The sequence below is a fragment of the Pseudomonas sp. YL2 genome (assembly GCF_023063025.1).
GTDB lineage: Bacteria > Pseudomonadota > Gammaproteobacteria > Pseudomonadales > Pseudomonadaceae > Aquipseudomonas > Aquipseudomonas putida_A.
The window spans coordinates 1-113,711 of record NZ_JAJSLU010000014.1 but is presented as its reverse complement, the minus strand read 5'-3'; the positions used below and the strand labels follow the sequence as shown (position 1 = coordinate 113,711).

Below are 113,711 nucleotides of genomic sequence, written 5' to 3'. Positions count from 1 at the left end.
TCGTTCGGCTCATCGCAGTGGCTGGTGTTCCCGCCGCCGGGCTGGACGCTGAAATGGTACGGCCAGTTCTTCTCCAACGCCGACTGGATGAGCGCTGCGGCGGCCAGCCTCAAGGTCGCCGTGTTGACCACAATCTGCGCCGTGGCCCTCGGTCTGCCAACCGCATTTGCTCTGGTGCGCGGGCGTTTTCCCGGACGGGAAATGCTCTACGGCCTGTTCACCCTGCCGATGATCGTGCCGCTGGTGATCATCGCCGTGGCGGTGTACGCGCTGTTTCTCAAGCTCGGTTACACCGGGACCATGTTTGCCTTCGTGGTCAGCCATGTGATCGTCGCGCTGCCGTTCACCATCATCTCGATCATCAACTCGCTTAAGCTGTTCGATCAGTCGATTGAAGACGCGGCGGTGATCTGCGGCGCCTCACGCCTGCAAGCGGTGTTCAAGGTTACGTTCCCGGCGATCCGTCCGGGCATGGTCGCCGGCGCCCTCTTCGCCTTTCTGGTTTCGTGGGACGAAGTGGTGCTCAGCGTGATGATGGCCAGCCCGACCCTGCAAACCCTTCCCGTGAAAATGTGGACCACTTTGCGCCAGGACCTGACCCCGGTGATCGCCGTCGCTTCGACGCTGCTGATCGGCCTGTCGGTATTGGTCATGGTGATCGCCGCCGCGCTGCGCCGGAGCAACGAAATCAGCGCCTGAGCGCCCAGGAGTACGACATGAGTGCCGTGATCAAAGACGCATCCCAGCAGAACGACAAACCCCTGGTCAGCCTGCGCAATCTGAACAAGCACTACGGCGACTTTGCCGCCGTCGACAACATCTCGCTGGACATCAAGGACGGCGAGTTCCTGACCTTCCTCGGCTCCAGCGGCTCGGGCAAAAGCACCACGCTGTCGATGCTCGCCGGGTTCGAAACCCCGAGCAGCGGCGAGATCCTGGTCAACGGTCAGTCGCTGGTCAACGTGCCGCCGCACAAGCGCGACATCGGCATGGTGTTCCAGCGCTATTCGCTGTTCCCGCATCTGTCGGTGCGCGACAACATCGCCTTCCCGCTGGCAATCCGCAAACTCGCCGCCGCCGAACGTGGCAAGCGTGTCGATGCGATGTTGAAACTGGTGCAGCTCGAACAATTCGCCCATCGCCGCCCTTCGCAACTCTCTGGTGGCCAGCAGCAACGCGTCGCCATCGCCCGGGCGCTGGTCTATGAGCCACGCATCCTGCTGATGGACGAACCGCTCGGCGCGCTGGATAAAAAACTGCGTGAAGACTTGCAGGATGAACTGCGCCAGCTGCATCGGCGCCTGGGCATCACCATCGTCTACGTGACCCACGATCAGGAAGAAGCCATGCGCCTGTCGCAGCGCATCGCGATTTTCAGTCACGGCAAGATTGTTGGTTTGGGCAGCGGTTATGACCTGTATCAGAATCCGCCGAATGCGTTTGTCGCGTCGTTCCTCGGCAACTCGAACTTCCTCAAGCTCAAGGCCCAAGGCAATGCGGCGGCGAGCTTTGAGGGGCAGTCGTTGTCGATTCGCCTGACTGCCGGGTTGCACACCGATCAGGACGTATTGTTGATGGTGCGGCCGGAAAAGGCTGTGGCACTGAGCGTGCAGCAGGCGAGCGATGAGCCGCTGGCAGCGGGTTGGAATGAGGTGTCGGCGCAGGTGGTGGAAGTGTTGTTTCTCGGCGAAAGCCAGACCTGCAGCGTGATCACTGCGGGCGGTACTTCGATGACGGTGAAAGCGCTGTCGGCGGCGGGCATGCCGCTCAAGGCTGGCGACCCGGTGCGGGTGCGCTGGGCCACGGCGGATGCCTGCGTCTACACCGAATGGACTGAAAGCGACCTCAACAAAGCGGCCGGTTCTCACTGAGAATCTCGGCAGCACCGCGAATCCCCCCTGTGGGAGCGGGCTTGCTCGCGAAGGCGGCGTGTCAGTCACTGTTTATGTTGAATGACACACCGCATTCGCGAGCAAGCCCGCTCCCACAGGGGTCTGGGGGTGTTCAGGCGATCGGGGTGAAACCTTCCATTGCGTCCGGCCAGGCGGTGAGGATTTCGAAGCCGGTTTCGGTCACCGCGACCATATGCTCCCACTGCGCCGACAGCGAGCCATCCTTGGTCAGCACCGTCCAGCCGTCCGGCATGTTCTTCACATGGCGCTTGCCGGCATTGAGCATCGGTTCAACGGTAAAAATCATCCCCGCCTTGAGCTTCATGCCCTGATTGGGGAAACCGTAATGCAGGATCTGCGGTTCATCGTGATACACCTTGCCAATGCCATGCCCGCAGTACTCGCGCACCACGCTGAAACCTTCGCTCTCCGCCAGGCTCTGGATCGCATGACCGATGTCGCCCAGTGTCGCGCCCGGACGCACCATGCGAATGCCCGCGCACATGGCGTCGTAGGTGGTTTTGATCAGGTGCTGCGCCTCAGGCGTCGCCTCGCCGACCACGTACATGCGGCTGGTGTCGCCGAACCAGCCATCCTTGATTACCGCGATGTCGAGGTTGACGATGTCGCCATCCTTCAGCGGCGTGCCCGACGGGATGCCGTGGCACACCACGTCGTTGACCGAGGCGCAGACGGTTTTCGGGAAGCCGTGATAACCGACGTTGGCCGGAATGGCTTTCTGCACGTTGACGATGTAGTCGTTGCACAGGCGATCCAGCTCATCGGTCGTCACCCCAGCATTGACGTGCGGCACCAGCATCGCCAGCACTTCGGCGGCGAGTTTGCCCACCGCGCGCGACTTCGCGATTTCCGCAGGGGTGTTTATCTTGATCTGATTTCTCATGCGCTGACGGCTTCCTGAGTCAGTTGATGCAGATCCAGCCCGCCGTTCTGTTCGGCGCGGATCAGCAAGCGGCAAATGGCGCTGTGGTCGAGGTTGGGGTGCAGCTCGGCGAGCATGCCGATGCGCATCCAGTGCTCGGCCTGCGCGTTGATCGAGCGGCTGAGCGCGGTGCTGGAGATACGCAGGTTCTCGTGCATGTCTTCTGAAATCTTTACGATGCCCATATCCGAATCCGATACGAAGTGTATATGGATCGTATATTAGCCAGACGACGCCCACGATTGCAAACCTTGCGTAGGGATTGCCAAATCGCGGGCAAAAAAAAGCTGCCCAAAGAGGCAGCAAAAACTTTAAGAACACGCGATGTATTGGGGTCAGGATAGTCGCCGGATAATGACAGTGTCATGACAGCCAACAATTCACTGAACCGCCCCTGCCCCGTCATCAGGATGTCATCAAGCGCACCGCAGAATCCTCGCAAACCGTCTTGAGCCTTCGACGGATGTTTCGCAGGGATTCCCATGAAAGAAGACGCCTCGCTGTTTGCCGCCATCGACCTGGGCTCGAATGCGTTTCGCCTGATGATCGGCCAGTCGGTTCGCAGTCGAAAAGGCTTCATGATTCAGGAGGTCAAAACCCTGCGTGAACCGGTGCGGCTGGCCGAGGGCTTCGACGGCGGTGCACTGGACGAAATGGCACTGGATCGTGGCTGGCAGGCGCTGGCGCGGTTCGGCAAGAAACTGCGCGGCTTCGAGGCCGGCAAGGTGCGGGCCGTGGCGACCAGCGCGGTGCGCGAGGCCGACAATGCGCAGTTGTTTCTGCACAGTGCCGAACGCCATCTCGGGTTTCGCATCGACGTCATCTCCGGCCATGAAGAGGCGCAACTGGTGTATGCCGGCGTCGCTCATACCCTGCCGGGGGCGGAGGACATGCGGCTGGTGGTAGACATTGGCGGTGGTTCCACCGAGCTGATTCTCGGCCAGGGGTCGCAACCGCTGCTCACCGAAAGCATCGCCATTGGCAGCGGTAGCCTGGGCGCACGCTATTTCCCCGACGGGCGCATTGCTCCCGGCGCACTGCAAGAAGCCGAACGCGTGGCGATCCTGCAATTCGAAAAAGTCGCCCGCCGCTATCGCGCGCAGGGCTGGCAGCAGACTATTGGCTCGTCGGGCACGGCGCGGATGCTGGCGAAGGTGCTCAAGGCTAATCGCTTGAACGATTTCGGTCAGGACGGCATTACCTATGGCGGGTTGTTGCGTTTGTCGCTGTTGCTGCTGAAGGTGAAGAACGTTCAACAACTGAAGCTCGCCGGTCTGCAACCGCATCGCCAGAGCATCCTCCCGGGAGGGCTGGTGCTGATGCTGGCGGCGTTCAAGGTGTTTGGCATTTCGCAGATGGTGCCGTCGGAACCGGGTTTGCGCCTTGGTGTGTTGCACGGTTTGATGAGCCGGCACTGACCGATCACTTAACCCATTGTGGGAGCGGGCTTGCTCGCGAAGGCGGAGTGTCAGTCGAAAATTATTTAGCTGACACTCCGCTTTCGCGAGCAAGCCCGCTCCCACAGGGTTTGGTGGTTTTCCTCTCAGGCCAGTTCTTTGCGGAGCTGGCGGGCGGCGGTGACCATGTGTACCAACGCCGCTTCTGTCTCCGGCCAGCCACGGGTTTTCAGACCGCAATCCGGGTTGACCCACAACCGCTCGGCCGGAACTCGCTGAGCCGCCTTGCGCAGCAGGTTGGCCATTTCCGAAGCATCCGGCACCCGCGGCGAATGGATGTCGTAGACGCCCGGCCCGATCTCGTTCGGGTAGTCGAATGCTTCAAAGGCATCGAGCAATTCCATGTCCGAACGCGAGGTTTCGATGGTGATCACGTCGGCATCCATCGCCGCGATGGACTCGATCACATCATTGAATTCGCTGTAGCACATGTGCGTGTGGATCTGCGTTTCGTCGCGTACACCGGAGGCACACAGGCGGAACGCTTCGGTTGCCCAGTCCAGATAGTGCTGCCATTGCGCGCGCCGCAGCGGCAGACCTTCGCGGAATGCGGCTTCGTCGATCTGCACGATCCTGATCCCGGCGGCTTCCAGGTCCACCACTTCGTCACGGAGCGCCAGCGCCAGTTGCCGCGCCTGCACTTCACGGGACACGTCTTCGCGCGGGAACGACCACATCAGCATGGTCACAGGTCCCGTCAGCATGCCTTTCATGACCTTGTCGGTCAGGCCCTGAGCGTAGCGAATCCAGTCCACGGTCATGGCTTGCGGGCGGCTCAGATCACCGAAGATCACCGCCGGTTTCACGCAACGCGAACCATAGCTCTGCACCCAGCCGAAACGGGTGAATACGTAGCCGTCGAGTTGCTCGGCGAAGTACTCGACCATGTCGTTGCGTTCAGCTTCTCCGTGCACCAGTACGTCGAGGCCCAACTGTTCCTGGATTTGCACGGCGTGGCGGATCTCGCTGTACATGGCTTCGGTGTATTCGGCTTCGCTCAACTTGCCTTGCTTGAACGACTGACGCGCCAGACGGATCGATGCGGTTTGCGGGAACGAACCGATTGTGGTGGTCGGGAACAGCGGCAGATCGAGGCCGGCGCGCTGCTTGGCGATGCGCTGGGTAAACGGCGATTGGCGCTGGCTGTCCTGCGCAGTAATGGCCGCCACACGGGCCTGCACTGCCGGTTTGTGAATACGAGGCGAGGCGGCGCGGCTGGTCTGTACCGAGCGGCTTTGGGCCAAGGCGCGGAGCACTTTCGGCGCCTCCGGCTCGTTGACCGCCTGCGCCAGCACGGCGACTTCTTCGCACTTCTGCACGGCAAACGCCAGCCAGCTTTTCAGCTCGGCATCGAGCTGGTCTTCGCGGTTCAGATCCACTGGGCTGTGCAGCAGCGAGCAGGACGGCGCGACCCACAGTCGATCACCCAGACGTTCATGCGCATGCTGCAACGTCGCCAGCGCATTTTCCAGATCACAGCGCCAGACGTTGCGGCCGTTGACCACACCCAGCGACAACACTTTGTAGGCCGGCAGGCGATCAAGGATGGTCGGATACTGTTCCGCTGCACGCACCAGATCGATGTGCAGGCCATCGACCGGCAGATTGGCAGCCAGCCCGAGGTTTTCTTCCAGACCGCCAAAATAGGTAGCGACCAGTTTCTTCAGCGGATCACGCTGGATCTGGTTGTACGCACGCTCGAAAGCGTTCTTCCATTCCTGCGGCAAGTCGAGCACCAGAATCGGCTCGTCTATCTGCACCCATTCCACACCAAGGGCGGCGAGGCGCGCAAAGATCTGTCCGTACAGCGGCAGCAGGCGATCGAGCAGTTCCAGCTTGTCGAACTCGGCACCTTTGGCCTTGCCCAGCCACAGATAAGTCAGTGGGCCGATGATCACCGGTTTGACGTTATGCCCCAGTGCGCGGGCTTCTTCGACTTCTTCGAACAACTGTTCCCAACCGAGCTGGAACTGTTGATCAACGCTGAATTCCGGGACCAGATAGTGGTAGTTGGTGTCGAACCACTTGGTCATTTCCTGCGCATGGGCACCGCCGCAGCAACTGTCACTGACGCCACGGGCCATGCTGAACAGGGTCTGCAGCGTGGCTTTGCCGTCGTGCGGTCGGAAGCGCTCGGGAATCACGCCGAACATCAGCGAGTGGGTCAGCACCTGGTCGTACCAGGCGAAATCGCCCACTGGCAGCAGCTCGATGCCGGCGTTCTTCTGCAGGTCCCAGTGGGCCTTGCGTAATTCACGACCCACTTCACGCAGGCCGGCCTCGTTCAGTTCTCCTTTCCAGAACGCCTCTTGCGCTTTTTTCAGTTCGCGGTCGCGACCGATGCGCGGAAATCCGAGGGAATGGGCCAGTGCCATGACAAACAACTCCAATGTCTTGTTGATGGCGGCCATTGTCAGGATCAGCCTCTAGTGAGACAAACTCATTTTAATCTTGATGATCACAAGTTTCCCTCATGATCAGTTGTCGGCCGTATGCCCGCTGAAAACACGATTCGCCCTGCAGGATATTCCTACGCAGATCAAGCTTTGAGGGACGCTTGCGACGCCCTTTCAATACTTGATGGCGCCTTGATGTAAACCCTCTGAAACCGCGCCGTTACAGGCTTCGATTCTGTTCTATGGTTAGATCGAAATGGCTGGCGCAGCGGCTGACTAAAGGTTGCGACAGATCATGTCTGCGCCTATGTTGCACGCGAGCTTTTCCCCGCGAATGGAACGCGATCAACACCACTACAAGAGGTGAAGAAATGTCAAAGGATTCACGCCCTGCCGTACTTGGGCTGATCGGCAATACGCCGCTGGTACAGGTTACCCGCTTCGATACCGGCCTCTGCACACTGTTTCTCAAACTGGAATCACAAAACCCCGGCGGCTCGATCAAGGATCGCATCGGTCTGGCGATGATTGATGCCGCTGAACGCGACGGGCGCCTGCAACCGGGTGGCACCATCGTCGAGGCCACCGCCGGCAACACCGGTCTGGGTCTGGCGCTGGTTGGCCGGGCCAAAGGCTACCGCGTGGTGCTGGTAGTCCCGGACAAGATGTCCACCGAGAAAGTCCTGCACTTGAAAGCCATGGGTGCCGAGGTGCACATCACCCGCTCCGATGTCGGCAAGGGCCATCCCGAGTATTACCAGGACGTGGCCGCACGCCTGGCCAAAGACATTCCCGGCGCGTTTTTCGCCGACCAGTTCAACAACCCCGCCAACCCGCTGGCCCACGAATGCAGCACCGCGCCGGAGATCTGGGCACAGACCGAACATGATCTGGATGCGATCGTGGTTGGCGTCGGTTCCGCCGGCACCCTGACCGGGCTGAGCCGCTTCTTCAAACGGGTACAACCGGATCTGGAAATGGTCCTCGCCGACCCGGTCGGTTCGGTGATGGCTCAGTACAGCCGCGACGGCACCATGCCGACGCCCGGGTCGTGGGCGGTGGAAGGCATCGGCGAAGATTTCATTCCATCGATCACCGACCTCACCAGCGTGCGCCACGCTTACTCGATCAGCGATGAAGAAAGCTTCGATCACGCCCGCCAGTTGCTCAAGGCCGAAGGCATTCTCGGTGGCTCGTCGACCGGCACCTTGCTCGCCGCCGCGCTGCGTTATTGCCGCGAACAGACAGAGCCGAAACGCGTGGTCAGTTTTGTCTGCGACACCGGCACACGCTATCTGTCGAAGGTCTACAACGACCAGTGGATGACCGATCAAGGCCTGTTGCAGCGCAAACGCTATGGCGACCTGCGTGATCTGATCGCCCGCCGTTTCGAAGACGGCCGCGTGATCAGCGTCGGTCCCGATGACACCCTGCTGACCGCGTTCCAGCGCATGCGTCTGGCGGATGTTTCGCAGCTGCCGGTGCTGGTGGAAGGCAAACAACTGGTCGGGGTGATCGACGAGTCGGACATCCTGCTGCCCGTGCACGAAGACGCTGCGCGCTTCAGTCAATCGGTGTCCAGCGTGATGACCGACAAACTGCAAACCCTCGCCCCCGGTGCCAACCTCGCCGAGCTGGAAGCGGTGCTCAGTCGCGGCCTCGTCGCGATCATCGCCGATGCTTCGGGCTTCCACGGCCTGATTACCCGCACCGACATGCTCAACCAATTACGGAGATCCCTCGCATGAGTCAGCACGACGATAAATCCCAAGGCTTCGCGACCCGGGTGATCCATGCCGGGCAAACGCCTGACCCGACCACCGGCGCGCTGATGCCGCCGATCTACGCCAACTCGACGTACCTGCAAGACAGCCCTGGCGTGCACAAGGGCTTCGACTACGGGCGCTCGCACAACCCGACGCGTTTTGCCCTGGAGCGTTGCGTGGCGGATCTGGAAGGTGGCACCCGCGCGTTCGCGTTCGCTTCCGGGCTGGCGACCATTTCCACCGTGCTCGAACTGATCGATGCCGGTTCGCACGTGATCTCTGGCAATGACCTGTACGGCGGCACATTCCGCCTGTTCGACAAGGTGCGCCAGCGCAGTGCCGGGCATCGTTTCAGCTATGTCGATCTGACTGACTTGGCGGCGTTCGAAGCGGCGCTGCAGGACGACACCCGCCTGGTGATTGTCGAGTCGCCGACCAACCCGCTGCTGAGCCTGTCGGATCTGGCCGCGATTGCGCGCATCTGCCGCGCACGCGGGATCATCAGCGTTGCCGACAACACCTTCGCCAGCCCGTACATTCAGCGCCCGCTGGAGCTGGGTTTCGACATCGTGCTGCACTCGACCACCAAGTACCTGAACGGTCACTCCGACGTGATCGGTGGTATCGCGGTGGTTGGGCAGAATGCCGAGCTCGCGGACAAACTCGGCTTCCTGCAAAACGCGGTCGGCGCGATTTCCGGGCCGTTCGATGCGTTCCTGACCTTGCGCGGGGTGAAGACCCTGGCGCTGCGCATGGAGCGTCATTGCAGCAACGCGCTGGAACTGGCCAAGTGGCTGGAGCAGCAACCGCAGGTCAAACGTGTCTACTACCCGGGCCTGCCGTCGCACCCGCAGCATGAGTTGGCCAAACGGCAGATGCATGGTTTTGGCGGGATGATCTCGGTGGATCTGAACAGTGATCTGGAGGGCGCACGGCGCTTTCTGGAAAACGTGAAGATCTTTGCCTTGGCCGAGAGCCTGGGCGGTGTTGAAAGCCTGATCGAGCATCCGGCGATCATGACCCACGCGACCATTCCAGCTGAAACCCGCGCGAAACTGGGCATCGGCGATGGTCTGGTGCGTCTGTCGGTGGGGGTCGAAGATCTCGAAGACCTGCGCGCCGATCTGGCGTACGCGCTGACCAAAATCTGACCCTGCAACAACGACAAAGCCCGCAGTAATGCGGGCTTTGGTGTTCGAGTAGGCGGCCAGTGCTGGTCTCTGGCTTACAAGGTTTATCGGGCCTCTCACAGTACAAAAGCAACCATGGAAAAAGAGCGGTGCTTTGCTGCCTCACACGGCATAAGGGCTGGATCTCAGCGCGGAGATCTTTCTAACCGTGTACCCTTCGGAACGCGCCCCACGTCCCCTTGCTATCCGCTTGCGCATCAGTCTGCGTCTTCGCCTACACCTTTGAGGCTAGCAAAATCCATCGAATGATGGTCAGGTGTTTTTAGACTGATTTCCTTCAAGCGCCCCTGTGCAAGGAAGTTAACCGACTATCGCTTGCATGTTGTCGCACCTGCGCCTGCATTTTGCCGATCTATACTTTTCAGTTCGCTAACGCGGTTTCATGCAAAAACGTCGACACCCGTGCGCCCATCGAGCGCGCCCGTGCCAATTGCCAACCTGGTCAACCCCGGGCCAACGAATGCTGTGTGGCTGATGGGTCGTGGAGAAAATCATGAAACACACGCTTTTGTCAGGCGCCATTCTTGCGGTCGCGGCGACCGTGATGTTGCCAACGGTTTGGGCTGCGCAGCCGCAGGCGGTGGCCTCTGATGGTTCGGATCATGTCAGCGCTGGCGCAGTGGCGTCCGATGGTTCCGACCATGTCGGGGCTGGTGCAGTCGCCTCGGACGGTTCCGATCATGTCGGCGCTGGCGCAGTCGCCTCGGACGGTTCGGATCATGTCGGGGCTGGCGCAGTCGCCTCGGATGGTTCGGATCATGTCGGCGCTGGTGCAGTCGCCTCGGACGGTTCGGATCATGTCGGCGCTGGCGCAGTCGCCTCGGACGGTTCCGATCATGTCGGCGCTGGTGCTGTCGCCTCGGATGGTTCGGATCATGTCGGGGCTGGTGCAGTCGCCTCGGACGGTTCCGATCATGTCGGCGCTGGTGCAGTCGCCTCGGACGGTTCCGATCATGTCGGCGCTGGTGCAGTCGCCTCGGATGGTTCCGATCACGTCGGGGCTGGCGCAGTAGCCTCCGATGGCTCCGATCACGTCGGCGCAGGCACACTGGCTTCCGACGGCACCGACAAGGTCGGCGCCAATCGTTATGCCTACTCACGCGTTGGCGTCGGTTCTGATCGCGTCGCTTCGGCGCTGATGACCGGCAGCTATTCCGACCAGTTCAACTCCCCTCAGTAATCGGCGCGAGGCGACCCATTGGGTCGCCTCTCCCTCCGCCGCACTAGCACATTTGTGCTAATCGACCGCCCCGCCACCCGGCGTTATATTCCCTCGCAACCCCCGATGCTCCCCAACATTGCCGCTGTGCAGTGCGCGGGATCGTCGTGCCTGGAAATCAGAACAACACCAAGGAAGAAACACCATGAAACTGCATTCCAACTTGTGCAAAGTGGCCATCGTCAGCGCTCTGCTGCTTGGTGCCAGCGGCTGCCAGACCGCCAAACCTACAGAAGCCAGCATGAAAGAACGGGCCCAGACGGTCATCGGTAAACCGGTGTCGAAAATCGACAACATCCGCAGCGACAGCACCCTCACCTACTACACCGCCTACACCCCCGCCGGCGAGTACAACTGCGAGTTGCCCAGCGGCGCGATTATCGCGGTGGCGAGCATGGGCATCATGACCCCGCCGCTGTCGTGCCTGCCCAAAGGCGCCTCGCCGATTCCGTTCCAGTAAACCTTCATCCCCGGTAAAGGACTACGTTCCATCATAAAAATCCTGATCGCAACTCTCACTCTCACCGCCCTCGCTCTGACAGGCTGCGCCACGCCCAAACAATGGGAGGCCACCGGTGGCAGCAAGAACGACGGCGTGGTCCAGGTCTCCTACGAATTGGGTCAGTTCGAAAGCGGCCAGACCAACGCCGCGCAAGGCCTGACTGTGGCGATGGAGCGCTGCAAGACCTGGGGTTACAAGAACGCCGAGGTGACCGGTTCCGAGAAGAACATCTGCCGCACCATGGGCCAGTTCAACTGCCTGCAAACCACCATCACTCAGGACTACCTCTGCAAGCGTTGAGTCAAACCTGCTCGGCCGGCTCGGTTTGCCGGTCGCGCAGGCTGCGCAAGGTCGCGCGCAGCTCGGCCGGGCGTACCGGTTTGGACAGGATGGCAATTTGGCGGTCGTGCAAGGCCGCCTGTATTTTCTCGATGTCATGCCCGGTGATGATCATCGCCGGCACCGCAAAACCACGCTGGCGCCGCACCTCGTCAATGCACTCGATGCCCGTGGAATGTGGACCCAGATCGTAATCGGCGACGATGATGTCGCAATCGGTGACCAGCCCCTGCCCGCTCAATTCGCCTTGCACCACGCAGCCCCAGCGCTCGAGCAGCGCCGAGGTCGCCAGCAAGACGTTGCGATCATCCTCCACCAGACACACCTTCAGCCCGGTCAACAGGCCGGCCTGCCGCACATCGTCACGCATGACCGGCAACTGCGGCGCCACGGCCACCGGCAAGCCATACAGGGAGACCGCCGTGCCACGCCCAAGCTGCGAGCGCAAGGCCACATCGACGCCGATCAACTGCCCCAGACGCTTGACGATCGACAGTCCGAGGCCGACGCCTTCCACGTCCTTGTCGCGCACCTGACGCACTCGATAAAACTCCTCGAAGACCTTCGGCAGATGCTCCTCGGCAATGCCGTTGCCGCGGTCATAAATCACGATGGCCAGCCCGTTGCCACGCTTGCGCACGCCGATCAGTACCGGGCGTTGCGCGCCGTATTTGAAGCAATTGGAAAGCACGTTCTGCACCATGGTCGCGAGCAACGCCGGATCGCTCTCTACCCAGTGCTGGCACGGACGCAGGCGCAATTCCACACCGGCCCAGCGCGCCGCCTCGGCGTTCTGGCGGATCAGGTCGGCCAGCCACTCGCCGAGATTGAACACCTGCAGCCTCGGCAGAATGCGCCCGTTGTCGAGGGTGTAGAGGTCAAGAATCGAACGGAACAACTGCGAGACGTTGAGCAACGAACGGTCGATGTTGTCGACCAGTTGCCGCTCCTGCTCGCCCAGCCGCGACTCACGCAGGCACGCCGTGAACAGCCCGATGGAGTGAATCGGCTGGCGCAGATCATGGCTGGCCTGGGCGAGAAACCGCGACTTTTCCAGATTGGCCGCGACCGCCTCTTCGGAGGCCTTGCGCGTGCGCTCCAGCAGCAAGTGTGCGTAGAACGGAATCACCGTGCTGGTGAGCATCAACATCAGCACCATGTACGGCTGCGCCTGCCACACCGGCGTCAACCGATAGACCGCCAGCAACGCCAGCAGCGCCAACCCCGTGGCAATCGCCAGATAGCGCGAGCCATAGCGCATGCCGTTGCCCAGGTTGACCCAGATGATCACCGCGTACAGTGGCAACGCCGCTTCACCGCCGAGCACCAGGCCGAAACAGGTGCCGGTGTAATCGTGGATCATCGCGAATATTCGTCGCGCCGGGTAATGCCCCGGCCAGCGCGCGATGGCCTGGCGCAGGACAATCGACGCCAGCAGAAACAGCGCGATGTAGATCACCACCGGCAGATAGACATCGAAGCGCTGACCCGGCAATACACCGAGCACGCAGATGTAAACCATGGCAATGCTGGCGATGATGATCCGCAGATTGGCCTGATCCAGCTCGGTGTTTTTCTCGAACTTCATGGGCAACGTCCTTGTGCGACAGTCGTCAGATTCAGCAGCGGCCGACAGGCAATCTGCGTACGCGGTGCTAAGGTGCATGCCGTAAACCACGCTGATCCAGGGAGGGTCACGTCATGACATGCCGCATCATCATAGCCGACGATCACCCGTTGTTTCGCGAAGCCATGCGGCGCACCGTGCAGCGCCTGTTGCCCGAGGCGACTATCGAGGAGGCCGGCGACCTCGACGCCGTGCTGGCCTTGCTGCCCGACGGCAGCGAGCCGGACATACTGATTCTCGACCTGCGCTTCCCCGGCCTGACCTGCATCAGCCAACTCGCCGAACTGCGCCGAAAACTGCCGCGCACCACGCTGATCGTGGTGTCGATGGTCGACGACGAGGCATTGATCGGCGAAGTGATGGCGGCCGGCATCGACGGTTTCATCGGCAAGAACATTGTCCCGGATGAGATCGGTCAGGCCATTCTGGCGATCCGCGAAGGCGAAGTGCTGGTCAGGTTCGCGCCTTCCGGGCTGCTGCCGCTGGAGACCGGCACCGCCCTCACCCCGCGTCAGCAGGATGTGTTACGGCTGATCGCCCAAGGCAAGACCAACAAGGAAATCGCCCGGGAACTGGATATCTCGCCGTTCACCGTGCGCATCCATGTGTCGTCGCTGTTGCGCACGCTCAATGTGCCGTCGCGGGCAGCCGCTGCGGTGAAGTATTCGGGAGGCAGCGGCACAATTTAAATGAACCCTGCGCGCTTGGACTCACCTAACTGAAAGACCATCAGGAGGTAGCCCATGCAAATTGAACCCGTCTGGATCGTACTCGCCGTCGTTCTTGTGATCATCGAATTGTGGGCGATCAACCGCGTGCGCAAGAGCGCAGGCAAAGGCAGCAACAAAGGCGTGTGGATTATCGCCATCGTGTTCGTGCCGTTGTTTGGCCTGATTGCCTGGGCACTGGCCGGCCCGAAACACGTGACGCAGGACTGAAGGATTCTTGCGCTGTAATGCCCTGCGCGGTCAACTGTGGGAGCGAGCCTGCTCGCGATGGCTGACCGCCGGGCATCACTGCATTATGGATCAACCTGCGCCATCAGCTCCGGCACCGATTCCGGCCGCTTGGCATAGCGCTGCGCCAACACCGCGCAGACCATCAGTTGAATCTGATGGAACAGCATCAGCGGCAGAATCAACACGCCGATGGTGCTGCCGGCAAACAACACCTGCGCCATCGGCACGCCGGTGGCCAGACTCTTCTTCGAACCGCAGAACAAAATGGTGATGCGGTCTTCCTGGCTGAAACCGAACGCCTTGCCCAGCAAGGTCGACGCCAACAGCACCAGCCCCAGCAGGATGCAGCAGACCACCACCAGCCCCAGCAGATCCACTACCGGAATCTGATGCCAGATACCTTCGTTGACCGCCTCGCTGAACGCGCCGTACACCACCAGCAGAATCGAACCCTGATCGACAAACTTCAGCCAGTTCTTGTTGCGCCCGACCCACGCGCCGATCCAGCGCCGAGCGATCTGCCCGGCAATGAACGGCAGCAGCAGTTGCACGCTGATTTTCAGGATCGCATCCAGGGTCGAGCCACCGTCGCCGTGCACGTTCAGCAGCAGCGTCACCAGTAATGGCGTGAGGAAGATCCCGAACAGGCTCGACGCCGCTGCACTGCAGATCGCCGCCGGGATATTGCCTCGGGCCAGCGAGGTGAAGGCAATTGCCGACTGCACGGTGGCCGGCAACGCGCAGAGATACAGCATGCCCATGTACAGCTTGTCGCCAATCAGTGGTGACAGCAGCGGTTTCAGCGCCAGGCCGAGGATCGGGAACAGCACAAAGGTCAGGCCGAACACCAACAGGTGCAGGCGCCAGTGGCCGGCACCGGCGATGATCGATTCACGCGACAGTTTCGCGCCGTGGAGGAAAAACAGCAGCGCGATGGCGATATTGGTCAGCCAGCCGAACCCGACCGCGACCTGACCGCTGGCTGGCAGAAAACTGGCCAGCAGCACGACGCCGATCAGGGTCAGGGTGAAGTTGTCGGGCAGGAATTTTGGGCGAGTCATGGGCTTGTTCATCCGGGGGTTGCCAGTACGTGACTGCGACTCTAACGTGAGCAGAAATTACCGACTAACGCCGAAGAGCAAACAGATGCCGCCTAAAGGACATGAAAAAAGCTTCAGGCGCAGCATTCCCGGGCTGCCCAGCCTGCCCCGTGCGCTGTACGGGCGCACCGAATCGCTGCCCAATCGCGCACTGACTCGGCGTCACAGCCACCCGTGGGTGCAATTGTCGTACGCGATTCAGGGCGTGCTCGAAGTGCAGACCAGCGCCGGGCGTTTCGTCGCGCCACCCGAGCGCGCGGTGTGGATTCCAGCGGGCGTCCCGCACCGAGTGTTCAGCTCGCCGCACACCGAAATGCGCAGCCTGTACATCGATTGCAGCGTGGCCGGCTGGGCGCTTGAACGTTGTCATGTGCTGGGCGTCAGCGACCTGCTGCGCGAACTGATCCGCGCGTTCAGTCTGGTCCCGGTGGAATATGACGAGGGTGGCGCACATGGTCGATTGGCCCAGGTGATCCTCGATCAACTGGCCGAGGCGCCGCAGATCGACCTGATGCTGCCACTGCCCCAGGACAGCCGTCTGCGGCAGATCTATCAAAGCCTGGAGCAACATCCGGAACAGCAGACCACCCTGAACCATTGGAGCGAAAAATTCGGCGTCACCGAGAAAACCCTCAGCCGTCTGTTTTTGCGCGACACCGGCCTGACCTTCCGCGCCTGGCGTCAGCGCTTGCGTCTGCTGGGCGCGCTGACCCCGCTGGAACGCGGCGAACGCGTCACCGACGTGGCTCTGGCCTGCGGTTATGACTCGACCTCGGCGTTCATCGCAGCCTTCCGCCAACAGTTTGGCGAGACACCGGGGGAATTTTTTCGCTGAGTTTTGTCGATATTTATCGAATTAGCACATGCCATTCGGCAAAGTTCAGGGTAGAGTTTCGCCCATCGGTAATTCTTCACACGTTTCGACGATAACCATAATGACCCACCCCTTTAGCGAACCTGTCGGCGGTAACAGCATGATCGAAGTCACTGAAGTCTCCATTGCTCAATTACGCGCGGCGCTCGAAGCCGGCCAGACCACCGCGGTTGAACTGGTGCAGGCCTATCTGGCCCGGATCGACGCCTACGACGGCCCGAACACCGCCACCGCACTGAACGCCGTGGTCGTACGCAATCCCGAAGCACTGGCAGAGGCCCAGGCGTCCGATGCACGCCGGGCCAAGGGCGAAACCCTCGGCCCGCTGGATGGCATCCCTTACACCGCCAAGGACAGCTATCTGGTCAAGGGTCTGACCGCGGCTTCCGGCAGCCCGGCCTTCGCCGATCTGGTGGCGCATCGCGACGCCTTCACCATCGAACGCTTGCGCGGCGCCGGAGCGATCTGCCTGGGCAAGACCAACATGCCGCCGATGGCCAATGGCGGCATGCAGCGTGGCGTCTATGGCCGGGCCGAAAGCCCGTATAACGCTGCTTATCTGACTGCGCCGTTTGCTTCCGGCTCGTCCAACGGTGCCGGCACCGCGACCGCGGCGAGCTTCTCGGCGTTCGGCCTGGCGGAAGAAACCTGGTCGAGCGGTCGCGGTCCGGCGTCGAACAATGGTTTGTGCGCCTATACGCCGTCGCGCGGGGTGATCTCGGTGCGCGGCAACTGGCCGCTGACGCCGACCATGGACGTGGTGGTGCCATACGCCCGCACCATGGCCGATCTGCTTGAAGTGCTCGACGTGGTGGTTGCTGAAGACCCCGACACCCGTGGCGATCTGTGGCGCCTGCAGCCGTGGGTACCGATCCCGAGCGTCGATTCGGTGCGCCCGGCTTCCTACGCCGAGCTGGCGGTAAAGTCCGATGCACTGGCCGGTAAACGCCTCGGTGTACCGAAGATGTACATCAACGCCGACCCCGAAGCCGGCACCAGCGAAGCCCCAGGCATCGGCGGCCCGACCGGGCAGCGCATCAACACTCGTGCGTCAGTGATCGACCTGTGGAAACAGGCCCGCGCTGCTCTGGAAGCGGCCGGCGCCGAAGTCATCGAAGTGGATTTCCCGCTGGTTTCCAACTGCGAAGGCGACCGCCCCGGCGCGCCGACCGTGTTCAATCGCGGCATCGTTTCCAAGGAATTCCTCCACCACGAACTGTGGGATCTGTCGGCCTGGGCCTTCGACGATTTCCTGCGCGCCAACGGCGATCCGAAGCTCAATCGCCTGGCCGATGTCGACGGGCCGAAAATCTTCCCGCACGACCCGGGTACCCTGCCCAACCGTGAAGGCGATCTGGCCGCCGGCATGGACGAATACGTGCGCATGGCCGAGCGCGGGATCACTCCGTGGGATCAGATCCCGACGCTGCCCGATGGCCTGCGCGGTCTGGAAAAGACCCGCAAGCTCGACCTCGAAGACTGGATGGACACACTGAAACTCGACGCTGTGCTGTTCCCGACCAACGCCGACGTTGGCCCGGCAGATGCCGATATCAATCCGGAATCGGCGGACACCGCCTGGAGCAATGGCATCTGGGTCGCCAACGGCAATCTGGCGATCCGGCATCTCGGTGTGCCGACTGTCACTGTGCCGATGGGGATCATGGCCGACATCGGCATGCCGGTTGGTCTGACTTTCGCCGGTCGTGCTTACGATGACTCGAATCTGTTGCGTCTGGCCTCGGCGTTTGAGGCTACCGGATCGAAGCGTCAGGTGCCGCCGCGCACTCCGGCGCTGACTGCCGCCAAGTAAGCGAACACGGACGGGATTGAGGCCGCAAAAGGTCTCAATTCCCGTCGCCGCTATTCCCCCTCCCTGATCGCGACACTTCGCTTTTCCCGAACTGTTGCTCAGAAATAAGCGATTTTTCTTGCAACCAAAATCGCCGCTAGCATGGCCCTGCCTGACCCTAATTCAATAAAAGCCAGGGAGCCAGCCATGCCAACCACCAACATCAATATCGGCGAACCATGGATGTGGGGCGCGTTTATCGTCTTCGTCCTCGCCATGCTTGCACTGGATTTGTTCGTCTTCGGCGGACGCAAGGCACACCGCGTTTCAGTGCGGGAAGCGTCCTGTTGGGTGATCGCCTGGTGCGCACTGGCCTTGGCCTTCGCCGGGTTGCTCTGGTGGTACTTGAACGGCGAGTTCGGCGCCGAAATTGCCCAGCGCAAGACGCTGGAATTCCTCACCGGTTATTTGATCGAGCAGTCACTGTCGATCGACAACATGTTCGTCTTCGTGATGATCTTCAGCTATTTCGCCGTGCCACCGGAATTGCAGCGCCGGGTGCTGCTGTACGGCGTACTCGGGGCGATCGTGATGCGCGCGGCGATGATCTTCGCCGGGGTGTGGCTGGTGTCGCAGTTCGAGTGGCTGCTGTATGCCTTCGGGGTGTTCCTGATCATCACCGGGATCAAGATGCTGATGTTCGCCGAGCAGCAACCGGACCTCGACAAAAACCCGCTGCTGCGCTGGGTGCGCGGGCACATGCGGATCACCCAGGGCTTTCACGGCGAGCGCTTTTTCGTGCTGCAGAACGGCGTGCGCTGGGCCACGCCGATGTTCCTCGTGCTGGTGCTGATCGAGGCCAGCGACCTGATGTTTGCAGTCGATAGCATCCCGGCGATCTTCGCGGTCACCACCGATCCGTTCATTGTGTTCACCTCGAACATCTTCGCGATCATGGGCCTGCGGGCGTTGTACTTCCTGCTGGCAGACATGGCAGACCGCTTTCATTTGCTCAAGTACGGACTGGCAGTTGTGCTGGTGTTCATCGGCGGCAAGATGACGCTGATGCCTTGGTTTCACATGCCGGTGGAATGGTCACTGGCGGTGGTCGGCGGGGTGATTCTGGGGTCGGTGGTGTTGAGTCTGATCGTCACTCGCAAGGAAAACCTCCAACGCACCGAATGACACAACATCTGCAGGAGTGAGCGTGCTCGCGATGGCGGCGTGAGATTCAATGGAAATGTCGGCTGAGCGGACGCCTTCGCGGACAAGCCCGCTCCCACAGTGGATTGGCAGTGAATGAAAGATCTGCGACTCGCCGAGATCCAGGGTGGGAGTGGGCTTGCTCACGAAGGGGCCGGTGCATCCAGCATCAATGTCGGCTGACACGACGCATCGCGAGCAGGCTCACTCCTACAGGTGACCGCGGCGTTACTTGTCGGACTTGATGCTGGTCCACACTCGCGTGCGTACGCGTTCGAGTTTTTGCGGCAGTGGCTGGACCACGTAGAGGGTTTTCAGGGCCTCAGGCGTTGGCGTCAGGTTCGGGTTGCCGGTGATGTCCTTGTTCACCAGCGGCATCGAGTCCTTGTTCACGTTCGGGTAGCCGAGGAAATCACTGATCGGCGCAATGACTTTCGGATCGAGCAAGGTGTTGAGGAATTCATGCGCCTCTTCGACGTTCTTCGCGCTCTTCGGAATGGCGAAAGTATCAAACCAGATCGGCGCGCCTTCCTTCGGCAAACGCCAATCGACCACCACACCGTTACCCGCCTCTTTCGCGCGGTTGCCGAACTGATAGAAGCTGCCGGAGTATCCGATGGCCACGCAGATGTCGCCATTGGCGATGTCGGTCATGTATTTGGCCGAGTTGAAGTAGGTCACGTACGGACGAATCTTCAGCATCAGATCCTTGGCCTTTTCATAGTCGGCCGGGTTCTGGCTGTTCGGATCGAGACCGAGGTAATGCAGGGCCAGCGGCAGAATTTCCGACGGCGAATCGAGCATCGCCACGCCGCAGGATTTGAGCTTCTCCATGTTCTCCGGCTTGAACACCAGATCCCAGCTGTCGACCGGCGCGTTGTCGCCGAGGGCAGCCTTGACCTTGGCCGGGTTGAAACCGATCAGCACCGTGCCGTACATGTAGGGCACGCCGTACTGGTTGCCAGGGTCATTGGCGTCGAGCAGTTTGAGCAGCGCCGGATCCTGATGACTCCAGTTCGGCAGTTTCGACTTGTCGAGTTTCTGGAACACGCCGGCCTTGATCTGGGTGTCGATGAACTGGTTCGACGGCACCACCAGGTCGTAACCGGAGTTGCCGGTGAGCAACTTGGCCTCCAGCGATTCGTTGGTGTCGAAGGTGTCCCAGGTCACTTTGATGCCGGTCTTCGCGGCGAAATCCTTGGGCACCGACGGCAAAATGTAATCCGCCCAGTTGTACACCCGCAGTTCGCGCTGTTCGGCGTGCACCGCGCTGGCCAGCAGCGTCAGCCCACACACGGTGGCACCCAGAATGCGTTTCATCGTGACCATGTTTGTTTCCCCGGATTGCGACGTGAGATCGATGGTTTTTATGTTCTGTACACGGCAGCGGCTGTAAAGGTAGCCAAGGGCAAGGAAGGTCCAGCGTTTCGTTATGGCTTTGATTCTTGCCGACCGCGGGGCCGCGGCACAGTGGTTGACGGGCCAAAAGGGGATCGAAATGGCCAATTTGAATGTCCGCTGGAATGCACAAGGGCTAAGGAAACATCATTTGTGGCGAGGGAGCTTGCTCCCGCCGGGCCGCGCAGCGGACCTCGCTCTTCGATTTAGAAAAGCAGGGCCTGCTGCGCAGTCCAGCGGGAGCAAGCTCCCTCGCCACAGTTTATTGATGATTGGTCAGTCGGTATAACTCAACCGCGCCGCCCTGCTCTGCCGGGTCTGCCCACGTGTGGCGAGGCAGTAATACAACGGCACCGTCACCACTAGGCCGAACAGCCATGACAGATCGGCGCCGTCGACCAGATTGGCGTACGGCCCGACGTACAGCGACGTATTGGCGAACGGCAGTTGCACAATGATCCCGATGAAATAGGCAATGATTGCGTGCAGATTGAAGCGCCCGTAAATGCCGCCGTCCGCGCGGAAAATCGAGGTGATGTCATAGCTGCCGCGCTTGATCAGGTAGAAGTCGATCAGGTTGATCGACGCCCACGGCACCAACACCAGCAGCAACGCCAGAATCAGTCCGATGAACTGCGAAATGAAATTCGCCGAGGCCCCCAGCGCCACCACGCAGCACCCCGCCAGCACCACGCTCGACAACAGCACACGCACCTTGATGCTCGGCGTCCACTGACTGGCAAAGGTCTGGATCGAGGTGATGATCGACAGCACCGCGCCGTACAGATTCAGCGCGTTGTGGCTGATGATATTGAGCAGGAACAGCACCATCAGAATCGGCCCGAGCCAACCGGTGGACTGCTTGACCGCAGCCATCGCTTCAGTGCCTTCAGGCGTTGCCAGCACCGCCACGGCGCCAAAGCTGAACGACAGAATCGTCCCCAGCGTCGCTCCCAAATAGGTCGCCCAGAACGGTTTGGCGATACCGATATCCGCCGGCAGATAACGCGAATAGTCGGAAACGTACGGCGAGAAACTGATCTGCCAGATAATCCCCAGCGACACCGTCGCCAGCCAGCCCGACAGGTTGAAGCTGCCGCGCGTCAGGAAGTCTGCCGGCAAGTCGTGGGCGAAGATGTAGATGAAACCGGCGAGCAGCGCGCTGCCCATCACCCAGGTGCCGATGCGGTTGAGCGTGTGGATGAAGTTGTAGCCGATCACGCCAATCGCCGTGGCCGCCAGCGCACCGATCAAAATGCTCAGCGGCGCCGGTACCGAAGGTGCGATGCCGACAATCGACTTACCGGCCAGCACGATGTTGGAAATGAAGAAACCGATGTAAATCAGCGCCGCAAAAAACACGATCAGCAGTGCGCCGTAACGCCCGAACTGGCCACGACTCTGCACCATTTGCGGAATGCCCATGCGCGGCCCCTGCGCCGACGCCAGGGCGATCACCACGCCGCCGATCAGGTGCCCCAGCGCAATCGCCAGCAGCCCCCAAAGCAAGTCGAGATGGAACACCTGAACCACCATGGCGCCGGTGACGATGGGCAGTGGCGCGATGTTGGTGCTGAACCATAAGGTGAACAGGTCGCGGGCCTTCCCGTGGCGTTCCGCGAGTGGGACGTAGTCGACCGTGTGATTCTCGATCAACGGATCTTGCCGGGACATCTGGGACATCTGGGACATATTCATGAACTCGAGTTTGTCTGTTCTTATCTTTGTATGAAGCCAAACCGGGGGGACTCTGGGTTGCCCCTCAGATGCAGACCATATTATGGTATTCCAAACATTTCACAAGACTGATCCGTAGTTTACGGCGCTACCTGATCCGCCATCCTCACTGATACTGCGGCCTGCAGGCCAGCCAGAAGCCCAATAAATGCTGAGTTTCCGACGAAAGCACCACGTTTATCGGTTCAGCCTAAAAGCCCTTGCAAAGAAAAAATACTGGTATACCATCAGACCAACAAATACATAAAAATCGCGTCACAACACCCGAGGACCGTCCAATGATCGATGCTGCCATCTACAAACAAGTCATGGGCTCGTTTCCATCCGGCGTCACTGTCATCACCACGCTGGACGATGACGGCCAGATCGTCGGCCTCACCGCCAGCGCCTTCAGTTCACTGTCGATGGACCCGGCCCTGGTGCTGTTCTGCCCCAACTACAGCTCCGATTCTTATCCCGTGCTGATCAAGAACAAGCGATTCGCGATCCACGTCCTGTCCGGCGGCCAGCAAAGCGAAGCTTATGCCTTCGCCCGTAAAGGCAAGGACAAGGCGCAGGGCATCGAGTGGACGTTGAGCGAGCTGGGCAACCCGATCCTGGCCAACGCGACGGCTATCATCGAATGTGAGTTATGGCGCGAATACGAAGGTGGTGACCACGCGATCATGGTCGGCGCGGTGAAGAACCTGATCGTCCCGGAGCAGCACACCGGGCCGCTGGTGTATTGCCACGGCAAGATGCGCGCCCTGCCCGTTCTGGCCTGAGCAAAACTTCAACCCCACACAAATCCACTGTGGGAGGGGGCTTGCTCCCGAAGGCGATGTGTCAGCCACCAGAGATGTCGATTGATCCAGCGCTTTCGGGAGCAAGCCCCTCCCACACAGTTTTGTAGCCTCAACAATAAAAGATCCGAGGAAGCGTCATGAAATTTTCCCTGTTCATCCACATGGAACGCTGGGACGAAAGCGTCAGCTACCGTCAACTGTTCGAAGACCTGACCGAACTGACCCTGATGGCCGAGGCCGGCGGTTTCAGCACCGTGTGGATCGGCGAACATCACGCGATGGAATACACCATCTCGCCGAGCCCGATGCCACTGCTGGCCTACCTCGCCGCCAAAACCACCACCATCCACCTCGGCGCCGGCACCATCATCGCGCCGTTCTGGCACCCGCTGCGGGTGGCCGGTGAATGCGCGTTGCTCGACGTGATCAGTAATGGACGCATGGAAGTCGGCCTCGCGCGCGGCGCCTATCAGGTCGAATTCGATCGCATGGCCGGCGGCATGCCCGCCTCCAGCGGCGGTCAGGCCCTGCGCGAAATGGTCCCGGTGGTCCGCGCCCTGTGGCAAGGCGACTACGCCCACGACGGCGACATCTGGAAATTCCCGACCTCGACCAGCGTGCCAAAACCGATTCAGAAACCGAACCCACCGATGTGGATCGCCGCCCGCGACCCGGATTCGCACAATTTCGCCGTGGCCAACGGTTGCAACGTGATGGTCACGCCGTTGATGAAAGGTGATGAAGAAGTTGTCGACCTGAAGAACAAGTTCCAGGCCGCCTTGGATAACAATCCAGATGTACCGCGTCCGCAATTGATGGTGCTGCGCCACACCCACGTGCATTCGGCTGACGACCCAGAAGGCTGGAAAGTCGGCGCTAAAGCGATCTCACGTTTTTACCGCACGTTTGATGCGTGGTTCGGCAACAAGGAGGTGCCAGTCAACGGCTTCCTCGCTCCAAGCCCTGAAGAGAAGTTTGCCGGGCGTCCAGAGTTTGAGCTGGAGAGTTTGCACAAGACGGCGATGATTGGTACGCCGGAAGAGATTATTCCGCGAATCAAGTATTACCAGGAGCTGGGGGTGGATGAGTTCAGTTTCTGGTGTGACAACAGTCTGCCGCATGAGGAGAAGAAGAAGTCGCTGGAGTTGTTTATCAGGGATGTGGTGCCGGCGTTTCGTTAAGTCATTGCTGACTGCCCGCCCCAAATAAAAAAAGCCCCGAGTAGTTCGGGGCTTTTCAGTTCAGCATGCAAATAATCTTCTGGGATATTCCACCGCCAAATTGAGTAGATTTGTGGGGATCCCTCAGGGTCTGTCCCCATTTATCACAGGTCCACCTTCATAGAAACAATTGAAACCCGGCCTAATAATTTCAATCACAAAAACACTTTCCTAACAGTGTCCATATCAGACTGGATGATCTCTAATTCTTTATCATCAACGCCGATCTCTATAAGACTCTCAACGCTGCACTTTTCGTACGTATCTGCCAAAACCTCCAACATATCAATAGCGTATTGACTTTCCCTTGACAGCCTTAGTCCACGACGAATGCCTTCCAAATAAATAGCAGTCTGAAGAACAGCGTTAGCGCCAGGAGCATCCTTTCGCATAAGACGCTCCAATTCATCTTGAGTATACGCAAACGCTTGTTCCGGACGAAAACCAAGCTCATCAATCGCGTAGCTATAGTTCCCTGCAACCATAGCTCTAGCCTGACTAAACATACTATCGACTCGCATATTCAATTTTCCACTGTCAATACATTCAATTGAATTTTTGAGGGTTAACGGGGACAGACCACATTTTCGGAGTGCTTTCTAAACGTGGACTGTCCCCATTTACCTTTATTGCATTACCTATTGCCCTAAGTAGATAGAACAACACCGGCGCGAGGCCGGTGCAATTCAAATCACTTTTACAGCAAACATCAATATAGGTTATGCAATCGAGGCTAGGCAAAATGTCTAAACATCAAGTTATGGATATATGCCGAGCCGCTCAAGCTCAGAGAAAAAATACTCCATACCTTCCCGCACGCTATCTGTATCTTTCCTTATTACAACATTATTACTTGTCGACATATTTAAAACAAAAGTATAAACATTACTCTCTCTTTCACCATCCACCTTAAAGATGAAAAAACCCTTATTTTTCATCGCCACCAACTCTAGTATTTGAATAAACTCCTCTAGCCCGACGCTATTCATACTTGGCGAACCGAAACGGGCTGCATACTTTTCAGAAAGCTCATAGAAAGACATTAATCCAGCCCTCTTAATGCTTTTGAAATATCTTGGACATTAGTCAGTTCCCCTGTCGCAACTTTATCCACCACATTCCAAATAATTTGTTTTGGCGGGCCATCCACGCCGTTTCTTATAATCAACTGCTCAACCACCTCGACGGCAGTCCGCTTGTTCCCATTATCAAACAGATGCCCGCCAGCAATATCCCTGATCATTGAGCCAACCTTATTATAAAAACCATCATAATTGGCAGCATTTGCAATAGCCGTATCAACTTCTCTAAATGAAACCGAACCGCCAAACTGTGAATTTATAGCAGTGATGTCGTCTGCACTTAAGCCGACCTTGAAACCACCAAGGCCTGTTCCACTTGGAAGGTTTGACCCTGAACTTAAGCCACTGGTAGCTAGATCATCCACCTTTCCGACAGTGCCACCAGTTACTTTTACACCACCTGCGCCATCAATAATTGCTTCTGCACCCCCCACTGCTTTGGAGGCCGTAAGGACTGGGAGAATCGCACCCGCGATGGCACCACCATCTCCTAACGCATCAAGAAAAAGTTTACCCCATTGCCCTTGCAGCAGGTATTGCGACTTTTGAGTTTCTCCGGCTGTTTCTCGCAAACACGAGATAGTGCCACAGCTCAGGTTCGCCATTTTTACGCTGACTAAAGTGAAAGCCTTACAGAAATCCGACTGACAATTCAGCAGCAATTTCTCTCCCAGGGTCTTGCTAGCCTGGTCAAATTGAGCCTGCTCAGCCTCATTGAAACCATTCTGGCTATCGGCTATAGGCTTCCACTTGTTCAGCTCATTTTCCTGACATTGCACATCCTTCCCGCACGCCTCTACCAATTGCTTGGAAATGGCCTCTTTCTGCGCATGGGTCAAGTAGTTATTAGCTGTAGCCTGCTGTGCCACCCATCCTGCAACTTGTTGATCTTTATCGCTTCCTCCCGCTGCGGCAGCTACCGTCATGCCCAGCAGTTGAGAGGTCATAGCCAGTACTTGATCGTGCGCAGCACCCGGGAATATTTTCTCCCCGGCTAAGTCAATGAGTGCCTTGTTCGCGCCGGCAGCCAATGCGGAGGTTGCAAAGTCTCCACCGGCAGCTTCACCGATCAATCCACCGACAATCGCATGCACGGCGACTTTGGTTGGTAAACCACTGCCAAGAAGGCTATCACCGACTTTTTCGTAAATGGCACCGCTCAAGGCATCTGCCGCCAGGCCGATTACCGCCTGACTCAAGTTGTCTTTGAACTTCCCACCGTTGACAACAGTTTTCAGTGCCGAATTAACCGCCAATCGAACACCAATAGCCTGACCCGCAATGCCACCACTAACCCCAGCCGCTACATAATTTTTCAGACTGTCGGTTGAAGTGACATCCTTGATAACTGCTCCCAGATTCCCTCCATTATTGATCGTACTGATCACTGCGCCACTGGCAGCAGACGTCAACACAGCAGTTGCAGCAATATTCGCCCAACCGGCGGCAGTCGCAGTGCCTGCAAGCGAAGTTCCTGCAGCCGCCATGGCGGTTCCCGACCCTGCCGTCGCTCCAGCCGCCGTACCTACAGCGGCACTTGCTGCACCCGCAGTCAATGCGGTCACGATGATGATGATCGCCAACATCGCACCCTGACCAAGTCCAGAGTGGCTGTACTTGAAGCTCTCATGAGCCTCCTGCACCTTGCGCCAATCGACATCTCCGCGTTGCTCGGCGTCCTTCAACCAAGCTAACTGCGGATTAGCCTGCACCATTGTCTCAATGGTCTGGCTCACCGTTTTCTGGTCGATTTGCCTGATATCAATCTTCAGTCCATCGACCGCTCTGATCACCAGATTCCCTTCCGCGGTCAATTCACTTTGTCGCAAGGTTTCGTCGGTGTGCCCCTTACCCTTCATGGAGTTCCAGGACAGGCTGCTACTGCTTTTTTCGTGACTTTCCTGCTTGAGGTCCTTTACCCCTTCAAAGGTCACGGAACCACCGCTTTGCACCATCAGGTTGTTACCGCTATCAAGCTTCGCCACTTGATAGCGCTGATCACCACCACTGACCAAAATCAGGTCTCCACCTGTGGTGATTCCAGTGCCGACATGAGTGACGCTAGTGACTTCGTCGCGCTTGGTTTTTTTGCTGCCGAAGCTGCCCTTTTTCTTCATGTCATACAACGAGTAATCCGTGTCCTGCGCGGCAAGGATATCGATACGGTCCCCGGCCACCAGATAAGCCTCATCCCCTGAGGTGATGCGGCTGGAGATCACCGCAAGATTCTGGCCCGCAGCCAACGCCACATCACCGCCTGCGGTAATACCGGACATGACCTGGCTGACGTGATCTTCCTGACGGGTAACTTTCTTATTCTTGGATAAAGAATGTTCTTCATCAGCAGCCGAACTAACAGTCAGGTTTTCCGTGGCTGACATCGCAAGGTCACGCTTGGCGTCGATCTGACTGGCGATGACTGTGAGATCACGACTCGCATCAGCCTTGAAGTCACGCCCAGCATCAATGTCAGCGCCCAATTGGGTGATGTCGCTGCTGTTGTGCCGATCGTCATGGAACACGCTGTTGGTGACTTGCACCGACGGCACGTTAATGTCGCGCCCCGCATTCAGAACCATGTCCTGGCCGCTTTTCATCACGCCGCCGGTGATGTTGATGTCGTTGGCCGCTTTGACGGTCAGGTCATTGGCCGCTTCGATCCGTGCGGCGTTGTCGGCGTAGTCATGATGCTGGGTGCCGAAGCGGGTGCTGTTGTCGGACGAGGTGATGGTCCGTTCGTTGATCACATCCCCGGTGCGAGTGGTCAGGTTCACATCGCGCCCGGTGATGATCCCGCCGGACTTGTTGACGATATTATTGGTCGCCAACAGATCAAGTCGATTGCCCGCCTCAATCACTCCACTGTTGACCAGATCCTTACCCGCCGTCGCCGACAGATTATTCGTCGCCTTTAACGTCCCGACGTTGTCCAGGTTCTCACCGGCAATCAGCGTCACATCATTACCGGCAATCAGCGCCCCGGTAGGACCCAGACGACCATTGGCCTGCGCCAGATAAACCACCGGCACCAGCACTTTTTCGCCGTTCACTTCGTGCTCTTCGAGCCAGACGATATCGTGGGTCAGCGCGGCGACTTGCTGCGAGGTGAGGCCGACGCCTACCGACAGGTTGAGGGCGTCCTTGCTGGCGATGGCGTTGTTCATCAGGTACTTGAACATGCCCTCGTTGGAGGTCTGGCCGTCGATGAAAGCCTGGCCGGTGCGGGCGGTCACGGCTTGCTGGATCAGGCGTTGTTCGTAGAGGCCGTCGCCGAGGCGCTTGGCGCTCTGGTCGGGGTCGTAGCCGAGTTTTTCCAGCAGGTAGTCGGAGCTCATGAACGACTTGAGGTCGGTCAGCACCGGGTTGGTTTCGATCAGGTATTTGTGCGCGCTGGACGGCGCCTTGGTGTCCGGCAGACCGGTGACGCGGGTCACCGGACGGGTGTCGATCGACTCCCTGGCGTCGTTGCCGCGGTCTTTCATGCCCGGGCCGGCGGGTTTCACTGGCACGTTGACGTCGACCGTGCTGGCCACGGCCTGCACGATGCTCGGGGTGCGGTGGAACGCATCCACTGCGCGCGTGCTGTCGGAGACCGCGGGCGGCGCGTCAATGAAAAGGTTACGCGGGCCGCCGCTGCTGCCAGCCACGACGTGAGCTTCCGTGGCGACGGTTTGCCCGCCCACGGTCCAGGTCGGCGCCGGGCCGGTTGCGGCGGTCGGCGCGGTATCAGCGGCGCCCTGGCCGCTCAGGCGGAACAGACCGTTTTCCCCGGTTGGCAGGGAAAAGCCTGGCAGGGACAGCGGGTTGACCTGCTGCTGGGCGAGGTCCGGCGGCAGTTGGCTGTTGATCCGGATGACGGTGGTGCCGGTGTTGCCGACGTTGGTGTTACCAACTTTGTTGGTGCCTCCCGCCGAACCGTAGTCCTGGTGGATAACGCTGTTTTCCAGTTCCTTGGCAGCCGTGATCGAAACGTTACCACCCGCCTGGATGACTGCATTGCGGCCAGTGTTGGTGCTCGCGGCACCGGTGCTGTCCACAGCGACCTCATTGACAGACTCCGCGTTGTACTGGGTCAACTGGCCGGGCAGTTCAACCAGATTGTTCGGGTCATACAGGGAGGGAGTTGTGGTTTCAAAGCCGTAATTCAGGCCTGGTATCGCGTTGCCCCATCCACGCAGCTTACTGACGACCGCGCCGGTTTCGCTGTCCTTGAGTGTTACAACGTCAAACCACTCGCCGTCGCGCCCCCCTTCTCTGATACGCGTGGACTTGGGAACGGCCTTACGTATGCTGCCTCCCGCTCCGATGTAATAAACAAACGGAAAATCAGGGTTATTGCGCTGGTTGTAAGGCGTCACGACACTGTCAAAGAACCGCTTGGTACCACCGTCGGTCATGCTGAGTATGTAAGTACTTGTGCGTTCGATGGTGCCGCTTTTCGCCCCGATGTTTTTGAGACTGTCAGCGGTGATATTGATATTGCCGCCAGCAGCGACGGTGCTTTTGCTATTGAGAAACGTACCGCCCTGGAAAACAAAATCCTTACCGACATTGAGCACTGCCGAGGCGCTGCTATCAGTGTCCGTACTTTGATAAAACTCTTTGGCCATCAGTGTGAAGACGTAATTGTCACCCTGGCAGTCATTGCAAATATTGGCGATATAACCCGAGATCAGTTTGCGATCGCCCGACATCACCGGACCTTCGGTACGGTTCTCGAAAACATCGGCGTTGATCTGGAACCCACCACCGCTCTCCATTGACCCGGAGATGTTGTAGACACCTGCAGCCCGCGCAGCACCGCCGTAACCCTTGATGGTCACATTCCCCAACCCGTAGAAATCACCGTGCTGGTTGGTCAGATTGCCGACACTGAGCGTCATGTCGTTGCCGCTGAAAATCAGCCCGCGATCATTGAGCAACGAAGGCGTGTTGATGTTCAGGTTTTGCGCCGCACCCAAGGTGCCGTAGTTGGTCACGCTACCGGCATTGACGGTCAGGTCTTGGCTGGAGGTGATGCGCCCGGAGTTAGTGAACTGCCCACCGACACTGATGATCGAGGTCGCACCCGCGGCAAAACTGCCGCTCGCGCCGATGTTCATCTGTGCAGCAGAGAGGTAAGTCCCGCGCTGGCTCGACAGTCGGCCATTACCGCTGTAGCCGCCAGTCAACTGCATATCGATCAGGCCATCACTGGCGATCAAGCCGTCGTTGGTCCAGTTGCCGCCTCGCACCTGCAACACATCCGAGGCGAGCAACTTGCCGTTGGCACTCTGGCTGAATTGCCGGACATTGACGTTCAAGGTTCCGGCCTGAATCACGCTGGAGTTGTTCCAGGTATCAGCATTGAGTTCCAGCAACCCACCGGTGGTGATGCTGCCCCCCGCACCGATCACATTTGCCGTGGAGATCTCGAACTTGCCGCGGCCGACGTGGTTGAGCTGACCGCCGTCATTGAGGAAGCTGCCGACGTTGACGGTCATGTCGGTGTTGGCGGTTTCCAGCACGCCGTTACGGTTGTCGAGTTGGCCGCCTATCTGGAAATCGGTCTTGCCCCAGTTGCCCAGCGAACGCAGACGACCATTCTGGTTGTTGACGCTGGCCGCCCTGACGGCGAGTTGCGTGTTGCTTTCAATGACACCCGCAACGTTGCTCAGCGCGCCGCTGAGGCCGAAGTCGATGCGCTCACCGGCAATCTGCCCGGCACCGTTGTCCAGATTGGTGCCGCTGACGCTCACCAGACCTTTGGCATAAAGCACACCGTTGCGGTTATCGAATCCGGCCGTGGTGATGTTCGCGTCTGTCGCTTGCGCGGAGATGCGTCCGCCGTTGTTGTCCAGCCCGGCCAGTGCCGACAGCTTCAGACCCTGTGCCTGAATGATGCCGCCCTGACGGTTGTTGTTGAGGTCGTAGCCATTGCGCAGCACACCTACCGTGCGCGCTTCGAGTGCGCCTTTGATGCTGGACAGGATGCCGCCGCGGTTATCGATGTCGGCGGCGTTGACGCTGACATCACCGTTTTGTGCGATGACTTTGCCGCTCTGGTTGTCGAGATTGCCGCTGACATCGAGGGTCAGGCCGTTTTCACTTTGCAGCGCGCCTTTGCCATTGTTCAGGCTCGCCGCCTTCAGTTGCAGGGCAGCGTTTTGGCTGTAGATCAAGCCGTCAGCATTGTTGCGCACTGCGCCGCTGGCGGTGATCTGTAGCAGATCCCTGGCGGCGATGGTGCCCTTGTTGCTGTTGTCCAGCGTGCCGGTCGACAGGTTCAGATTCTTCTGGCTGGCGAGTTGGCCGTTCTGGTTACTCAGGTCGGTCACGCCTTTGATCAGCACAGGACCCGCGCCAGCCAGTCGGCCACCGTTGTTGTTGAGGTCGCCGCTGAGGTTGAGGGTGATCGCGTCGTTGCTGGCGATCTGGCCGCCACTGTTGTCCAGTCGCGAAACCGTGGCGTTGATCGCCTGCTGCGCATTGATCGCGCCGCCGACGTTGGTCAGCGCCATGCTCAGCAGATCCAGCGCACCGTCGCTGGCGATCAAGCCGCCCTGACTGTTATTGAGCGCTCCGCTTAGCGTCAGGCTCTGCCCTGCTCCGCTGCTCAGAATGCCCTTGTTGCTGTTATCGAGGCTGCCGGCCTTGACGGTCAGGCTGCCCTCGGCAACTAGTGCACCGGCGCCACTGTTGAGCAACGCGTCCTGGAGCTCGACCGCGACATCCCCGAATTTGCTCGAGAGTGTGCCGCTGTCGCGGTTGTCGAGGCTGTTGCCGCTGACGCTCAACCCTTGCCAGCCGGACAGCAAGCCCTTCTGGTTGGTCAGTGTGGTGCCGCGCAGCAAGAGTTTTTCGCCGCTGATCAACTTGCCGGCGTTGTTGTTCACGGCACGAGCGATGACGTCGAAACTCAGGTTGCTGGAGATCTCACCGCGCTGGTTGTTCAGGTCGCGCAGGCGCTTGAGGGTCAACGGCCCCTTGGAGGTGAGCAGGCCGCTCTGGTTGTCGAGGTCGCCATTGGCCAGGTCCAGCGTGATGGCGTGGTCGCCCAACAGGCGGCCGCCGTTCTGGGTCAACGAAGTCAGGGTCAGATCGATGTCACCCGCGGCGGAGACTTCACCGCCATTGCTGGAGTCGAGACTGGTCGCGGTCAGCTTCAGATTGCCCTTGCTGTTGATCAAACCACTGTCACGGTTGTTCAGCGCCATCGCATTGAGCGTGACCTCGCTGACACCCAGCAGCGTGCCGCTTTGGTTGTTCAGATCGGCGCTGCTGATGTTCAGCGCCTGCGCAGCACTGATCAGGCCGCTGGCATCGTTGCGCAACAGGCCATCGACCGTAAGTTCAAGATCGCCACGGCTGACCAGGCTGCCACCGCTGTTGTTCAGGCTGCCTGCCCGCGCATCAATCGACGCCGCGCCGATCAGCCCCTTGACGTTGTCCAGCGCGTTGGCAATGCGCAGGGTCAGGCCCTGATTGCTCAGGAGTTTGCCGTTGCTGTTGTCCAGGCTCTGCGCGGTCAGGGTGAACGCTTCAGTGCTGGAGATCGTGCCGCCCTGGTTGTTGACACCGTTGAGTTGCTTGAGCAGCAGAGTGCCGGGTGCGCTGATGACGCCGTTGATGTTGTTCAACTGGCCGTGGTTCAGGTCCAGGCCCAGGCGCGTGTTGCTGAGCAGCTTGCCGCCCTGTTGATCGAAGCCTGTCACCGATGCGGTCAGTGCGCCCTGGCTGCCGATGCTGCCGGCATCGCTGTTGGTGACCTGGCCGGCGACGAGGTCGAGCGTGTCGGCGCTGCTCAGCGAACCGCTGCTGTTATCGAAGTCACCGGTCGTGACCGTGACCGCGCCTTTGCCACTGAGGGTGCCCTTCTGCCGGTTATCCAGGCCGGTACTTTTGAGCACGAGGAGGCCATCGGTGACGATTCGTCCGCCCTGGTTATCGACCTTGCCAGTGCTGTCGAGAGTGAGGTCTGCAGCGCTGGACAGGCTGCCCTGAGTGTTGCTCAGTTGCGCGGAATTGACGGTCAGCGCGCCTTCGCTGCTGACTTTACCGAGGTAGTTGGTGAAGTCGCCGCTGAGGTTCAGCAGCATGTTCTGCTGGCTGAGCAACTCACCGCCGCTGTTGTCCAGCGAACGTCCTTGCAGCTTCAGCAGCGTGCCCGTGTCGATCAGGCCTTTGTTGCGGTTGAGCAACTGATCGACCGTGAGCGTCAGTGCCTGGCTGGTGAAGACCTTGCCGCCATCGCTGTTATCGAGTTTTTTACCGGTCAGCAGCAGATCGCTGTTGGTGGTGATTTCGCCGCCACGGTTGTCCAGCGCATCGACCGTCAGGGTCATGGCTTTGGTCGAACCGAGCAAGCCACTCTGGCGATTGTCGAGGGTCTCGGCGCTCAGTTTGAGCACACCGGTGGCGATCAGTTTACCGTTCTGGTTGTTCAGGCTTTTTACCTGAATGGAAGCATCGGACTTGCCGGCAATGCTGCCCTGCTGGTTGACCAGCGTATCGGCGGTCAGCGTCAGTTCACTGTCGGCGATGAGAGTGCCGGACTGGTTGTTCAAGGTCTTGTCGGTGGTCAGCACCAGGGGGCCACGACTGCTGATCAAGCCATCCTGGTTCTCGAGGCTGACAGAATGGCTGTCGAGTGCCGCCGCAGAAATAACACCTTTGAGGTTATTCAGGGCTTGAGCAATACGCAGCGTCAGCCCTTGCTGGCTGATCAACTTGCCGTTGCTGTTGTCCAGGTCATTGGCCGCGAGCGTGAACGCTTGCTGGCTGGAGATTTCGCCGCTGTGGTTGTTCACGCCATTGAGGTTTTTCAGCAGCAGGGTGCCGGGCGCGTTGATCAGACCGTTCTGGTTGTTCAATTGCCCATGGTTCAAATCAAGGGTCAGGTCGGATTTGCTGAACAGTTCGCCACCCTGCTGATCCAGCCCGGTGACCGATACGTTCAACGCTTGCTGGCTGGCAATCCGGCCAGTGGCGTTGTTGACCTGAGCGGCCTTGAGCGTCAGAGACGCTTCACTGGTGAGTTTGCCGCCCAGGCTGTTATCGAAGTCACCGGTATCGACATGACTGGCGCCTTTGGCGCTGATCAAACCTTTCTGGCTGTTATCGAGGCTGGCGCTGGTCAGGGTCAAGGAGCTGTCGGTGCTGATCGAACCCGCCCGATTGAGCACCGCGCCACGACTGGTTACCGACAATACGCCGGCTGTGCTCAGGCTACCGGCGCTGTTGTCGAACCCGCCAAGATTGGCCGTCAGCGTGCCCTCGCTGCTGATAGTGCCCTGCGCGTTGATCAAGGCATCGTCGAGGGTAATCACCAGACCATTGAGACTGTTGAAGCGGCCGCCGCTGTTATCCAGGCTGCTACCAGTCAGCGTGGTTGCGCCCTTGGCGCTGATCAGGCCTTTATTCAGGTTGATCAGCTTCGCCACGGCGAGGCCCAGATCGGTGCCGGCCAGCAGCTTGCCGCCGTCGCTGTTGTCCAGGCGCTGGCCCTTGATGTTGAGCAGCAGACTGCTGGAGATTTCGCCGTTGCGGTTGTCGATGTCGTCGAGTGTCAGGGTCAGCGCTTTTGTGGTGCCGACCAGACCGCCATTGCGGTTGTCGAGCGTCTTGCCGGTCAGGCTCAGATTGCCCTGAGCGACCAGCGCACCACCCTGCTGTTGCAGCAACCCGATGGCCGCAGTCAGATCACCTTGGCTGGAGATCCGACCTGCGGCGTTTTGCACTTCGCCCGCGTTGAGGCTGACCGGACCGACCGCACTGATGAGTCCGCCGCTGTTGTCCAGACGTGTACCGGCGTAAGCGATACCGGACTTGCCGGTGATCTGGCCCTTGTCGCGGTTGTCCAGGCGATCGACGTTGAGCGTCAGTTGCTGATCAGCCTGGATCACGCCTGTGCGGTTGTCTGCCGTATCGCTGCGCAGTGCCAGTGTGGTTTTGCCGATGACTTTGCCGTCGCGGTTGTCGAGGCTGCCGGCTTGCGCATCGATGGCGCCCTTGGCGGTGATCTCGCCTTTGTTGCGGTTATCGAGTGCGCCGCGCAGACGCACGGTCAGGCTGCCGTCGCTGACGAGCACACCGCCATCGCGGTTATCCAGGCTGGCCGCCTGCAGACTCACCCACTGGCCGGAGCCGAGCACGCCGTCACGGTTGTCCAGCGCGCCGCTGAGGTCGATATTCAGCCCCAGATCGCCGAGGATCTGACCGCTGCGGTTGTTCACCGTTGCCGCGTTGAGCCGGGTGACGCCGTTGCTGGAAAACTCGCCGTTGCTGTTGTCCATCTGACCGAAACTACCGGTCAGATTGCCCGAGCTATGGATCACCCCTTGAGTGTTGAATAGCTGATTGGCGGTGACGTTCAGCGTCGCGTTGCCGAGCACGCGTCCCGCATTGCGGTTGTCCAGTGTGCCCGCCATGATCGCCGTGGTTTGTCCGCTGAGCGTACCGCCCTGGTTGCTCAGGGTTTGCGCAGTGCTGACTGTCAGATTGCGGCCGGCGATGAGGCTTTTGCCAGTGTTGTCGAGGTTTTGCGCACTCAGGTTCAGATCACCGTTGGCGTTACGGCTGCCGTCGGCGTTGACCCCGGCCTCGATGACTCCGGCGTTGGTCAGCTGACCACCGGCACTGAGGTTGATACTGTCGCGGGCAGCCAGGGTCTGGCGGTTGGTCAGATTACCTTGGGTTTGCACGTTCAATGTCGTGCCGGCATACACCGGCCCGCGCGCATCGAGACTGGCCGCCTTGACGTTGACCGCACCGGTCGCCGAGGTATCAACCAGGCTCAATTGACCATTGGCATCAAGCTGAATATCGCCACCGCTGGCGATCAGTTTACCGTCGAGCTTCACGCCGACCCCGGCCTCGGTGCCAACCAGTTTGATCGCTCCCGCATACATGCCGCCGAGTGCCGAAGAGTCGATTGCCAGTTGCGGCTTGGCGCTGCCATCATCGGCGCGGGCCGTGGCGTTCAAGGTCTGTGCGTTGACGTCGTTGCGCCCGGCAACAATCGTCAGATTCTGCGCCTGCAGTTGCGCATTGATCTTCGCGCTGCGGGTGATGATTTCGAAGCGGTCGACGTTGGTCGCGTTAAGCCCGGTGCCTTCGATGGCCACAGAACCCTGATCAACCTGAAAACGATCCAGCCGCCCCGCGCCATCCAGCACCGGTTTGCCGGTGGTCAGCGTCACGCGCGGCGCGTTGATGAAGCCGCAACCATTACAGGTGATGCCATAGGGGTTGGCGACTATCACTCGCGCCGACTGCCCCGCCACTTCAGTGTAACCGCGCAACTGGCTTGGGTTGCCGCTGATGACTTCGTTGAGAATCGCTTGCGCCGAGCCGCTGTTTTTCAGGTTCGGGTTGCCGATGATGTGCCCGGCCAACTGGGTGTTCGAGGTTTGCGCCGAGCCGTTGTTGAGGATGACACCCTGCGCGCCGACGTTGTAATCGTGGAACTGGTTATGCGACAGCCCGCTGCCGTTGGGCGTGGCGATGTTGATGATCGGCACGCCATTGCCGGCCCGATCCAGCGCGGTGTTGGGGTTGGCCACGACAATGCCGTCGGCCTGCGCCCACATCGGTTGCCAGAACATCACGTTCGCCAGCAGGAACGCCAGCCCGCGCTTGGGCATGCCCAGAAACGACTCACGGTTTTTTACGGCCGCAGAAGGCTGGCCTGCAAGGAAGGCGAACTGACGAACATCCATGTCGATGGTCTCGAAGAATTTGAATTAGATGAAAAAGTCGAGGCGGAAATAGATCGGCGCTTCACGCTCGGTCAGCACGTCCGGGCGTTCGAGGGAGTGAGCAAAGGTCACGCTGGCGGCCACGTGTTGACCACGGGCGAACAGTTCCAGCGAGTTGCTCGACATGCGTCCGTGCTGATCACCGTTGTAACGGTCGCCGCGAATCACGCCTTGGTCGTAACCGAGGCTGGTGCCGTATTCAGCGAACACCGGGCGCAGCCATTCGGCCGTGACCGGTCGGCTCCAGCGCAGATCGTTGCGCCAGTAGCCGCCGCTGTCGCCGGACAACGACTGATCCTTGTAGCCACGGATCGACGCTGACCCGCCAAGGCTGGTGCGCTGCGGGCTGAACAGCACGTCTTCGCTGCGCTGGCCGGTCATCAGGCTGCTGAAGCTGAAGGATTCGCCCCATACCTTGAACGGCTGCAGGTAGCTCAGAGTCGCGGTGTATTTGCGGTAGCGTGCGTCGGGCTCGCCGGGGCCTGGATCGTGGCTGCCCTGCGCATCGAACGCGCCGATGCCTTCCTGCATGCCGGCGTCGAAGTTGACGAAGGCGCTGCCGATGCGGCGACCGTGGTTGAAACCGAACTGTGCTTCGCTGATGCGGTTGCTGCTCAGCTTGAGCTTGCTGTCTTCGATGTAGTTGTTGGTGCGCAGGTAGGACAGCCCGGCGCTGAGCGAAGTCTTGCTCACCGAGTCGCGATGGATCACTCGCTCGGCGCGCAATTGATGGTTTTCGCTGTCGCCGGTCTGCTTGAAGTTGTAGCCGTTGGCGGCGATCTGCGAGCGGTAGTCGCTCTGGCTGTAGGTGTAGCTGAAGTTCCACCAGCCCCACGGCAGGTTGTAATTGAGCATGGCGTTGCTGGAGGTGTGCTGGTGATCGGTCATTGCGTCGTGACCGCCGCGCAGGCTCAACTGATCGGCCAGGCCCAGCGGGCTGTCCCAATCGAAGGTGGTGCCCCACTGCTGTTCACCGGTGCTGCGCTGGCCGTCGTTGCTGCGCGACAGTCCGGCCCGCCATAGCTTCTGCGGGTTATTGGTGACCAGCACTTCACTGCCGCCGACGTTTTTGCCCGGCGCCAGCTCCATCTTGGCCTGATTGGACGGCAGGCGATTGAGCTGATCGACCATCTGCTCGATCTCGCGCAGGTTGACCAGTTCGCCGGACTTGCCGGGAAATGCCATCGCCAGTTCACGCTCCGATAGCTTGCTGTTCTCGGCGCCCTTCATGCCTTCGAGTTTGCCTTCGACCACCAGCACTTTCAGGTGCCCGCCGGACAGATCCTGCTGCGGCAGGTAGGCACGGCTGGTGACCAAACCTTTCTCGATGTAATGGTCGGTGATGACCTTGAGCAGCTCGTTGAGTTGCGGCACCCCGAGGCACTGGTCGATGTAGGGCTTGAGCAGGCGGGTTTTGTCGCTGTCGGACAGACTGTCGGCGCCCTTGAGCTCGATGTCCTTGATCGGGAAACAGCGGGTATCGGTGGGCGCCGTTGGTTGCGCCGGACCTGCCTCTTTGCCGGGCAGATTTTTCAGGTCTTCAAGACGCCGCTGCTGCTCTTCGAGCAAGCGATTCTGGCGATCGCGGATCAGGTCGGTTTCACCGGGGGTGGGTGCAGCGAAGGCAATTTGAAGCGGAGACAGGCACAGCAAAGCTACGCACAACCTCGCCGCGAGGGCGGGTGGGTACATGTTCGATCCCTCGATACGGAATGACATCAAAATAGTGGCGCGATATTAGATGGCCATCATTTTGACGTCAAACAATCGTTTCAACCTTTTGTCGGGTTTGTAACAGGGATTGAACAATCGACGCGGCTGCGGTTTTCCGAGGGGAATCCTTGGTTCAGTGCGCAACGCCCAACTTCGTCGCCACGTCCTGAGGTGCCAGTAAGCGGCCATCCGCTGAACGCAATTCCAGCTTCCTGATCGGCTGCCGCTGCTGCGCATCAACCATCACCGAGCCCGGTTCGCCCGGCGCATACAGGTGCTCCCCGCCCCACTGCGACAGCGCGACGATCACCGTCTGCAGGGCCTTGCCGCGTTCGGTCAGCACGTATTCCTTGTAAGCACCGCCATCGGCGGCCGGCACGGTTTGCAGGATCCCCTGCTCTACCAGGCTCTTGAGCCGAGCGCTGAGCATATTCTTGGCGATATCCAGATTCTTCTGAAAATCACTGAAGCGGCGGATGCCCTCCAGCGCATCGCGGATGATCAGCAGCGACCACCAGTCGCCGATCAGGTCCAGCGTACGGGCGACCGGGCAGGCGTTGCCGTGCAGGCTTTTGCGCTTCACAGGGTGTTTCTCCATCAAATCCAGCGTGTGGTTGCATCTTACAACTGTGACGCTGGAAAAGAACCACGCCACCCGCCATGGCAATTGAGCACTTGCGTACAAGTGACAGCCGCGATTTGCACCGATAGTGATGGGCGGCCATTGCGGCATCCGGCCTTCCGAACGATCGCCCACAGCAAGGAGTTCCCATGAGCACATTCACTACCGATGACGGCACACAGATCTATTTCAAGGACTGGGGCAGCGGCAAACCCGTGCTGTTAAGCCATGGCTGGCCGCTGGATGCCGACATGTGGGAATACCAGATGGAGTACCTGAGCAGTCGCGGCTACCGCACGATTGCGTTCGACCGCCGTGGTTTCGGCCGCTCCGATCAACCATGGACCGGCTACGACTACGACACCTTTGCCGATGACATCGCGCAACTGATCAACCACCTCGACCTGCGCGACGTCACGCTGGTCGGTTTCTCCATGGGTGGCGGCGACGTCAGTCGCTACATCGCCCGCCACGGCAGCGAGCGCGTTGCCGGGCTGGTACTGCTCGGCGCAGTGACGCCACTGTTCGGCAAGAAAGCCGACTACCCGCAGGGCGTCGACACCTCGGTGTTCGACGGGATCAAGGCCGGTCTGCTCAAGGATCGCGCGCAATTCATCGCTGATTTCGCCGCGCCGTTCTACGGCACCAATCAGGGCCAGAAAGTCTCCGACGGCGTGCTCACGCAAACCCTGAACGTCGCCCTGCTCGCCTCGCTGAAAGGCACCGTGGATTGCGTTACCGCGTTCTCCGAAACCGACTTCCGTCCGGACATGACGAAGATCGACGTGCCGACCCTGGTAATCCACGGCGACGGCGATCAGATCGTGCCGTTCGAAACCACCGGCAAACAGGCGGCGGCGATGATCAAGGGCGCCGAGCTGAAAGTCTACGCCGGGGCACCGCACGGTTTTGCCGTGACACACGCCCAGGCGCTCAACGAAGACCTGTTGGGTTTCCTGAACCGCTGATGTGCGTCGGCGCGACAACCTTCTGCGAGTGGTTGTCCGCCTGCCTCAATCTGCCATCAACGCTGCCAGTGCCAACGCGTTACCCAGCGCGGCACCACTGGCAGTGTTGTCGAAGATGCACCAGGCCGCGGCACCCTCTGCTGCCGCGACTTTCATTTGCTCTGCCAGCGCTTGCAGATAGCGCTCATCGTAGGCGCTGTGGTAAATGCGTGGCGAACCGTGCAGCCGCCAATAAAGCACACCCGCCCAGCCCTGCGCCGAACCGTCGGTACTGATCCGCGACGGATCGACCACGACCTGGGCAATCCGATACGCCTGCAACATCGGCGCCGCCACCACCCACGACTCATGCCGTGGCTCAAGCACCACGGCACCGGCGAAGCGTTGGCGCAACGCCACGAAAAACGCTTCGACAATTTCAGGTGTGAATGTCAGCGACGGTGGCAGTTGCACCAGCAGACAGCCCAACCGGTCAGTCAGCCCCTCGCATTGTCCGAGGAACTCGTCCAGCGCTTGATCACAGTTCTGTAAACGCAATTCATGCGTGATCTGCCTTGGCACCTTCACCGAAAAACGAAAGCCCGGCGGTACCGAATCCGCCCAGCGCGCATAGGTCTGACGCCGATGCGGGCGATAGAACGAGCTGTTGATTTCCACGCAGTCGAACCGCGCGGCATAACGCTGCAGATGCGTGCCCTCCGCCGGAAACTGCGGCCAATACTCACGTCCCAGACTCCAGCCTGCGCAACCGATGAACATCAAAAAAGCACCCTCGCCGCTTCACGCATGAAAATCTCCACGGTCTTCGGACCAATCCCGTCAAACGCCATCAGGCGCTGTTCGAACTCGGCACGATCGACGCTGGCCTTGACGATGTTGCCGACCTTGCCGGCGTACTCATCATTGAGCCGCGCCGCCAGGGCCAGCAACCGCGTGGCCGTGGTTTCGTCGTAACGCACGTAATGCGCCTCACCGAGCATGCCGACCAATTGTCGATGCGTGCAGTGGGCGAGTTTGCGCAGCGTATCGCGCTGATGCCGCTCGGCAATCACTCGATAGGCCTCGGCGGCAATGCCGGCCTGAATGCGCTTGCCCATCAGGAAACTGGCGAGCAACCATTTGAACAACCCCTCCTCACTTAACGGATCAAGGCTGATGTGCAGGTCGTGGGCGCTGACGGTTTTGCTCATTGGTTTATCCCTCACGGCCCTCTGTAGGAGCTGCCGCAGGCTGCGATCTTTTGATTTGCTTTTTCAAGATCAAAAGATCGCAGCCTGCGGCAGCTCCTACATGGGGTTATTTTTTGCCGGGGAGGACGCTGGCCAGTACTTGCTTGGCGGCTTGCACGATCACGCCCGCTTCGTCCGGGTCGCCCTTGAGCAAGGTCGTGGCAAATTTCTTTGCCTGTTCGAGTTTGATGTGCGGCGGCAACGGCGGCACGTTGGGGTCGGTCTTGAACTCGATCAGCACCGGTACGTCCGAGGCCAGCGCCTGCTCCCACGCGGCGGCGACGTCTTCTTCGCGGTCGACGAAAATTCCTTTCAGGCCGATGGAAATGGCGAACAGGTGATACGGCACGTCGGGAATGCTTTGCGACGCTTCAAACTTCGGATCGCCCTCCATCACTCGTTGCTCCCAAGTGACCTGATTCAGATCCTCGTTGTTGAACACCGCACAGATCCACTTCGGGCTGCTCCACTGGCGCCAGTATTTGGCGACGGTGATCAGCTCGGCCATGTTGTTCATCTGCATCGCGCCGTCACCCACCAGCGCAATCACCGCGCGCTCGGGGTGGGCGAACTTGGCGGCGATCGCGTACGGCACGGCAGCGCCCATCGAGGCCAGGCCACCGGACAACGAACATTGCATGCCGCGACGAATTTTCAGGTCACGGGCGTACCAGTTGGCACAGGAACCCGAGTCGCTGGTGATGATCGCCTGATCCGGCAGGCGCGGTGACAGCTCATACACCACCCGCTGCGGATTGATCGGATCGGCTTTGGACATCGCGCGTTTTTCCAGGGTCTTTTCCCAGGTGCTGCGCCAGCCTTCAATTTTCTTGCGCCATTTGTGCGAAGTTTTCTGTTCGAGCAACGGCAGCAGTGCAGCAAGGGTTTCGGCGGAGTCGCCGACCAGATTGACCTCCATCGGATAACGCAGGCTGAGCATGTCGGGTTGCAGATCGATCTGCACGCCACGCGCCTGACCTTCCTTGGGCAGGAACTCGGCATAGGGGAAACCCGAGCCGATCATCAGCAAGGTGTCGCACTCGTGCATCATCTTGTAGCTCGGTTCGGTGCCCAGCAGGCCGATGCTACCGGTGACCCACGGCAAATCGTCCGGCAGCGCAGCCTTGCCGAGTAACGCCTTGGCGACGCCAGCACCGAGTTTTTCCGCAATGGCGATCACTTCATCCGTCGCCTGCAACGCGCCGGCGCCCACCAGAATCGCAACCTTTTCACCGCTGTTCAAAACGTCGGCAGCGCGCTGCAGATCCGCCTCGTAGGGCAGCACTTTCGGCTTGGTGTAACCGACGCCAGAGTGCGCAGTGCCATGCGCCCGCGCCGGTGGCTCGTACTCGAGATCCTGCAGATCATTGGGCAGGATGATCGCCGTCACCCGCCGCTCGCCAACCGCCGTACGCACGGCGCGATCAAGCAAATGCCGCACTTGCGACGGTGCCGAGGCCTGCTGCACAAACGCTCCGGCTACATCCTTGAACATCGAGACCAGATCCAGCTCCTGCTGGTAATGACTGCCGAGCGCCGTCCGCGCCTGCTGGCCGACAATCGCCAGCACCGGTTGGTGATCCATGCGCGCGTCGTATAACCCAGTGATCAGGTGCGAAGCACCCGGCCCCGAAGTGGCAATGCACACGCCCAATTCGCCCGTGAACTTGGCGTGGGCCGAGGCCATGAAAGCGGCCATTTCTTCGTGCCGGGCCTGAACGAATTCGATCTTGCCATTGGCTCGGGCGAGCGCGCCGAACACACCATTGATGCCGTCTCCCGGATAACCAAAAATCCGCGTGACGCCCCATTGGCTGAGCCGCTCAACCAGAAAATCTCCCACTGTCGTCGTCATCTCGTTCCTCGCCTGTCACCTGTGCATGAAGCCTGCCCGGCGAGATATCCGCCGGGCGGTACATGGGTCTGGACAGCTTGGGAGCGCGCGAAGTTTCGATTGTTTTTACCCGACGGCGTTGCCGAGCCGCTCCCTGTAGGAGCTGCCGAAGGCTGCGATCTTTTGCTGTTGTTTTTGAAGATCAAAAGATCGGGGCTCATCAACGATGCGGATGCACCGTCATCGCCACCAGTTTGATCACGATCGGCCGCACCACGAGGATGCAAAGGAAAGCCACCGGCATCGCCAGCTTGTAGGCGTGCAGCGCATTACTCAGGTAGTCGTTATCAATCCCGGAGTTGGCGGCGGTGATCACCAGCGACATCAGGAACGCCATGATCGTCGCCATGTACAACGCAAACACGTACGGCGTTGCACGCGGCGACAGCTTGCGCCGTGTAGGATACAAGGCATCGGTAGTGGTTCTTTGATTCATATGGCTTTTCCATCCATTGACAGGGAGCCGGCACCTTAGCAAAGCCCCCTGCCCTCAACTAGACGGCCCGCCACAGGTACTTTATAAAGCACAACTTACGAATCAAACCCACGCGGCGGGACACGGATGAATCTGTTGGCGGCGATTGCCAGTTTTATCAAAGTAGTTGAAGCCGGCTCGATCGTCGGCGCCGCCAAAACCCTGGGCGTCAGTGCGGCAGCGGTCAGCCAGACCCTCAGTCGCCTGGAAACGCACCTGGGCGTGCGCCTGCTGCAGCGCACCACACGCAGCATGGCGCTGACTGAAAACGGCGCGTTGTATTACGAAAAGGTGCGGCGTATTGCGGCTGATCTGGAGTCAGCGCAAAGCGCAATCATCAACGATGAAAGCGAATTGCAGGGCCGCTTGAGCATCGCCTCCACCAGTGCATTCGGCCGCCACGTCCTGGCGCCGTTACTCGCCAGTTTCGCCGCGCTGCATCCGCGCCTGCTGGTCGAGCTGTCGACCACCAATGGCAAGATCAATCACATCCAGAACGGCATCGACCTGAGCCTGCGGATCAAGCCGCAACTGGAAGACGGCATCGTCGCGCGCCGGATTGTTTCCCTGCCCTTCGTCTTCTGCGCCGCTCCCGCCTACCTTGCGCGCGCCGGGGTGCCGCAATCACCGCAAGACCTGCAACACCACGCCTGCCTGGCGTTCCGCTATCCACTGGATGGCCGCTTTCTGCGCTGGGGCCTGATCCGCGACGGTCAGCGCTACGACGCCCCGATCAACGCCACCGCCATCAGCGACGACATCGATGCCTTGGCGCAAATGGCAGTCAACGGCGCAGGTGTCACGCGCCTGGCCGAATTCGTCGCTGCGCCCTATCTCGAGAGCGGGCAATTGGTGCCGTTGTTCGACGATCTCCAAGGTGAAGCGCAGGCTTATGTCGAACCGATGGACATCTATGCGTGCGTACAGGAACGTGCGGCGATGACGCCGAAGGTCAGAGCCTTCATGGATTATTTGACGGAGCACTTGAATAGGCGCTGGCCAGTGCAAGCTGGTTGATCCACAGCAGCTCTTGCACTTTCAAGGCTGCAGATCACCCCCGAGCCTTTGGCTGCACGCACTCATCTGCTGGGTAATCCACTCGCGAAAAAGCATGGCATTGGCGCTCTGTTCGAAGGGTCGCGGTGACAGCAGGCAATAACTCGAACCGTCGCGAACGAAGCCGAACGGCGCGATCAACTGGCCGGATTTGAGTTCGTCCTGCACCATCAGAAACGACGCCATACCGACGCCCAGCCCGGCCAGCGCGGCCTGAATGCACAGGTAGAAATGCTCGTAATCGACCCGACTGCCCCCTGCCGCGCCGATCCGGGTCTGTCGCATCCAGTTGTCCCACGCCTGCGGGCGGGTCTTGCTGTGCAGCAGGCAGGCGCCGCGCAAATGATCGCCGTCAGGACGACTGGACAGCACGCAAACCGGACCGATCCACTCTTCACAAACAGTCACGCCGTGCACGGTCTCGTCCCAATGGAAATCGTCGCGGCGGATTGCCAGATCCACGCCTGAACGAGCGAAGTCGATCGGCCCGCCGGCCGTCAGTAACTGCACCTGCAACTGCGGATGGGCGCTGTGGAAGTCGGGCAAACGCGGGATCAGCCACTTCATGGCGATGGTCGGCTCGCAGGACACCACCAGCACATCGTCGTGGACTTCACGCTGCAGGCGATAAACCGTGTTCTGCAATTGCTCGAACATCGGCGCGGTGACGTTGAACAGCAAGCGTCCCGCGTGATTGAGAAAAATCGCGCGGTTACGCCGCTCGAACAATTCGACCCCGATCGCCTCCTCCAGCAAGCGCACCTGACGGCTGACCGCGCCGTGGGTGACGTGCAGCAACTCAGCGGCCTTGACGAAACTCTGGGTCTGGGCGGCGGTGTTGAAGAAGCGAAAGGCAGCCAGCGGAGGCAGGTTCATATAGACGATGATTTCTCACAGATTTTCGCGACTATAAATCGTTTTTTTTGCCAAAGACACTTCTCCATCATGTCGCCGCTCAGGGCCTGTTAATTCCATCCACGCTGTTGGCGGCGATGCTGCAGGCTCTGTATTTGTGAATTCAAGTAGCGCAAATAACGCGATGGAGCGTAGGGATGAATGAATTGTTTCTGGTAATCGCCATCACTGTTCTGGCGGTGATCAGCCCCGGCCCGGACTTTGCCATGGTCACTCGCAACAGTTATGCCTACGGGCGGCGCAGTGGTTTGCTGGCTGCGCTGGGCATCGCCTGTGGCGTGCAGGTTCATGTGTTCTACACGGTGTTCGGGGTGGCGCTGATCATCACCCAATCGCCGCTGCTGTTCTGGATGATGAAACTGCTGGGTGCCGGCTACCTGGTCTATCTGGGCATCAAATCCTTCACCAATAAATCTGTACTGACATTTGCCGAGGCGAGCGCTTCGGCACCCCGTGCCTGGAAGGTGTTCTGCTCAGGTTTTCTGACCAATGCACTGAATCCGAAAACCATGTTGTTCGTGGTAGCGGCGTACAGTCAGGTGGTGGAGCCAGACAGTTCGCTGACGATGAACTTCGCCTATGGCCTGTTCATGTCGGTCATTCATTGGCTGTGGTTCAGCCTGGTCGCGCTGTTTTTCTCCACCGAACGGTTACGCCGGCGCCTGCTGGAAAAACAGCGGCTCCTCGACAAGGCTATCGGGATCGCGTTGATGGGGCTGGCGGCATGTTTGATGATTCCGGGAGTTGCGCAGTCTTGAGCTAGAGCGTTTATGCTGTCTGGTCTGATACCCGTCAGGTCATTCTCGGCAAGTTCACCATGAGGCCCATTTCATGAGTAAAGCGCCCTACGTACCGCCCAAAGTCTGGAAACACGAAGCCCCGTCCGGCGGCCATTTCGCCAGCATCAACCGCCCGATTGCCGGGCCGACGCATGAAAAGACCCTGCCAGTGGGCAAACACCCGCTGCAGCTGTATTCACTGGCGACGCCCAATGGCGTCAAGGTGACCATCCTGCTGGAAGAATTGCTCGCACTGGGGCACACCGAGGCCGAGTACGACGCGTGGCTGATCCGCATCAACGAGGGCGATCAGTTCTCCAGCGGTTTTGTCGAGATCAATCCGAACTCGAAGATTCCGGCGCTGCTCGACCGTAGCGCACAGCCGCCGATTCGGGTATTCGAATCCGGTTCGATCCTGCTGTATCTGGCAGAGAAATTCGGCGCCTTCCTGCCGAAAGATCCCGCCGGCCGCACGGAAACCCTGAACTGGCTGTTCTGGCAGATGGGCGCCGCACCTTATCTGGGCGGTGGCTTCGGGCACTTCTACGCGTATGCGCCGGAGAAGCTCGAATACCCGATCAACCGCTTTACCATGGAAGCCAAGCGTCAGCTCGACGTGCTTGATCGGCGCCTTGGCGAGAGCCGCTATCTGGCCGGCGACAGCTACACCATCGCCGACATCGCGGTCTGGCCGTGGTACGGGCAACTGGTGCGCAATAACGTGTATTCGGCGGCTGAATTCCTTGCGGCCCAGGAGTACACCCACGTGCAACGCTGGGCAGAAGAAATCGCCGAGCGCCCGGCAGTCAAGCGTGGCCAGCGGGTCAATCGCACCTGGGGTGACGAGGCCAGTCAGGTTGCGGAGCGACATCAGGCCAGCGATCTGGACTGACGCCACATTCCCACAAAGATTTGTGCTGGACAGGGGCATCCCGGTTCACAGCAACCTTTGTGGGAGCGAGCTTGCTCGCGAAGGCGCCAAGTCAGTCAACACTGACATAAAAGACCTACCGCTTTCGCGAGCAAGCTCGCTCCCACAGGGAATTCGGGTTGGACATGAGGATTTGTGAACCTCAGCAATTACATTGAGACCACACCACCACTGTCGTCAAAGGATCTGCAATGCCCCCTGGAAAACGTGAACTGGCGCAAATCGAGCGGCGCTTGATTGCCACGCTCACCGATGCATGTGAAGCCGCAAAAGCTGAAATCAAAGGCTTCACCTGGCTGACTCACACCGCTGACCTGAACGCGTTGGCGGCAACCCTGAACGTCATCTGGGTGTTCGACACCGAAGCCGACAAAAACCTCGCACTGACTGATGCCAAGGCACGCCTCTTCGAACTGACGGCCACTGCGCTGAGGGAAGCCGATATCGACCTTTCCCCTTCAGAGCGCAACGTGCGTTTCGACTCCGAGGAGGCGTGCCAGCGTACTCACGGTGGCAACTGGCGTGAGCGTCTGAAACGGTACTCCTGACCTTTACGTTGCCGCTGAGACTGCGCTTCAGGTCCATCTGCTCATAGGCGCTGGTAGGAAGCGCAACCGGCTGTTGAGCGATACGACGATCCAGCGTCGCCTCAGACCGTCTCCTCGTCAACCGGCAACGAAGCCAGCATTTCAGCGCGGCACACCTCAAGAATCTCGTCGGCCAGGGCGGAATCATCCGGACAGGCACGCGACAGCACAATCGCGCCGACAGCCCGCGACAGCAGGTCGATCATTTTCTTCCTCCCCTCGCCCGCCACGGCGTCCGGCCCGGTTGGATATTTGTCTCCGAGGGTCTGCAGGGTGCGCTCGATCCCTTCGGCAAACGTCGTTTTCACCTCATCCGATTGACGCGCCGCGTCGCCACACAGCGCGGCCATGGTGCAACCGCTGCCACGTCCGTCGCGATGTTCTCTCGTCACATAGACATCGATGAAGCCAGGCACGTCGAGCGCTTCGGCACCTGCCAGCGACTTGGCAAGACTGCAGGAAGCGGCTTCAGCCATCAGATCGGCCTTGGAGCCGAAATGCTTGTAAAAACCACCGTGGGTGAAACCGGCAGCCGCCATGAGATCCGCCACACCGACGCCGTCAAAGCCACGCTCACGGAACAGCTCGGAAGCGGTCTCGACGATGTGTTCTCGATTGGCCTGCGCCTGGGCCTTGGTCACTCGCACGTGCAGTACCTCGTGTTCATTGGGAATGCTTGCGCCAATCATACATAGATGCTGGTCATAATCAAAACCGTTGACAGTTTAGATTTCGATCATCATCCTAATTGCACGCACACCGATCTCCACCAACGGGCACGGAAGAAATACCAGATGAGTAACCAGACGCTGTTCACCCCTTACACACTTGGCGACCTGACGTTGTCGAACCGCGTCGTCCTCGCACCGCTGACTCGCAACCGTGCAGGCGCAGGCTTTGTACCCAGCGAGTTCGCGGCCACCTATTACAGCCAACGCGCCAGCGCAGGCTTGCTGATCAGTGAAGCCACGCAGATTTCCCGACAAGGTCAGGGCTATCAGGACACCCCGGGAATCTACACGCCGGCGCAGATTGACGGCTGGCGCCAGGTGACCGATGCAGTCCATGCCAAGGGCGGAAAAATCTTTCTGCAACTGTGGCATGTCGGCCGCGTGTCGCACGTTGATCTGCAAGAAAACGGCGCCGCCCCCGTGGCCCCTTCTGCGCTGCGCGCCGCCACCAAAGTCTTCGTCAACAATCGCTTTGAAGATGTCTCGGCGCCGCGCGCGCTGGAGACCAGCGAACTGCCAGGGATCGTCTCGGATTTTCGCCAGGCTGCGGCAAACGCGAGTGCCGCCGGGTTCGATGGCGTGGAAATTCACGGCGCGAACGGCTATTTGCTCGATCAATTCCTCAGGGACAGCGCCAACCTGCGTACCGATGCGTATGGCGGCTCGACTGAAAACCGGGCGCGTCTGTTGCTTGAAGTGACGGCGGCCGTCGTTGATGAAATCGGCGCCAATCGCACCGGTGTGCGCCTGTCTCCGGTGTCGCCGGCCAATGGCGTCTCCAGCAGCGATCCGCAGGCGCAATTCGATTACGTCGCCGAGCAACTCGATGCCCTCGGCGTGGTTTATCTGCACGTGGTCGAAGGCGCGACCGGTGGCCCGCGCGACGTGGCGCCCTTCGACTTCGGCGCACTGCGCCAGCGCTTTAAAAACACCTACATCGCCAACAACGGCTATGACCTGGACCTGGCGACTTCGCAGCTCGCTAGAGACCACGCCGACCTGATCGCCTTCGGTCGCCCGTTCATTGGCAACCCGGATCTGGTGGAGCGCCTCAAGCAGGGCGCGCCATTGTCCGCGTTCGATCCCGCCACCCTCTATGGCGGCGGTGCGGCAGGCTACATCGACTACCCGACGCTGGCTGAATCAAGCGTCAGCGCCAACTGAGCGCGTTCTGTTTCTCACATCCTGAAAGAGAGATCCCCCATGAGCACTCGCCCTACTGTTCTGATCACTGGCGCCTCCACCGGCATTGGCGCGGTCTACGCCGAGCGCTTCGCGCAACGCGGCCACGATTTGGTATTGGTCGCCCGCGACCAGGCACGCCTGGACGCACTTGCAGCCCGGTTGCGCAGCGAACACGACGTCACCGTCGATGTGATCCCGGCGGACCTGACCCAACTCGCTGATCTGAGCACCGTTGAAAACCGCCTGCGCGACGACGCCCGTATCGGCATCCTCGTCAATAATGCCGGCGCCGCCCTCTCCGGTAACTTCATCGACCAAAGCACCGACAGCGTTGCGCAACTGGTCGCCCTCAACACCACCGCACTGGTGCGCCTAGCCAGCGCCATCGCTCCACGTCTGGTCAAGGCCGGTGACGGCGCGATCATCAACATCGGTTCGGTGGTGGGTCTGGCACCGGAGTTCGGCATGACCGTCTACGGTGCGACCAAGGCCTTCGTCCTGTTCCTGTCCCAGGGACTGAGCCTGGAACTGTCACCTCAGGGCGTCTACGTGCAAGCCGTACTCCCCGCCGCCACCCGTACGGAGATCTGGGATCGCTCCGGCATCGACATCAACACCTTGAGCGACATCATGGAAGTGGGCGATCTGGTGGATGCCGCTCTGGTCGGTTTCGATCGTCGCGAACCGGTGACCATCCCGCCGCTGCACGAAGCGCAACGCTGGGATGATCTGCAAGGCGCACGTCAGGGCCTGATCGGGCAAATCCGTCAGTCTGCGGTTGCTCAGCGCTACCTCAACCCACAGTGATTGTCTGGTAGCGAACACGCGCGGCGGATTCGATGCAGGCGCAAGTCACTGCATCGAATCCGGCCCGCGATCCGGAGCAGAAATGAATCAAACCCTGGCAAATAACCACACTGGCGCGTCGACGCCATTCAGCAACGCGGCGAACCAGTCGATCACGGTCAACGGCGTGCGCTTCGCTTACCGCGACATCGGCCCTGCTATCGGCGTCCCTCTGGTGCTGTTCAACCATTGGGGCGCCGTGCTGGACAACTTCGATCCCGCGATCATTGATGGACTGGCACAAACCCGACGGGTCATTACCACTGACTATCGCGGTATTGGCGGCTCTGGTGGAACCGCGCCACTGACCATCGGCGAAATGGCTGACGATGCCATTCAGTTGATCCGGGCGCTGGGGTTGGAAACCGTTGATGTACTGGGATTCTCGCTCGGCGGCTTCGTTGCTCAGGACATCGCCCTGAAGGCGCCCGATCGGGTGCGTCGCTTGATTCTGACCGGTACCGGTCCGGCCGGTGGCGACGGCATCGACAGAGTCGGTGCGGTCACCTGGCCATTGATCCTCAAAGGCTTGCTGACCTTTCGCGATCCCAAGGTCTACCTGTTCTTCACCTCGACAGCCAATGGCCGTCGATCTGCGTCGCTGTATCTGCGACGCCTGAAAGCACGCAAAAACAATCGCGACAAAGGCCCGACACCGAGCGCTTTTTTGCGCCAGTTGAAAGCGATCACCGCGTGGGGCCAACAGCCGCCGCAAGACCTCGGACGCTTGCGCATACCCACGCTTATCGTTAACGGCGACAGCGACATCATGGTGCCCAGCGTCAACTCGATGGCGCTGGCCAAGCGTATTCCCAACGCACAACTGGTGATTTATGAGGATGCCGGGCACGGCGGAATTTTCCAGCACTGCGTTGATTTTGTCGCCAAGGCGCAGGCATTCCTCGACGCCTGACGACACGGCGCAGCAACACCGCAACGCGCCAGCTACCCTCCTTACAACCGCCAAGAGCCGCACTACGATGAAAGCATTTCTGATTGATCGCTATGGAAAGAACACCGGGCGCATTGGCGAAGCGTCTGCCCCTGTGGTGGGTGCCCGTGATGTCTTGATCGAGGTACACGCCAGCAGCGTCAATGTGCTGGATTCGAAGATCAGCAGTGGCGAGTTCAAGCTGATTCTGCCCTATGCATTACCGCTCATACTGGGCAATGATCTGGCGGGTGTCGTGGTTGAGGTTGGCTCACAGGTGACGCGGTTCAAACCGGGAGACGAGGTTTACGCTCGCCCGCCGGAAACGCGGATCGGAACGTTCGCCGAATGGATCGCCGTGGACGAAAACGCGGTCGCACGAAAACCTGCCAATACCAGCATGGCACAAGCCGCGTCCCTGCCTTTGGTCGCGTTGACGGCGTGGCAAGTACTGATCGAAACCGCACAACTGAAAAAGGGTCAGAAAGTACTGATTCACGCGGGATCCGGTGGGGTTGGCAGCATTGCCATCCAGTTGGCCAGACACCTCGGCGCCTTCGTCGCCACGACCACCAGCACCGCGAACGTCGAATGGGTCAAAGCACTGGGGGCCGATCTGGTCATCGACTACAAACAGCAAGACTTCGAAAGCGTCCTGCACGACTACGACGTGGTGTTGAACAGCCTCGGCCCGGACGTATTGCAAAAATCACTCAAGGTCCTGAAGCCCGGCGGCCAGCTCATTTCCATCTCGGGCCCGCCCACTGCACAGTTCGCCCAAGAACAAGGCTTGTCCTGGCCATTGCAACAGGTAATGCGCCTGTTGAGCTTCGGTATCCGCCGCAAGGCGCGCAAGCAGGCGGTCAACTACACGTTCGTCTTCATGCGGGCCAATGGTGCACAACTGCAAAAAATTGCCACGCTGGTCGAGGAGGCAATCATCCGACCGGTGATTGACCGCAGCTTCCCGTTTGCCTCGACGGCAGAGGCGTTGAAGTACGTCGAGCAGGGGCGTGCCAAGGGTAAGGTCGTCGTTACGCTCAAATGACAACGTGTCCCTCGTCAGCCGGCCGCGTTCGACTCGACCAGATGAACTTCAGTCGCACTGCGACCGGCGCACCAAGCGAGCACCGACGCAATCACCAACACCGCCGCGCTCAGTTCGAAGGTGGCTTTATAACCGCTCAGATCAAACGCCAGTCCACCGACGATGGCCCCTCCGGCGATGGCCAGTTGCACGATGGCCACGAGCAGCCCGCCGCCGGCTTCGGCATCCTCCGGCAGCGTCTGCGCCAGCCAGGTCCACCAGCCAACGGGCGCCGCCGTGGCGACCAGTCCCCAGAGTCCGAGCAGCACCGCAGTCAACAGCGGCGATGCGCCGAAGTTGACCAGCGCCAGTGCAATGACCGCCATTATCAGCGGGATAACTGTCAGCGTGCGGTACAGGCCGGTGCCGAGGAATCTTTCGATCACAAAGGTCCCGATAAAACCGGCAAGCCCCAGCCCCAGCAGCATCAAGGACAGGGTTGCAACGCTGACCCCGGTGCCCCCCTCCAGAAAGGGCCGCAGGTAGGTAAACAGCATGAACTGCCCCATGAAAAAGACGCTGACAGCGACCATCCCCAAGGCGACCGGCCATTGCTTCATCAGCCGCAGGGCGTTGCCGCTACCGGCCTGACGCTCAAGCTTGAAGGACGGCAGACTGATCAGCAGCCACACGGCCGCCAGCACGGCGACCGGAACCACGCAGAAGAACGCGCCGCGCCAGCCTATCAACGCGCCGAGGAAACTCCCCGCCGGAGCGGCGATTACCGTCGCCAGCGCGTTTCCGCCGTTGACGATCGCCAGCGCCCGGGACACTTGATGAGGCTGCACCAGACGCATCGCGGTTGCCGCCGACAACGACCAGAAACCGCCGATCGCGATGCCGATCAGGGCCCGCCCGAACATGAACGAAGGGTAGCCCGGCGCGAACGCGACCACCGTGCCCGAGACGATCATCAGCAACGTCAGCCCCAACAGCAACTTCTTGCGCTCGACACGAGCGGCGACCGCTGCAATCACCAGACTGGTCATCAGGGCGAATGCACCGGACACGGAAATCCCCTGCCCAGCCTGACCTTCGCTGATGTGCAGTTCGGCGGCAATCGGCGTCAGCAGACTGACCGGCATGAATTCTGAAGCGACCAGGGCGAAGGCGGCCAGCGACATGGCCAGCACGGCGCTCCAGCCGCGTTGTTCTGTAGAAAGGGAAGTCATGGGAACTACCTGTATTGCGAGAGGCGTCCGGGCGATTACCCGGACGCACTGTTTTTCACGGTGCGAGGATCGCGTTGTCGAATCGCGGCTCTCCTGTAATGGTTTGACACATTCTCCCGGTCGATTCACCTCTGCCCTAGTGCATTCCTCTTGAATGCTTGCCTGATCCTCTGAGGATGCAGGGTGGTGTATAGGAATCGCCTGTGCAGCGGATTAGAGTTCGTTCAACAGGAGTTGCCCGACATGATCCCTACCCCGCTGCGCCACCAATCACCTCTGGCGTTGAACATTGACTCGCGCGTGAGCGTAGCGGGCGACTTCGCCACGTCGATACCCGGCCTGTCGCTGTTTCGTCGCGATCAGCCGGCGCCACCGAGCGTGTGCATGATCGAGCCGAGCCTGATTCTGGTCGGCCGTGGGGAAAAGCGCTTATGGGTCGGCGGTGAGGGTTACCGCTACGACCCTTCGCGGTTTCTGGTCACCTCGCTGGATCTGCCCGCCAACTCTGAAGTGATGCTCGCCAGCCCCGAACAGCCCTGTGTCGGGCTGGTGCTGAAGCTGGATGTCGGCATGCTCGCCGAGATCCTCAGCAAAGGTGGCTTGCCTGCGAAACGGCAGCCGTCGACGAACACCGGCGCTGGCATTGGCAACATGTCTTCCGCTCTGGAAGGCGCGCTCGAACGCCTGCTGGCATTGCTCGACGAGCCTGAAGCGATCCCGGTGCTGGCGCCGCTGGTGCTGCGGGAAATCCACTATCGGCTGCTCCATACCGACCAAGGCGCGCGGCTGCGGCAGATCACGGCCGTCGATGGCCAGGGTTATCGCATTGCCAAAGCCATCGACTGGCTCAAGGTCAACTACACCGAGGCGCTGCGCATCGATGAACTGGCGGCGCGGGTGCAGATGAGCGCACCGACTTTTCACCACCACTTCCGCCAGCTCACCGGTATGAGCCCGCTGCAGTACCAGAAATGGCTGCGATTGAACGAGGCGCGCCGGCTGATGTTGATGGAGCGTCTGGACGTTTCGCGAGCGGCGTTTGCGGTCGGTTATGAAAGTCCCTCGCAGTTCAGCCGCGAATACGCACGCCTGTACGGCACCGCACCCAGTCGGGACATCGCGCTGCTGCGTGGCGATCCCTTCGCCGCAGAAGCACTGGGCAATACGGCCAGTTGAGCAAAAGAACACGCTTTACCGGTGAGGCGCCACGCAGCGTTTCACCGCTTATAAAAATGCACGTCAACCGATGATCGAGCGGGTGAACCATGGAACTACGAATCAACCAGAAAACCTATCAGGTCGATGCCGACGCCGATACGCCCCTGCTGTGGGTGATCCGCGATGATCTGGGCATGACCGGCACCAAGTACGGCTGTGGATTGGCGCAGTGCGGCGCCTGTTCCGTGCTGGTGGACGGCAACGTGGTGCGCTCGTGCGTCACGCCGGTGGCCGGCGTGGTCGGCCGCGAGGTCACCACCATTGAGGCGATCGAGGCCGATGATGTCGGCAAACGCGTGGTCTCGACCTGGGTTGATCTGCAGGTCGCCCAGTGCGGCTACTGCCAGTCCGGGCAGGTGATGGCGGCCACGGCGCTGCTCAAGCAAAACCCCAAGCCGAGTGACGCGCAGATCGAGGCGGCGATGGTCAACCTGTGCCGCTGCGGCACGTACAACGCCATTCATGCCGCCGTGCATGAACTGGCCGGCAAGGGAGACGCCTGATGAACGTGCGTATCGATCCTGCTCAGGAAGCATCAGCACTGGCTCTGCACGAACCAATCAACGTGTCGCGCAGACGTTTCCTGGCCGGCACCGCTGTCGGCGCACTGGTGCTCGGTTTCGGCCTGCCGCTGGGCACGACGCGCGTGCAAGCGGCAGTGGCGGCCGCGACTGCCGAGCGTGGCACGCAGGTGCCGGCGTTTCTGGAAATCCGCCCGGACAACCGCGTGCGCCTGCTCTGCCCGTTCATGGAAGGCGGACAAGGTACGTTCACCGCGATGGCGCAGATCGTCGGTGAAGAACTGGATGCCGACCCGTCGACATTCCTGGTCGAAGCCGCGCCGCCCGGCGAAGCCTATGTGGTGATGGAAAACGGTATGCGCATCACCGGCGGCAGCATGTCGGTGCGCATGAGTTACCCGGTGATGCGCCGCCTCGGCGCCCTCGCCCGCGCCATGCTGCTGCAGGCCGGTGCGCAGAAACTTGGGGTGCCGGTCAGCGAACTGACTACCGAACCCGGCAAAGTCGTGCACACCAGGTCGGGGCGATCCGTGGCCTACGGCGAACTGGCCGAACACGCCATGGATCTGCCGGTGCCCGATCCGGCCTCGGTGCAACTGCGTGATCCGAGCCAGTTCCGCTGGATCGGCAAACCGGTGAAGCGCGTCGATGCCTACGACAAATCCACGGGCAAGGCGCTCTACAGCATCGATCTGAAGGTCGACGACATGCTCCACGCCGCCGTTCAACATGCACCACGTCTGGGGATGACCGTGGGTAACCTGCGCAACGAAGAGCAGGTCAAGGCGATGAAAGGCGTGCATTCCGTGCATCGTCTGCCGGGTGCCGTGGCGGTGGTCGCCGAGCGCTGGTGGCACGCCAAACGTGCAGTGGAGGCGATCCAGGTCGACTGGCAGGAACCCACGGCCGACAGCAAAGTACGGCCAATGCCTGCGGACTTTTCCAGCGACGCCTGGCTCAAGCGCCTGGCTGACGACAAAGGCCCGGCCAGGGATGATGAAAATGAGGGCGACGTGGCTGCAGTTCTGGCCAGCGCCAAAACGCGGATTGACGCCACTTACCACAACCAGTACCTGAACCACGGCCAGTTGGAGCCGCCGTCGGCGCTGGCCCGATTCAATCCCGACGGTTCGCTGGAAGTCTGGCTGCCGAATCAGGCGCCGGACATGTTCCGTGCGGACATCGCCAAACGCACCGGGCTGGACCCGTCGCGGATTACCTTGCATTCGCCATTGCTGGGGGGCTTCTTCGGTCGGCATTTCCTCTACGACGCCGCCAGCCCCTACCCGCAGGCGATCGAGTTGTCCAAGGCGGTTGGCCGCCCGGTCAAACTGATCTGGAGTCGCGAGGAAGAGTTTCTGCGCGACGTGCTGCGTCCCGTAGCCGCCGTGAATTTCCGCGCCGCGCTGGACAACGACGGCTGGCCGCTGGCGATCGAAGCAATCAGCGCCACCGAAGGCCCGACCGAGGCGCTGGCCGGCAAACAGGGTGAAAAACTCGACCCGACGGCGCTTGAAGGCTTGTCGGGCAAGTCCTATGCGATCCCCAACAAGCGCATCGCGCAGATCTACGCCAAAGGCCCGGCGATGCTGGGTTACTGGCGTTCGGTGGGCAATTCGCTCAACGACTTCTTCTATGAATCGTTCCTTGACGAACTGGCCGACAAGGGCGGCAAGGACCCGTTCGAATTGCGCCTGCATCTGCTGCGCGACAACCCACGACTGACCACGCTGCTGCAAGCAGTGGGCGAGCTGTCGGGGGGCTGGAAGCGTGGGCCGTTCACCGCGGCGGACGGCAGCAAACGCGCCCGAGGCGTGGCGATGGCGTCGCCGTTCGGTACCCAGACGGCGGTAATCGCCGAGGTCTCCATCGAGAACGGTCAGGTCAAGGTGCACGACATCTGGCAGGCAATCGACCCCGGCAGCATCGTCAATCCGGCGATTGTCGAAGCGCAGGTCAATGGCGCGGTGGCGCTGGGCCTGTCGCAGACCCTGGTGGAGGAAGCCGTGTGGATTGATGGCAAACCGCGCGCGCGCAACTACGACCTGTATCCGATCCTGCCGCCTGCGCGGATGGCCCGGGTCCACGTGCGTGTTGTCGAGAGCGGGGAAAAAATGGGCGGCATCGGCGAACCACCGTTGCCCGCTGTCGCGCCCGCCGTCGCCAATGCGGTGGCAACGCTGACCGGGCAACGGGTGCGCAGCCTGCCCATGAGCCGACACACCTTCACTTGATCAGCGCCGGAGCGTCCATGAATAACCGCCGATTCGCAAGAACCGCTGGCTGGCTGGCAGTGCCGTGCCTGGTCGCGGCAGGCCTGCTGGCCTGGTATGTCACCCGCGAGCCTGTCTCGCGCCTTGAAAACAACCACACCGCCGTGGCCGATATCGACCCGGCGCTGGTCGCTCGTGGCGAATACGTCGCCCGACTCAGCGACTGCGTGGCATGCCACAGCGTGCCGGGCGGTGCGCCGTTCGCTGGCGGCCTGGAAATGGCCACACCACTGGGCGCGATCCACGCGACCAACATCACCCCGGAGCCGGAAACCGGCATCGGCCGCTACAGCCTCGCGGACTTTGACCGTGCGGTGCGCCACGGCGTGGCACCTGAAAGCCGTCGTCTGTACCCGGCGATGCCCTACCCGTCCTACGCCAAGCTCAGTGACGATGATGTGCGGGCGCTGTACGCGTTTTTCATGAAAGGCGTGACACCGGTCAAGCAGGCGAATATCTCGAGTGCGATTCCTTTCCCATTGAACCTGCGCTGGCCGATTGCGTTGTGGAACGGTGTCTTCGTCGATACCGAGCCTTACGTGGCCAAACCGTCGCAGGATGCCGTGTGGAATCGCGGCGCTTATCTCGTGCAAGGCGCAGGACACTGCGGCAGTTGCCATACGCCGCGCGGTCTGGCGTTCAACGAGAAGGCTCTGGATGAATCCGCCACGCCGTACCTCGCCGGCGCCTTGCTCGATGGCTGGTACGCGCCGAGCCTGCGGGATGACCACAATACCGGCCTGGGCCGCTGGAGCGAGCCGGAGATCGTGCAGTTCCTCAAGACCGGGCGCAACAAACATGCGGTGGTTTACGGCTCGATGACCGAGGCGTTCAACAACTCCACGCAGTTCATGAGCGATGACGATCTGACCGCGATCGCCCGCTATCTCAAGTCATTGCCGGGGGACCGTCAGCGCGACGGCCAGCCATGGCAGTACCAAACGGTTTCGGCGGCGGAACGTCTGGACGCGCCCGGTGCTCATACCTACGTCACGCGCTGTGCTTCGTGCCACGGCCTCGACGGCAAGGGCCAGTCGGAATGGATGCCGCCGCTGGCCGGCGCCACCTCGGCACTGGCCAAGGAAAGTGCCTCGGCGATCAACATCACCCTCAACGGTTCGCAGCGGGTGGTGGCCGCCGGAGTACCGGACGCCTATCGCATGCCGGCATTCCGTGAACAGTTATCGGATCAACAGATCGCTGAAGTGCTGACCTTCATGCGCAGCACCTGGGGCAATCAGGGCGGTGCCATTGAACCGCAGGCCGTCAACAAGCTGCGTGAACGTACGGATCCGGCCAGCAGCAGCCCGATCATCCTGCAAATGCGTTAGAGGAACGTTTGATGGAAAGCATCGACTTGCTGGTCCTGCGCACCGCGCGGGACTGGCTCGCCGCCGGCGAGCAAGTGTTGCTCGCCACGGTGGCGCGCACATGGGGCTCTTCGCCGCGCCCGACAGGGTCGATGATGGCCTTGCGTAACGACGGTCGCGTGGTGGGCAGCGTGTCCGGCGGCTGCATCGAGGACGACCTGATCCATCGCTACACCACCGCGCATGGCGGCAGCGGCCTCAAGGACAGTGCGCCCGAGGTGGTGCGCTACGGCGTCAGCGCCGACGAGGCGCATCGTTTCGGTTTGCCCTGTGGCGGCACGCTTGAGCTGATTCTTGAGTTCAATCCCTCATGGCAGGTGCTGGACGAACTGCTGGTGCAACTGGATGCCGGGCAACTGGTGCGCCGCTGCCTGGCACTGGACAGCGGTCGCGTCACGCTGGAAACCACGGCCACCCCGGAGCAATTCAGTTTCGACGGCCACCTGATGCTCAATACCCTCGGGCCGGGGTATCGGCTGCTGATGATCGGCGCCGGCGCGCTGGCCGAGTACCTGGCGACCATGGCGCTGTTCAACGGCTTTAAGGTCGCGGTGTGCGACCCGCGTGCCGAATACATCGAAACCTGGGCGGTGAACGGTGTGGAGCGGATCATCGGCATGCCGGATGACGTGGTGCGCGACTTCGCGGTTGATCTGCGCACCTGCATCGTCGCCTTGAGCCATGATCCGCGACTCGACGATCTGGCGCTGCTCGAAGCTCTTCACAGCCCGGCGTTTTACATCGGCGCCATCGGTTCGCGGCGCAATAGCCAACTGCGCCGCGAACGTCTGATCGAGCATTTCGGTGAGACCCAGGCATCACTCGAACGGCTGCACGGGCCAATCGGCATCTACATTGGCAGCAAGACACCGGCGGAGATCGCCGTCAGCGTGATGGCCGAGATCCTGGCCGCGAAGAATGGCGCCAGCCTGCCGAAGGCGTTTTCGATTGCCAGAGCCAAGGCGCAACAGGGTCTGGCGCAATCGCATTGAGCCCCGATGCTTGGCCCTGTGCCTATATCAGGCGACTTTGATCACCACTTTGCCAAACGCGCCCTTCGCCAGATGCTCGTACGCCTCGCGCGCTTTCTCGAACGGATACACCTGATCGATCACCGGGCGAATCTTGTGCTGGTTGAGGAAGACGTTCATTCGGTCGAAGGACGAGCGCGGTGCCACGGCGATACCGCGAATGGTGGTCTGGCGGAAAATCAGCGGCATCAGATTGAGTGCAACGGTCTGCCCGGTCAAAAAACCGATCTGTGCAATGCGCCCGGAAGCCTTGGTCGCTGCAACCGACTGATTGATGCCGTTGCCACCGGCCACGTCGAGCAGCAGATCCACGCCTTTGCCGTCAGTCAGCCGCAACACTTCATCGGCCCAGTTCGGTGTCGTTCTGTAGTTCACGCCCGCGACCGCTCCCAGTTCCTTCACGGCTTGCAGATTGTGCTCGCTACTCGATGTGGCGATCACTTTGGCGCCCAGCGCCGTGGCGATCTGCACGGCAAAAATCGACACCCCGCCCGTGCCTTGTACCAGCACGGTCTGACCGGGCTGGATCTGTCCAAAGTCGACCAGTGAGTACCACGCCGTGAGCGCAGCAATCGGCAACGTCGCCGCCTCTTCGTCGCTCATGTTGTCCGGCGCGGCAACGGCGCTGTCTTCGTGGATGATCATGTATTCGGCCAGTCCGCCGGGCAGCGGCGAACCAAAGCAGTAGTCCGGTTCATTCGGCCCCGGCTCGCCATCCAGCCAGCGGGAATACAGATGCGAGTTGACCCGATCGCCGACCTTGAAGCGGCTGACGCCGTCACCCACCGCGACCACTGTGCCCGCTGCGTCGCTCACCGGAATCAACGGTTTGGGCACCATGTGCGGCTCGTAGATGCCGTCAACGATCGCCTTGTCGCGAAAATTGAGGGACACGGCGCCGACCTTTACCAGCAATTCGCCGGACTGTGGCTGCGGGGTCGCTGTCTCTTCCAGGTGCAGATTGTCGAGGCCGAAATCTTTCAGTAACCAGGCTTTCATTGCGAATCTCCAAAAACGGATCAATGGCTGCAAACCACCAAGGGTTTGCCTGGGCACATCTTTCGCTGTTGGGCTCGCGCAATAAATACGCAAAAAGGCACATGATTATTCTATCCTCAAGCAACAATTGAATTCCGTCAGGTCCCGATCATGGAATTGCTGCAATCGATGCGACTGTTCGCCCGGCTTGCCGAGCTCGGCAGCTTCACCAAAGCCGCCGAATCGCTGGACATCGGGCGCCCCCAGGTCACCCGTTACATCCAGGAGCTGGAAACATCCCTGGGTGTGCGTCTGTTTCAGCGCACCACCAGAAAAGTCGCGCTCACCACCGAAGGCCAACTGTTCTATGAGCGAGTGCAGGAAATTCTCGCGGATATCTCGGCCGCCACTTCGATGTTCGACCGCAGCGGAGCAACGCTCGAAGGCCGGCTTCGGGTCGATATCCCGACCGCGTTCGCGCAACTGGACTTCATCAAAAACCTGAAAACCTTCACCAGCGCCTTCCCCGGGATCGACATGGTGCTGGGCGTGACTGATCGGGCGGTCGACCTGATCGGTGAAGGCATCGACTGCGCGTTACGAATTGGCGAGTTACCGGACTCGACCTTGATCGCTCGCCCGATCGCCATGGCAACCATGGTCACGTGCGCTGCCCCCGAGTATCTGCAGGAACACGGCGAACCGCGGACACTCGACGATCTGAATGCCCATCGCGGGGTGAATTTTCTTTCCGGCCAAAACAACAGGACATTGCCCTGGCACTTCTCGGTCAAAGGCAAAGACCGCGCGTTCATCAGCAACGCCGGCATCACCGTCACCGAGTCGAATGCTTACGTGCAGTGCGGCGTAGCGGGCTTTGGAATCATTCAGGCGCCAGGCATCACCGTGGCCGAATATCTGGCCAGCGGCACCCTGGTGGAAATCCTCAGCGCCTATCGGCCCACCCCGCGCCCGGTATCACTGCTGTACCCCAGCCGCACGCACCTGGCTGCGCAAGTTCAGGTATTTGTCGAATGGCTGCAGCAGCACTTTGTGCAGATCTATCCTGACTGGCTGGAACAATAACGATCACGTCCGGTGGCGGGTGAACTGCTGTTCCGTCACCACGCTGCCCCACTGACTGCCCTGCTCTTCCATGGTCAATTCGAACCCGGCCGCTTCGTACAGTCGGCGCGCGGCGTCTAGGCCCTTGAAGGTCCAGAGCTGGATCGCGTCAAAACCCTGCTGATCGCAAAACTCCACTGCCGCGCTCAGCAGTTGCCGGCCGACGCCACTGCCGCGGCAGCCGTCGTCGAGGATGAACCAGCGCAGATGCGCCTGATTGTTACCCAGATCCTGGCCGTCGATTGCGATTGAGCCGACGATGCGCTCATCAAGCGTGGCTACCCAGATCTGGTTGCAGGGTTGATCGAGACGCCCGACAAACTCCGCCGTTTCACGGGCGACGCGGCTTTCAAAGATCGCGCCGAAACCGGAATGCCGCGAATAATAATCCGCATGCATTTGCGCCACGCGGCCGATCAGCCCGGGGCGATAGCCGGCGCTGATGTGCAGGTTCGGCGTGAGTGGCCGGTCGGCGCCCAGACGGATGGTCTTGAGCGCATGCGCGTAGGTTGACAGGCCCTGCGCCACGCTCTGTTGTTGCGACGGATTGAGCGTGTCCAATGCCTTGCTGACCTGGGCCTGGCCGTAGGCATGAATGTCGGCGACGGTCTGCCGGCCCTGCGCCGTCAGGTGCAGATGCTTGACCCGGGCGTCCTCGGCGGCACGCTCCTCGATCTCCCCGGCCTTGATCAGTTTGCCGACCATGCGGCTGACACTGGACTTTTCCAGACCAAGGCTTTGCGCCAGTTGTGCAGCGCTGACGCCGTCCCCGGCTTCGATTTCCAGCAAGGCGTGCACGCCGGAGGCGGAATAGTCGGTCGCCGCCAGGGTGGCGCGCAGGAAACCGAATTCACGCACCATCGTGCGCGACGCTGTACGGATTTCTTCGATCAAGGCTGAAGGGATACTCATGACACATCACCGCTGAAATTTAGTTGTACTATACAACCATATTCCCCTTCGCCGACGCAAGCAGCCGACCACGCCGGGCAAACGTCAGCGTGTCGACATCAACACCGCAGCAAACGTCAGACAAAAAAAGCCCCGCAACCGAATGAGGTGCGGGGCAAAGTATTGGCTGGTTGCGGCCAACCAAAGGAGCTCGGTTAAAACGGTTTGCGCAGCCGGTCAGATGCAGTCCTGGGCGGCGCGTTCAAAACTGGAAGGCAGGAAATTCGAGGCCAGCAAGTGGCGCTCGTAGATGAACACCTTGCCGCCGTTGCCGGCCTTGTAGGCTTCCAGCACGTTGTCTGCCGACACCTTGCTCGGCACCACGATCCGGTAGCTGCGCTGGGTCTGCGAAACGGTCGGGTTCAGCGCACTGCCCTGCAGCTTCGGCACCACGCAATCGGCGTATTGCGCCGGAGTCTTGTTGGTCTGCAAGGTCAGCGTCGGGTCGTTCGGTGCGGAGGCGCAACCGGCGAGCAGCAAGGAAGCAACGGCCAGGGTCGGGGCAAACAAAGCACGCATCGGGGTCATCCTGAAAATAAAGGTTCGGTTCATCTGGCAGCGATTCAGCGTCACGGCGCCGCCGCTGCCCTTTTGGTTTTGAGTGTTCAGCTGGAAGCCACCAGCGCCTTGAGCGAGGCATCGAACTGCTTCAAGGCATTGAGTTGCAGGTCACGTTGCTGCTCGATCTGCGCGGCAATCTCGTGCGCCGCTTTGTCGTGTACCCAGACCGACGAAATCTGTTTCTCCACCGAGCCCTCGGCTTTGCCGATGTACTGCAGGTCGGCATCGTAGAAACGCGCGATGAAATGCGCCTCGTACAGGCTGTTCTGCTGAGTCAGCAGGCGATTGAAGGTGTCGAGTTTCACCACAATGTCCGGATGCGCCAGAATCAGTGCATCGAGGTTGTCGTAAACAGTCACCGACATGAACTGGCGCTGCAACGAGCTGAGCAACCAGTCGATCGCCAGTTCCGGGTCGGAGCTGCTGACAAAGGCGGCGCGGATTCGCGAATCCAGTGCATCCTTGGCACCGTGCAGCGCCATGTCGTGGTAGCGCGTCAGGTATTGCAGGTTTTCCCGGGTGTTTTCGCTGTACAACACACCCACGGTCTGTGAATGCTGCAAAGTCGCGCTGCTGCCGGCGATTGGCTGAAGATGACACGCACAGGCGTCGTCGGCGTAAGACGGTGCCGTGGCTACCATGCCGCTCATCAGCAGAGCGGTCAGCGCCAGTCGGGTCAGTGTCTTCATCGCGCAATTTCCTTGAGCTGCGTTTTCAATGAAGGCAATTTTCCGCCTATTGCCAGCAAAGCTGAACTTGCGTTTCGTGATGGTCACTATTACTTCTAGCGATAGTTGCGCACGATAAAGACGGGTACACACTCATCCCCAATGACTAAAACAACAGTGAGGAAGCCGATTTGAGAACCTTTGACCTGATCCGCGACGCGGTTCTGCCCGACTTTCGCGAGCGGGTGGCGGAATACCTGGTGCAGTACGAAAGCGTGTTGCTGGACAAGGCCATCACCGATGCGCGTCTCAAGCGCGATACCGCCAATCAGTTGCGCGGCTATTTGCGCGGGTTGAACACCACGCGGGTGCTGGGCATGGCTTATTGGGAAGAACTGGACCGGCGGGTCGTCGACACCTGGCTCACGCCTCACGAATGAGCGTGGACGCCGGTCGGTGATGATCGTATGCGGCGCCTGCCAAAACGGCCCCGAACGCTTACAATCGGCGGCCTTACCGACCTTCTGACAGGCTCCCCCGGAAATGCCGCTCGACCCACCAACGATGCTGACCATCTCGATCGCTCTCGCAGCCGCTGCCGCGCTGTACCTGGCGGTCGAGTGGCGCAGTATTCGTGAGCCTTCGCTGCTGTTCTGGAGCGCCGGTTTCGCCACCATCACCATCGGTTCCACCCTGGCTCTGCTGCGTAGCAACGGCTTTTTGCTGATCGGCATCTGGTTCGCCAACGGCTTGCTGGTGACCGCGCACTTTCTGTTTCTGCTGGGGGTAGCGCGCTTCACCCAGACCCGTCTGTCACCGGCCTGGTACCTGATCTTCGTCTGCTGGCTGGTGATGCTGTTGCTGCCGGACGGGCCGCTGTGGTCGAAAGTCATGCTGGCCGCCAACTCGCTGCTGGTCGCCGCCTCGACGCTCAAGGCCAGCTTGCTGCTGCGCCCGCATGGCAGATCGCTGAGCGTCGGTGCGGTGCAATTGCGCTACGTGCTGCTCGGGCATGGGATTTTCTATGTGGCCAAGGCCCTGACCGTAGTGATCCCCGGCACGCTGATCGACCTGGCTGCGTTCCGTGGCGTCATCATCCAGATCTCGCTGGTCGAGGGCGCGATGGCGATCATGCTGATCGCACTGTCGATGACCGGCACCGAACGCTACCGGCGCGAGGAGCAGATCGCCCGACTGGCCGCCCGCGATCCACTGACCGCTCTCTACAACCGCCGCGCCCTCGACATGCGCGCGCCGGGCCTGCTGCGGGGCGTGTCTGCGGCGCATCCCGGCGCCTTGCTATTGATCGATATCGACAACTTCAAATCGGTCAACGATCAGTACGGCCACAGCGCCGGCGACCGTTTGCTGGTGGCCCTGAGCGAAATGATCCGCGCCGAGACCGCCGATGAAGCGCTGGCCGCTCGCTTGGGCGGCGACGAGTTCGTGATTTTGCTGAGCAACGCGCCGAGTGATCACATCGTCAGACTGGGCGATGCCCTGCGCGATCAGTTTCAACGCATTGCGATCCAGACATTTCCCACCGCCGAACCGGTGACACTGAGCATCGGCGCCACCCTGTTCAACCAGCCACCGGCCAGCCTCGCGGCATTGATCGAACAAGGCGACGCCGCGCTGTATGAATCCAAGCGCGGTGGGCGCAACCGCCTGCGCCTGACCGGGCTCACCACTTCAGGATGATCAGACCCATGACCCGTTCCGAAACGCCTCTGCAAGACCTCGCCGCCCCCGAAGGCGTCTGCTACGGCTGCGGCGGCCGCAACCCCCATGGCTTGCACGTCAAAAGCTACTGGCACGAAGACGGCGTGCACGTCATGGCCGAACACCTGCCGGACGACAAATACTGTGGCTGGCCGGACCTGGTGTACGGCGGCCTGCTGGCGATGCTGGTCGACTGCCACTCCAACTGGACCGCCATGGCCTACCACTATCGCCATGAACAACGCGAGCCGGGCAGCCTGCCGCGCATCGACTGCGTCACCGGCAACCTCGGCCTCAAGTTCATCAAACCCACACCGATGGGCGTCACCCTGACCTTGCGCGCCAGGGTCGAGGGCGAAGTCGGGCGCAAGACGCGGGTGATTTGCGAGGTGTATGCCGGGGAGGTGCTGACGGCGATGGGCGATTCGGTGTTCGTGCGGGTCGATACCGGGCAACTGGCGGACGCGGCGCACGGGCGCTGACTCCTACAGGGCATGGTGCTCGAATTAACCCGGGCGCTGCCCCGAAGACTGCATAACCGATTTGCGGCCCACAGCAGCGATGGCAGACAGACGTCTAAACGCCTCGGCAATCGTAAGATTCACTTACATGTTTTTCCGCTTGTGGTGCACATTGCCAACCCCTTATAAGAGCGGCTCTCACTCGCGAATTGAAGGATGCACCCATGAGCAATGCCTGGAACGAAGGGTATTTCACCGACGAGGGTTACACCTATTCGTACAGCCGGGAAATCAACCCGGTGTTCCAGCGCTTTTGCCTGTTGCTGCGTGGCTTTGCCACCTTGGAGAACGCCGGCGGCTACCACTGCGAACTGGGCTTTGGCCAGGGTGTTTCCATCAACATCCACGCCGCCGCCAACCCGGGCAACTATGTCGGCACCGACTTCACGCCATCTCAGGCCGCGCATGCCATCGCATTGGCGAACGACTGGAACAGCCAGGCCCGTCTGTATGACGACAGCTTCGAGCAACTGCTGGCCCGCGATGATCTGCCGGCGTTCGACAGCATCAGCCTGCATGGCATCTGGTCCTGGGTCAGCCGCGACAATCAGCAACTGATCGTCGAGTTCGCCCGTCGCCACCTCAAGCCCGGCGGCATGTTATACGTCAGCTACAACTGCTTCCCGGGCTGGTCGCCTTCGGCGCCCCTGCGCAATCTGTTCAGCCTGCACAATCGCTTTGCCAGCCAGGCCTCGACCAGCCCGGCCAAACGCATCGATGCCGCGATGGAGTTTTCCGAAACGCTGCTGGCGGCCAATCCGAAGTACGCCAGAGCGGCGCCGGCCCTCGGTGCCCAGTTGCAGAGCATCAAGGGCCAGAACCGTCAGTACGTGGCCCACGAGTATTTCAATCGCAACTGGGACTGCATGTATTTCATCGACGTGGTCGATGCCGTGACCGCAGCCAAACTCGACTACGCCACCACGGCCGTACCGCTGGACACTGTGGCTGCGCTGAATCTGAGTGCAGAAGGCATGGACTTTCTGGAAGGTATCGAGCACCCGATCATGCGCGAACAGGCGCGCGACTACTTTATCAATCAGAACTTCCGCCGGGATCTGTACGTACGTGGCGCCAATCGGCTGTCTGCCGCCGAGCAACGCGATGGCCTGCTGAGAACGCGTTTTGTCCTGCTGCAAGCCATCGAAAGCATTCCCGGCACGGTCACAGGCCCTGCGGGCGAGGCGTCTTTACAAGCGGACATTTACCGCCCGGTGCTCGAAGCGCTCGCTGCCAGTGCCTACGCACCGAAAACCCTGCAGCAGTTGTCGATGGCCGTCGGCTCCGTGTCTTACGACGACCTGGTGCAGGCTGTCACCGTGCTGATCGGCATGGGCGTCGCCGCCCCGTGCCAGAGCGAAGCCGCCGAAAGGCAGGTGCAGGAACGTTGCGACACCCTCAACCTGCAACTGTGCAAGCGCGCCCTGTTCAACAGCAACATTCAGGTGCTGGCCAGCCCGGTCACCGGCGGTGGCGTGCCGATCAGCCGCGTGCAGCAGCTGTTCCTGATTTCGATCAAGCAAGGCATGACCGACCCGCAAGACTGGGCGCAGTTGGCGTGGGCCGTCATCGGTGAGCAGGGCGAAGTGCTGCACAAGGGTGACCAGCCGCTGCTCACAGCCGAAGAAAACCTTGCCGAGATGACCGAACAGGCCCGGGCATTTGCCCAGACACCGCTGGACATTCTTATAGCGCTGAAGATTGCTTGATCCTGATATACGCCGGACGACTGGCCGCGATAGAGACCGGCCAGTCGTCTGCGTGTATGGCCCTGACTGCCGCCTCCTGAGCAATCCTGCCCCCACCTGCCACGCAGCGCCCCGTTAAAAAAGCAAAATTGCCATGTGTTTCCGTCGTTCCTTCTTGCGTCGCACTGTTCACTGCCCGTTCCTGTCTGTCTGGAGTTTCTCGATGCCGTCGCCCAAATCCCTGCCCTCTGCCCTGCTGGGCCTGGCCCTCGCCTGCCCGGTCATGGCCGAGGAACCCAAAAGCATGGAGTTGGGACAGGTACTGATTTCGGCTGAAGAACAAAGCGGCGTCGACGCCTCCGTCGCCGAGGCCCAAGCGCGTCTGGCGCAGGTGCCCGGCGGCAGCAATGTGGTCGACATGCGCCAGCCGTTGCAGGGCCGGGTGGCGAGCAACCAGGATGTACTGGCGTATCAGCCCGGGGTCTACGCGCAGTCGGCGGGTAATGAAGGGGTGAAAATCTCGATCCGTGGTTCGGGGATCAACCGCGCACCGGGCGCCCACGCTTCGGGGCTGTACACGATGCTCGACGGCCTGCCGCTGACCGGCCCCGGCGGCACGCCTTACGAATTGCTCGAACCGCTGTGGCTCGACCATGTGGAGGTGCTGCGCGGCGCCAACGGCTTTGATCGCGGTGCACTGGCGCTGGGTGGCGCCATCGATTACGTCAGCCACACCGGCTACGACGCGCCGAAATTGCAGGTGCGCTATGCCACCGGCAGCCACGGTTATCAGCAGCGTCAGGTGAGTTCCGGGCAGGTGCTGGGCGACTTCGATTACTACGTGTCGCTGACCGACTCGAACGCCGACGGCTATCAGGATCACACTGCCAGCGAGAGCAAAGGCGTGATCGCCAACTTCGGTTATCGCTTCAATCCGAACCTGGAAACCCGCTTCTACTTCCGCTATCGCGAGACCGACAACGACCTCGCCGGCCGCGTGACCAAACACTCGATCGAGCACACTCCACGGGCGGCCAACCCGGCCTACGTGACGCGCGATGACAGCCGTAAACAACCGGGCAGCACCTTCATCGGCAACAAGACCACCTACTACATCGACGACGATTCGAGCATCAAGACCGGGCTGGTCTATCACGACTACCCGATGGACCTGCGCGAAGGCCCGAACCGTCTGAAAGTGGCCTACACCGACGTCAGCGGCACGTTCGATTACAAGCGCCGCGACACCCTGTTCGGCATGGAAAGCCGCAGCACTGTGGGCCTGCGCACCACCAAACACCTGCCCAACGACGGCGCCAGTGAGTTCGTGCGCATCCCGTCCGGCAACACCGCCGCGTATGCCCCGGGCACCCGCATGCGCAACTTCACCTATCAGGGTTCGGACACCGTTCTGCACGTGGGCAACGACCTGGAAATCGCCGACGACCTGTGGCTGACCACCGGTCTCGCCGCCCTCTACACCCGCCGCGAAAGCGCCGTCACCTACCCGCAAAGCGGCGGCAAGACCAGCATGAACGACTGGGATTACGCGCCACGACTGGGTCTGCGCTATCAGGTCACGCCGGACCTGCAACTGTTCGGCAACCTCAGCCGTTCGGTCGAAGCACCGCACCCGTGGTCGCTGATCTACAGCTCGAACATCCGCTTCCCGGCCGGCAACGGTGCGGCGACCGGCACCCAGAGCGACCCGATCAAACTGCAGAACCAGACCGCAACCACCCTCGAACTCGGCGGTCGCGGCGACAGCACCCTCGGCCAGTGGAGCCTGGCGTGGTACTACGCGCAGGTGCGCCACGAATTGCTGTCGGTGCTGCCGGATGCCAACGCCGTCACCCCGTACGAACTCAACGCCAGCCCCACCGTGCACCAAGGCGTGGAAGCCAGCCTGCAGAGCACGCTGTGGTCAGCCGCCGACGGACGTAAATTGAGCCTGCGCCAGGCCTACACCTTCAGCGATTTCCACTACCGCGACGACCAGCGTTTCGGCGACAACCGCCTGCCCGGCCTGCCAATGCACTACTACCAGGGCGAACTGCGCCACGACTGGCCGCAGGGCTTCTTCGCGGCAGTCAACACGCAACTGGTGTCCAAAGTCGCGGTGGATTACGCCAACAGCTACTACGCCGATCCCTACGCACTGTTCGGCGCCACCGTCGGCTACAACGCGCCGAAAAACGACTGGCAAACCTGGCTCGACCTGCGCAACCTGACCAACAAGCACTACGCCGCGACGGTCACACCGGGGTATGACGACAAGGGTCAGGACGCGGCGCGGTCTACGCCGGGTGAAGGGTTGGGGGTCTATGTCGGGGTGTCGTGGAGTTTGCTTTGACGGCATGACCTGACCAGCAGCAGAAAAACGCAGCGGGTCAAAACGGCCCCTGCGTCATCACCCGCGTCTCGATGATGTTGCGCAACGCAACGACGCGCTTCTGATACAGCTCAGTCAAACAATCGACCTTCGCACCACAGGCCTTGCGGCTTTTGAGGAAGGCCTGTTGTTCGCCGATCAGAGCATCGCGCCCGCCCATCGGCAGCAGGCGTTTATCGAGGCTGAACAGCTCGCCCATGGTCACGTCCAGATCGTTCAGCGTGCGGCTGGCGCAGACGGCTTTTTCGTCCGCCGCCCGGGCCTTGGCGCAGTCGAAACTGGCGGCGTGTGCCGAATTGGCAGCGATCAGCAGCGCACAGCCGAGGGCGGCAGCGGTCACCCGTGAAATTTCTCGAACTCGCGTCATGTCGTCGTATCCAACGTTGTAAGCCAATGGAGGTATGAAAAATGAAAAACACCGATGACCGCAAGCCTGCAACCCCTCATAACGCACCACCGCTCGATGCGGCGGGTAAACCGGTGGATGTGGTTCGCCGGGATCTGCAGGACAGTGACGACGACACCAAAGCAGTAGACGAGGTGCTGACGCCAACCTCGATCCGCACCAAGGAACAGGAGGCCGAGGAACTCAAGCGCAAGACCGATGCGATCGAACGCAAGGTTGCCGACGGCAACTGACGCGACACTCCCCCCTCCTTAAAGGAGAAATTTTCCTTGTCTGTCCCGGGTTTTCCCGCCCGGGACAACCCGCCCCTGCCCTGCAAGCCGCATTTTTACTGGCTTCCCCCACTCTGCTTCAGCAATTTGTATTCACATCCCAGCTTAATAATATTTTACCGATACCCCCCTCCTGCCTAGTCTGACCGCAAGCAAAACGGACAAGCCTGAAGCGATCCGAATCCACTTGCCTTGCCAGGAAGGATGTAGAAATGAGCAATGAAATAATAAAAACAGACACGCTTGTTGTGGGGGCCGGACAGGCGGGTGTGGCGATGAGCGAGCACCTGAGCAAACTCGGTGTGCCGCATCTGGTGCTGGAACGCAGCCGCATTGCCGAACGTTGGCGCACCGGGCGCTGGGACTCGTTGGTGGCCAACGGTCCGGCGTGGCATGACCGCTTTCCGGGGCTGGAATTCGATGATGTAGATCCCGATGGTTTCGCCCCCAAGGAGCGCGTGGCGGACTATTTCGAAGCCTATGCGAAGAAATTCAACGCGCCGATTCGCACCGGGGTCGAGGTCAAAAGCGTGGTGCGCAATGTCGGGCGTCCGGGCTTCACCGTCGAGACCTCCGAAGGGGTGATCGAAGCCAGCCGCGTGGTCGCGGCGACCGGGCCGTTCCAGCGCCCGGTGATCCCGCCAATTGCGCCGCAAGACCCGCGTCTGTTGCAGATCCACTCCGCCGACTATCGCAATCCGCAGCAACTGCCCGCCGGCGCGGTGCTGGTGGTCGGTGCCGGATCGTCCGGCGTACAGATCGCCGATGAACTGCAGCGTTCCGGCAAGCAGGTCTATCTGTCGGTCGGTGCGCATGACCGTCCACCGCGTGCCTATCGCAACCGTGATTTCTGCTGGTGGCTGGGGGTGCTCGGCGAGTGGGATCAGGCGGCGATGAAACCCGGTCGCGAGCACGTGACCATCGCGGTCAGCGGCGCGCATGGCGGGCGCACCATCGACTTCCGTGGTCTGGCCCATCGCGGCATGATGCTGGTCGGCGTGACCGAGTCGTTCAATAACGGCGTGGTGACCTTCAAGCAGGACCTTGTGGACAACCTCAAGCGTGGCGATGACAACTACCTCGCCCTGCTGGATGCCGCCGATGCCTACATCGAACGCAATGGCCTGGATCTTCCCGAAGAACCCGAGGCGCGCGAAACCTATCCGGATCCCGATTGCGTGAAAGATCCGCTGCTCGATCTGGATCTGGCCGAAGCCGGGATCACCTCGATCATCTGGGCCACCGGGTTCGCCGTGGACTATTCCTGGCTGCAGGTCGCAGCGTTTGACGACAAGGGCAAACCGCAACATCAACGTGGCGTGTCCAGCGAGCCGGGGGTGTATTTCCTTGGGCTGCCATGGCAGTCGCGCCGCGGTTCGTCGTTCATCTGGGGCGTGTGGCACGACGCCAAACACGTGGCCGATCACATCGCCACCCAGCGCAAATACCTCGACTACAAGGATGCCGAGCAGCGTGAAGCGGCCCTGCATTCGACCGCCAGCACGAAAGCCGCCGATACCGTCGACGCTTGATTGCCCTCTTCCGCGAAGGTGCCCGGTGCACCGCTGAACACTCAGTCTGGAGCTGTACATGAGCAAGCCAACCCACACCCGCATCCGTATGTTCAACACCAAGGACACCTACCCGAACCAGACCCTGGACAACGATTTGTGCCAGGCCGTGCGCGCCGGCAACACCGTGTATGTGCGGGGTCAGGTCGGCACCGATTTCGACGGCAATCTGGTGGGCCTCGGTGATCCGCGCGCGCAGGCCGAACAGGCGATGCGCAACGTCAAGCAACTGCTGGAAGAAGCCGGCAGTGACATGAGCCATATCGTCAAGACCACCACCTACCTGATCGACCCGCGCTACCGCGAGCCGGTGTATCAGGAGGTCGGCAAGTGGCTCAAAGGCGTGTTCCCGATCTCCACCGGGCTGGTGGTGTCGGCACTGGGGCAGCCGCAGTGGCTGATGGAGATTGATGTGGTGGCGGTGATTCCCGAGTAAGTCGGAAGACCGAGTCGCGGCCTTCGCGAGCAGGCTCGCTCCCACATTGAAATGCAATCCCCTGTGGGAGCGAGCCTGCTCGCGATGAGGCCAGTCAAGACACACAAGGAGTAAACAGATGACCTTTTCAATCGCAGCCCGTTGCCCCGAAACCGGCCAGTTCGGTGTCGCCATCAGTTCCTCCAGCATCGCCGTCGGCGCGCGTTGCCCGTGGCTGTTGCCGGGTGTCGGCGCGGTGTCGAGCCAGAACATCACCCTGCCGTCCCTCGGCCCGGAAGTCCTCGCGCTGATGGAGCAAGGCCACGCGCCCGACGCTGCGCTGGACCAGGTGCTGACTCGCAACGGCTACAGCCAATACCGGCAGATCACCGCGATCAACCACCTCGGCCAGACCGCGCATTTCAGCGGCGCGCAAACCCTCGGCGTGCACAACGCGGTCTCCGGCGAACAATGCGTGGCCGCCGGCAACATGCTCGCCGGGCGCTCGGTAATCGAAGCGATGGTCAGTGCCTTTGAGGACGGCGAAGGCCAGTTGGCCGACCGCTTGCTCAAGGCCTTGCACGCCGCACAAGCCCTCGGTGGCGAAGCCGGGCCGGTGCATTCGGCGGCCGTGGTGGTGGTCGGCGAACAGACCTGGCCGATCGTCAATTTGCGCGTTGATTGGGCCGACGAAGACCCGATCGGCCAGTTGCAAAAACTCTGGGACGCCTATCAGCCGCAGTTGCAGGACTACATCGACCGCGCACTCGACCCGGCCAAGGCGCCGGGTTATGGCGTTGCCGGTGATGATCGATGAACAGCGTCGGGTTGCTCAGGACGCTGGTGGGCTTCGACACCACCAGCCGCGAATCCAACCTGCAACTGATCGAGTTCGTGCGCGACTACCTCGCAGGCTTCGATGTGCCGTGCGAGCTGATCTACAACGCCGAGCGCAGCAAGGCCAATCTGTTCGCGAGCATTGGCCCGGCCGAGCAACCGGGCATCGTGCTCTCGGGGCACACCGATGTGGTGCCGGTCGATGGTCAACCATGGACAGTAGCGCCGTTTGAACTCAGCGAGCACGACGGCAAGCTGTTCGGGCGCGGTACCGCCGACATGAAGGGCTACATCGCTTGCGTGCTGGCGCTGGTGCCGGCGCTGGTCGCTGCAGAGCTGCGCATGCCCGTGCACATCGCCCTGTCCTATGACGAAGAAGTCGGCTGCCTCGGGGTGCGCTCGTTGCTCGCCGAGCTGGAGCAGCGCCCGGTCAAACCGCTGCTGTGCATCATCGGTGAACCGACCGAGTTGAAACCGGTGCTCGGCCATAAAGGCAAACTGGCGATGCGCTGCGACGTGCACGGCCATCCGTGTCATTCGGCTTACGCACCGCTGGGGGTCAACGCCATCGAGTACGCCGCCGAGCTGATCGGTGAGCTTGGGCGCATCGGCCAGCAACTGAAAGCACCCAAGCATCACGACGCACGTTTCGATCCGCCCTACAGCACGGTGCAAACCGGAGTGATCAGCGGCGGCAAGGCGCTGAACATCGTGCCTGCCGATTGCCGCTTCGACTTTGAGATCCGTGCCCTGCCCTCGCAAGATCCAACCCAGGTCGCACAACAGTTGCAAGCTTACGCCGAGCAGCAAGTGCTGCCGCGCATGCGGGCAGTGAGCGAGCACAGTGCGATTCGTTTTAGTGAGCTGTCGGCTTATCCGGGCCTGGCTACCGATGCGCAGAGTCAGGCGGCGGAGCTGATTGCGGCGTTTTGCGGTTCACGGGAATACGGCACCGTGGCGTTCGGCACCGAGGGCGGGCTGTTCGATGCGGCGGGTATACCCACCGTGGTCTGTGGCCCCGGCAGCATGGATCAGGGGCACAAACCGGATGAGTTTGTCAGTCGCGCGCAACTCGATGCCTGCGATGCGATGCTGCAACGGATGCTGGCCTCGATTCGCGCCTGATCCTTTCGGCCTGACTGCCTGCCTTCAAGCGTGCAGTCGGGCCAATTCCTCACGGCAATGATCAACGAACAACTGCACCGGTTTGGTCAGTTGCACCCGACGCAGCCAGGCTGCCGACAAGCCCGAGCCGGTCACGGTTTCCGCCAGCGGCACGCACACCACTTTCTGCCCGTCGTAGGTGTACTCGCCGAACGGCCGGGTCACCAGAATCGAAAAGCCGAAACCGCGCCCGACCATGCCGCGCACCATCTCGATCGACGGCGAGCTGAAGACGATGTGCGGGGTCAGTCCGCGCTCCTCGAAAATGCTCACGAAGTAGGTGCGGCTGGGCACCACGTCGAGCAGGATCATCGGCTCCAGCACCAGATCGTGCAGCGAGACTTTAGCCTGCTGGGCAAAGCGGTGGTCGGCCGGCAGCAAGGCGTAAGGCTGCTGCGGCGGCATCAGCGGCGTGGTGTCGATGGTGGTGTCGAGGTCATGTTCAAAGAGCATCGCCACATCGATGCTGCCGGCGGTCAGCGCCTGCACCAGTTCCTGCTGTTCGCCATCGCGAATACGGATTTCCACGCCCGGCCAGCGCTGCTTGAACCCGGCGATCAGGCGCGGCAGGTACAACGGCGCGACGGTTTCGAAACAGCCGATATCGATCTGCCCGGAGACCACATCGTTGTCGGCCAGGGCGTTCTGCTCGAACTCATGCGCCACTCGCAGCAATTCCAGCGCCTTGCGATAGAAACGCGAACCACTGGGCGTCAGCGACACGCCCTGGGCGTGATGGCGGATGAACAGCTGCACGCCGAAGCTTTCTTCCAGATGTTTGATCGCGGTGGAGACCGACGGCTGGGCGATATAGAGCTTGCGCGAGGCTTCGGCGACGCTGCCGCAATCGGCGGTGGTGACGAAGTATTTGAGCTGGCGCAGGTTGTAGGCGGCCATATAAAAACCTCTGCAAGTGAGACAACGCTTTTGTGGTGAGGGAGCTTGCTCCCGCTTGAGTGCGCAGCACTCACAATATCGGGGGAATGGTGCCGTTTGGGGCCGCTTCGCTGCCCAGCGGGAGCAAGCTCCCTCGCCACAGGAAAGGGTTCGCCTCTGAAAGTTTTTGTTATTGATCACTGTTGAACATACCGGACAGCCCCCAGACCCGGGGCATATATTTTTTAAGGTCTGAAGCAACAAACTTACTAATTTATCTATCCCGGGCCTTTGCACATGATCGCTTCAACAAGAAATGCGCCGTCCGTGTCGGCGCTTACCGAAGTACGTCCACGTACTCATCCTTGCCTTGGAGTTCGTCATGTCCACCTCTGCAACAACATCCGCGCCGCTCATTGAAAAACACACGATAGGATACGTGCCCCCCGAAGATCGCCACGGAAAGGTCAGGGATCTGTTCACGCTGTGGTTCGGCGGCAACATCGCGCCGTTGCCGATCGTCACCGGCGCGCTGGGCGTGCAGTTGTTCCACTTGAATCTGGTCTGGGGCATCGTCGCGATTCTGGTCGGTCATCTGGTCGGCGGCGTGCTGATGGCGCTGCACTCGGCGCAAGGCCCGCAGATGGGCATTCCACAGATGATCCAGAGCCGCGCACAGTTCGGCTCGCTCGGCGCGCTGCTGGTGGTGCTGATTGCCGGGGTCATGTACATCGGCTTTTTCGCCTCCAACATCGTGCTGGCCGGCAAGTCGCTGCACGGCGTGGTCGACAGCGTGCCGGTCCCGGTCGGCATCGTCATCGGCGCTCTCGGGTCGGGGATCATCGGCATCATCGGCTACCGATTCATCCACGTGCTCAACCGCATCGGCACCTGGGTGCTGGGGATCGGCATCGTCGTCGGTTTCGGCTACATCTTCACCCACATTCAGACCGATGACTTCCTCACCCGTGGCAGCTTCAACCTCTCCGGCTGGCTCGCCACTGTGTCGCTGGCGGCGCTGTGGCAGATCGCGTTTGCGCCGTACGTATCCGACTATTCGCGTTACCTGCCGGCCGATGTCAAAGTCTCGTCGACTTTCTGGACCACGTATCTGGGTTCGGCGCTGGGCTCGAGTCTGGCGTTCATCTTCGGTGCCGTCGCCGTGCTCGCGACACCCGTGGGCATGGACACCATGGACGCGGTCAAGCTCGCCACCGGCTCGATCGGGCCGCTGATGCTGGTGCTGTTCCTGCTCAGCGTGATCAGCCACAACGCCCTCAACCTGTACGGCGCGGTGCTGTCGCTGATCACGTTGGTGCAGACCTTCGCCTACCGCTGGATCCCCACCGCGAAAAGTCGCGCGGTGATCTCGATCATCGTGCTGCTGGCCTGCTGCTTCGCCGCCGTCGGCGCGTCGAAGGACTTCATCGGCCACTTCGTCGACATGGTGCTGGTGCTGCTGGTGGTCCTGGTACCGTGGACCGCGATCAACCTGATCGACTTCTACGCCATTCACAAGGGCCAGTACGACATCCAGTCGATCTTCCAGGTCGACGGTGGCATCTACGGACGTTACAACCCGCAGGCGTTGCTGGCCTATGCGATCGGCATTGCGGTGCAGATCCCCTTCATGAACACCCCGCTGTACGTCGGCCCGGTGTCGGCGCACATCAACGGCGCCGACCTGTCGTGGCTGGTGGGGCTGCTGGTGACCTCGCCGCTGTACTTCTGGCTGGCCAGTCGTGACAGCGCTTATCGGCGGCGGATGATGGGCGGGAAACTGGCGGGCAGTCTGTGACGGTGTCCGCATGATAAAAGAAGGCCCGCCATGCGCGGGCCTTCTGCGTTGTGGTGTGGTATTTCTTGATGCCCCGACAGGCACCCACGAGACAGGGAAAACTCATGCTGCGAATTCTGGGCAAGGCGTCATCGATCAACGTGCGCAAAGTGCTGTGGACCTGCGCTGAACTGCAGATCCCGTTCGAGCGTGAGGATTGGGGCTCGGGCTTCAAACCCACCGACACCCCGGAGTTTCTCGCCCTCAACCCCTGCGCCATGGTGCCGGTGATTCAGGACGGCGATTTCACCCTGTGGGAATCGAACACGATCATTCGTTATCTGGCGGGCAACTATGGCGGCGCAGACCTCTACCCCGCCGAGCCGCGAGTTCGTGCGCGGGTCGATCAGTGGATCGACTGGCAGGCGTCGGAGCTGAACCGCTCGTGGTCATATGCGTTCATGTCGCTGGTGCGCCAGTCAGCGAATTATCAGGACAGCGCCGCTCTGGCCAAGGGCATCGAGCAGTGGTCGCAGACCATGGGCATCCTCGATCAACAGTTGCAGAAGACTGGCGCCTACGTCAGTGGCGACCGGTTTTCCCTCGCCGATATCCCCATCGGGCTGTCAGTCAACCGCTGGTTCGAAACGCCGCTCGCGCATCCGGACTATCCCACCGTCAGCGCGTATTACCAGCGTCTGAGCCAACGCGAAGGCTTTCGCCTGTACGGCAGAAACGGTACGCCGTGACAATCAGATCAACAGATCTTCATAAAACGCGCCGAACGGTCGCTGCGGGTGGGCGATCTGGATTTCCAGAATCCACACCCCGGCATTTGGCGTCTGGTCGAAATCGCCGAGATTGCCGCCGCGATTGGATCGCGTGAGGGAAATCGCTGACGCGGTGGCCCTTGATATCGAGATTGAGTTTCCAGCCCATGGCTTCAGCCTGATCGCTGGCATAGAGATAAAGTTCGACACCGCTCACGCCTTGGCGCCACAGTGCCTCGACACGCTTGAACAGCTCCTTGGACGCCGCCGCGCAGGCGATCATTTCCGGATCGGAGCCGGTGGTGAAGGTTGCGCCGGCATCGCCTTCGTGCCCCTGCCAGACCACGCCCATGTCAATGAAGAAAATATCGTTGTTACCGAGCACCGGATCGCCTTCGGAACGCTCCTTAAACGCCTTCAGCGTATTGGCGCCAAAGCGGATCAGCAGCGGATGCCAGATGCGGTCCATGCCCAGTTCGGCGAGGATCTGCTTGCCCCGCTCCTGGGCTTCGGACTCACGCATGCCGGGCTTGATCACCCTGGCGATGGCATCAACGGCGTTCCAGGTCAGGCCCTGCGCATGACGCATCGTTTCCAGCACAAACCGCTCACCGACTGCTTCTTTTCCGCTCAGGGCTGCACTCATTTGCTTGTTCCTCATGGCTACGCTGTATAGTTTTTTATATTGCGAAACCCCGATCAAGATACAGTCATGACACAACGTGTCAATTACTCTTCCGCACGCACCACCCCGCGCTCCTCCAGCAAACGCACGAACATGCTCAAGCTGCGCGACACCGTGCCCCGGCGCCACACCAGCCAAGTGGTCAGATAGCGAAAATCCGCCGCCAGCGGCCACACGCTCACGGTTGCGCTGCCAGGCATGCTCTGCAGCATCTTGCGCGGCATCAGCGCCAGCCCGGCCCCTGCACTGACGCAGGCAAGCATGCCGTGATACGACTCCATTTCGAAAATCTTGCCCGGTACGGCAGCGTCGGTGCTGAACCATTTTTCGAAGTGATGCCGGTAGGAGCAGTTGGAGCGGAACGCGTAGATGTTCTCGCCGTTCACATCCGCCGCGCGCCGCACCGGGGGGTGATTGAGCGGCGCGATGATGACCATCTCTTCCTCGAACGCCGGCACACCTTCCAGCGCCGGGTGCAGCACCGGGCCATCGACGAAGGCCGCCGCCAATCGTCCGGAGAGTACGCCGTCGATCATTGTCCCGGACGGGCCGGTCGACAGATCCAGATCGACCTTGGGATGCAACTGGTTGTACGCCGCGAGCAGTTCGGGGATGCGCACGGCGGCGGTACTTTCCAGCGAACCGAGGGGAAATGCGCCCTGCGGTTCTTCACCGGCGACCGTGGCCCGCGCTTCCTGCACCAGATCGAGAATGCGCCGCGCGTATTCGAGAAAACTCCAGCCAGCAGGTGACAGACGCAGACGACTTTTCTCGCGAATGAACAGGTCGACGCCTAAGTCCTGCTCCAACTGCTTGATCCGCGTGGTCAGGTTCGATGGCACGCGATGAATCTGCGCCGCGGCGGCGCTGATGCTGCCGTGCTCGGCAACGGCCTTGAAGATTTCCAGCTGCACCAGATCCACAGTCATTCTCCAATCGTGAAAGAAACGATCTTTATTATTCAGTTTCCAGAAAACAAACGCCACCCTACTCTAGGCCCATCCACTGAACTCGCAGGAGCCAGCCATGAGCCAGATTTCCAGCCAGACCCACGCCATCTCGATCAACCCCGCCAACGGCGAGCAGATCGCTCACTACGCCTTTGAATCCGCCGAAGCCCTCGACGCCGCGCTGACCCGCGCCGCATTCGGTTTCTCGAAATGGAAACGCAAGCCGCTGCAGGATCGCTCCCGCGCCCTCACCGCCCTCGCTGGCGCCCTACGCGAAACCGCCGAAGCCATGGCGACCATGATTACCCTGGAAATGGGCAAGCCGATCGCCCAGGCCCGTGGCGAAATCGAGAAATGCGCCAAGCTCTGCGAGTGGTATGCCGAACACGGCCCGGCCATGCTCGACGCCGAACCGACTCAGGTCGAAGGCGGCAAGGCGCGCATCGAGTACCGACCACTCGGCCCGATCCTCGCGGTGATGCCGTGGAACTTCCCGATCTGGCAAGTGCTGCGCGGTGCCGTTCCGGCACTGATCGCCGGCAACACTTACGTGCTCAAACATGCGCCAAACGTGATGGGAAGCGCCTACCTGCTGCGCGACGCCTTTAAACGCGCCGGTTTTGCCGATGGCGTATTTGAAGTGATCAACGTCACCCCGGAAGGCGTTTCCACCGCCATCGCCGACCCGCGCATCGCTGCTGTAACCCTGACCGGCAGCGTCCGTGCCGGCATGGCCATCGGTGCTCAGGCCGGTGCCGCGCTAAAGAAGTGCGTGCTGGAACTGGGTGGTTCCGACCCGTTCATCGTGCTCAATGATGCGGATCTTGATGAGGCCGTGCAGGCTGCCGTCATCGGTCGCTACCAGAACTCCGGCCAGGTCTGCGCCGCGGCCAAGCGCCTGATCATCGAAGAAGGCGTGGTCGAGGAATTCACCCGCAAATTCGTTGAGGCCACCCGCAAGTTGAAGGTCGGCGACCCGTTGTCCGCTGACACCTATATCGGCCCGATGGCACGTTTCGACCTGCGTGACGAACTCGACCAGCAAGTACGCGACACCCTCGAAGAAGGCGCCACCCTGTTGCTCGGCGGCGGCAAGACCGAAGGCGCGGGCAACTACTACGAGCCAACCGTGCTGGCGGATGTCACCGACCGCATGACCTCGTTCAAACAGGAACTGTTCGGCCCGGTCGCGTCGATCATCACCGCCCGCGATTGCGCCCACGCCATCGCCCTGGCCAACGACAGCGACTTCGGCCTGACCGCGACGATCTACACCGCCAATGTCGCGCTGGCCCAGCAACTGACCAGCGAACTGGACACTGGCGGCGTGTTCATCAACGGCTATTCGGCCAGTGACCCGCGCGTGACCTTCGGTGGCGTGAAGAAAAGCGGTTTCGGTCGCGAGTTGTCGCACTTCGGCGTGCGCGAGTTCTGCAACGCGCAGACGGTGTGGCTGGATCGTAAATAATCAGGACTCCAACACGCACTGGTGGGAGTGGGCTTGCTCACGAAGGGGCCGGCATGTTCAGCATTGATAGTGACTGACCTGACGCCTTCGCGAGCAAGCCCGCTCCCACACTCGAAAATTCCGCACACACCGCTATAGCAAGTCGGGCGCTGTTTTTTGCGGCTGCGCAACCGCCCGCCCCTTGCTCAACAACCCGAGCACCACCGCCGCCGAGGCCAGGGTAATCAGCGTAAGGATGTGCAACAGGTACTGAAACGCCGTGGCATAACCCTGCACCAGACGCTCTTTGGCCAGCCCCGGAACGGTGTTGAGCGCATGCGCCATGTCCCCCGTGGTGACCCGGTGCGCGGTCTCGGCAATCAACGCCGCATCGACACTGCCTGCCACTGCCCCCGTCAGATCGGTATGCAGCAGCGAAGTCAGCACTGCGCCCACCACCGCCAGCGCAATACCCTCACCCGCCACGCGCACGGTATTGAAGATCCCCGCCGCCATCCCCGCGCGCTCTTTCGGTACGACGCTGACCGACAGACCATCCATCAAGCCCCACGGCAAACCGGTGCCAATCCCGATCAACAGCATCGCAATGACCAAGGCGGATTTTGGCTCGCCGACGTTGTACAGGCTCAACCCGTGCAAGCCCACCGCAGCGATCAGAAAACCGATCCCCGAGAGAATCCCCGCCGAGACAAACCGGGTCAGCGACGCCGCCAGCATCGGTACCACCAGCATGGGCGCCGACAGCGCCAGTAACAGCAGGCCGGCATCGATTTCGCTCAAGCCTTCCACGCCGATAAAGCGCAATGGCAACATCACCACCAGCACGATGTAGCAAAAACAGGTGCCGATCGGCAGCATCTGCACGCCGATGAAGCGCGGAAAACGCAACAGGGTCAGATCGAGCATCGGATGTTTAACGCGCTTTTCGATGATCACGAACAACCCCAGCAACAATGCCGAAGCGCCCAGCAGACCGCCCACCAGCGGGCTGCCCCAACCGCTTTCCGGCGCCTGAATCACGCCGAAGGTGAACAGCGCCAGCATCGTGCTGAAGGTGATCGTACCCGGCCAATCCAGTCCCGTGGCATCCGGGTTGCGGCTTTCGCGCATGCGGGGCAGGCCGAAGACCATGGCGATCACGCCGATCAGCGCGGTGATAACAAAAATCGCCCGCCAGTTGAACGCCTCGATCAACGCGCCGGCCAGCAGCGGTCCGAAAGCCAGACCGATGCCGAATGTGGTGCCGAGTACGCTGTACGCGCGGGTCCGCGCATGGCCTTCGAATTCCTGCGCCAGCGACGCTGAACCGCTGGCCAACGCCGCAGCACCGGCCACGCCCTGCACCGCACGCAGCCCATCCAGCCAGTACACCGACGGTGCCAGGCTCTGCGCAATCGATGCTGCGGTGAACAGCAACATGCCGAAGCTGAACAGGCGTTTACGCCCATAGACGTCGGCCAACGCTCCCGCCGCCATCAGCAAACTGCCGAATGACAACATGAACGCATTGGTGATCCAGGTCAGGGCCACGGGGCTGCCGCCCAGATCACGGCCAATGGCGGGCGTCGCCACCGCGCCACCGGTAAAACTCAAGGGCAGTACCAATGCCGACAGGCACACGGCCGCGAGGATCAGCAGCTTGTTACGCGCGCCTGGTTGATGAGAGACCGTTGTCATGCATTCATCCTTTAAAGAAATGGCCAGGCTGCGACTTTAAGGCCGTTAGATTGATGCGATAATCCCAGCAATTTTGCATGACTTTGTGAAAGGCATTCACAGATGAAATCACCCTCAGCGGCAGACCTTTGCGTATTTCTCTGTACGGCGCAGCACTTGAATTTCAGCAAGGCCGCCGTCGAAGTCGGGCTCACCCCGTCAGCCCTGAGCCATTCGGTAAAGGCTCTGGAGAATCGCCTCGGTGTGCGTCTGTTCAATCGCACCACCCGCAGCGTGGCGTTGACCGAGGCCGGTGAGCGCTTTTACGCGCGCCTGAAACCGGCGTTCCGCGACATTGACGATGCACTGGAAGACCTCAACCATTTTCGCGACAAACCCACCGGCAACCTGCGCATCACTTGCGGACGCCAGGCGTGCGAGCTGGTATTGCTGCCGATTGCCAGCGAGTTTCTGCAGACGTATCCGGACATTCGCATGGAGGTGGTCGAAAGCGAAGCGTTGCTGGATATCGTCGCCGGCGGATTTGATGCAGGCGTGCGCTTTGGCGATCGACTGGAGGCCGACATGGTCTCGCTGCCGATTGGCCCGGCGATGCGTTCGGTGGTGGTGGCTTCGCCGGCATTCCTTGAACGCCATCCTGCGCCGCAAAAACCCGAAGATCTGCACGACTTGCCGTGCCTGCGCCACCGCTACCCCAGTGGCGCCCTGTATCGCTGGGAATTCGAACGCGATGGCATTGCCCAGGAAATCGAGGTCAACGGCCCGCTGACCCTGGGCGACGTCAGCTTGATGGTCGGCCCTGCACTGCAAGGCCTGGGATTGGCGTATGTGTTCGATGACATGGTCAGCGAACACTTGGCATCGGGGCGTCTGATTCAGCTGTTGGCCGACTGGTGCCCCTACTATCCGGGCCTGCATCTGTACTACCCGAGCCGGCGCCACGTACCGGCGCCGCTCAAGGCTTTTATCGACTTCGCGCGCGAGCGCAGTGGTCACTAGGGCTTACAGATATTTCAGCCAGGCAATATCGCGGCGCCGCGATTTCAGCGCGGAAAACCAGCGCACCGCCGGGTACAGCGCAACCGCCAGCAGCACCGACACCAGCCAGATCGCCGCGACTGAATCGAAGCCGAAATAGCTACCGTGGTTAAGGCCGAACAGCGCCACGGCAATCAGATACAGCACCTTCAGCACGTACAGGTGCAACAGATAAAAGAACATCGGTGCCGAACCGAAGACCGTCAGCCAGCGAATCCAGCGGCGCGTCTGCAGCCGTTCGAACAGCAGCAACAACAGCAATCCGACGCTCACCGTCAGGCTGATGAACAGCAGCGATGGCGGGTACTTGGTGATGTTGAAAAACGCCATCAACGTTTGCACGGTCGTGTCTTCGACCGCCCAAGGCTTTTCGCCGTATCCGTTGAGCAACCGCAGCCCGACGAAACCCAGCAGTCCGGCGATACCAGCCAGCAACAGGCACTGCTGACGAACTCCGGCGTCGGCCGCACGGGCAAACCACGGGCCCAGCGCATAACCCAGACCGATCACGCCGATCCACGGCAACAGCGGATACGAAGTGCGCAAGCGCAGACTGTCACCGACCTCGATCCAGCCCCGATCATGCAGGATCGCCCATGGCACATGCAGTGCCGACTCCGGCGCGAAATGCAGCCCGTCCAGCAGGTTATGCCCGGCAATGATCGCCAGACTCAGCGTCAGCAACAGCCAGCGCGGCAACCAGACCAGCAGCGACAAGGCGATCATGCTCAAGCCAATCGCCCAGATCACCTGCAGATAGATCACGCTCGGCGGCAACTGAAACGTCCATGCAAAATTCACCAAGGTGAATTCCAGCACCACCAGAAACAGCCCACGCTTGAACAGGAAGGCACTGACATCGGCCTTGCCCGCGTACTTCTCGCCGAACAGCCACGCGGACAATCCGGTCAGCAACACGAACACCGGTGCGCACAGATGCGCCAACGTGCGACTGAAAAACAACGCCGGCTCGGTGTTGGCGATGTCCATCGGGTCGGACACCTGACGATGCAACAAAAACGTCTCGCGCACGTGATCCAGCAGCATGAACAGGATCACCAGACCGCGTAACGCATCAATGGACAGCAAGCGGCCGGTCGGCAGCGGGTTGGAACGGGTACACACAATCGTCATGGAGATTTCGCCAACGAGCAAATGAATCAGGGGATCGCAACCGCACACCCCGCCAAAAATTCGAGTTACTCTATAACATTAAAATGTCGATTCCCAACCCAAACGACATTTGCCCAATCACGTCAGGCTTCTATAGTGATCAGGCGCCCCCTGCGCTTTGCGCCTGATGTCGAGCGTTGCCCATGACCTCAACCGAACACCTGATCATCTGCGAGCATTGCGACTGCGTGTACGAAAAAGTCGTGCTCGGCAAACACCAGAAAACCCTCTGTGTGCGGTGCGGCGGCGTGCTGCAGCGCTACAACGGTTTGACCGTCGAGCAGCGGCTGGCCCTGAGTTTCACTGCGGCGATGCTGTGGCTGTTCGCCAATTTCTATCCGGTGATGAGCATCAGCATGAAGGGCCTGAAGAACAGCGCGACGCTGTGGGATTCAGTGCTGGCGCTAAGTCAGGGGCCGATCACCTTCATGGCGATGGTCGCGGCGATTTCGATCATCATCGCCCCGGCGTTTCAACTGGTGCTGCTGATCTGGGTGCTGAGCTTCGCCCTGTCATCGCGCCGGGCGCCGGGCTTCAAGCTGTGCATGCGCTGGCTGGAAACCCTGCGCCCTTGGAGCATGCTCGAAGTGTGTCTGCTGGGGGCGATGGTGGCGGTGTTCAAACTGGCCGGGCTGCTCGATGTGCTGCCGGGTATCGGCCTGTTCGCTTTGGCGGTGCTGAGCCTGATGATGATCCGCATTGCCGGCCGCGACATTCGTGATCTGTGGGACATTCTATGAAGCGACCCGCGACCGCCAGCGAACTGAATCTGTGCCTGTGCCACAGCTGTGGGCTGGCCTGTGACATGACCGACGAGCCGCACCAGTGCCCGCGCTGCGATGCGCCGCTGCATCGGCGCAAGACCAACTCCCTGACGCGCACCTGGGCCTATCTGTTCGCCGCGTTGGCGTTTTACGTGCCGGCCAATCTACTGCCGGTGATGAACACGGTGATGCTCGGCAACGGCGCCGACAGCACGATCATGAGCGGCGTGCTGGAGTTCTGGGAGGGCGGCGCGTGGGACATCGCACTGATCATTTTCATCGCCAGCATCGCGGTGCCGGGGATCAAATTCGTCGCCCTGTCGCTGCTGCTGATCACCGTGCAGCGGGGCAGCGACTGGGCGCGCCGTGAGCGTTCGAAGCTGTACCGTTTCGTCGAGCTGATCGGCTACTGGTCGATGCTCGACGTGCTGGTGGTCGCACTGGTCGCGGCGCTGGTGAAGTTCCAGGCGCTGGGCGATATCGAACCACGCCCGGGCATCCTGTTTTTCGGCATGGTGGTGGTGTTCACCATGCTCTCGGCGATGAGTTTCGACCCACGGCTGATCTGGGACAATGCCCCGGACGACGAACCGCTCAGCGACGCACCACCTCAAGCAGCACCTGCAACGGATGGCGCAGCGCCCGATCCGACTGGCGCTTGACCTGACTGCGGCACGAATAGCCGGTGGCCAGTGCTTCGCCCTGATCCGCCGGGGCTTCGACCTGCCGCGCCCACGATTGCTCGTAGATCACCGCCGAGGTTTCGCGGTTGCGCGCTTCATGGCCGTAGGTGCCGGACATGCCGCAGCAGCCGGTGGCCTGCGTCGCCAGTTTCAATCCGGCTCGCTCGAACACTTGCTCCCACTGGCGAGTGGCGGCCGGCGCGTTGGTTTTCTCGGTGCAGTGTGCCAGCAGACGGAATGACCGGGCCGCATCGGCAGCGGCCTGCTCCGGCATCACCTCGAGCAGCCATTCCTGTACCAGCGCGACTTCCGGGCATTGGTTCATGCCTGGCACTTTCAGGTATTCCTGGCGATAGACCAGCGTCATCGCCGGATCCAGTCCCAGCAGCGGTACGCCAACGTCCGCCAGCTCACGAAGTTGCTGCGCATTGCGCAACGCCGCGCGGTTGAACGCTGACAGGAAACCCTGCACATGCAGCGGCTTGCCATTGGCACTGAAGGGTGCCAGATACACCTGATAGCCAAGTCGTGAAATCAACTCCAGCAGATCCGCCAGCAGCGGCGCCTCGAAGTAACGAGTGAAGGCGTCCTGCACCAACACCACACTGCGCTCGCGCTGGGCGGGGGTCAGCGCCGACAGCGTTGAAACCGTCGCCGGCTGCACCTTCCACCGGCGCAGCGCAGCGTGGAAATCAAAGCGACTGAGCAACGGCACATCGACCATGCCGCCAAGACGCTCCAACTGTTTGCGCACAAAGGTTGCGCCCATCAAACCGTTGTACAGCGCCGGAATCCGCGCCATGTACGGAATGCTGTACTCCAGCGAGGCAATCAGATAATCCCGCGCCGGGCGCAGATAACGGCTGTGATACAGCTCAAGGAAACGCGAACGGAATTCCGGCACGTTGACCTTGACCGGGCACTGTCCCGCGCAGGATTTGCACGCCAGGCAACCGGCCATGGCGTCATACACCTCATGGGAAAAGTCTGCATCCTGCGCGCGGCTGTTGCGCCAGCGTGTCCACAGGTTGCGGAAAAATGCCGGACGACGGATCGCCTCCGACAGCACATCCACCCCTGCCTCGCCCTGCAAACGCAGCCATTCGCGGATCAGCGATGCGCGACCCTTGGGCGATTGCGCACGCTCGCGGGTGGCTTTCCACGATGGGCACATGGCGTCGTCGGGATCGAAGTTGTAGCAGGCGCCGTTGCCGTTGCAGTGCATGGCCGCGCCGTAGCTTTGCCAGACCTTTTCGTCGATCTGCCGATCGAGTTCGCCGCGCAGGGTCACTTCGTCGATTTTCAGCAACGCCGCACCGGTATTGGCCGGGGTGGCGATCTTGCCCGGGTTGAACTGGTTGAACGGGTCGAACGCGGCTTTCAACGCTTGCAACGCCGGGTACAGCTCACCGAAAAACGCCGGCGCGTATTCCGAGCGCAGGCCTTTGCCGTGTTCACCCCACAACAGGCCGCCGTAGCGCTGGGTCAGCGCCGCGACGCCGTCGGACACCGGGCGCACCAGCGCCGCTTGCTGCGGATCCTTCATGTCGAGAATCGGCCGTACGTGCAACACACCGGCATCAACGTGGCCGAACATGCCGTACTGCAAACCGTGGCTGTCGAGCAGTTCGCGCAGTTCGGCGATGTACTCGGCCAGGTGCTGCGGCGGCACTGCGGTGTCTTCGACAAACGGCTGCGGCCGCGCTTCGCCGGCAACGTTGCCGAGCAGGCCGACTGCGCGTTTGCGCATGCCATAAACCTTGTTCACCGCCGCCTGACCGACCGCCAGGGTATGGCCGAGGCGTTCGACCGTGGTGTCGCTGCTCAAGTGTTCGAGGAAGGCTTCGACCCGGTGTCGCAGGTCCTCGGGATCATCACCGCAGAACTCCACCAGGTTGATCCCCAGTGTCGGGCGCTCGGCACTTGCCGGGAAGTATTCGGCGACGCCGTGCCAGACGATGTCCTGCATCGCCAGCAGCAACACCTTGGAATCCACGGTTTCAATCGACAGCGGCTTGAGCGCCATCAGCGCCCGGGCATCGCGCAACGCATCCATGAACCCGGCGTAGCGAATGTTCACCAGCATCGTGTGTTTGGGGATCGGCAGTACGTTGAGCTTCGCCTCAACCACAAAGCCCAGCGAGCCTTCGGCGCCGCACAGCACGCTGTTGAGGTTGAAGCGGTTGTCGGCCTCGCGCAGGTGCGCCAGGTCGTAGCCGGTCAGGCAGCGGTTGAGATCGGGGAAACGCTGTTTGATCAGCTCGCCCTGCTCGTCAATGATCTGCCGTGCACAGCGGTAGACTTCACCTACGCGATCTTCACGGGCGCACAGCGCTGTCAGTTCGTCTTCCGCCAGCGCTGCGCCGTGCAGGCGTTCGCCGCCACGCAGCACCATGTCGAGTTCCAGCACATGGTCGCGGGTCTTGCCGTAGGTGCAACTGCCCTGCCCGCTGGCGTCGGTGTTGATCATGCCGCCAACGGTGGCGCGGTTGGAGGTCGACAGCTCCGGGGCGAAAAACAGCCCGGATGATTTCAGCGCGGCGTTGAGCTGATCCTTGACCACCCCGGCCTGCACCCGCACCCAGCGCTCTTCGACGTTGATTTCCAGAATGCGGTTCATGTGCCGCGACAGGTCGACGACGATGCCATCGGTCAGCGACTGGCCATTGGTGCCGGTGCCACCGCCACGTGGAGTGATCACCACTTGCTGATAGGCCGGCTCGGCAATCAGCCGCGCGACCCGCGCCACGTCCTCGGCATCCTTCGGAAACACCGCCGCTTGCGGCAGACGCTGATAGATCGAATTGTCGGTGGCGAGCACCACGCGACTGGCGTAATCGGCACTGATCTCGCCACGAAAACCACTGGCTTTCAGGGCTTTGAGGAACTTCTGGTAATCGGCGGTCAATGCAGTGGCGGGCGACAGCTGGGCAATCATCGGTCGGGAAATCTCGGTCAAAATCGGGCCGTGTGGCGGTGAACAGTTGTGCGCAATGAATGATTGCGTCACGCTCCCGCCATCTCATGGTGCTTATGTTCATTGCTTGGTGCTATCGAGACAAACGTAAAATCGACCCGTAATCCATGACTAAAACGAATGAATCCGCGAACCCTCACCCCTTCCATGTCGTTGTTGCTGGCCTTTGAGGCTGCCGCACGCCATGAAAGCTACACCCGCGCTGCCCACGAACTGTCGCTGACGCAAAGCGCGGTCAGCCGTCAGGTGCAGATTCTGGAAAAGATGCTCGGCATGCGCCTGTTCAGTCGCGAGGGCCGGCAAGTGGTGCTGACCGATGTCGGGCGCATGTATCAGCGCGAACTGGCCGAAGCCCTCGGGCAGATCCGCAGCGCGACGTTGCAGGCCATGGCGTTCGGTTCCGGCATTCATAGTTTGCGTCTGGCGACGCTGCCGACCTTCGGCTCGAAATGGCTGCTGCCGCGACTCAAGGACTTCTACACCGCACATCCCGGCATGACCGTGCACTTGCATTCGCGCATCGAAGCGATCGACTTCGACACCAGCGAGATCGATGCGGCGATCTGCGTCGGTGCGGGGGATTGGCCGGGGCTGAGCGCCCTGCCCCTGCACACTGAAGAGCTGGTGGTGATTGCCAGTGCGCAGTTGTCATTGGCCGAACGCGACGAAGCCGAACAGCACATCGCCGGGCAGTTACTGCTCAATGTCAGCAGCAATGCCCAGGCCTGGGCGGAATGGTTCACGCATCATGGTTTGCCCCACCGCAGCATGCGCATCGGGCCGAGCTTTGAAATGACCTCGCACCTGATTCAGGCGGTGCGGACGAATATTGGCGTGGGGCTGGTGCCACGGATTCTGGTGGAGGATGAATTGCTTAACGGCGAGCTGCTGCAACTGGGGGAGCCGATCACCAGCCGCCGCAGCTACTACCTGGTGTATCCGCCGCGTAATGAGGCGTTGCCGTCACTGAAAGCGTTCAGGGACTGGTTGGTGGATACGCTCTGACCGCAGCCCCCACAAATGCAAAACATAACGAAACGCCGCTCGATGAGCGGCGTTCAGTCAATCCCGGTACTGGCGCTTTAGCGGTGGCGGCGCACTCGGCCCCTTGACGAGGGGCTTGGCCAGCAGCTTGCCATCCGGGCCATAAAACAGGCGCCTGACGCTGGGCGGCATGGGAGTAGGCTCTTTTGCGCTCATGATGAAACCTCTTCGACAGAACTGAATTCGACCCACTGGACTTTCGAGGAATCTATCACCAATAGTTCGGCGCCAAAAGGCAACGCCACGCCATCCTCCCCCAGCCAGCCTGGATTCAGCATGATGAACTGCCCCTCCAGCGGGCCGGAAGGCCACTCGACGGGCCAGCCGAACAATCGCCTTTCATCCGTCAAATGCAGCGTTACCAGGCGATTGTGGCGGGCAAAGGTGCTGTACCACTCGCTGGGGTATGAGTTTTTATTCGTTACATTTTTACTTCGTAACCATTTGTGCAATTTGTCATTCGACGCCAGAGCACACGACAACAAGCCGAGCGCCATTGAGACCATGAACGCCCACACGGCCTGGGATTTGCCATCCCACTTTCCTACAGAAAAGCCTTTCGAGCCTACCCATAGACCAATAGCGCCGATCCCCAACACCACCCCATGAATCACAAACGTAAAGATCAACGCCTGCACAATCTGCCCAAACGTATCAGGCCGTTTGAATGAAGTGAGCGTGTAGAAAATCCAGGTAGAAACAAATCCGGGAATCAGATACTGCAACAACGGAATAACTTCTTTGACCAGATCATCCATGATCCGTGGCTCCTTGAAAGGCATGCCCCTCCGGTTACCGGGCGGCACTCAGAAGCCTAGCGCACACTGGAATACGCCTCGTGCCGATCTGTCACAGCGCATTTCGCAAAGCAAAAAAAAGCAGAAACCATTGATCCGGTTTCTGCTTTTTGTGGGGCTGGCTTTTGCAGCGGAGGCTGGGCTTTACAGGCAGTCACGCACCGATTTGCGCAACGACCCGGACTTGGCCCATGGCGGTCCCTGATACAGGGAAACGCGGCTGCCGTCCTTGTATTTGATGATGTCGAGAATCTCGTCGGCGGTGACGAGGCTCGGCGCCTTGATCCGGTAGCCGTTGGAAATGGACGTCTGCGTGGTCTTAGGAATGTCCTGCTGCCACAACGGCAACAAGCACGCGGCATAGTCTTTAGGCGCTTTGGTGGTGGTTTTGCTGAGATTTGGCTCGCCCGGAACCAGCGATGCTGGCAATGAGCAACCCGCCAGCAATGCCAACGCCAAACTCCCGATCCATATCCGCATGGTGTTTCCCTGATCTGAAAAAAGCGAATGTAACGTGTAACCGGTTGTACATCCATCCCGACGCCCCGCTACAAGGGCATTTGGACAAATATTTACATGCATGCAGCCCGGTGGCAGACGAGCTGCGCATCATCGAAGAAAAATGCGACTACTCTGTTCTACCGAGAATGTTCCGGAGGTGATCATGCGGCTCAATGAATACGAACACGAACTTCAGCGCGACCTGCAAGCCGTTGCATCGGATCTGAGATGGTCGGCGGTCGACCTCAAACGCATCGCCGAACAGCTGCGCAAGAGCGGCAATGAAGCGGATGCCCAGGCGGTACTCAGGTCCTGCGAGGTGCTGCAAAGTGATGAAGAACGCTTGCAGCTGTATGCCAGGGAAGTGAAAACGCGCTCCATCAGCCGGACCAAGGTCCACTGATACCACCCCCTGCCCTCAACAAGAGCCCCGGTAATCACCGGGGCTCTTTCGTTACATTTGCTTCAACTTGCAGTGTGACTTCGCGCTCGCACCGAGCGTTTTCTGTAACCCGGCAACGCAGCGGCATAGGCCAGCGCTTCCTCTCTGCTACCGAACGACGCAAGCCGATCGCCTTGAGTACAAACCCGCCACGGGCCGTTGTTCACGCTGAGTACGTCGTAGCCGTTCATGTGCATTTTGCTCAAGACCGGAATGCTCATGGGTACCTCCTTTTTGCCGACGGTGGAGTCAGCTCTGCCTTTTTAACTTACACCCGGATGCCGCAGTTGTGCCGACCGGGTGTCGCCATCGCGATGCGCCAAGGCTCTGGCACTTTCAGCCAGGCCAAACACTCAAAACCCCAAGGGAACCTTTGAATCCGGGCCCGGCTCGAATATTGCAGTTTTATTTCATTTATGTGACACGCAGTAAACAGGTAACAGATGAAAGTACGCGCCACCGTTATTTGCGAGCAGGATCGACACGTTCTCCTGGTGCGCAAACCCCGCTGCCGTTGGACATTGCCCGGCGGCAAGGTCGAGCCTGGGGAAACCAAAGCCGGGGCGGCGACGCGCGAGCTGCAGGAAGAAACGGCACTGGATGCCGAGCAGATGTTGTATCTGATGGAACTGCACAGCGGCAGCACCCAGCATCATGTCTACGAGGCGTCGGTGCTCGATCTTGAGCAGTTGCGCCCGCAAAACGAGATCACCGAATGTATCTGGCATCCGCTGGACGCGGTGCAGAATCTACCCACCAGCGAGGCGACGTTACGTATCGTGCAGGCGTTTCAACGGCGCTTGTAAGGTATCACCCGGCGAATGCCCGGCGCCCGGCGCTCATTTCCGTGCGCAACTCACCAATGAAGTTGGACAGATCGCGGATCGTCACCAGATGTTCCGGCGACACACCATTGAGCAACAACTCGACTCGCCCGGACTCAGGCTCATACACCTTGATCCGCAGCAGCCCCTGCTCCACTTGTGTGCATTCGCATTCAAGCGACGGAAAGCCGGATTCGACGATCCGGCAGATGTCGGCAATGGCTAACATGGGCGCACGCCTCGCAGGCGATGAGTCGGTCGACCGATTCAGCATAGATGAGCGATCAATAATCTGCCGCCCAAGCAAGTGCCAACCCGATCACATTTCCATCGCGGCCTCAGTGCGCGTCATGATCCCAGATCCAGTTCCACATCCCCGGCAACTGCACCGGCTGCGAACTCTGCTGAACCGTGCGCGCCAGCGCCGCTTTCTGCAGCGCCGCGTGATCATCGTAGAACGGTTTGTCCGCCAGTTTCACGCCAGTGGCGGCGGCACTATCGAGCAGGATCTGCAGGTATTCGCGGGTATGCCGCGCGGTGTAGCGGTTGAGGTCATGAAAGGTCACCACCACTGGAATCACCCCGTCCACAGTCGGAAATTCGCCGAGGGCAATGCGCTCGCGGACTTCCGATAGCTGGCGCAGCATATTCGCCCGACGTCGGGGACTGGCGTTGAAGCCCCAGATCTTGCCGTCATTGGCGCTCAAATCGGTCAACAACACGTGCAAGCCATGCTGCTGATACGCGGCGAAGGTGCGCTTGTCGTAATTCCAGAATGGCGGGCGCAGCAGGATCGGTGCTGCTCCGGTGATCGCGGCGATATCCGCCGTGCCGTTGCGCAACGACTGCTCCAGTTCTTGCGGATCGAGCGAGCGATGATTGGTGTGCCAATGGGTGGCGGTGTGGAATCCGAGGATGTGCCCTTCGGCGTGCTCGCGCCGCATGATGCCGCGACCAATGTCACTGTTACCGGCGCGAGGCGCGCGGGTCTGGACGAAGAACACCGCTTTGATGTCCGGTTGCACCGGGTTGACCTTGAGGCTATCGAGCACGGTCGCCGAAGGGTTCCAGAAACTCGAGGCGCTGGGGCCATCATCGAAGGTCAGCAGAAAACGCACCGGGGCCTGGGCCTTGAGCCGGGTTTCGGTTTGCGCGGTCATCTCGATCGGCGCGGCAATGCAGCCGGCCAGCCCAAGCGCGATGGCCGCTGCACAGAGAAGATTGAACGCGTATTTCATGTTTTGCCTTGCGCCTGACCGTTGCGGCCCTGTTGTCGACTGGCAAAACTCCCTCGCCCTGATCCATCCCTGCGCCCGGCTCCGCGAGACAGGTTTGGATAGGGTACACAGGCTTTGGTTCCGGCGCTCGCTCAGTCAGCCAGAGCCTGTTGAAACGAGGTATCGATAACCCCGGCGGTGGCCAGCGGCGCCGGCAGTGCCTTGACCTTGAACAGGAAGTCCGCGGTGCCTTGCAGGTCGACCGCCGCCTGCTGATCCACCGGCCCGACAGTCATGTGCGCCTGACGCAACCAGTGCCGTGAAACCTGCTGATCGAGATTGGCTTTCTTCGCCCACAGGTCCGCGTATTCGTCGGTGTGGCTGTCGACCCAGGCCCGCGCCTGTTTCAAACGCCCGAGAAAATCGGCAATCGCGGCACGCTTGCTGTTGATCGACGGCGCTGACGCGGCAATCGCGCTGAGGCCTGGCATCAGGTTTTTCGCGGTGAGAATCGGCCGCGCACCGGAGAACACGATTTGCTGGGAGATGTACGGTTCCCACACCGGGAACGCGTCGATGCTGCCCTGTGGCAATGCCGCTGCCGCATCAATCGGCATCAACTTGACGAAGTCGACGTAATTTTCCGGCAGACCGCCCTGCTCCAGGGCGCGCAAGGTCAGCTGCTGGCTCCAGGCGCCGGGCCAGTAGGCGACTTTCTTGCCCTTCAGATCCGCAATGGTTTTCACCGGCGAATCTTTCGGCACCAGCAAGGCGATAGTGTCCGGGTTCTGCCGCGACACACCGATCAGTTTCACCGGCGCCTGTTTGGCGGCGAGAAACAGAAAACCCGAATCGCCAAGAAAGCCCAGATCCAGCGAGCCGGTCTGCAACGCCTCGGCCAGTGGCGCGGCGGCCTGGAAGTGCTTCCAGTCGACGCTGTAAGGCGCGTCTTTCAACACGCCGGAGGCTTCGACCGAAGCGCGGATGTTGTAGTAATTCTGGTCTCCGACGTGCAGGACCAACGGCTCGGCGGCGTGGGCAAGCGGTGCGGTGAATAATGCGGTCATCAGTGTGCTGCGGAGCAAACGAGAGAGCTTCATGGGGAGGTCCTGCGACGGGATTTTGCATAGACCATAACGCTGTTGATAAACCGATTTTAAATTCGATTAAGGCATAAGCTCAGCGCTCGGAATGCTCACTGTCCGCTGCGCAACAGTGCCTTGCCACAATGTTTCCCATGCAACAGTTGAAAGGCGCTAAAACCGGGGAAAACCCCGTAAACATGGGTCGAAACGCACATGGCACAGAGCCTGCAATATTCCATTCATGCAGGACGCAGCCGATAAAAATATATTTTTGGACATAACAACCAGTGCCTTCGCCGGAGCGCCCCATGACATCGTTCTTACCGTTTACCCGCCTCAAAACGCTGCTGGTCGCCAGCGCCATGGCATTGAGCCTGCAACCGCTGGCCGAAGCCGCCGAAGCGCCGCCTGCGGAAGTCCATCTGGATTACGCTTACTACTCACCCGTGAGTCTGGTGCTCAAACATTTCGGTTTTCTCGAAAAGGCCCTGCCACAGTCCAAAATCAGTTGGGTGCTGAGCCAGGGCAGTAACCGTTCGCTGGAATACCTGAACAGCGGTGGCGTCGATTTCGCCTCCAGCGCCAGCCTCGCTGCAGTGCTGAGCCGGGCCAACGGCAGCCCGATCAAGTCGGTATACGTTTACAGCCGTGCCGAATGGACCGCGCTGGTAGTGCGCAAGGATTCGCCGTACCAGAGCCTCGCCGACCTCAAGGGCAAGAAAATCGCCGCCACCAAAGGCACCGACCCGTACCTGTTCACCCTGCGCAGCCTGCAACAGGCCGGACTGAAGAAAGACGACGTGGAACTGGTGCACCTGCAACATCCGGACGGCCGCACCGCGCTGGAAAAAGGCGATGTCGACGCCTGGGCCGGACTCGATCCGCACATGGCCGCCAGCCAGGTGCAGGCCGGTTCACGTCTGCTGTATCGCAACCCGGCATTCAACAGCTACGGCGTGGTCAGCGTCACCGAGCAGTACGCCAGGGAGCATCCGCAAACCATCGACACGGTGATCAAAGCCTACGAGCAGGCGCGCGAATGGGCGCTGAAAAATCCCGAAGAGTTCGCCGCGTTGCTGGCCAAGGAGTCCGGTCTGCCGCTGGACGTGGCCAAACTGCAGTTGTCGCGCACCGACCTGAGCAGTCCACAACTGACCGCCAACGATGTGCAAGCGTCGAAAGCCGCAGCACCGATTCTGGTCTCCGAGGAACTGGTGCGGCGTGGAGTGAATGTCGATCAAGTCATCGATCAGTTGCTCGACAATGGTGTGCAGCAAGCCGTCGCCCGCCAGTAACCGACCAGACTCACCGCCCATCCCTGTCTGAAGCGGATGAGCGGTGAGCGGAGCCCCCGCATGACCATTCGCAGTAATGAATTGCCCGCGCCTCCCCGGAGTTTGTCGCGGCCTCGTCCCTCAACCCTCAATCCGACATGGCGACGGCGCCTGAAAGGTCTGGCTCTGCCGCTGCTGATCGTGGTCGCCCTGGAGTTCATCGTGCGTCTCGGCTGGCTTCCGTCCTATCAAATGCCGGCGCCCAGCGAGATCGCCCTGACCCTCACCGACCTCGCCGAAGGCGCACTGTGGAAACACATCGGCGCCAGCCTGCTGCGGGTGTTGCTCGGCTTTGCAATTGGCGCCAGCCTGGCGCTGGCGTTCGCCGCCTGGGTCGGTCTGAGCCGTGAGGCCGAGGCGTATCTGGAACCGACATTCGCCGCGCTGCGTTCGATTCCGAGTCTGGCCTGGGTGCCGCTGTTGATGCTGTGGCTGGGCATCGATGAAACCTCGAAGATCGTGCTGATCGCTATCGGCGCGTTTTTTCCGGTGTACGTCAACGTGGTCGCGGCGATTCGCAACATCGATCGCAAACTGGTCGAGGTCGGGCGCATCTATGGCTTCAGCCGCTGGCAACTGGTGCGGCGGATTCTGCTGCCCGCCGCTCTGCCCGGCCTGTTCACCGGACTGCGCAGCGGCATGAGTCTGGCGTGGATGTTTCTGGTGGCCGCCGAGCTGATCGCCGCGACCAAGGGCCTCGGTTATCTGCTCAGCGACGGCCGCGAAACCTCGCGCCCGGACATCGTGCTGGCGGCGATTATCGTGCTCGCCTTGCTCGGCAAACTCAGCGACGGTTTGCTCGCAGTGCTGGAACGCCGCTGGCTGATGTGGCGCGACACCTTCACCGGTCAGGAGGCGCAGGATTGATTGGCCAGAGCCAACTATGCTGAAAGCGTCCACCCAGAGATTCGGCGCATGTGCGGAAGACTCTCGCAGTACCGCGGCATTCACGACTTCGTCGCGGTGCTTAGCATTCCCGATGCGCTGATCAATCACGTCGGCGACGCTGCGCTGGAGCGCTACAACGCGGCGCCGACCACGTCACTCGCGGTGCTCCATCAACATGATCAACGCCTGTATGCCGACAACCTGCGCTGGGGCTGGCGCCCGCACTGGGCCAAAGATCGCGCGGCGCCAATCAACGCGCGCGTGGAGAAAGTCGCCCACGGGCCGTTCTTCCGGGCGATCTGGCGTCATCGGCTGATCGTGCCCATCGACAACTGGTTCGAATGGGTCGACGGCCCGGATAAAACCCGACAGCCGTGGCTGATCCGTCGTGCCGATCGCGGGCCGGTTTTCTGTGCGGCCATCGGACAGTTTCCGACACCCGGCAGCGATGGTCGGGACGACGATGGATTCGTGATCATCACCGCCGACAGCATCGGGGGCCTGCTCGATATCCATGATCGAAGACCCGTGGTCTTTCGCGCTGACATGGCTGCCGAGTGGCTCGACAGCGCCACGCCTGTTGAACGCGCCGAACAGATGCTCCTGTTTGAAGGCGAACCCAGTGATGCCTTCGCCTGGCACAAAGTCGGCAAGGCAGTCGGCAATTCACGCAATCAGGGTGCAGGGCTGATTGAAGAAGTGGCTTAAAGATCCACGTTCTCACGCGTCTACCTTGTAGTTGACGCAAGATCTTTACAGCTGGTGTTTCATTGTTGAGACAGCCCGAGAAAAACAGTCGTTTGAGCGAACTAACCGCCTGTCTGACATTTCAACCGTCATACATACATTTACATGCACTACGGATAGCATGCGCGCCGCATTTCCATTTGGCATACCAGTTGACCAAAGAGTCAGCAAAACCAGGAATCCCCTACAACTTTAACAAGCCTTGCAGAGAACTAAGTTGCGCGACGATTTTGCAATCAAACAGGCCAACGGCCTGGAGTGTATCTATCTGTCCATGACAGAACGCTTTCAACTCGACTGTTTTATCGGCCACTACATCAAGACCCGAAACCTGCGTTCAGTGCCGGACATCGAACGCATCCTGCGCACGACTCTCGAAGGCTATCCCGGCCACCCACCGGTGATGGTCAACGAGCTCAATGCATGGATCGACAAGACCCTGGGCTATCGGGCGTCACATCCGGACTTCCCGTCTCTGGAAGACCTCTGAACAACAAAAAGCCCCGCTGTTGCGGGGCTTTTTGCAGATTGCTCTCAGAGCTTCATATCAGGCCCGGTAAGTTCCTTGCCATCGTCGTGCTTCCACGTCTGTTCCTTGCGTTTCTCACGCTCGATTTCTTCTTCGCTGGGCTCGTCTACTTCTTCGTCTTCATCAGGACGCTTTTGCTCGGTCGTCATGTGCACCTCGACTTGTCGAAAATAGTCATCCAACCAGCGTAGAACAGTTTTTTCCCGGCAACTTACAACCACCAGCGCAGCAAAAAGAAAAACGCCATGCTCAAGAGCATGCTGAGCAAGGTATTGCGGGTGTACAGCACCAGCCCGATCGCTACGAGCGAACTCAGTAAATAAGGATTATCCCACTGCAGATTCAACTGTTTGTCCGGCATGAACACGATCGGCCCGCAGATCGCCGTGAGCATTCCCGGTACGGCAAACCCGAGAAACTGCCGTGCGTTGCTGCTCAAACGCAGCGGCAGGCGCGGTTCGAGAAACACGTAACGGTTGAGGAACACCAGAATCCCCATGCCGAAAATCACTGCCCAGACCATCATGCACGCCCCCGATACAACTTGTTGCAGACAAACCCTGCGGTCATCCCGGCCAGCCCCGACAGCACCAATGCCGAGCCCCACTGCCAATAGCTGAACAGCACCGAGCAGAACAGCGACACCGCCACGCACACCACGGTCGGCACGTTACGCACCACCGGGGTGATCAATGCGATGAAAGTGGCGGCAATCGAGAAATCCAGCCCCAAGTGTTCAAGCCCCGGAATGCTGCTGCCCAGCACGATGCCGGCCAGGGTGAACAGGTTCCAGGCGATATAGAACGTCAGGCCGACGCCCAAGGCGTACCAGCGGTTGAACTGCTGACGGTCATGCTGACTGGTGAGGGCGAACAGCTCATCGGTGAGCAAAAAGCCCAGGCCGATGCGCCAGCGCCCGGGCAGCGGCGAAATCACTGAGCGCATGCTCATCCCGTACAACAAATGCTGCGAGGTCAGCAGCAGCGTGGTCAGCAGGATCGAGAAAATCCCGGCACCCCCCTTGAGCATACCGATCGCCACCAGTTGCGCGGCCCCTGCAAACACGATGCTCGACAGGCCCTGCCCCTGTAACGGCGTGAGATTGGCTTCGATCGCCATGGAGCCGGCCAGCAGCCCCCAAGGCGCCGTCGCCAGTGATAACGGCATGATCGCCGCAGCGCCGCGAAGAAACGCACGGCGCGGCATAAGTGAGTCAGACATAACGCTCTTCAACCGAGGAAACGGTCGCAGACTCTGCCAGCAAATGCCCCTTCGCGGCTTGAACTATCTTGCGCACTTGCGCTAAATCGCAGCGCCCCAGCGTCGCTGTCGGCGTACCATGGAGGCCTTCACAACCACGTCAGGGAGACGACATGCTGTACCGAATCGCAGCCGACGGGCTGGTGCTGTTCCATCTGTCATTCATTCTGTTTGTGCTGTTCGGCGGGCTGCTGGTGCTCAAGTGGCCACGCCTGATGTGGCTGCATCTGCCGGCGGCTGCATGGGGCGTGGCGGTCGAGGTGTTGCACCTGACCTGTCCGTTGACCTACTGGGAAAACCTGATGCGCCACGCCGCCGGGCAGACCGAATACGCCGGCGGCTTCATCGAGCACTACATCTGGCCGATCATCTACCCCGCAGGTCTGACGCCACAGATCCAGTTGGCGCTGGGCAGCGTGGTGCTGGTGATCAACCTGCTGGTCTACGGGCGTCTGGCCCGTGCGTGGAAACTGCGCCGCGCCAGCCGTATTCCGTTTTAACGCGCGGCGGGTTTCAAGGTTTGCAGCCAGGCTGGATCCAGGCGCTTCTGGTCGATCTCCAGACCCAGTGCCTGCATCCGCTCTTTGTGCGCTTCGACTTCCCGGTGCAACTGCGCATGATCGCTGGAGTTACCGTCCAGTTCGTGCATCTGGGTCAGCCCCAGATGATAGAAGCGCAGCACCTTCATCGCGGTCGGATCGTTCTGTTCCACCGCAGCGGTCACCTGATGCATCACGTTGGTCACGCTCATCAGACTGCGTTTGAGCCGCCAGCTGTAGACCGCCGGTGCCATCCACGGCTGCTGCCAGAACTGCCCGCGCAGCAGCGCCGCCGTCAGCAGAAACGCGACGAACACCCCGCCGACATTGAACCGCAGGTTATCCCCGCCAGGCTCGCCGAACAGCGCCACCGCCGCCGTCGAAAGCACCATCGCCAGCACCAGGAACAGCACGGCAATGATCAACGTGCTGCGGCGCGTCTGCTGGCGAAACGTTGCTGGGTCCATCGGCTGGATCTCGAACATCAGGCATGACTTCCTTGAGCGATAAAAGGGCAACGGAAAAAACTCGCTGCGCATTATCGCCTCTCTCGGGGATTTAGCTATGCTGGGGGCCCTTTTCATCTTTTCAGCGTCCAACGGGGACATGGCGGTACAGCGCAGATCGTGCCATCTTCATTCATGGATACACACTATTCGGATGCCATCCGCCTGGTTCAGGGATGACATCGTTTTAAGGATCATTGCATGACCCAACGACACGTAATCAATGCCTCGGTCAGCCCGAAAGGCAGCCTGGAAACCCTTTCTCAACGTGAAGTTCAGCAACTGAGCGAAGCCGGATCCGGCAGCACCTACACCCTCTTCCGCCAGTGCGCCCTGGCCATCCTCAATACCGGCGCGCATGTCGACAACGCCAAGACCATCCTCGAAGCCTACAAGGACTTCGAAATCCGCATTCACCAGCAGGATCGCGGCGTGCGCCTCGAACTGCTGAACGCCCCGGCCGACGCGTTCGTCGACGGCGAAATGATCGCCAGCACCCGCGAGATGCTGTTCAGCGCCCTGCGTGACATCGTCTACACCGAAAACGAACTCGACAGCCAACGCATCGACCTCAGCACCTCGCAAGGCATCAGCGACTACGTCTTCCACCTGCTGCGCAACGCGCGCACCCTGCGTCCGGGTGTGGAGCCGAAAATCGTCGTGTGCTGGGGCGGTCACTCGATCAACACCGAAGAATACAAATACACCAAGAAAGTCGGCCACGAACTGGGCCTGCGCAGCCTCGACATCTGCACCGGTTGCGGCCCCGGCGTGATGAAAGGCCCGATGAAGGGCGCGACCATCGCCCACGCCAAGCAGCGCATCCATGGCGGGCGCTACCTCGGCCTGACCGAGCCGGGGATCATCGCCGCCGAAGCGCCGAACCCGATCGTCAATGAGCTGGTGATCCTGCCGGACATCGAAAAACGTCTGGAAGCGTTCGTGCGTGTTGGCCACGGCATCATCATCTTCCCGGGCGGCGCCGGCACCGCCGAAGAGTTCCTGTACCTGCTGGGCATCCTGATGCACCCGGACAACGCAGGCCTGCCGTTCCCGGTGATCCTGACCGGGCCGAAACATGCCGCGCCGTATCTGGAGCAACTCGATGCGTTCGTCACAGCCACCCTCGGCGATGCGGCGAAGCAGCACTACGAGATCATCATCGACGACCCGGCCGAAGTCGCGCGGCAGATGACCGCCGGCCTCAAAGCGGTGAAGCAGTTCCGCCGCGAGCGCAACGACGCGTTCCACTTCAACTGGCTGCTGAAGATCGACGAAAGCTTCCAGCGTCCGTTCGATCCAACCCACGAGAACATGGCCAACCTCAAGCTGCACCGCGACCAGCCGCCCCACGAACTGGCCGCCAACCTGCGCCGCGCGTTCTCCGGGATCGTCGCCGGCAACGTCAAGGACAAGGGCATCCGCCTGATCGAAGAGCACGGGCCGTACCAGATCCGTGGTGACGCGGCGATCATGCAACCGCTCGATGCGCTGCTCAAGGCCTTCGTCGCCCAGCACCGGATGAAACTGCCGGGCGGCGCGGCGTATGTGCCGTGCTATCGCGTGGTGGCGTAACTCTTCCGGCCCCCTAATGTGGGAGCGGGCTTGCTCGCGAAAGCGGTGTGTCAGGCAACATTGATGTTGACTGACACGACCTCTTCGCGAGCAAGCCCGCTCCCACGGGTTCTGGTGTGTGGCGGCGCAGGGTATTTCCAAGCGGAGTCCCCTGTGGGAACGAGCCTGCTCGCGAGAGAGCAGCATCAACCTTATCCCGCCAATCGCGCCGCCAATGCTTTGGCCTGCAACGCCACATCCGTCACCGCCGTGCTCTCCCACCACATCCCGCGCAGCGGTGGCCCCATCGCGAACAATCGGCTGCCGGCCCGCCCTTCAGCGTCCAGCACCGCACCGTCCACCGCCGCCGCAATCCCCAACGCCAACGGCCCCGGACGCACCAGCCCACGCGCCAGCAACTGCTGCGGCAGCGGGCGCGCGACGCGGCGCCAGTCGTACTCGATGCCACTGGAATTGATCAGCGCTGCACCTTGCACCACACAGGTTTGCGCCTCGCCGCGACGCCGAATTCGAATGCTCACACCCTCGCCCGTCATCGGCTCAAGCCCTTTGAACGACGCCGCCTGAATCCGCAACCGTCCTTCGTTGTGCAAGCGCTCAACCAATGCTGCACTCAGCGGCGGCGACCGGTGATGATGACTCTCCCACCACGGCCGAACATGGCGTACGAATTGTCGACGCTGCACGTCAGTCGCCTGACTCCACAGCCGTCCGATATGGGCCCGCACCGTGTCCAGCGGCGCCTGCCAATCGATGCCCTGAGCGATCGCCTCGCGGCAATGCCGGCGCAGCTCGCGCAACAACTGTCGAGGTGTGCGAATGCTCTGATCTTCGGCAAGAAAATCCACCCACGCCGGCGGTTGCCGACGCACATGGGGCAACAGTCCGTGACGGGAAAACACTTCGATCGGCCCGCGATGCCCGGCTTGTTCCAGCGAAACCACGGCATCGACCATGGTCAGGCCGGAGCCGATGATCAGCACAGTCGACTGCGGATCGAGCTGACGCATGGCGGCGACATCCCACGGATCAAGCGCTGCGGCGTTCAGGCCGCTGGACTCTTTCTGCGGCGTGCGCGCGGCGGGGAACATGCCCGTAGCGAGCACGGCATAGGCGCCGCGCAGAGTCTGCCCATTGCTCAAGCTCATTTGCACCGAATCCGCATCAGTTTGCAGATCGACGACTTCAGCGCGAACGTGCTCGACGGTCGAACCATGCTGCGCACCAACGACGCGCGCCTCGGCCAGACGCTGCTGCACATACACGCCAAACAGCCCGCGCGGCGGGAACAGCTCACTGATCGGCACATTCTGCTCGGCAGATTCCGGCCAGCCACCGGCAGCGATGTGCGCGGTCAGCCATTGAGTCAGGTCATCGGGGTTATCGGGGTCGACACTCATTCGCGCCGCATTGCCGTTGAGCGTGTGGCCCAGTTCGACGGCGCTGTAGGCTTCACCGCGACCGAGTTCGGCGCGCGGTTCGATGATCAGGATCCGACGCTGGCCGGGCAGTCGCAGCAATTGCACGGCCAGCATCGTGCCGCTGAGGCCACCGCCGATGATCAGGATGTCTGCGTTCTGACTCATTCAAATCACCACATTGCGCACAAAGCGCACCGCCACCGGCCCGTCATTGCGATAGCCATGGGGCTGGTTGCTGGCAAACATGAAAAACTCACCGGCGGAAATGGTGTTGGCCACGTCGCCAACCGTTAGCGTCAGGCAACCTTCGAACACATAAATCTGCTCGCTCCAGCCATCGGCGTCCGGTTGCGACGGATAGACCTCCCCCGGTTGCAGACACCATTCCCACTGCTCGACTTCACGGGTGGCGGAGGCCTTGGAAAGCAGCACCGCTTTGCTTCCGGGAATGGAGCCTGCCCATGCTACTTCGTTGATGCGGCTCGGGTCGCGCGCGTCGGGGGCCTGGATCAGGTCGCTGAAGGCCACGTCGAGCGCGTCGGCAACGCGATCGAGGGTGGTCAGGCTGACATTCTTTTCCCCGGCCTCGATCGCCACCAGCATGCGCCGACTGACGCCGGACTTTTCCGCCAGCGCGGTCTGGCTCATGTCGGCAGCGTGGCGCAGGCGCCGGACGTTGTGACTGACGTGTTGCAGGACGGACGCCCGTTGGCTGGAATCTTTGTGCACTATATTGCTCACTCGGTGGGGTTGGGCAGTATACTGCGCAACGTTGGGCGCATTGTGCGTCCTGCCTTTTATAGTGCGCAAGGACATGACGTCAGTGAACAGCTCCCCCACGCCTCTTCGCTTCTCCCGTTTCAGCAAAGCCGAGTGCGTGCTGGTGCTGATCACCATGGTCTGGGGAGGTACGTTCCTGCTGGTGCAACACGCCATGACCGTCAGTGGGCCGATGTTCTTTGTCGGCCTGCGCTTTGCCGCTGCGGCCGCCATTGTTGCGCTGTTCTCCTGGCGCCACTTGCGTGAACTGACCCTGTTCGAGCTCAAGGCCGGATCGTTCATCGGCGTGGCGATCATGCTCGGTTACGGCTTGCAGACGGTTGGTCTGCAAACGATCCCGAGCAGTCAGTCGGCATTCATCACCGCGTTGTACGTGCCCTTCGTGCCGTTGCTGCAATGGCTGGTGCTGGGCCGTCGCCCGGGGCTGATGCCGAGCATCGGCATCATGCTGGCGTTTACCGGTTTGATGCTGCTGTCCGGGCCTTCCGGCGCTTCGCTGAATTTTAGCCCAGGGGAGATTGCCACCCTGATCAGTGCCATCGCGATTGCTGCCGAGATCATTCTGATCAGCACCTATGCCGGTCAGGTCGATGTGCGCCGGGTGACCGTGGTGCAATTGGCGATGACGTCGGTGCTGTCGTTCCTGCTGGTGGTGCCGACCGGTGAAGCGCTTCCGGATTTTTCCTGGACCTTGCTGGTGACCGCGCTGGGACTCGGCGCGGCGAGTGCGGCGATTCAGGTGGCGATGAACTGGGCGCAGAAAAGCGTTTCGCCGACCCGGGCGACGTTGATCTATGCCGGTGAGCCGGTGTGGGCCGGGATCGTCGGGCGAATCGCCGGGGAGCGCTTGCCGGCGATTGCGCTGGTGGGTGCGGGGTTGATTGTGGCGGCGGTGATTGTCAGCGAGCTGAAGACCAAGGGTAAGGTTGTCGAAGAAGACGCGGAGCTGGAGCGGGAGACCCAAGGTTAATCCGCGATATCTTTAGTGCCTGACCCATCGCCTTCGCGAGCAAGCCCGCTCCTACATTGGAATGTATTTCAAATGTGGGAGCGGGCTTGCTCGCGAAAGGGCCATCCGTCACAACATCCCTCCCCCTGAAACAATGCCAAACCAAATTTTTCAGACTACTTTGTAGGATTCTGAGACATCCTGGCGTTTGGTAATCAGGGAGCTGGCACGTATGATGCTTCACAAACTTCCGCAGATTAGAAGCCTATGTCCCTGATAGTTCTACTGCTTCTGCCATTCATTGGCAGCTGTCTGGCAGCGGTGCTGCCACACAACGCGCGTAATACCGAATCCCTGTTGGCAGGTCTGGTCGCTTTGATCGGCACCGTGCAGGTCGCGCTGTTGTATCCGCAAATCGCCCACGGCGGGGTGATCCGCGAAGAATTCATGTGGCTGCCCAGCCTCGGTTTGAATTTCGTCCTGCGCATGGACGGCTTCGCCTGGTTGTTCTCGTTGCTGGTGCTGGGCATCGGCGCTCTGGTCTCTTTATATGCGCGTTATTACATGTCGCCGGACGACCCGGTGCCGCGCTTCTTCGCCTTTTTCCTGGCGTTCATGGGCGCCATGCTCGGGCTGGTGATCTCCGGCAACCTGATCCAGATCGTGTTCTTCTGGGAGCTGACCAGCCTCTTCTCGTTCCTGTTCACCGCTCCGATGCGCGGCGTGGCGCCTATATGGCGCTGATGGTCACCGGTGCGGGAGGATTGTGCCTGCTGGCGGGGGTCATGATCCTCGGCCATGTCGTCGGCAGCTATGACCTGGACAAGGTCCTGGCCGCCGGCGATCTGATTCGCGCACATGCCCTCTACCCTATCCTGCTTCCCCTCATCCTCATTGGCGCCCTAAGCAAAAGCGCCCAGTTCCCCTTCCATTTCTGGCTACCGCACGCCATGGCGGCGCCCACTCCGGTTTCGGCTTATCTGCACTCGGCGACCATGGTCAAGGCCGGGGTGTTCCTGCTTGCGCGCCTGTGGCCGTCGCTGTCCGGCAGTGAAGAATGGTTTTACATCGTCAGCGGCGCCGGTGCGTGTACGTTGTTGCTCGGCGCCTACTGCGCAATGTTCCAGAACGATCTCAAGGGTCTGCTGGCCTACTCGACCATCAGCCACCTCGGACTGATTACTCTTTTACTGGGCCTGAACAGTCCGCTGGCAGCTGTTGCCGCGGTGTTCCACATTCTCAACCACGCGACCTTCAAGGCTTCGCTGTTCATGGCCGCCGGGATCATCGACCACGAAAGCGGCACCCGTGACATCCGCAAACTCAGCGGCCTGATCAAACTGATTCCGTTCACCGCCACATTGGCCATGGTCGCCAGCGCGTCGATGGCCGGCGTACCGCTGCTCAACGGCTTCCTGTCGAAAGAAATGTTCTTCGCCGAAACCGTGTTCATCAACGCCACCGCGTGGGTCGAAGCAGCGTTGCCGATTGTCGCGACCATCGCCGGTACATTCAGCGTCGCCTACTCGCTGCGCTTTACCGTCGACGTGTTCTTCGGCCCGACCGCTACCGATCTGCCACACACCCCGCACGAACCGCCGCGCTGGATGCGTGCGCCGGTCGAGCTGCTGGTGTTCACCTGTCTGGTCGTCGGGATCTTCCCGGCGCAAGTGGTCGGCCCGCTGCTCGCAGCCGCCGCGCTGCCGGTGGTGGGCGGGACGCTGCCGGAATACAGCCTGGCGATCTGGCATGGTCTGAACGCGCCGATGATCATGAGCCTGATCGCCATGTCCGGCGGCATCGTGGTCTATCTGCTGCTGCGCAACCAGCTCAAGCGTGGCCGCTTCAAATACCCGCCACTGGTGGGTCGCTTCAACGGCAAGCGCCTGTTCGAGCGCAGTCTGGTGCTGATGATGCGCATGGCCCGTCGGGTAGAACGCCGACTCGGCACCCGCCGCCTGCAAATGCAACTGTTCCTGATGGTCCTGGCGGCAGTGCTCGCCGGCCTGATCCCGATGTTGCACAGCAGCCTGAGCTGGGGTGACCGGCCGAAGATTCCGGGTTCCATCGTGTTCGTCACCCTGTGGCTGCTGGCGATTGCCTGCGCCCTCGGCGCCGCCTGGCAGGCCAAGTATCACCGTCTCGCCGCCCTGACCATGGTCAGCGTCTGCGGGTTGATGACCTGCGTGACGTTCGTCTGGTTCTCGGCGCCGGATCTGGCCCTGACGCAACTGGCGGTGGAAGTGGTGACCACGGTGTTGATCCTGCTCGGCCTGCGCTGGCTGCCGCGACGCATCGAAGAAGTCTCGCCACTGCCGTCGAGCCTGCGCAAGGCCCGCGTGCGGCGCTTGCGCGACTTGCTGCTGTCGATTGCCGTCGGCGCCGGCATGGCGCTGTTGTCCTACGCAATGCTGACGCGGCAGACGCCCAACGACATTTCCTCGTTCTACCTCAGCCGGGCCATGCCCGAGGGTGGTGGCAGCAACGTGGTCAACGTGATGCTGGTGGACTTCCGCGGCTTCGATACCCTCGGTGAAATCACCGTGCTGGTGGCCGTGGCGCTGACCGTGTTCGCCCTGCTGCGACGCTTCCGCCCGCCGAAAGAAAGCCTGCAACTGCCGGCCCAGCAACGCCTGCTCGCGCCGGACGTGGTCACCGATCTGGTCAACCCGCGCAGCGCCAGCGACACCGCGCTCGGTTTCATGATGGTGCCGGCGGTGCTGGTGCGCCTGTTGCTGCCGATCGCGCTGGTGGTGTCGTGCTACCTGTTCATGCGCGGTCACAACCAGCCGGGCGGCGGTTTCGTCGCCGGACTGGTGATGTCGGTGGCGTTCATCCTGCAATACATGGTCGCCGGGACGCAGTGGGTCGAGGCGCAAATGAGCCTGCGACCGCTGCGCTGGATGGGCACCGGGCTGCTGTTCGCCACCGCCACCGGTCTCGGGGCGATGGCGGTCGGTTATCCGTTCCTGACCACCCACACCTGGCATTTCGCCTTGCCGCTGCTGGGCGAGATCCATATCGCCAGCGCGCTGTTCTTCGATATCGGCGTGTACGCCGTGGTGGTCGGCTCGACGCTGCTGATCCTCACCGCCCTCGCCCACCAATCGGTGCGTGGTCACAAGACCGCGTCGCTGCCCAAGTCCGTCGCCAGCAAAGGAGCCGTCTGATGGAAGAAGTCATCGCAATCGCCATCGGCGTGCTCGCCGCGTCCGGTGTCTGGCTGGTATTGCGGCCACGGACATTTCAGGTGGTCATGGGCCTGTGCCTGCTGTCCTACGCGGTCAACCTGTTCATCTTCAGCATGGGCAGCCTGTTCATCGGTAAAGAGCCGGTGATCAAGGACGGCGTGACACAGGATTTGCTGCACTACACCGATCCGCTGCCGCAGGCACTGGTGCTGACGGCGATCGTCATCAGCTTCGCCATGACTGCGCTGTTCCTGGTGGTGCTGCTGGCGTCGCGGGGCCTGACCGGCACCGACCACGTCGACGGCCGGGAGCCCAAGGAATGATGGCGATGACTCACCTGATCGCCGCACCGATCCTGCTTCCGCTGCTGACCGCCGCCATCATGTTGATGCTCGGCGAAAAGCACCGGCCGCTGAAGGCGAAAATCAATCTGTTCTCCAGCCTCGTCGGCCTATTCATCTCGGTGATGCTGCTGCAGTGGACGCAAACCACCGGCGTGCCCGGTTCCATCGGCGTGTATCTGCCGGGCAACTGGCAGGCGCCGTTCGGCATCGTGCTGGTGGTTGATCGCCTGTCGGCCTTGATGCTGGTGCTGACCGGGATCATCGGCGTCAGCGCCCTGCTGTTCGCCATGGCGCGCTGGGACGGCGCGGGATCGAGCTTCCACGCGTTATTCCAGATTCAGTTGATGGGCCTGTACGGCGCCTTCCTTACCGCCGACCTGTTCAACCTGTTCGTGTTCTTCGAAGTGCTGCTCGCGGCCTCTTATGGTCTGTTGCTGCACGGTTCGGGTCGGGCGCGAGTGTCGTCGGGCCTGCATTACATCTCGATCAACCTGCTGGCCTCGTCGCTGTTTCTGATTGGCGCGGCGCTGATCTATGGCGTCACCGGCACTCTGAACATGGCCGATCTGGCGCTGAAGATTCCGCTGGTGCCGGAAGCCGACCGTGGCTTGCTGCATGCTGGCGCGGGGATTCTTGCGGTGGCGTTTCTGGCGAAGGCCGGCATGTGGCCGCTGAACTTCTGGCTGGTGCCGGCCTACTCCTCGGCCAGTGCGCCGGTGGCGGCGATGTTCGCGATCATGACCAAGGTCGGCGTCTACACCCTGCTGCGCCTGTGGACGCTGCTGTTTTCCAGTCAGGCCGGGGCCTCGGCGTTCTTCGGTGGCGACTGGCTGATCTACGGCGGCATGGCGACCATCGCCTGCGCGGCGCTGGCGATTCTCGCCGCGCAACGCCTGGAGCGCATGGCCAGCCTGAGCATTCTGGTGTCGGCCGGGATTCTGCTGTCGGCGGTGGGTTTCGCCCAGCCAAACCTGATCGGCGCAGCGCTGTTCTATCTGGTCAGCTCGACCCTGGCACTGAGTGCGCTGTTCCTGCTGGCGGAGTTGATCGAGCGTTCGCGTTCGGCCAACGAAATCCCGCTGGAGGACGAAAGCGAGTTGCTGCCGCGTCCGCAGGAATCGCTGCAACCGCCCAAGGGCATCAACCTCGATGACGAGCAAAAAGCCGTAGTCGGTCAGGTCATCCCGTGGACCATGGCGTTTCTCGGCTTGAGTTTCATCGCCTGCGCGCTGCTGATCATCGGCATGCCGCCGCTGTCCGGGTTCATCGGCAAGCTCAACCTGATCGGTGCGCTGCTCAATCCGCTGGGGCTGGGCGGCGAGGCGCCGATCTCGAACGCTGCATGGGCGTTGCTGGCGCTGCTGATCCTCTCCGGACTGGCCTCGTTGATGGCATTCGCGCGCATGGGCATCCAGCGTTTCTGGACGCCCGAGGAGCGCCCTTCGCCGCTGCTGCGCAAGCTTGAATGCGCACCGATCTTCCTGTTGCTGGGGCTGAGCATCGCGCTGACCTTCAAGGCCGAACCGCTGCTGCGTTACACCGAGGCCACCGCCGACGCGCTGAACAACCCGCAGCAATACGTGATGGCGGTGCTCGGCACCCGCGCCGTGCCCAGCCCTGAAGCCAAAGCGGCGATGCTGGAGGTGCAGCCATGAAGCGCGTATTTCCGGCACCATTGCTGTCCCTGGCGTTGTGGGTTTTGTGGCTGACGCTGAACCTGTCTGTCAGCCCGGGCAACCTGCTGCTCGGCGCGATACTCGGGTTCGCCGCACCATTGATGATGCGCAAGCTGCGCCCGAAACAGGTGCGCATCCGCCGTCCGCTGACGATTTTGCGCCTGTTCGTGATGGTCGGTCGTGACGTGATCCTCTCCAACCTGATCGTCGCCTGGGGCGTGATCAACGCCGGTCGCCGCCCGCCGCGCTCGCGCTTCGTCAAAGTGCCGCTGGACCTGCGCGACGCCAACGGTCTGGCGGCGCTGGCGATGATCTGCACCGTGGTGCCGGGCACCGTGTGGTCGGAGCTGGCGCTGGATCGCAGCATTCTGCTGCTGCATGTTTGGGATCTGGATGACGAGGCGCACTTCATCCACCACTTCAAGACTGCCTACGAGCAGCCGTTGATGGAGATTTTCGAATGAGCCCGTTGCTGTCGAACGCGATTCTGCTGACGCTGTTCCTGTTCTCGCTGGCGATGGTTCTGACCTTGATTCGCCTGTTCAAGGGGCCGTCGGCACAGGATCGGGTACTCGCTCTGGATTACCTGTACATCGTCGCCATGCTGATGATGCTGACCCTGGGCATTCGTTATTCCAGTGACACTTACTTCGAGGCAGCGCTGCTGATCGCGCTGTTCGGCTTCGTCGGCTCGTTTGCCCTGGCGAAATTCCTGCTGCGTGGCGAGGTGATCGAATGAATGCTGAATTGTCGCTGTGGGTGGAGATTCCGGTGGCGATCCTGCTGGTGCTCAGCGGTGTGTTTGCGCTGATTGGCGCGACCGGATTGCTGCGCATGAAGGATTATTTTCAACGCATGCACCCGCCGGCGCTGGCCTCGACAATCGGCGCGTGGTGTGTGGCGCTGGCGTCGATCATCTGCTTTTCGGCACTCAAGTCCGGGCCGGTGATGCATGCGTGGCTGATTCCGATTCTGCTGGCGATTACCGTGCCGGTGACTACGTTGCTGCTGGCGCGGGCGGCTTTGTTCCGCAAGCGCATGGCCGGGGATGATGTGCCGGCTGAGGTGAGTAGCCGCCGCTCCGAGAGTGGTAGTTAGTTTCTACATCCAGGGTGTCTGAACTGGCCTCTTCGCGAGCAAGCCCGCTTGTGTCTGAGTAAGGGAATAAACTCTGGGGTGAGAGGGGTGGATGGCAAGCTG

Annotated in this window: 102 protein-coding genes and 3 pseudogenes (1 of these 105 running past the window's edge); 63 read left to right on the top strand and 42 right to left on the bottom strand. The window is 60.9% G+C overall.

Going from position 1 to position 113,711, the window contains the following annotated elements:
- The 3 genes and pseudogenes from LVD08_RS19835 to LVD08_RS19825 form a co-directional block, all read left to right on the top strand.
- A protein-coding gene (locus LVD08_RS19835) for an ABC transporter permease (protein WP_247268997.1) crosses the window boundary here: on the top strand, positions 1-699 show its 3' portion. 111 nt of this gene lie to the left of the window's left edge; the window shows 699 of its 810 coding nt (coding positions 112-810); the start codon falls outside the window, past its left edge; it ends in the stop codon at positions 697-699.
- A 17-nt stretch (positions 700-716) separates the two neighbouring features.
- A complete protein-coding gene (locus LVD08_RS19830; RefSeq protein ID WP_247268996.1) occupies positions 717-1,871 on the top strand; it encodes an ABC transporter ATP-binding protein in 1,155 nt (384 codons plus the stop codon).
- Positions 1,868-1,999, top strand: a pseudogene (locus tag LVD08_RS19825) (metal ABC transporter ATP-binding protein); the annotation flags it as partial. The gene LVD08_RS19830 and the pseudogene LVD08_RS19825, both read left to right, overlap by 4 nt.
- A gap of 5 nt (positions 2,000-2,004) precedes the next feature.
- Here the strand turns inward: LVD08_RS19825 and map are convergent.
- Together map and LVD08_RS19815 are read right to left on the bottom strand one after the other, a co-directional pair.
- Entirely contained in the window at positions 2,005-2,796 is a 792-nt protein-coding gene (gene map / locus LVD08_RS19820) for a type I methionyl aminopeptidase (RefSeq protein WP_247268995.1), read from the bottom strand.
- Positions 2,793-3,020, bottom strand: a complete 228-nt coding sequence (locus LVD08_RS19815; protein WP_025111624.1) for a ParD-like family protein — start codon at positions 3,018-3,020, stop codon at positions 2,793-2,795. The genes map and LVD08_RS19815 overlap by 4 nt, the downstream gene beginning before the upstream one ends.
- 297 nt (positions 3,021-3,317) lie before the next feature.
- Between LVD08_RS19815 and LVD08_RS19810 the strand changes: the two genes are divergently transcribed.
- Positions 3,318-4,253, top strand: coding sequence for a Ppx/GppA family phosphatase (locus tag LVD08_RS19810; protein ID WP_247268994.1), 936 nt, complete (start codon positions 3,318-3,320; stop codon positions 4,251-4,253).
- Between the two features lie 125 nt (positions 4,254-4,378).
- On the opposite strand, the gene metE is transcribed toward LVD08_RS19810, so the two are convergent.
- The gene (gene metE / locus LVD08_RS19805; RefSeq protein WP_247269028.1) at positions 4,379-6,667 is read right to left on the bottom strand and encodes a 5-methyltetrahydropteroyltriglutamate--homocysteine S-methyltransferase; all 2,289 of its coding nucleotides are present in this window, start codon (positions 6,665-6,667) and stop codon (positions 4,379-4,381) included.
- Between the two features lie 392 nt (positions 6,668-7,059).
- Here metE and LVD08_RS19800 point away from each other — a divergent pair, with 392 nt between their 5' ends.
- From LVD08_RS19800 to yecR, 5 genes are all read left to right on the top strand, one after another.
- Complete coding sequence (locus LVD08_RS19800) at positions 7,060-8,436, top strand: pyridoxal-phosphate dependent enzyme (RefSeq protein ID WP_007965728.1); 1,377 nt, start codon at positions 7,060-7,062, stop codon at positions 8,434-8,436.
- Complete coding sequence (locus tag LVD08_RS19795) at positions 8,433-9,605, top strand: cystathionine gamma-synthase (protein ID WP_041062583.1); 1,173 nt, start codon at positions 8,433-8,435, stop codon at positions 9,603-9,605. Before LVD08_RS19800 ends, LVD08_RS19795 begins: the two co-directional genes overlap by 4 nt.
- Before the next feature lie 532 nt (positions 9,606-10,137).
- The gene (locus tag LVD08_RS19790; RefSeq protein WP_247268993.1) at positions 10,138-10,824 is read left to right on the top strand and encodes a phage infection protein; all 687 of its coding nucleotides are present in this window, start codon (positions 10,138-10,140) and stop codon (positions 10,822-10,824) included.
- 184 nt (positions 10,825-11,008) lie between these two features.
- Positions 11,009-11,323: a hypothetical protein gene (locus LVD08_RS19785; RefSeq protein WP_027613061.1), complete on the top strand. Its 315-nt coding sequence runs from the start codon at positions 11,009-11,011 to the stop codon at positions 11,321-11,323.
- A gap of 33 nt (positions 11,324-11,356) precedes the next feature.
- Positions 11,357-11,665 carry a YecR family lipoprotein gene (yecR, locus tag LVD08_RS19780; protein ID WP_027613060.1) on the top strand — a complete coding sequence of 103 codons (309 nt, stop codon included), beginning with the start codon at positions 11,357-11,359 and terminating at the stop codon, positions 11,663-11,665.
- Position 11,666: 1 nt separating this feature from the next.
- On the opposite strand, the gene LVD08_RS19775 is transcribed toward yecR, so the two are convergent.
- Positions 11,667-13,292 (bottom strand): ATP-binding response regulator, encoded by a 1,626-nt coding sequence (locus LVD08_RS19775; RefSeq protein ID WP_247268991.1) that lies wholly within the window; start codon positions 13,290-13,292, stop codon positions 11,667-11,669.
- A gap of 113 nt (positions 13,293-13,405) precedes the next feature.
- On the opposite strand from LVD08_RS19775, the gene LVD08_RS19770 reads away from it, so the two are divergent.
- Positions 13,406-14,020, top strand: a complete 615-nt coding sequence (locus LVD08_RS19770) for a LuxR C-terminal-related transcriptional regulator (protein WP_247268990.1) — start codon at positions 13,406-13,408, stop codon at positions 14,018-14,020.
- A 54-nt stretch (positions 14,021-14,074) separates the two neighbouring features.
- Positions 14,075-14,269, top strand: a complete 195-nt coding sequence (locus LVD08_RS19765; RefSeq protein ID WP_007965735.1) for a PLDc N-terminal domain-containing protein — start codon at positions 14,075-14,077, stop codon at positions 14,267-14,269.
- 83 nt (positions 14,270-14,352) lie between these two features.
- Here the strand turns inward: LVD08_RS19765 and LVD08_RS19760 are convergent, their stop codons facing one another.
- Positions 14,353-15,351: a bile acid:sodium symporter family protein gene (locus LVD08_RS19760; protein ID WP_247268989.1), complete on the bottom strand. Its 999-nt coding sequence runs from the start codon at positions 15,349-15,351 to the stop codon at positions 14,353-14,355.
- A gap of 85 nt (positions 15,352-15,436) precedes the next feature.
- On the opposite strand from LVD08_RS19760, the gene LVD08_RS19755 reads away from it, so the two are divergent.
- The 3 genes from LVD08_RS19755 (at position 15,437) to LVD08_RS19745 (ending at position 19,241) form a co-directional block, all read left to right on the top strand.
- Positions 15,437-16,225: an AraC family transcriptional regulator gene (locus LVD08_RS19755; protein WP_247268988.1), complete on the top strand. Its 789-nt coding sequence runs from the start codon at positions 15,437-15,439 to the stop codon at positions 16,223-16,225.
- A 139-nt stretch (positions 16,226-16,364) separates the two neighbouring features.
- Positions 16,365-18,077 (top strand): amidase, encoded by a 1,713-nt coding sequence (locus tag LVD08_RS19750; RefSeq protein WP_247269027.1) that lies wholly within the window; start codon positions 16,365-16,367, stop codon positions 18,075-18,077.
- 186 nt (positions 18,078-18,263) lie between these two features.
- A complete protein-coding gene (locus LVD08_RS19745; protein WP_247268987.1) occupies positions 18,264-19,241 on the top strand; it encodes a TerC family protein in 978 nt (325 codons plus the stop codon).
- 246 nt (positions 19,242-19,487) lie between these two features.
- Here LVD08_RS19745 and LVD08_RS19740 read toward each other — a convergent pair whose 3' ends face one another.
- A complete protein-coding gene (locus LVD08_RS19740) occupies positions 19,488-20,588 on the bottom strand; it encodes a polyamine ABC transporter substrate-binding protein (RefSeq protein WP_047598364.1) in 1,101 nt (366 codons plus the stop codon).
- A gap of 345 nt (positions 20,589-20,933) precedes the next feature.
- On the bottom strand, positions 20,934-22,340 hold the full coding sequence (locus LVD08_RS19735; protein WP_247269026.1) for a purine-cytosine permease family protein: 1,407 nt from the start codon (positions 22,338-22,340) through the stop codon (positions 20,934-20,936).
- 332 nt (positions 22,341-22,672) lie between these two features.
- Here LVD08_RS19735 and LVD08_RS19730 point away from each other — a divergent pair, with 332 nt between their 5' ends.
- Both LVD08_RS19730 and LVD08_RS19725 read left to right on the top strand, forming a co-directional pair.
- Positions 22,673-23,158, top strand: coding sequence for a flavin reductase family protein (locus LVD08_RS19730; RefSeq protein ID WP_247268986.1), 486 nt, complete (start codon positions 22,673-22,675; stop codon positions 23,156-23,158).
- 158 nt (positions 23,159-23,316) lie between these two features.
- On the top strand, positions 23,317-24,360 hold the full coding sequence (locus LVD08_RS19725) for an LLM class flavin-dependent oxidoreductase (RefSeq protein WP_247268985.1): 1,044 nt from the start codon (positions 23,317-23,319) through the stop codon (positions 24,358-24,360).
- Between the two features lie 194 nt (positions 24,361-24,554).
- Here LVD08_RS19725 and LVD08_RS19720 read toward each other — a convergent pair whose 3' ends face one another.
- The 5 genes from LVD08_RS19720 to LVD08_RS19700 all read right to left on the bottom strand — a co-directional run bounded on the left by LVD08_RS19720 (position 24,555) and on the right by LVD08_RS19700 (position 39,515).
- Complete coding sequence (locus tag LVD08_RS19720) at positions 24,555-24,920, bottom strand: hypothetical protein (RefSeq protein ID WP_247268984.1); 366 nt, start codon at positions 24,918-24,920, stop codon at positions 24,555-24,557.
- A 237-nt stretch (positions 24,921-25,157) separates the two neighbouring features.
- A complete protein-coding gene (locus tag LVD08_RS19715) occupies positions 25,158-25,442 on the bottom strand; it encodes a hypothetical protein (protein ID WP_115984953.1) in 285 nt (94 codons plus the stop codon).
- Entirely contained in the window at positions 25,442-37,180 is an 11,739-nt protein-coding gene (locus LVD08_RS19710) for a two-partner secretion domain-containing protein (RefSeq protein ID WP_247268983.1), read from the bottom strand. The genes LVD08_RS19715 and LVD08_RS19710 overlap by 1 nt, the downstream gene beginning before the upstream one ends.
- Positions 37,181-37,204: 24 nt before the next feature.
- Positions 37,205-38,911: a ShlB/FhaC/HecB family hemolysin secretion/activation protein gene (locus LVD08_RS19705; protein ID WP_247268982.1), complete on the bottom strand. Its 1,707-nt coding sequence runs from the start codon at positions 38,909-38,911 to the stop codon at positions 37,205-37,207.
- Positions 38,912-39,065: 154 nt separating this feature from the next.
- Positions 39,066-39,515, bottom strand: a complete 450-nt coding sequence (locus LVD08_RS19700) for a winged helix-turn-helix transcriptional regulator (RefSeq protein WP_239777530.1) — start codon at positions 39,513-39,515, stop codon at positions 39,066-39,068.
- A 188-nt stretch (positions 39,516-39,703) separates the two neighbouring features.
- Here LVD08_RS19700 and LVD08_RS19695 point away from each other — a divergent pair, with 188 nt between their 5' ends.
- On the top strand, positions 39,704-40,522 hold the full coding sequence (locus tag LVD08_RS19695; protein ID WP_247268981.1) for an alpha/beta fold hydrolase: 819 nt from the start codon (positions 39,704-39,706) through the stop codon (positions 40,520-40,522).
- A 45-nt stretch (positions 40,523-40,567) separates the two neighbouring features.
- On the opposite strand, the gene LVD08_RS19690 is transcribed toward LVD08_RS19695, so the two are convergent.
- The 4 genes from LVD08_RS19690 to LVD08_RS19675 all read right to left on the bottom strand — a co-directional run bounded on the left by LVD08_RS19690 (position 40,568) and on the right by LVD08_RS19675 (position 44,081).
- Positions 40,568-41,281: a DUF72 domain-containing protein gene (locus LVD08_RS19690; protein WP_247268980.1), complete on the bottom strand. Its 714-nt coding sequence runs from the start codon at positions 41,279-41,281 to the stop codon at positions 40,568-40,570.
- Complete coding sequence (locus tag LVD08_RS19685) at positions 41,281-41,712, bottom strand: DNA methylase (protein WP_096797193.1); 432 nt, start codon at positions 41,710-41,712, stop codon at positions 41,281-41,283. The genes LVD08_RS19690 and LVD08_RS19685 overlap by 1 nt, the downstream gene beginning before the upstream one ends.
- A 106-nt stretch (positions 41,713-41,818) precedes the next feature.
- Entirely contained in the window at positions 41,819-43,606 is a 1,788-nt protein-coding gene (locus LVD08_RS19680) for a thiamine pyrophosphate-requiring protein (protein ID WP_247268979.1), read from the bottom strand.
- Between the two features lie 199 nt (positions 43,607-43,805).
- On the bottom strand, positions 43,806-44,081 hold the full coding sequence (locus LVD08_RS19675) for a DUF2798 domain-containing protein (protein ID WP_247268978.1): 276 nt from the start codon (positions 44,079-44,081) through the stop codon (positions 43,806-43,808).
- Between the two features lie 126 nt (positions 44,082-44,207).
- Here LVD08_RS19675 and LVD08_RS19670 point away from each other — a divergent pair, with 126 nt between their 5' ends.
- The gene (locus LVD08_RS19670) at positions 44,208-45,137 is read left to right on the top strand and encodes a LysR family transcriptional regulator (protein ID WP_247268977.1); all 930 of its coding nucleotides are present in this window, start codon (positions 44,208-44,210) and stop codon (positions 45,135-45,137) included.
- A gap of 21 nt (positions 45,138-45,158) precedes the next feature.
- On the opposite strand, the gene LVD08_RS19665 is transcribed toward LVD08_RS19670, so the two are convergent.
- Positions 45,159-46,052 (bottom strand): LysR substrate-binding domain-containing protein, encoded by an 894-nt coding sequence (locus LVD08_RS19665; protein WP_247268976.1) that lies wholly within the window; start codon positions 46,050-46,052, stop codon positions 45,159-45,161.
- A 176-nt stretch (positions 46,053-46,228) separates the two neighbouring features.
- Here LVD08_RS19665 and LVD08_RS19660 point away from each other — a divergent pair, with 176 nt between their 5' ends.
- The 3 genes from LVD08_RS19660 (at position 46,229) to LVD08_RS19650 (ending at position 48,349) form a co-directional block, all read left to right on the top strand.
- Positions 46,229-46,849, top strand: a complete 621-nt coding sequence (locus tag LVD08_RS19660) for a LysE family translocator (protein ID WP_247268975.1) — start codon at positions 46,229-46,231, stop codon at positions 46,847-46,849.
- A gap of 73 nt (positions 46,850-46,922) precedes the next feature.
- Complete coding sequence (gene yghU, locus LVD08_RS19655) at positions 46,923-47,762, top strand: glutathione-dependent disulfide-bond oxidoreductase (protein ID WP_183780453.1); 840 nt, start codon at positions 46,923-46,925, stop codon at positions 47,760-47,762.
- A 230-nt stretch (positions 47,763-47,992) separates the two neighbouring features.
- Positions 47,993-48,349: a hypothetical protein gene (locus LVD08_RS19650; protein ID WP_247268974.1), complete on the top strand. Its 357-nt coding sequence runs from the start codon at positions 47,993-47,995 to the stop codon at positions 48,347-48,349.
- 101 nt (positions 48,350-48,450) lie between these two features.
- Here the strand turns inward: LVD08_RS19650 and LVD08_RS19645 are convergent, their stop codons facing one another.
- On the bottom strand, positions 48,451-49,077 hold the full coding sequence (locus LVD08_RS19645; protein WP_247268973.1) for a TetR/AcrR family transcriptional regulator: 627 nt from the start codon (positions 49,075-49,077) through the stop codon (positions 48,451-48,453).
- Between the two features lie 105 nt (positions 49,078-49,182).
- Here LVD08_RS19645 and LVD08_RS19640 point away from each other — a divergent pair, with 105 nt between their 5' ends.
- The 4 genes from LVD08_RS19640 to LVD08_RS19625 all read left to right on the top strand — a co-directional run bounded on the left by LVD08_RS19640 (position 49,183) and on the right by LVD08_RS19625 (position 53,129).
- The gene (locus tag LVD08_RS19640) at positions 49,183-50,283 is read left to right on the top strand and encodes an alkene reductase (protein WP_247268972.1); all 1,101 of its coding nucleotides are present in this window, start codon (positions 49,183-49,185) and stop codon (positions 50,281-50,283) included.
- 39 nt (positions 50,284-50,322) lie between these two features.
- Complete coding sequence (locus tag LVD08_RS19635; RefSeq protein WP_150368825.1) at positions 50,323-51,111, top strand: SDR family NAD(P)-dependent oxidoreductase; 789 nt, start codon at positions 50,323-50,325, stop codon at positions 51,109-51,111.
- An 82-nt stretch (positions 51,112-51,193) separates the two neighbouring features.
- Entirely contained in the window at positions 51,194-52,063 is an 870-nt protein-coding gene (locus tag LVD08_RS19630; protein WP_247268971.1) for an alpha/beta fold hydrolase, read from the top strand.
- Positions 52,064-52,130: 67 nt separating this feature from the next.
- Positions 52,131-53,129, top strand: a complete 999-nt coding sequence (locus LVD08_RS19625) for an NADP-dependent oxidoreductase (RefSeq protein WP_247268970.1) — start codon at positions 52,131-52,133, stop codon at positions 53,127-53,129.
- Positions 53,130-53,143: 14 nt separating this feature from the next.
- Here LVD08_RS19625 and LVD08_RS19620 read toward each other — a convergent pair whose 3' ends face one another.
- The gene (locus tag LVD08_RS19620; protein WP_247268969.1) at positions 53,144-54,340 is read right to left on the bottom strand and encodes an MFS transporter; all 1,197 of its coding nucleotides are present in this window, start codon (positions 54,338-54,340) and stop codon (positions 53,144-53,146) included.
- Positions 54,341-54,583: 243 nt separating this feature from the next.
- Between LVD08_RS19620 and LVD08_RS19615 the strand changes: the two genes are divergently transcribed.
- From LVD08_RS19615 to LVD08_RS19595, 5 genes are all read left to right on the top strand, one after another.
- Positions 54,584-55,516, top strand: a complete 933-nt coding sequence (locus tag LVD08_RS19615) for an AraC family transcriptional regulator (protein ID WP_247268968.1) — start codon at positions 54,584-54,586, stop codon at positions 55,514-55,516.
- Positions 55,517-55,605: 89 nt separating this feature from the next.
- On the top strand, positions 55,606-56,061 hold the full coding sequence (locus tag LVD08_RS19610) for a (2Fe-2S)-binding protein (protein ID WP_027613020.1): 456 nt from the start codon (positions 55,606-55,608) through the stop codon (positions 56,059-56,061).
- Positions 56,061-58,313 carry a xanthine dehydrogenase family protein molybdopterin-binding subunit gene (locus LVD08_RS19605; RefSeq protein ID WP_247268967.1) on the top strand — a complete coding sequence of 751 codons (2,253 nt, stop codon included), beginning with the start codon at positions 56,061-56,063 and terminating at the stop codon, positions 58,311-58,313. The genes LVD08_RS19610 and LVD08_RS19605 overlap by 1 nt, the downstream gene beginning before the upstream one ends.
- 17 nt (positions 58,314-58,330) lie before the next feature.
- Entirely contained in the window at positions 58,331-59,683 is a 1,353-nt protein-coding gene (locus LVD08_RS19600; protein ID WP_247268966.1) for a c-type cytochrome, read from the top strand.
- An 11-nt stretch (positions 59,684-59,694) separates the two neighbouring features.
- Positions 59,695-60,714 carry an XdhC family protein gene (locus tag LVD08_RS19595; protein WP_247268965.1) on the top strand — a complete coding sequence of 340 codons (1,020 nt, stop codon included), beginning with the start codon at positions 59,695-59,697 and terminating at the stop codon, positions 60,712-60,714.
- 27 nt (positions 60,715-60,741) lie between these two features.
- Here the strand turns inward: LVD08_RS19595 and LVD08_RS19590 are convergent, their stop codons facing one another.
- The gene (locus tag LVD08_RS19590; protein ID WP_097090345.1) at positions 60,742-61,752 is read right to left on the bottom strand and encodes a zinc-dependent alcohol dehydrogenase family protein; all 1,011 of its coding nucleotides are present in this window, start codon (positions 61,750-61,752) and stop codon (positions 60,742-60,744) included.
- Positions 61,753-61,920: 168 nt separating this feature from the next.
- On the opposite strand from LVD08_RS19590, the gene LVD08_RS19585 reads away from it, so the two are divergent.
- Positions 61,921-62,817: a LysR family transcriptional regulator gene (locus tag LVD08_RS19585; RefSeq protein WP_177408971.1), complete on the top strand. Its 897-nt coding sequence runs from the start codon at positions 61,921-61,923 to the stop codon at positions 62,815-62,817.
- Between the two features lie 3 nt (positions 62,818-62,820).
- Here LVD08_RS19585 and LVD08_RS19580 read toward each other — a convergent pair whose 3' ends face one another.
- The 3 genes from LVD08_RS19580 to LVD08_RS19570 form a co-directional block, all read right to left on the bottom strand.
- Positions 62,821-63,768 (bottom strand): bifunctional helix-turn-helix transcriptional regulator/GNAT family N-acetyltransferase, encoded by a 948-nt coding sequence (locus tag LVD08_RS19580; RefSeq protein ID WP_183780484.1) that lies wholly within the window; start codon positions 63,766-63,768, stop codon positions 62,821-62,823.
- Between the two features lie 216 nt (positions 63,769-63,984).
- The gene (locus tag LVD08_RS19575; RefSeq protein ID WP_095136448.1) at positions 63,985-64,326 is read right to left on the bottom strand and encodes a hypothetical protein; all 342 of its coding nucleotides are present in this window, start codon (positions 64,324-64,326) and stop codon (positions 63,985-63,987) included.
- Positions 64,327-64,412: 86 nt separating this feature from the next.
- Positions 64,413-65,057 carry an ATPase gene (locus LVD08_RS19570; protein ID WP_202368508.1) on the bottom strand — a complete coding sequence of 215 codons (645 nt, stop codon included), beginning with the start codon at positions 65,055-65,057 and terminating at the stop codon, positions 64,413-64,415.
- 170 nt (positions 65,058-65,227) lie between these two features.
- On the opposite strand from LVD08_RS19570, the gene LVD08_RS19565 reads away from it, so the two are divergent.
- From LVD08_RS19565 to LVD08_RS19545, 5 genes are all read left to right on the top strand, one after another.
- Positions 65,228-65,476 carry a hypothetical protein gene (locus LVD08_RS19565; RefSeq protein WP_247268964.1) on the top strand — a complete coding sequence of 83 codons (249 nt, stop codon included), beginning with the start codon at positions 65,228-65,230 and terminating at the stop codon, positions 65,474-65,476.
- Between the two features lie 103 nt (positions 65,477-65,579).
- Positions 65,580-66,737 carry a GGDEF domain-containing protein gene (locus LVD08_RS19560; RefSeq protein ID WP_247268963.1) on the top strand — a complete coding sequence of 386 codons (1,158 nt, stop codon included), beginning with the start codon at positions 65,580-65,582 and terminating at the stop codon, positions 66,735-66,737.
- A gap of 8 nt (positions 66,738-66,745) precedes the next feature.
- On the top strand, positions 66,746-67,240 hold the full coding sequence (locus tag LVD08_RS19555; protein ID WP_247268962.1) for a PaaI family thioesterase: 495 nt from the start codon (positions 66,746-66,748) through the stop codon (positions 67,238-67,240).
- Between the two features lie 203 nt (positions 67,241-67,443).
- A complete protein-coding gene (locus LVD08_RS19550) occupies positions 67,444-68,988 on the top strand; it encodes a class I SAM-dependent methyltransferase (protein ID WP_247268961.1) in 1,545 nt (514 codons plus the stop codon).
- A 202-nt stretch (positions 68,989-69,190) separates the two neighbouring features.
- Positions 69,191-71,320, top strand: a complete 2,130-nt coding sequence (locus LVD08_RS19545; protein ID WP_247268960.1) for a TonB-dependent receptor family protein — start codon at positions 69,191-69,193, stop codon at positions 71,318-71,320.
- Positions 71,321-71,357: 37 nt separating this feature from the next.
- Here LVD08_RS19545 and LVD08_RS19540 read toward each other — a convergent pair whose 3' ends face one another.
- Entirely contained in the window at positions 71,358-71,726 is a 369-nt protein-coding gene (locus tag LVD08_RS19540; RefSeq protein ID WP_247268959.1) for a lysozyme inhibitor LprI family protein, read from the bottom strand.
- A 41-nt stretch (positions 71,727-71,767) separates the two neighbouring features.
- Here LVD08_RS19540 and LVD08_RS19535 point away from each other — a divergent pair, with 41 nt between their 5' ends.
- From LVD08_RS19535 to argE, 5 genes are all read left to right on the top strand, one after another.
- Positions 71,768-71,998: a hypothetical protein gene (locus tag LVD08_RS19535; protein WP_027613005.1), complete on the top strand. Its 231-nt coding sequence runs from the start codon at positions 71,768-71,770 to the stop codon at positions 71,996-71,998.
- Positions 71,999-72,249: 251 nt separating this feature from the next.
- The gene (locus tag LVD08_RS19530) at positions 72,250-73,569 is read left to right on the top strand and encodes a flavin-containing monooxygenase (RefSeq protein ID WP_247268958.1); all 1,320 of its coding nucleotides are present in this window, start codon (positions 72,250-72,252) and stop codon (positions 73,567-73,569) included.
- Positions 73,570-73,627: 58 nt separating this feature from the next.
- Positions 73,628-74,044 carry a RidA family protein gene (locus LVD08_RS19525; protein ID WP_003225869.1) on the top strand — a complete coding sequence of 139 codons (417 nt, stop codon included), beginning with the start codon at positions 73,628-73,630 and terminating at the stop codon, positions 74,042-74,044.
- Between the two features lie 118 nt (positions 74,045-74,162).
- Positions 74,163-74,840, top strand: coding sequence for a DUF1028 domain-containing protein (locus tag LVD08_RS19520; RefSeq protein ID WP_115989536.1), 678 nt, complete (start codon positions 74,163-74,165; stop codon positions 74,838-74,840).
- Positions 74,837-75,985, top strand: coding sequence for an acetylornithine deacetylase (gene argE / locus LVD08_RS19515; protein ID WP_247268957.1), 1,149 nt, complete (start codon positions 74,837-74,839; stop codon positions 75,983-75,985). Before LVD08_RS19520 ends, argE begins: the two co-directional genes overlap by 4 nt.
- Positions 75,986-76,009: 24 nt before the next feature.
- Here argE and LVD08_RS19510 read toward each other — a convergent pair whose 3' ends face one another.
- Positions 76,010-76,921 carry a LysR family transcriptional regulator gene (locus tag LVD08_RS19510; protein ID WP_095136462.1) on the bottom strand — a complete coding sequence of 304 codons (912 nt, stop codon included), beginning with the start codon at positions 76,919-76,921 and terminating at the stop codon, positions 76,010-76,012.
- A gap of 361 nt (positions 76,922-77,282) precedes the next feature.
- Here LVD08_RS19510 and LVD08_RS19505 point away from each other — a divergent pair, with 361 nt between their 5' ends.
- Both LVD08_RS19505 and LVD08_RS19500 read left to right on the top strand, forming a co-directional pair.
- The gene (locus LVD08_RS19505) at positions 77,283-78,698 is read left to right on the top strand and encodes a purine-cytosine permease family protein (RefSeq protein ID WP_247268956.1); all 1,416 of its coding nucleotides are present in this window, start codon (positions 77,283-77,285) and stop codon (positions 78,696-78,698) included.
- A 104-nt stretch (positions 78,699-78,802) separates the two neighbouring features.
- Entirely contained in the window at positions 78,803-79,426 is a 624-nt protein-coding gene (locus LVD08_RS19500; protein ID WP_247268955.1) for a glutathione S-transferase family protein, read from the top strand.
- A 3-nt stretch (positions 79,427-79,429) separates the two neighbouring features.
- On the opposite strand, the pseudogene LVD08_RS19495 reads toward LVD08_RS19500, so the two are convergent.
- Positions 79,430-80,093 (bottom strand): annotated as a pseudogene (locus tag LVD08_RS19495) (M24 family metallopeptidase).
- Between the two features lie 83 nt (positions 80,094-80,176).
- Positions 80,177-81,055: a putrescine utilization regulator PtrR gene (gene ptrR / locus LVD08_RS19490; RefSeq protein ID WP_097090372.1), complete on the bottom strand. Its 879-nt coding sequence runs from the start codon at positions 81,053-81,055 to the stop codon at positions 80,177-80,179.
- 103 nt (positions 81,056-81,158) lie between these two features.
- Between ptrR and LVD08_RS19485 the strand changes: the two genes are divergently transcribed.
- Positions 81,159-82,550 carry an aldehyde dehydrogenase family protein gene (locus LVD08_RS19485; protein WP_247268954.1) on the top strand — a complete coding sequence of 464 codons (1,392 nt, stop codon included), beginning with the start codon at positions 81,159-81,161 and terminating at the stop codon, positions 82,548-82,550.
- A gap of 132 nt (positions 82,551-82,682) precedes the next feature.
- Here LVD08_RS19485 and LVD08_RS19480 read toward each other — a convergent pair whose 3' ends face one another.
- Positions 82,683-84,227 carry an MFS transporter gene (locus tag LVD08_RS19480; protein ID WP_247268953.1) on the bottom strand — a complete coding sequence of 515 codons (1,545 nt, stop codon included), beginning with the start codon at positions 84,225-84,227 and terminating at the stop codon, positions 82,683-82,685.
- Between the two features lie 102 nt (positions 84,228-84,329).
- Between LVD08_RS19480 and LVD08_RS19475 the strand changes: the two genes are divergently transcribed.
- On the top strand, positions 84,330-85,226 hold the full coding sequence (locus tag LVD08_RS19475) for a LysR family transcriptional regulator (protein ID WP_247268952.1): 897 nt from the start codon (positions 84,330-84,332) through the stop codon (positions 85,224-85,226).
- Positions 85,227-85,229: 3 nt separating this feature from the next.
- Here LVD08_RS19475 and LVD08_RS19470 read toward each other — a convergent pair whose 3' ends face one another.
- Positions 85,230-86,399 (bottom strand): DUF1624 domain-containing protein, encoded by a 1,170-nt coding sequence (locus LVD08_RS19470; RefSeq protein WP_247268951.1) that lies wholly within the window; start codon positions 86,397-86,399, stop codon positions 85,230-85,232.
- Between the two features lie 182 nt (positions 86,400-86,581).
- On the opposite strand from LVD08_RS19470, the gene LVD08_RS19465 reads away from it, so the two are divergent.
- Entirely contained in the window at positions 86,582-87,178 is a 597-nt protein-coding gene (locus LVD08_RS19465) for a paraquat-inducible protein A (protein ID WP_003225887.1), read from the top strand.
- Positions 87,175-87,864 (top strand): paraquat-inducible protein A, encoded by a 690-nt coding sequence (locus tag LVD08_RS19460; protein ID WP_247268950.1) that lies wholly within the window; start codon positions 87,175-87,177, stop codon positions 87,862-87,864. The genes LVD08_RS19465 and LVD08_RS19460 overlap by 4 nt, the downstream gene beginning before the upstream one ends.
- Here the strand turns inward: LVD08_RS19460 and ydiJ are convergent.
- Positions 87,797-90,823, bottom strand: coding sequence for a D-2-hydroxyglutarate dehydrogenase YdiJ (gene ydiJ, locus LVD08_RS19455; RefSeq protein WP_247269025.1), 3,027 nt, complete (start codon positions 90,821-90,823; stop codon positions 87,797-87,799). The two genes, LVD08_RS19460 and ydiJ, sit on opposite strands and share 68 nt — an antisense overlap.
- Positions 90,824-90,982: 159 nt before the next feature.
- On the opposite strand from ydiJ, the gene LVD08_RS19450 reads away from it, so the two are divergent.
- A complete protein-coding gene (locus LVD08_RS19450; protein WP_247268949.1) occupies positions 90,983-91,867 on the top strand; it encodes a LysR substrate-binding domain-containing protein in 885 nt (294 codons plus the stop codon).
- Between the two features lie 191 nt (positions 91,868-92,058).
- On the opposite strand, the gene LVD08_RS19445 is transcribed toward LVD08_RS19450, so the two are convergent.
- Positions 92,059-92,664, bottom strand: a complete 606-nt coding sequence (locus LVD08_RS19445) for a DUF6338 family protein (RefSeq protein ID WP_097090321.1) — start codon at positions 92,662-92,664, stop codon at positions 92,059-92,061.
- A gap of 183 nt (positions 92,665-92,847) precedes the next feature.
- Positions 92,848-93,183, bottom strand: coding sequence for a hypothetical protein (locus LVD08_RS19440; RefSeq protein ID WP_003225912.1), 336 nt, complete (start codon positions 93,181-93,183; stop codon positions 92,848-92,850).
- A gap of 184 nt (positions 93,184-93,367) precedes the next feature.
- On the opposite strand from LVD08_RS19440, the gene LVD08_RS19435 reads away from it, so the two are divergent.
- Positions 93,368-93,607, top strand: a complete 240-nt coding sequence (locus tag LVD08_RS19435) for a hypothetical protein (RefSeq protein WP_027612987.1) — start codon at positions 93,368-93,370, stop codon at positions 93,605-93,607.
- A 62-nt stretch (positions 93,608-93,669) separates the two neighbouring features.
- Here LVD08_RS19435 and LVD08_RS19430 read toward each other — a convergent pair whose 3' ends face one another.
- The gene (locus tag LVD08_RS19430; RefSeq protein ID WP_247268948.1) at positions 93,670-93,867 is read right to left on the bottom strand and encodes a DUF2188 domain-containing protein; all 198 of its coding nucleotides are present in this window, start codon (positions 93,865-93,867) and stop codon (positions 93,670-93,672) included.
- 222 nt (positions 93,868-94,089) lie between these two features.
- Here LVD08_RS19430 and LVD08_RS19425 point away from each other — a divergent pair, with 222 nt between their 5' ends.
- On the top strand, positions 94,090-94,452 hold the full coding sequence (locus LVD08_RS19425; RefSeq protein ID WP_096796396.1) for an NUDIX hydrolase: 363 nt from the start codon (positions 94,090-94,092) through the stop codon (positions 94,450-94,452).
- A 4-nt stretch (positions 94,453-94,456) separates the two neighbouring features.
- Here LVD08_RS19425 and LVD08_RS19420 read toward each other — a convergent pair whose 3' ends face one another.
- The 3 genes from LVD08_RS19420 to LVD08_RS19410 form a co-directional block, all read right to left on the bottom strand.
- Complete coding sequence (locus LVD08_RS19420; protein ID WP_097090319.1) at positions 94,457-94,699, bottom strand: DUF1652 domain-containing protein; 243 nt, start codon at positions 94,697-94,699, stop codon at positions 94,457-94,459.
- Between the two features lie 109 nt (positions 94,700-94,808).
- Positions 94,809-95,708, bottom strand: a complete 900-nt coding sequence (locus tag LVD08_RS19415; protein ID WP_247268947.1) for a polysaccharide deacetylase family protein — start codon at positions 95,706-95,708, stop codon at positions 94,809-94,811.
- 131 nt (positions 95,709-95,839) lie between these two features.
- On the bottom strand, positions 95,840-96,787 hold the full coding sequence (locus LVD08_RS19410) for an ABC transporter substrate-binding protein (protein ID WP_183780531.1): 948 nt from the start codon (positions 96,785-96,787) through the stop codon (positions 95,840-95,842).
- 293 nt (positions 96,788-97,080) lie between these two features.
- On the opposite strand from LVD08_RS19410, the gene LVD08_RS19405 reads away from it, so the two are divergent.
- The 4 genes from LVD08_RS19405 to LVD08_RS19390 all read left to right on the top strand — a co-directional run bounded on the left by LVD08_RS19405 (position 97,081) and on the right by LVD08_RS19390 (position 100,231).
- Positions 97,081-98,067, top strand: coding sequence for an aliphatic sulfonate ABC transporter substrate-binding protein (locus LVD08_RS19405; protein WP_247268946.1), 987 nt, complete (start codon positions 97,081-97,083; stop codon positions 98,065-98,067).
- A gap of 60 nt (positions 98,068-98,127) precedes the next feature.
- Positions 98,128-98,973 (top strand): ABC transporter permease, encoded by an 846-nt coding sequence (locus LVD08_RS19400; protein ID WP_247268945.1) that lies wholly within the window; start codon positions 98,128-98,130, stop codon positions 98,971-98,973.
- Between the two features lie 48 nt (positions 98,974-99,021).
- Positions 99,022-99,702: an SOS response-associated peptidase gene (locus tag LVD08_RS19395; protein ID WP_115989523.1), complete on the top strand. Its 681-nt coding sequence runs from the start codon at positions 99,022-99,024 to the stop codon at positions 99,700-99,702.
- A 256-nt stretch (positions 99,703-99,958) separates the two neighbouring features.
- Positions 99,959-100,231: a hypothetical protein gene (locus LVD08_RS19390; RefSeq protein WP_027612979.1), complete on the top strand. Its 273-nt coding sequence runs from the start codon at positions 99,959-99,961 to the stop codon at positions 100,229-100,231.
- A 44-nt stretch (positions 100,232-100,275) separates the two neighbouring features.
- Here the strand turns inward: LVD08_RS19390 and LVD08_RS19385 are convergent, their stop codons facing one another.
- The 3 genes from LVD08_RS19385 to LVD08_RS19375 form a co-directional block, all read right to left on the bottom strand.
- Positions 100,276-100,419, bottom strand: coding sequence for a hypothetical protein (locus LVD08_RS19385; RefSeq protein WP_177325641.1), 144 nt, complete (start codon positions 100,417-100,419; stop codon positions 100,276-100,278).
- 62 nt (positions 100,420-100,481) lie between these two features.
- Positions 100,482-100,793: an AzlD domain-containing protein gene (locus LVD08_RS19380; protein WP_166497451.1), complete on the bottom strand. Its 312-nt coding sequence runs from the start codon at positions 100,791-100,793 to the stop codon at positions 100,482-100,484.
- Positions 100,793-101,491, bottom strand: a complete 699-nt coding sequence (locus LVD08_RS19375; protein ID WP_183780536.1) for an AzlC family ABC transporter permease — start codon at positions 101,489-101,491, stop codon at positions 100,793-100,795. The genes LVD08_RS19380 and LVD08_RS19375 overlap by 1 nt, the downstream gene beginning before the upstream one ends.
- Before the next feature lie 152 nt (positions 101,492-101,643).
- Between LVD08_RS19375 and LVD08_RS19370 the strand changes: the two genes are divergently transcribed.
- The gene (locus LVD08_RS19370; protein ID WP_027612976.1) at positions 101,644-102,030 is read left to right on the top strand and encodes a DUF2784 domain-containing protein; all 387 of its coding nucleotides are present in this window, start codon (positions 101,644-101,646) and stop codon (positions 102,028-102,030) included.
- Here the strand turns inward: LVD08_RS19370 and LVD08_RS19365 are convergent.
- The gene (locus LVD08_RS19365) at positions 102,027-102,554 is read right to left on the bottom strand and encodes a DUF3087 domain-containing protein (protein ID WP_247268944.1); all 528 of its coding nucleotides are present in this window, start codon (positions 102,552-102,554) and stop codon (positions 102,027-102,029) included. The two genes, LVD08_RS19370 and LVD08_RS19365, sit on opposite strands and share 4 nt — an antisense overlap.
- A 222-nt stretch (positions 102,555-102,776) precedes the next feature.
- Between LVD08_RS19365 and ppnN the strand changes: the two genes are divergently transcribed.
- The gene (ppnN, locus tag LVD08_RS19360; protein WP_027612974.1) at positions 102,777-104,150 is read left to right on the top strand and encodes a nucleotide 5'-monophosphate nucleosidase PpnN; all 1,374 of its coding nucleotides are present in this window, start codon (positions 102,777-102,779) and stop codon (positions 104,148-104,150) included.
- Positions 104,151-104,341: 191 nt separating this feature from the next.
- Here the strand turns inward: ppnN and LVD08_RS19350 are convergent, their stop codons facing one another.
- A complete protein-coding gene (locus tag LVD08_RS19350) occupies positions 104,342-105,736 on the bottom strand; it encodes an FAD/NAD(P)-binding protein (RefSeq protein WP_247268943.1) in 1,395 nt (464 codons plus the stop codon).
- The gene (locus tag LVD08_RS19345) at positions 105,737-106,300 is read right to left on the bottom strand and encodes a helix-turn-helix domain-containing protein (RefSeq protein WP_247268942.1); all 564 of its coding nucleotides are present in this window, start codon (positions 106,298-106,300) and stop codon (positions 105,737-105,739) included.
- An 85-nt stretch (positions 106,301-106,385) separates the two neighbouring features.
- Between LVD08_RS19345 and LVD08_RS19340 the strand changes: the two genes are divergently transcribed.
- From LVD08_RS19340 to LVD08_RS19310, 7 genes and pseudogenes are all read left to right on the top strand, one after another.
- Positions 106,386-107,321 carry a DMT family transporter gene (locus LVD08_RS19340; RefSeq protein WP_247268941.1) on the top strand — a complete coding sequence of 312 codons (936 nt, stop codon included), beginning with the start codon at positions 106,386-106,388 and terminating at the stop codon, positions 107,319-107,321.
- A 246-nt stretch (positions 107,322-107,567) separates the two neighbouring features.
- Positions 107,568-110,470: pseudogene (locus tag LVD08_RS19335) on the top strand (monovalent cation/H+ antiporter subunit A).
- Positions 110,470-110,814 (top strand): Na+/H+ antiporter subunit C, encoded by a 345-nt coding sequence (locus LVD08_RS19330; RefSeq protein WP_003225953.1) that lies wholly within the window; start codon positions 110,470-110,472, stop codon positions 110,812-110,814. The pseudogene LVD08_RS19335 and the gene LVD08_RS19330 overlap by 1 nt, the downstream one beginning before the upstream one ends.
- On the top strand, positions 110,811-112,490 hold the full coding sequence (locus tag LVD08_RS19325) for a monovalent cation/H+ antiporter subunit D (RefSeq protein ID WP_247268940.1): 1,680 nt from the start codon (positions 110,811-110,813) through the stop codon (positions 112,488-112,490). Before LVD08_RS19330 ends, LVD08_RS19325 begins: the two co-directional genes overlap by 4 nt.
- Entirely contained in the window at positions 112,487-112,975 is a 489-nt protein-coding gene (locus LVD08_RS19320; RefSeq protein WP_027612968.1) for a Na+/H+ antiporter subunit E, read from the top strand. The genes LVD08_RS19325 and LVD08_RS19320 overlap by 4 nt, the downstream gene beginning before the upstream one ends.
- A complete protein-coding gene (locus LVD08_RS19315; RefSeq protein WP_003225959.1) occupies positions 112,972-113,250 on the top strand; it encodes a K+/H+ antiporter subunit F in 279 nt (92 codons plus the stop codon). The genes LVD08_RS19320 and LVD08_RS19315 overlap by 4 nt, the downstream gene beginning before the upstream one ends.
- Positions 113,247-113,609, top strand: a complete 363-nt coding sequence (locus tag LVD08_RS19310; RefSeq protein WP_247268939.1) for a Na+/H+ antiporter subunit G — start codon at positions 113,247-113,249, stop codon at positions 113,607-113,609. The genes LVD08_RS19315 and LVD08_RS19310 overlap by 4 nt, the downstream gene beginning before the upstream one ends.
- Positions 113,610-113,711 lie beyond the last annotated feature (102 nt).

Coding starts and splice junctions, on each gene's coding strand:
- LVD08_RS19830 (WP_247268996.1), top strand. CDS start 717: ATGAGTGCCGTGATCAAAGACGCATCCCAGCAGAACGACAAACCCCTG.
- map (WP_247268995.1), bottom strand. CDS start 2,796: ATGAGAAATCAGATCAAGATAAACACCCCTGCGGAAATCGCGAAGTCG.
- LVD08_RS19815 (WP_025111624.1), bottom strand. CDS start 3,020: ATGGGCATCGTAAAGATTTCAGAAGACATGCACGAGAACCTGCGTATC.
- LVD08_RS19810 (WP_247268994.1), top strand. CDS start 3,318: ATGAAAGAAGACGCCTCGCTGTTTGCCGCCATCGACCTGGGCTCGAAT.
- metE (WP_247269028.1), bottom strand. CDS start 6,667: ATGGCACTGGCCCATTCCCTCGGATTTCCGCGCATCGGTCGCGACCGC.
- LVD08_RS19800 (WP_007965728.1), top strand. CDS start 7,060: ATGTCAAAGGATTCACGCCCTGCCGTACTTGGGCTGATCGGCAATACG.
- LVD08_RS19795 (WP_041062583.1), top strand. CDS start 8,433: ATGAGTCAGCACGACGATAAATCCCAAGGCTTCGCGACCCGGGTGATC.
- LVD08_RS19790 (WP_247268993.1), top strand. CDS start 10,138: ATGAAACACACGCTTTTGTCAGGCGCCATTCTTGCGGTCGCGGCGACC.
- LVD08_RS19785 (WP_027613061.1), top strand. CDS start 11,009: ATGAAACTGCATTCCAACTTGTGCAAAGTGGCCATCGTCAGCGCTCTG.
- LVD08_RS19775 (WP_247268991.1), bottom strand. CDS start 13,292: ATGAAGTTCGAGAAAAACACCGAGCTGGATCAGGCCAATCTGCGGATC.
- LVD08_RS19770 (WP_247268990.1), top strand. CDS start 13,406: ATGACATGCCGCATCATCATAGCCGACGATCACCCGTTGTTTCGCGAA.
- LVD08_RS19765 (WP_007965735.1), top strand. CDS start 14,075: ATGCAAATTGAACCCGTCTGGATCGTACTCGCCGTCGTTCTTGTGATC.
- LVD08_RS19760 (WP_247268989.1), bottom strand. CDS start 15,351: ATGACTCGCCCAAAATTCCTGCCCGACAACTTCACCCTGACCCTGATC.
- LVD08_RS19755 (WP_247268988.1), top strand. CDS start 15,437: ATGCCGCCTAAAGGACATGAAAAAAGCTTCAGGCGCAGCATTCCCGGG.
- LVD08_RS19750 (WP_247269027.1), top strand. CDS start 16,365: ATGATCGAAGTCACTGAAGTCTCCATTGCTCAATTACGCGCGGCGCTC.
- LVD08_RS19745 (WP_247268987.1), top strand. CDS start 18,264: ATGCCAACCACCAACATCAATATCGGCGAACCATGGATGTGGGGCGCG.
- LVD08_RS19740 (WP_047598364.1), bottom strand. CDS start 20,588: ATGGTCACGATGAAACGCATTCTGGGTGCCACCGTGTGTGGGCTGACG.
- LVD08_RS19735 (WP_247269026.1), bottom strand. CDS start 22,340: ATGTCCCAGATGTCCCGGCAAGATCCGTTGATCGAGAATCACACGGTC.
- LVD08_RS19730 (WP_247268986.1), top strand. CDS start 22,673: ATGATCGATGCTGCCATCTACAAACAAGTCATGGGCTCGTTTCCATCC.
- LVD08_RS19725 (WP_247268985.1), top strand. CDS start 23,317: ATGAAATTTTCCCTGTTCATCCACATGGAACGCTGGGACGAAAGCGTC.
- LVD08_RS19720 (WP_247268984.1), bottom strand. CDS start 24,920: ATGCGAGTCGATAGTATGTTTAGTCAGGCTAGAGCTATGGTTGCAGGG.
- LVD08_RS19715 (WP_115984953.1), bottom strand. CDS start 25,442: ATGTCTTTCTATGAGCTTTCTGAAAAGTATGCAGCCCGTTTCGGTTCG.
- LVD08_RS19710 (WP_247268983.1), bottom strand. CDS start 37,180: ATGGATGTTCGTCAGTTCGCCTTCCTTGCAGGCCAGCCTTCTGCGGCC.
- LVD08_RS19705 (WP_247268982.1), bottom strand. CDS start 38,911: ATGTACCCACCCGCCCTCGCGGCGAGGTTGTGCGTAGCTTTGCTGTGC.
- LVD08_RS19695 (WP_247268981.1), top strand. CDS start 39,704: ATGAGCACATTCACTACCGATGACGGCACACAGATCTATTTCAAGGAC.
- LVD08_RS19690 (WP_247268980.1), bottom strand. CDS start 41,281: ATGTTCATCGGTTGCGCAGGCTGGAGTCTGGGACGTGAGTATTGGCCG.
- LVD08_RS19685 (WP_096797193.1), bottom strand. CDS start 41,712: ATGAGCAAAACCGTCAGCGCCCACGACCTGCACATCAGCCTTGATCCG.
- LVD08_RS19680 (WP_247268979.1), bottom strand. CDS start 43,606: ATGACGACGACAGTGGGAGATTTTCTGGTTGAGCGGCTCAGCCAATGG.
- LVD08_RS19675 (WP_247268978.1), bottom strand. CDS start 44,081: ATGAATCAAAGAACCACTACCGATGCCTTGTATCCTACACGGCGCAAG.
- LVD08_RS19670 (WP_247268977.1), top strand. CDS start 44,208: ATGAATCTGTTGGCGGCGATTGCCAGTTTTATCAAAGTAGTTGAAGCC.
- LVD08_RS19665 (WP_247268976.1), bottom strand. CDS start 46,052: ATGAACCTGCCTCCGCTGGCTGCCTTTCGCTTCTTCAACACCGCCGCC.
- LVD08_RS19660 (WP_247268975.1), top strand. CDS start 46,229: ATGAATGAATTGTTTCTGGTAATCGCCATCACTGTTCTGGCGGTGATC.
- yghU (WP_183780453.1), top strand. CDS start 46,923: ATGAGTAAAGCGCCCTACGTACCGCCCAAAGTCTGGAAACACGAAGCC.
- LVD08_RS19650 (WP_247268974.1), top strand. CDS start 47,993: ATGCCCCCTGGAAAACGTGAACTGGCGCAAATCGAGCGGCGCTTGATT.
- LVD08_RS19645 (WP_247268973.1), bottom strand. CDS start 49,077: ATGATTGGCGCAAGCATTCCCAATGAACACGAGGTACTGCACGTGCGA.
- LVD08_RS19640 (WP_247268972.1), top strand. CDS start 49,183: ATGAGTAACCAGACGCTGTTCACCCCTTACACACTTGGCGACCTGACG.
- LVD08_RS19635 (WP_150368825.1), top strand. CDS start 50,323: ATGAGCACTCGCCCTACTGTTCTGATCACTGGCGCCTCCACCGGCATT.
- LVD08_RS19630 (WP_247268971.1), top strand. CDS start 51,194: ATGAATCAAACCCTGGCAAATAACCACACTGGCGCGTCGACGCCATTC.
- LVD08_RS19625 (WP_247268970.1), top strand. CDS start 52,131: ATGAAAGCATTTCTGATTGATCGCTATGGAAAGAACACCGGGCGCATT.
- LVD08_RS19620 (WP_247268969.1), bottom strand. CDS start 54,340: ATGACTTCCCTTTCTACAGAACAACGCGGCTGGAGCGCCGTGCTGGCC.
- LVD08_RS19615 (WP_247268968.1), top strand. CDS start 54,584: ATGATCCCTACCCCGCTGCGCCACCAATCACCTCTGGCGTTGAACATT.
- LVD08_RS19610 (WP_027613020.1), top strand. CDS start 55,606: ATGGAACTACGAATCAACCAGAAAACCTATCAGGTCGATGCCGACGCC.
- LVD08_RS19605 (WP_247268967.1), top strand. CDS start 56,061: ATGAACGTGCGTATCGATCCTGCTCAGGAAGCATCAGCACTGGCTCTG.
- LVD08_RS19600 (WP_247268966.1), top strand. CDS start 58,331: ATGAATAACCGCCGATTCGCAAGAACCGCTGGCTGGCTGGCAGTGCCG.
- LVD08_RS19595 (WP_247268965.1), top strand. CDS start 59,695: ATGGAAAGCATCGACTTGCTGGTCCTGCGCACCGCGCGGGACTGGCTC.
- LVD08_RS19590 (WP_097090345.1), bottom strand. CDS start 61,752: ATGAAAGCCTGGTTACTGAAAGATTTCGGCCTCGACAATCTGCACCTG.
- LVD08_RS19585 (WP_177408971.1), top strand. CDS start 61,921: ATGCGACTGTTCGCCCGGCTTGCCGAGCTCGGCAGCTTCACCAAAGCC.
- LVD08_RS19580 (WP_183780484.1), bottom strand. CDS start 63,768: ATGAGTATCCCTTCAGCCTTGATCGAAGAAATCCGTACAGCGTCGCGC.
- LVD08_RS19575 (WP_095136448.1), bottom strand. CDS start 64,326: ATGCGTGCTTTGTTTGCCCCGACCCTGGCCGTTGCTTCCTTGCTGCTC.
- LVD08_RS19570 (WP_202368508.1), bottom strand. CDS start 65,057: ATGAAGACACTGACCCGACTGGCGCTGACCGCTCTGCTGATGAGCGGC.
- LVD08_RS19560 (WP_247268963.1), top strand. CDS start 65,580: ATGCCGCTCGACCCACCAACGATGCTGACCATCTCGATCGCTCTCGCA.
- LVD08_RS19555 (WP_247268962.1), top strand. CDS start 66,746: ATGACCCGTTCCGAAACGCCTCTGCAAGACCTCGCCGCCCCCGAAGGC.
- LVD08_RS19550 (WP_247268961.1), top strand. CDS start 67,444: ATGAGCAATGCCTGGAACGAAGGGTATTTCACCGACGAGGGTTACACC.
- LVD08_RS19545 (WP_247268960.1), top strand. CDS start 69,191: ATGCCGTCGCCCAAATCCCTGCCCTCTGCCCTGCTGGGCCTGGCCCTC.
- LVD08_RS19540 (WP_247268959.1), bottom strand. CDS start 71,726: ATGACGCGAGTTCGAGAAATTTCACGGGTGACCGCTGCCGCCCTCGGC.
- LVD08_RS19535 (WP_027613005.1), top strand. CDS start 71,768: ATGAAAAACACCGATGACCGCAAGCCTGCAACCCCTCATAACGCACCA.
- LVD08_RS19530 (WP_247268958.1), top strand. CDS start 72,250: ATGAGCAATGAAATAATAAAAACAGACACGCTTGTTGTGGGGGCCGGA.
- LVD08_RS19525 (WP_003225869.1), top strand. CDS start 73,628: ATGAGCAAGCCAACCCACACCCGCATCCGTATGTTCAACACCAAGGAC.
- LVD08_RS19520 (WP_115989536.1), top strand. CDS start 74,163: ATGACCTTTTCAATCGCAGCCCGTTGCCCCGAAACCGGCCAGTTCGGT.
- argE (WP_247268957.1), top strand. CDS start 74,837: ATGAACAGCGTCGGGTTGCTCAGGACGCTGGTGGGCTTCGACACCACC.
- LVD08_RS19510 (WP_095136462.1), bottom strand. CDS start 76,921: ATGGCCGCCTACAACCTGCGCCAGCTCAAATACTTCGTCACCACCGCC.
- LVD08_RS19505 (WP_247268956.1), top strand. CDS start 77,283: ATGTCCACCTCTGCAACAACATCCGCGCCGCTCATTGAAAAACACACG.
- LVD08_RS19500 (WP_247268955.1), top strand. CDS start 78,803: ATGCTGCGAATTCTGGGCAAGGCGTCATCGATCAACGTGCGCAAAGTG.
- LVD08_RS19485 (WP_247268954.1), top strand. CDS start 81,159: ATGAGCCAGATTTCCAGCCAGACCCACGCCATCTCGATCAACCCCGCC.
- LVD08_RS19480 (WP_247268953.1), bottom strand. CDS start 84,227: ATGACAACGGTCTCTCATCAACCAGGCGCGCGTAACAAGCTGCTGATC.
- LVD08_RS19475 (WP_247268952.1), top strand. CDS start 84,330: ATGAAATCACCCTCAGCGGCAGACCTTTGCGTATTTCTCTGTACGGCG.
- LVD08_RS19470 (WP_247268951.1), bottom strand. CDS start 86,399: ATGACGATTGTGTGTACCCGTTCCAACCCGCTGCCGACCGGCCGCTTG.
- LVD08_RS19465 (WP_003225887.1), top strand. CDS start 86,582: ATGACCTCAACCGAACACCTGATCATCTGCGAGCATTGCGACTGCGTG.
- LVD08_RS19460 (WP_247268950.1), top strand. CDS start 87,175: ATGAAGCGACCCGCGACCGCCAGCGAACTGAATCTGTGCCTGTGCCAC.
- ydiJ (WP_247269025.1), bottom strand. CDS start 90,823: ATGATTGCCCAGCTGTCGCCCGCCACTGCATTGACCGCCGATTACCAG.
- LVD08_RS19450 (WP_247268949.1), top strand. CDS start 90,983: ATGAATCCGCGAACCCTCACCCCTTCCATGTCGTTGTTGCTGGCCTTT.
- LVD08_RS19445 (WP_097090321.1), bottom strand. CDS start 92,664: ATGGATGATCTGGTCAAAGAAGTTATTCCGTTGTTGCAGTATCTGATT.
- LVD08_RS19440 (WP_003225912.1), bottom strand. CDS start 93,183: ATGCGGATATGGATCGGGAGTTTGGCGTTGGCATTGCTGGCGGGTTGC.
- LVD08_RS19435 (WP_027612987.1), top strand. CDS start 93,368: ATGCGGCTCAATGAATACGAACACGAACTTCAGCGCGACCTGCAAGCC.
- LVD08_RS19430 (WP_247268948.1), bottom strand. CDS start 93,867: ATGAGCATTCCGGTCTTGAGCAAAATGCACATGAACGGCTACGACGTA.
- LVD08_RS19425 (WP_096796396.1), top strand. CDS start 94,090: ATGAAAGTACGCGCCACCGTTATTTGCGAGCAGGATCGACACGTTCTC.
- LVD08_RS19420 (WP_097090319.1), bottom strand. CDS start 94,699: ATGTTAGCCATTGCCGACATCTGCCGGATCGTCGAATCCGGCTTTCCG.
- LVD08_RS19415 (WP_247268947.1), bottom strand. CDS start 95,708: ATGAAATACGCGTTCAATCTTCTCTGTGCAGCGGCCATCGCGCTTGGG.
- LVD08_RS19410 (WP_183780531.1), bottom strand. CDS start 96,787: ATGAAGCTCTCTCGTTTGCTCCGCAGCACACTGATGACCGCATTATTC.
- LVD08_RS19405 (WP_247268946.1), top strand. CDS start 97,081: ATGACATCGTTCTTACCGTTTACCCGCCTCAAAACGCTGCTGGTCGCC.
- LVD08_RS19400 (WP_247268945.1), top strand. CDS start 98,128: ATGACCATTCGCAGTAATGAATTGCCCGCGCCTCCCCGGAGTTTGTCG.
- LVD08_RS19395 (WP_115989523.1), top strand. CDS start 99,022: ATGTGCGGAAGACTCTCGCAGTACCGCGGCATTCACGACTTCGTCGCG.
- LVD08_RS19385 (WP_177325641.1), bottom strand. CDS start 100,419: ATGACGACCGAGCAAAAGCGTCCTGATGAAGACGAAGAAGTAGACGAG.
- LVD08_RS19380 (WP_166497451.1), bottom strand. CDS start 100,793: ATGGTCTGGGCAGTGATTTTCGGCATGGGGATTCTGGTGTTCCTCAAC.
- LVD08_RS19375 (WP_183780536.1), bottom strand. CDS start 101,491: ATGTCTGACTCACTTATGCCGCGCCGTGCGTTTCTTCGCGGCGCTGCG.
- LVD08_RS19370 (WP_027612976.1), top strand. CDS start 101,644: ATGCTGTACCGAATCGCAGCCGACGGGCTGGTGCTGTTCCATCTGTCA.
- LVD08_RS19365 (WP_247268944.1), bottom strand. CDS start 102,554: ATGTTCGAGATCCAGCCGATGGACCCAGCAACGTTTCGCCAGCAGACG.
- ppnN (WP_027612974.1), top strand. CDS start 102,777: ATGACCCAACGACACGTAATCAATGCCTCGGTCAGCCCGAAAGGCAGC.
- LVD08_RS19350 (WP_247268943.1), bottom strand. CDS start 105,736: ATGAGTCAGAACGCAGACATCCTGATCATCGGCGGTGGCCTCAGCGGC.
- LVD08_RS19340 (WP_247268941.1), top strand. CDS start 106,386: ATGACGTCAGTGAACAGCTCCCCCACGCCTCTTCGCTTCTCCCGTTTC.
- LVD08_RS19330 (WP_003225953.1), top strand. CDS start 110,470: ATGGAAGAAGTCATCGCAATCGCCATCGGCGTGCTCGCCGCGTCCGGT.
- LVD08_RS19325 (WP_247268940.1), top strand. CDS start 110,811: ATGATGGCGATGACTCACCTGATCGCCGCACCGATCCTGCTTCCGCTG.
- LVD08_RS19320 (WP_027612968.1), top strand. CDS start 112,487: ATGAAGCGCGTATTTCCGGCACCATTGCTGTCCCTGGCGTTGTGGGTT.
- LVD08_RS19315 (WP_003225959.1), top strand. CDS start 112,972: ATGAGCCCGTTGCTGTCGAACGCGATTCTGCTGACGCTGTTCCTGTTC.
- LVD08_RS19310 (WP_247268939.1), top strand. CDS start 113,247: ATGAATGCTGAATTGTCGCTGTGGGTGGAGATTCCGGTGGCGATCCTG.